The 102,584-nt window shown below is 65.3% G+C and carries 89 protein-coding genes and 3 tRNA genes (1 of these 92 only partly in view); 29 read left to right on the forward strand and 63 right to left on the reverse strand.

Annotated features, from left to right (window positions below):
* The 5 genes from B447_RS22820 to B447_RS04460 all read right to left on the reverse strand — a co-directional run.
* Positions 1–33, reverse strand: partial view of a calcium-binding protein gene (locus B447_RS22820; protein ID WP_002937009.1) — the 5' portion only. 1,608 nt of this gene lie to the left of the window's left edge; only the first 33 of its 1,641 coding nucleotides appear in the window; it begins with the start codon at positions 31–33; its stop codon lies off the left edge, out of view.
* Positions 34–106: 73 nt separating this feature from the next.
* Positions 107–2,770: a M10 family metallopeptidase C-terminal domain-containing protein gene (locus B447_RS22945; RefSeq protein ID WP_002937014.1), complete on the reverse strand. Its 2,664-nt coding sequence runs from the start codon at positions 2,768–2,770 to the stop codon at positions 107–109.
* Between the two features lie 344 nt (positions 2,771–3,114).
* Positions 3,115–4,206 (reverse strand): IS5 family transposase, encoded by a 1,092-nt coding sequence (locus B447_RS04450; protein WP_002937016.1) that lies wholly within the window; start codon positions 4,204–4,206, stop codon positions 3,115–3,117.
* Positions 4,207–4,321: 115 nt separating this feature from the next.
* Positions 4,322–4,711, reverse strand: a complete 390-nt coding sequence (locus tag B447_RS04455; RefSeq protein WP_037982326.1) for a GtrA family protein — start codon at positions 4,709–4,711, stop codon at positions 4,322–4,324.
* On the reverse strand, positions 4,704–6,020 hold the full coding sequence (locus tag B447_RS04460; protein WP_002937027.1) for an NAD(P)/FAD-dependent oxidoreductase: 1,317 nt from the start codon (positions 6,018–6,020) through the stop codon (positions 4,704–4,706). Before B447_RS04460 ends, B447_RS04455 begins: the two co-directional genes overlap by 8 nt.
* Before the next feature lie 199 nt (positions 6,021–6,219).
* On the opposite strand from B447_RS04460, the gene tnpA (B447_RS04465) reads away from it, so the two are divergent.
* The 3 genes from tnpA (B447_RS04465) to tnpC (B447_RS04475) are packed head-to-tail and all read left to right on the forward strand — an operon-like array spanning position 6,220 to position 8,536.
* Positions 6,220–6,528 (forward strand): IS66 family insertion sequence element accessory protein TnpA, encoded by a 309-nt coding sequence (gene tnpA / locus B447_RS04465; RefSeq protein WP_002937029.1) that lies wholly within the window; start codon positions 6,220–6,222, stop codon positions 6,526–6,528.
* On the forward strand, positions 6,528–6,887 hold the full coding sequence (gene tnpB / locus B447_RS04470; protein WP_002937031.1) for an IS66 family insertion sequence element accessory protein TnpB: 360 nt from the start codon (positions 6,528–6,530) through the stop codon (positions 6,885–6,887). The genes tnpA (B447_RS04465) and tnpB (B447_RS04470) overlap by 1 nt, the downstream gene beginning before the upstream one ends.
* 29 nt (positions 6,888–6,916) lie before the next feature.
* Entirely contained in the window at positions 6,917–8,536 is a 1,620-nt protein-coding gene (gene tnpC / locus B447_RS04475; RefSeq protein ID WP_002937033.1) for an IS66 family transposase, read from the forward strand.
* 24 nt (positions 8,537–8,560) lie between these two features.
* On the opposite strand, the gene B447_RS04480 is transcribed toward tnpC (B447_RS04475), so the two are convergent.
* The 10 genes from B447_RS04480 to B447_RS04525 all read right to left on the reverse strand — a co-directional run bounded on the left by B447_RS04480 (position 8,561) and on the right by B447_RS04525 (position 18,946).
* Complete coding sequence (locus tag B447_RS04480) at positions 8,561–9,397, reverse strand: NAD-dependent epimerase/dehydratase family protein (protein WP_002937035.1); 837 nt, start codon at positions 9,395–9,397, stop codon at positions 8,561–8,563.
* A gap of 96 nt (positions 9,398–9,493) precedes the next feature.
* Positions 9,494–11,098: a hypothetical protein gene (locus B447_RS04485; RefSeq protein ID WP_157384621.1), complete on the reverse strand. Its 1,605-nt coding sequence runs from the start codon at positions 11,096–11,098 to the stop codon at positions 9,494–9,496.
* A 39-nt stretch (positions 11,099–11,137) separates the two neighbouring features.
* Positions 11,138–11,878, reverse strand: coding sequence for an SDR family oxidoreductase (locus tag B447_RS04490; protein ID WP_002937044.1), 741 nt, complete (start codon positions 11,876–11,878; stop codon positions 11,138–11,140).
* Positions 11,875–13,194, reverse strand: a complete 1,320-nt coding sequence (locus B447_RS04495; RefSeq protein ID WP_002937046.1) for an FAD-binding oxidoreductase — start codon at positions 13,192–13,194, stop codon at positions 11,875–11,877. Before B447_RS04495 ends, B447_RS04490 begins: the two co-directional genes overlap by 4 nt.
* Positions 13,191–14,618, reverse strand: a complete 1,428-nt coding sequence (locus tag B447_RS04500; protein ID WP_002937050.1) for a UbiA family prenyltransferase — start codon at positions 14,616–14,618, stop codon at positions 13,191–13,193. Before B447_RS04500 ends, B447_RS04495 begins: the two co-directional genes overlap by 4 nt.
* A 219-nt stretch (positions 14,619–14,837) precedes the next feature.
* On the reverse strand, positions 14,838–15,596 hold the full coding sequence (locus B447_RS04505) for a hypothetical protein (RefSeq protein ID WP_002937052.1): 759 nt from the start codon (positions 15,594–15,596) through the stop codon (positions 14,838–14,840).
* 311 nt (positions 15,597–15,907) lie between these two features.
* Positions 15,908–17,410 (reverse strand): CsgG/HfaB family protein, encoded by a 1,503-nt coding sequence (locus B447_RS22440; RefSeq protein ID WP_002937054.1) that lies wholly within the window; start codon positions 17,408–17,410, stop codon positions 15,908–15,910.
* A complete protein-coding gene (locus tag B447_RS04515) occupies positions 17,407–17,793 on the reverse strand; it encodes a hypothetical protein (RefSeq protein ID WP_157384623.1) in 387 nt (128 codons plus the stop codon). The genes B447_RS22440 and B447_RS04515 overlap by 4 nt, the downstream gene beginning before the upstream one ends.
* Before the next feature lie 66 nt (positions 17,794–17,859).
* A complete protein-coding gene (locus B447_RS04520; RefSeq protein WP_002937058.1) occupies positions 17,860–18,234 on the reverse strand; it encodes a bactofilin family protein in 375 nt (124 codons plus the stop codon).
* Positions 18,235–18,286: 52 nt separating this feature from the next.
* Entirely contained in the window at positions 18,287–18,946 is a 660-nt protein-coding gene (locus B447_RS04525; RefSeq protein WP_002937059.1) for a bactofilin family protein, read from the reverse strand.
* A gap of 374 nt (positions 18,947–19,320) precedes the next feature.
* On the opposite strand from B447_RS04525, the gene B447_RS04530 reads away from it, so the two are divergent.
* The 3 genes from B447_RS04530 to B447_RS04540 all read left to right on the forward strand — a co-directional run bounded on the left by B447_RS04530 (position 19,321) and on the right by B447_RS04540 (position 23,101).
* Positions 19,321–21,630, forward strand: a complete 2,310-nt coding sequence (locus B447_RS04530; RefSeq protein ID WP_198291744.1) for a tetratricopeptide repeat protein — start codon at positions 19,321–19,323, stop codon at positions 21,628–21,630.
* Between the two features lie 222 nt (positions 21,631–21,852).
* The gene (locus B447_RS04535; protein WP_037982330.1) at positions 21,853–22,662 is read left to right on the forward strand and encodes an FkbM family methyltransferase; all 810 of its coding nucleotides are present in this window, start codon (positions 21,853–21,855) and stop codon (positions 22,660–22,662) included.
* 43 nt (positions 22,663–22,705) lie between these two features.
* The gene (locus tag B447_RS04540) at positions 22,706–23,101 is read left to right on the forward strand and encodes an HU family DNA-binding protein (protein ID WP_002937065.1); all 396 of its coding nucleotides are present in this window, start codon (positions 22,706–22,708) and stop codon (positions 23,099–23,101) included.
* Here the strand turns inward: B447_RS04540 and B447_RS04545 are convergent.
* Positions 23,098–23,832, reverse strand: a complete 735-nt coding sequence (locus B447_RS04545; protein ID WP_002937066.1) for a response regulator transcription factor — start codon at positions 23,830–23,832, stop codon at positions 23,098–23,100. The genes B447_RS04540 and B447_RS04545 overlap by 4 nt on opposite strands.
* Positions 23,829–25,880, reverse strand: coding sequence for a sensor histidine kinase (locus tag B447_RS04550; RefSeq protein ID WP_002937067.1), 2,052 nt, complete (start codon positions 25,878–25,880; stop codon positions 23,829–23,831). The genes B447_RS04545 and B447_RS04550 overlap by 4 nt, the downstream gene beginning before the upstream one ends.
* A gap of 158 nt (positions 25,881–26,038) precedes the next feature.
* On the opposite strand from B447_RS04550, the gene B447_RS04555 reads away from it, so the two are divergent.
* Genes B447_RS04555 through B447_RS21730 form a run of 5 tightly spaced genes read left to right on the forward strand, consistent with a single transcriptional unit; the run spans position 26,039 to position 36,157 of the window.
* On the forward strand, positions 26,039–27,976 hold the full coding sequence (locus B447_RS04555; protein ID WP_083491413.1) for a TolC family protein: 1,938 nt from the start codon (positions 26,039–26,041) through the stop codon (positions 27,974–27,976).
* A gap of 3 nt (positions 27,977–27,979) precedes the next feature.
* Complete coding sequence (locus B447_RS04560) at positions 27,980–31,900, forward strand: Ig-like domain-containing protein (RefSeq protein WP_002937069.1); 3,921 nt, start codon at positions 27,980–27,982, stop codon at positions 31,898–31,900.
* A 2-nt stretch (positions 31,901–31,902) separates the two neighbouring features.
* Complete coding sequence (locus B447_RS21725) at positions 31,903–34,074, forward strand: hypothetical protein (RefSeq protein WP_002937070.1); 2,172 nt, start codon at positions 31,903–31,905, stop codon at positions 34,072–34,074.
* Positions 34,071–34,799, forward strand: coding sequence for an efflux RND transporter periplasmic adaptor subunit (locus B447_RS04570; RefSeq protein ID WP_037982335.1), 729 nt, complete (start codon positions 34,071–34,073; stop codon positions 34,797–34,799). The genes B447_RS21725 and B447_RS04570 overlap by 4 nt, the downstream gene beginning before the upstream one ends.
* A complete protein-coding gene (locus B447_RS21730) occupies positions 34,796–36,157 on the forward strand; it encodes an efflux RND transporter periplasmic adaptor subunit (RefSeq protein WP_002937072.1) in 1,362 nt (453 codons plus the stop codon). Before B447_RS04570 ends, B447_RS21730 begins: the two co-directional genes overlap by 4 nt.
* 17 nt (positions 36,158–36,174) lie before the next feature.
* On the opposite strand, the gene B447_RS04580 is transcribed toward B447_RS21730, so the two are convergent.
* Positions 36,175–37,161: a hypothetical protein gene (locus tag B447_RS04580; protein ID WP_002937075.1), complete on the reverse strand. Its 987-nt coding sequence runs from the start codon at positions 37,159–37,161 to the stop codon at positions 36,175–36,177.
* A 550-nt stretch (positions 37,162–37,711) separates the two neighbouring features.
* Between B447_RS04580 and B447_RS04585 the strand changes: the two genes are divergently transcribed.
* Both B447_RS04585 and B447_RS04590 read left to right on the forward strand, forming a co-directional pair.
* Positions 37,712–39,181: an O-antigen ligase family protein gene (locus B447_RS04585; RefSeq protein ID WP_157384625.1), complete on the forward strand. Its 1,470-nt coding sequence runs from the start codon at positions 37,712–37,714 to the stop codon at positions 39,179–39,181.
* Between the two features lie 28 nt (positions 39,182–39,209).
* Positions 39,210–39,581, forward strand: a complete 372-nt coding sequence (locus B447_RS04590) for a hypothetical protein (RefSeq protein ID WP_157384626.1) — start codon at positions 39,210–39,212, stop codon at positions 39,579–39,581.
* Positions 39,582–39,903: 322 nt separating this feature from the next.
* On the opposite strand, the gene B447_RS04595 is transcribed toward B447_RS04590, so the two are convergent.
* The 11 genes from B447_RS04595 to B447_RS22495 all read right to left on the reverse strand — a co-directional run bounded on the left by B447_RS04595 (position 39,904) and on the right by B447_RS22495 (position 50,224).
* On the reverse strand, positions 39,904–40,329 hold the full coding sequence (locus tag B447_RS04595) for an IS3 family transposase (protein ID WP_002937087.1): 426 nt from the start codon (positions 40,327–40,329) through the stop codon (positions 39,904–39,906).
* A gap of 76 nt (positions 40,330–40,405) precedes the next feature.
* Positions 40,406–40,615 carry a transposase gene (locus B447_RS04600; protein ID WP_002937090.1) on the reverse strand — a complete coding sequence of 70 codons (210 nt, stop codon included), beginning with the start codon at positions 40,613–40,615 and terminating at the stop codon, positions 40,406–40,408.
* A gap of 104 nt (positions 40,616–40,719) precedes the next feature.
* Positions 40,720–42,165 carry an undecaprenyl-phosphate glucose phosphotransferase gene (locus B447_RS04605; protein ID WP_002937092.1) on the reverse strand — a complete coding sequence of 482 codons (1,446 nt, stop codon included), beginning with the start codon at positions 42,163–42,165 and terminating at the stop codon, positions 40,720–40,722.
* Between the two features lie 147 nt (positions 42,166–42,312).
* Positions 42,313–43,062, reverse strand: a complete 750-nt coding sequence (locus tag B447_RS04610) for a hypothetical protein (protein ID WP_002937094.1) — start codon at positions 43,060–43,062, stop codon at positions 42,313–42,315.
* 30 nt (positions 43,063–43,092) lie between these two features.
* The gene (locus B447_RS04615) at positions 43,093–43,830 is read right to left on the reverse strand and encodes a tyrosine-protein phosphatase (RefSeq protein WP_002937096.1); all 738 of its coding nucleotides are present in this window, start codon (positions 43,828–43,830) and stop codon (positions 43,093–43,095) included.
* A 42-nt stretch (positions 43,831–43,872) separates the two neighbouring features.
* Entirely contained in the window at positions 43,873–46,125 is a 2,253-nt protein-coding gene (locus B447_RS04620; RefSeq protein ID WP_002937098.1) for a GumC family protein, read from the reverse strand.
* A 173-nt stretch (positions 46,126–46,298) separates the two neighbouring features.
* Entirely contained in the window at positions 46,299–46,853 is a 555-nt protein-coding gene (locus B447_RS04625; protein ID WP_002937099.1) for a polysaccharide biosynthesis/export family protein, read from the reverse strand.
* A 70-nt stretch (positions 46,854–46,923) separates the two neighbouring features.
* Positions 46,924–48,111, reverse strand: coding sequence for an outer membrane beta-barrel protein (locus tag B447_RS04630; protein WP_002937102.1), 1,188 nt, complete (start codon positions 48,109–48,111; stop codon positions 46,924–46,926).
* A 63-nt stretch (positions 48,112–48,174) separates the two neighbouring features.
* The gene (locus B447_RS04635; RefSeq protein WP_002937115.1) at positions 48,175–48,834 is read right to left on the reverse strand and encodes a hypothetical protein; all 660 of its coding nucleotides are present in this window, start codon (positions 48,832–48,834) and stop codon (positions 48,175–48,177) included.
* Between the two features lie 95 nt (positions 48,835–48,929).
* Positions 48,930–49,598 (reverse strand): hypothetical protein, encoded by a 669-nt coding sequence (locus tag B447_RS04640; RefSeq protein ID WP_157384627.1) that lies wholly within the window; start codon positions 49,596–49,598, stop codon positions 48,930–48,932.
* A gap of 137 nt (positions 49,599–49,735) precedes the next feature.
* A complete protein-coding gene (locus B447_RS22495; RefSeq protein WP_002937122.1) occupies positions 49,736–50,224 on the reverse strand; it encodes a MerR family transcriptional regulator in 489 nt (162 codons plus the stop codon).
* A 184-nt stretch (positions 50,225–50,408) separates the two neighbouring features.
* On the opposite strand from B447_RS22495, the gene B447_RS21740 reads away from it, so the two are divergent.
* The 6 genes from B447_RS21740 to B447_RS04675 all read left to right on the forward strand — a co-directional run bounded on the left by B447_RS21740 (position 50,409) and on the right by B447_RS04675 (position 56,301).
* Positions 50,409–51,275 carry a response regulator gene (locus B447_RS21740; RefSeq protein WP_002937126.1) on the forward strand — a complete coding sequence of 289 codons (867 nt, stop codon included), beginning with the start codon at positions 50,409–50,411 and terminating at the stop codon, positions 51,273–51,275.
* A gap of 58 nt (positions 51,276–51,333) precedes the next feature.
* Positions 51,334–52,422, forward strand: coding sequence for a GDP-mannose 4,6-dehydratase (locus B447_RS04655; RefSeq protein WP_037982339.1), 1,089 nt, complete (start codon positions 51,334–51,336; stop codon positions 52,420–52,422).
* Between the two features lie 293 nt (positions 52,423–52,715).
* Positions 52,716–53,024, forward strand: coding sequence for an IS66 family insertion sequence element accessory protein TnpA (tnpA, locus tag B447_RS04660; RefSeq protein WP_002937029.1), 309 nt, complete (start codon positions 52,716–52,718; stop codon positions 53,022–53,024).
* Positions 53,024–53,383, forward strand: coding sequence for an IS66 family insertion sequence element accessory protein TnpB (gene tnpB, locus B447_RS04665; protein ID WP_002937031.1), 360 nt, complete (start codon positions 53,024–53,026; stop codon positions 53,381–53,383). The genes tnpA (B447_RS04660) and tnpB (B447_RS04665) overlap by 1 nt, the downstream gene beginning before the upstream one ends.
* 29 nt (positions 53,384–53,412) lie before the next feature.
* Positions 53,413–55,032: an IS66 family transposase gene (gene tnpC, locus B447_RS04670; RefSeq protein ID WP_002937033.1), complete on the forward strand. Its 1,620-nt coding sequence runs from the start codon at positions 53,413–53,415 to the stop codon at positions 55,030–55,032.
* A 459-nt stretch (positions 55,033–55,491) separates the two neighbouring features.
* A complete protein-coding gene (locus tag B447_RS04675; RefSeq protein WP_157384628.1) occupies positions 55,492–56,301 on the forward strand; it encodes a hypothetical protein in 810 nt (269 codons plus the stop codon).
* 77 nt (positions 56,302–56,378) lie between these two features.
* Here the strand turns inward: B447_RS04675 and B447_RS04680 are convergent, their stop codons facing one another.
* From B447_RS04680 to B447_RS04705, 6 genes are all read right to left on the reverse strand, one after another.
* Complete coding sequence (locus B447_RS04680) at positions 56,379–57,449, reverse strand: transcriptional regulator (protein ID WP_002937131.1); 1,071 nt, start codon at positions 57,447–57,449, stop codon at positions 56,379–56,381.
* Positions 57,450–57,654: 205 nt separating this feature from the next.
* Positions 57,655–58,446, reverse strand: coding sequence for an Hpt domain-containing response regulator (locus B447_RS21745; RefSeq protein ID WP_002937133.1), 792 nt, complete (start codon positions 58,444–58,446; stop codon positions 57,655–57,657).
* Between the two features lie 11 nt (positions 58,447–58,457).
* Positions 58,458–59,225 carry an HD-GYP domain-containing protein gene (locus tag B447_RS04690; RefSeq protein WP_002937135.1) on the reverse strand — a complete coding sequence of 256 codons (768 nt, stop codon included), beginning with the start codon at positions 59,223–59,225 and terminating at the stop codon, positions 58,458–58,460.
* Positions 59,222–62,623, reverse strand: a complete 3,402-nt coding sequence (locus B447_RS22830; protein WP_002937138.1) for a PAS domain S-box protein — start codon at positions 62,621–62,623, stop codon at positions 59,222–59,224. Before B447_RS22830 ends, B447_RS04690 begins: the two co-directional genes overlap by 4 nt.
* Before the next feature lie 3 nt (positions 62,624–62,626).
* Positions 62,627–63,844, reverse strand: a complete 1,218-nt coding sequence (locus B447_RS04700) for an ABC transporter substrate-binding protein (protein ID WP_002937140.1) — start codon at positions 63,842–63,844, stop codon at positions 62,627–62,629.
* Positions 63,844–64,230: a response regulator transcription factor gene (locus B447_RS04705; protein WP_002937142.1), complete on the reverse strand. Its 387-nt coding sequence runs from the start codon at positions 64,228–64,230 to the stop codon at positions 63,844–63,846. The genes B447_RS04700 and B447_RS04705 overlap by 1 nt, the downstream gene beginning before the upstream one ends.
* A gap of 240 nt (positions 64,231–64,470) precedes the next feature.
* On the opposite strand from B447_RS04705, the gene B447_RS04710 reads away from it, so the two are divergent.
* Positions 64,471–64,965: a response regulator gene (locus B447_RS04710; RefSeq protein WP_002937150.1), complete on the forward strand. Its 495-nt coding sequence runs from the start codon at positions 64,471–64,473 to the stop codon at positions 64,963–64,965.
* Between the two features lie 49 nt (positions 64,966–65,014).
* On the opposite strand, the gene B447_RS04715 is transcribed toward B447_RS04710, so the two are convergent.
* The 4 genes from B447_RS04715 to B447_RS04730 form a co-directional block, all read right to left on the reverse strand.
* Entirely contained in the window at positions 65,015–65,887 is an 873-nt protein-coding gene (locus tag B447_RS04715) for an HD-GYP domain-containing protein (protein ID WP_002937152.1), read from the reverse strand.
* 34 nt (positions 65,888–65,921) lie between these two features.
* Entirely contained in the window at positions 65,922–67,058 is a 1,137-nt protein-coding gene (locus B447_RS04720) for a sensor histidine kinase (protein WP_002937156.1), read from the reverse strand.
* Between the two features lie 73 nt (positions 67,059–67,131).
* On the reverse strand, positions 67,132–67,425 hold the full coding sequence (locus B447_RS04725) for a hypothetical protein (RefSeq protein WP_002937158.1): 294 nt from the start codon (positions 67,423–67,425) through the stop codon (positions 67,132–67,134).
* A 99-nt stretch (positions 67,426–67,524) separates the two neighbouring features.
* Entirely contained in the window at positions 67,525–67,941 is a 417-nt protein-coding gene (locus tag B447_RS04730) for a hypothetical protein (RefSeq protein WP_002937160.1), read from the reverse strand.
* A 327-nt stretch (positions 67,942–68,268) separates the two neighbouring features.
* Between B447_RS04730 and B447_RS04735 the strand changes: the two genes are divergently transcribed.
* Entirely contained in the window at positions 68,269–69,918 is a 1,650-nt protein-coding gene (locus B447_RS04735) for a sensor histidine kinase (protein ID WP_002937161.1), read from the forward strand.
* On the forward strand, positions 69,915–70,268 hold the full coding sequence (locus B447_RS04740; protein ID WP_037982341.1) for a response regulator: 354 nt from the start codon (positions 69,915–69,917) through the stop codon (positions 70,266–70,268). The genes B447_RS04735 and B447_RS04740 overlap by 4 nt, the downstream gene beginning before the upstream one ends.
* A 364-nt stretch (positions 70,269–70,632) precedes the next feature.
* On the opposite strand, the gene B447_RS04745 is transcribed toward B447_RS04740, so the two are convergent.
* The 6 genes from B447_RS04745 to B447_RS04770 all read right to left on the reverse strand — a co-directional run bounded on the left by B447_RS04745 (position 70,633) and on the right by B447_RS04770 (position 72,928).
* A tRNA-His gene (locus tag B447_RS04745) sits at positions 70,633–70,708 on the reverse strand.
* Positions 70,709–70,751: 43 nt separating this feature from the next.
* Positions 70,752–70,828: transfer RNA gene (locus tag B447_RS04750), tRNA-Arg, on the reverse strand.
* A 27-nt stretch (positions 70,829–70,855) separates the two neighbouring features.
* Positions 70,856–70,932: transfer RNA gene (locus B447_RS04755), tRNA-Pro, on the reverse strand.
* A gap of 57 nt (positions 70,933–70,989) precedes the next feature.
* The gene (locus B447_RS04760; protein WP_002937166.1) at positions 70,990–72,261 is read right to left on the reverse strand and encodes a hypothetical protein; all 1,272 of its coding nucleotides are present in this window, start codon (positions 72,259–72,261) and stop codon (positions 70,990–70,992) included.
* Positions 72,258–72,476: a DUF2249 domain-containing protein gene (locus B447_RS04765; RefSeq protein WP_002928280.1), complete on the reverse strand. Its 219-nt coding sequence runs from the start codon at positions 72,474–72,476 to the stop codon at positions 72,258–72,260. Before B447_RS04765 ends, B447_RS04760 begins: the two co-directional genes overlap by 4 nt.
* Complete coding sequence (locus B447_RS04770; protein ID WP_002937168.1) at positions 72,473–72,928, reverse strand: hemerythrin domain-containing protein; 456 nt, start codon at positions 72,926–72,928, stop codon at positions 72,473–72,475. Before B447_RS04770 ends, B447_RS04765 begins: the two co-directional genes overlap by 4 nt.
* Before the next feature lie 172 nt (positions 72,929–73,100).
* Here B447_RS04770 and B447_RS04775 point away from each other — a divergent pair, with 172 nt between their 5' ends.
* On the forward strand, positions 73,101–74,321 hold the full coding sequence (locus tag B447_RS04775) for an MFS transporter (protein WP_232431528.1): 1,221 nt from the start codon (positions 73,101–73,103) through the stop codon (positions 74,319–74,321).
* A 15-nt stretch (positions 74,322–74,336) separates the two neighbouring features.
* Here the strand turns inward: B447_RS04775 and B447_RS04780 are convergent, their stop codons facing one another.
* Complete coding sequence (locus tag B447_RS04780) at positions 74,337–75,575, reverse strand: NAD(P)/FAD-dependent oxidoreductase (protein WP_002937172.1); 1,239 nt, start codon at positions 75,573–75,575, stop codon at positions 74,337–74,339.
* A gap of 149 nt (positions 75,576–75,724) precedes the next feature.
* Here B447_RS04780 and B447_RS04785 point away from each other — a divergent pair, with 149 nt between their 5' ends.
* Entirely contained in the window at positions 75,725–79,408 is a 3,684-nt protein-coding gene (locus B447_RS04785) for a DUF748 domain-containing protein (protein ID WP_002937176.1), read from the forward strand.
* A 20-nt stretch (positions 79,409–79,428) separates the two neighbouring features.
* On the opposite strand, the gene B447_RS04790 is transcribed toward B447_RS04785, so the two are convergent.
* From B447_RS04790 to B447_RS04825, 8 genes are all read right to left on the reverse strand, one after another.
* Positions 79,429–79,938 (reverse strand): DUF3617 domain-containing protein, encoded by a 510-nt coding sequence (locus B447_RS04790; RefSeq protein WP_002928295.1) that lies wholly within the window; start codon positions 79,936–79,938, stop codon positions 79,429–79,431.
* A 154-nt stretch (positions 79,939–80,092) separates the two neighbouring features.
* On the reverse strand, positions 80,093–80,662 hold the full coding sequence (gene sufT, locus B447_RS04795) for a putative Fe-S cluster assembly protein SufT (protein WP_002928297.1): 570 nt from the start codon (positions 80,660–80,662) through the stop codon (positions 80,093–80,095).
* 40 nt (positions 80,663–80,702) lie between these two features.
* On the reverse strand, positions 80,703–81,167 hold the full coding sequence (sufU, locus tag B447_RS04800; RefSeq protein WP_002937177.1) for a Fe-S cluster assembly sulfur transfer protein SufU: 465 nt from the start codon (positions 81,165–81,167) through the stop codon (positions 80,703–80,705).
* Complete coding sequence (locus tag B447_RS04805; protein WP_002937178.1) at positions 81,167–82,426, reverse strand: cysteine desulfurase; 1,260 nt, start codon at positions 82,424–82,426, stop codon at positions 81,167–81,169. The genes sufU and B447_RS04805 overlap by 1 nt, the downstream gene beginning before the upstream one ends.
* 2 nt (positions 82,427–82,428) lie before the next feature.
* A complete protein-coding gene (sufD, locus tag B447_RS04810) occupies positions 82,429–83,739 on the reverse strand; it encodes a Fe-S cluster assembly protein SufD (protein ID WP_002937179.1) in 1,311 nt (436 codons plus the stop codon).
* The gene (gene sufC / locus B447_RS04815; protein WP_002937180.1) at positions 83,736–84,515 is read right to left on the reverse strand and encodes a Fe-S cluster assembly ATPase SufC; all 780 of its coding nucleotides are present in this window, start codon (positions 84,513–84,515) and stop codon (positions 83,736–83,738) included. Before sufC ends, sufD begins: the two co-directional genes overlap by 4 nt.
* 195 nt (positions 84,516–84,710) lie before the next feature.
* Positions 84,711–86,165, reverse strand: a complete 1,455-nt coding sequence (gene sufB, locus B447_RS04820) for a Fe-S cluster assembly protein SufB (protein ID WP_002937182.1) — start codon at positions 86,163–86,165, stop codon at positions 84,711–84,713.
* Complete coding sequence (locus tag B447_RS04825; protein ID WP_002937184.1) at positions 86,162–86,644, reverse strand: SUF system Fe-S cluster assembly regulator; 483 nt, start codon at positions 86,642–86,644, stop codon at positions 86,162–86,164. Before B447_RS04825 ends, sufB begins: the two co-directional genes overlap by 4 nt.
* Positions 86,645–86,769: 125 nt before the next feature.
* Between B447_RS04825 and B447_RS04830 the strand changes: the two genes are divergently transcribed.
* Positions 86,770–87,306 (forward strand): sterol desaturase family protein, encoded by a 537-nt coding sequence (locus B447_RS04830; RefSeq protein ID WP_002937190.1) that lies wholly within the window; start codon positions 86,770–86,772, stop codon positions 87,304–87,306.
* Positions 87,307–87,343: 37 nt separating this feature from the next.
* Here the strand turns inward: B447_RS04830 and gstA are convergent, their stop codons facing one another.
* Positions 87,344–87,949, reverse strand: a complete 606-nt coding sequence (gene gstA / locus B447_RS04835; protein ID WP_002937194.1) for a glutathione transferase GstA — start codon at positions 87,947–87,949, stop codon at positions 87,344–87,346.
* Between the two features lie 227 nt (positions 87,950–88,176).
* Here gstA and B447_RS04840 point away from each other — a divergent pair, with 227 nt between their 5' ends.
* Positions 88,177–89,619 (forward strand): MATE family efflux transporter, encoded by a 1,443-nt coding sequence (locus B447_RS04840; protein WP_002937197.1) that lies wholly within the window; start codon positions 88,177–88,179, stop codon positions 89,617–89,619.
* 17 nt (positions 89,620–89,636) lie between these two features.
* On the opposite strand, the gene dtd is transcribed toward B447_RS04840, so the two are convergent.
* From dtd to B447_RS04855, 3 genes are all read right to left on the reverse strand, one after another.
* Complete coding sequence (gene dtd, locus B447_RS04845; protein WP_002937204.1) at positions 89,637–90,086, reverse strand: D-aminoacyl-tRNA deacylase; 450 nt, start codon at positions 90,084–90,086, stop codon at positions 89,637–89,639.
* Between the two features lie 77 nt (positions 90,087–90,163).
* On the reverse strand, positions 90,164–91,819 hold the full coding sequence (locus tag B447_RS04850) for a methyl-accepting chemotaxis protein (RefSeq protein ID WP_002937205.1): 1,656 nt from the start codon (positions 91,817–91,819) through the stop codon (positions 90,164–90,166).
* A gap of 376 nt (positions 91,820–92,195) precedes the next feature.
* Complete coding sequence (locus tag B447_RS04855) at positions 92,196–93,467, reverse strand: bifunctional O-acetylhomoserine aminocarboxypropyltransferase/cysteine synthase (protein WP_002937206.1); 1,272 nt, start codon at positions 93,465–93,467, stop codon at positions 92,196–92,198.
* Between the two features lie 172 nt (positions 93,468–93,639).
* On the opposite strand from B447_RS04855, the gene B447_RS04860 reads away from it, so the two are divergent.
* Positions 93,640–94,830, forward strand: coding sequence for a class I SAM-dependent rRNA methyltransferase (locus B447_RS04860; RefSeq protein ID WP_002937210.1), 1,191 nt, complete (start codon positions 93,640–93,642; stop codon positions 94,828–94,830).
* A gap of 628 nt (positions 94,831–95,458) precedes the next feature.
* Here B447_RS04860 and B447_RS04865 read toward each other — a convergent pair.
* On the reverse strand, positions 95,459–96,118 hold the full coding sequence (locus tag B447_RS04865) for a pyridoxamine 5'-phosphate oxidase family protein (RefSeq protein WP_002937216.1): 660 nt from the start codon (positions 96,116–96,118) through the stop codon (positions 95,459–95,461).
* Between the two features lie 93 nt (positions 96,119–96,211).
* Between B447_RS04865 and pdxR the strand changes: the two genes are divergently transcribed.
* A complete protein-coding gene (gene pdxR / locus B447_RS04870) occupies positions 96,212–97,699 on the forward strand; it encodes a MocR-like pyridoxine biosynthesis transcription factor PdxR (protein ID WP_002937219.1) in 1,488 nt (495 codons plus the stop codon).
* Between the two features lie 34 nt (positions 97,700–97,733).
* Here the strand turns inward: pdxR and B447_RS04875 are convergent, their stop codons facing one another.
* The 3 genes from B447_RS04875 to B447_RS04885 form a co-directional block, all read right to left on the reverse strand.
* Positions 97,734–98,831 carry an NADH:flavin oxidoreductase/NADH oxidase gene (locus B447_RS04875; protein WP_002937221.1) on the reverse strand — a complete coding sequence of 366 codons (1,098 nt, stop codon included), beginning with the start codon at positions 98,829–98,831 and terminating at the stop codon, positions 97,734–97,736.
* A gap of 54 nt (positions 98,832–98,885) precedes the next feature.
* Complete coding sequence (locus B447_RS04880; RefSeq protein WP_002937223.1) at positions 98,886–100,043, reverse strand: iron-containing alcohol dehydrogenase; 1,158 nt, start codon at positions 100,041–100,043, stop codon at positions 98,886–98,888.
* A 91-nt stretch (positions 100,044–100,134) separates the two neighbouring features.
* Positions 100,135–100,722, reverse strand: coding sequence for a TetR/AcrR family transcriptional regulator (locus B447_RS04885; RefSeq protein WP_002937225.1), 588 nt, complete (start codon positions 100,720–100,722; stop codon positions 100,135–100,137).
* 125 nt (positions 100,723–100,847) lie between these two features.
* Between B447_RS04885 and B447_RS04890 the strand changes: the two genes are divergently transcribed.
* Positions 100,848–102,026: an MFS transporter gene (locus tag B447_RS04890; protein WP_002928342.1), complete on the forward strand. Its 1,179-nt coding sequence runs from the start codon at positions 100,848–100,850 to the stop codon at positions 102,024–102,026.
* An 11-nt stretch (positions 102,027–102,037) separates the two neighbouring features.
* Here the strand turns inward: B447_RS04890 and B447_RS04895 are convergent.
* Positions 102,038–102,584, reverse strand: a 547-nt coding sequence (locus B447_RS04895; protein ID WP_002937227.1) for a hypothetical protein, incomplete at its 5' end; no start/stop codon positions are given.

Genomic DNA, 102,584 nt, shown 5'->3' on the forward strand with positions numbered 1-102,584 from the left:
GGCCGCGGTCGGGGCACTGAGGGTGGTTTGCATGGCGGTTTGGCTGTCGGGGTGGGGTTGTCGGACTAGGGGGTATCGGTGACTGGAATCGGTTGCGGGCTGCGGGTCAGGCAATGAAGGCGCCGACCGTGATCAAGCCGCTTGGGCTCCAGGACCAGTCGGCAAGGTCTTCTGCACCGGCGGGAAGGCTGGCACCGAGTTCGATGCGCTCGATGTTGCTGCCCGCTGGGTCGATCTCGTAGAACAGGAAATACTTGTCATCGACGGTACCGACGAAGATATCGAGCTCGGTCTCATTGCTTGGGCCGTTGGAGCCGTCGTAATCGGCCACCACCGTGTCGGAGAAGCGGAACGCGAGGTTATTGCGGATCGCGCTCAGATCGATGGTGTCGCCCGCTTCAAGGTCGGTGATGCGGTCGGGGGTGTCGTACAGGCTGTCGCCGGTCTCGAACACGAAGGTGTCGGCCCCGGCGCCGCCGGTCAGCGTATCCTGCCCAGGGCCGCCGAATAGCACATCATCCCCCGCGCCACCGTTCAGGGTGTCGTCGCCGTCGCCCCCCTCGAGGCGGTCGTTGCCATTGCCGCCTGTCAGCGTGTCGTTGCCGCCCAGGCCCTGAATGTTGGCCGCGAAGGCCCCCAGCCACGACAGTGAGGTGGCGTCGATGGTGTCGCCGTCCGCGCTGCCCTGAATATTTACGGTGGTGGCGGCGAAGACGGAGGCTTCCGTGAACGCATCCAGCAGGTCGGTAAAGTCGGTGAGTGTGGCCGCATCCACGTTAATGGTCTTGACAGCGCTTGCGACCAGCGTGCCACCGAAGACCTCGCCCAGCGCGTTCAGCGTACCGGCGTCGAGCGCCGTGTCGGTGAGCGTCAAGGTCACCCCCGTTGTGTCGGGTAGCAGCTGCGGGTGGTGGGCGAGCAGGGCGAGCACCGTCGTCGCGGCGCCATTCAGCGTGGTGAGCAGGGGCGCGCTGATGCTGCCGCCGTACACGCTGTCCAGTAGGTCGAGGGTACTGGCGTTGAGCGCGATGTCGCTGAGTTCGATTGCCGCGGCCTGGCCGACCATGGACGGACGCAATGCGGCCAGGGTGAGCGCCTGAATGATGTTGGCGTCGAGGATGTCGACGGCGCTCGCATCGAGCTTCAGGATCCACGCCGTGAATGCGTCCGAATCGATGAACGCCAGCAGATCCCCGGCGTCCAGGCGTGCGTCGGTGGGCCGCAAGGTCATGCCTTCCAGTCCACCCAGGCTCAGCGGCGCGGTGGTCAGCATGGCCTTGAGCTGCGCAAAGGTCCCGGTGATGGCGCCCACGCCGCCGACATCCACCGGCCCGCTGGTGGCCGCAGCGATGGTACGCAGGTCGGTCACGCTGGCAAAATCACCAGTTACGGCGATCGCTTCGTTACCCAGGCCGGCGAAGGGCTTCAGCACCGAGTTATTGGCCTTGTACAGCTGGGCAAGCGCGGCCGCACTGCCGGTAAGTGCGCTCACGCTATCGCTGACGGTGACCCGGCCCATGGTGCCCGCGTCGATGGTGTTGAGCGCCTCGGCGCTGGCGTTGGTCCCGGTCACCAGCACGTCCTTGTTCCACAGCATCGACAGCGCGCGCGGGTCGTCCCGCGCGGTCTCGTAAGCCGTAGCCAGGTCGGCCGCGCTGCCGCTGATCGTCTTCACCGTGGACGACAGCGTCACCAGCCCGGTCGTGGCCCCATCCAGCGCCAGCAGGTCGGCCGCCGCAGCGCTGCTGCCGGTGACGGTCGCCGTCGCCTTGCCCAGCCCGCTGATGCCGGGCGCGGTGAACACGGCCTTCAGATCCGCGGCGCTGCCGCTGACGCCGAGCACGAAGGGGATCTCGATGCTGGCGCTGGCGGCATCCAGGCGCAGCAGGTCGGCGGCGGTATAGGTGGCGTCGGTGAGCACAAGGCTCGTTGGCGAGAGCCCGGTCACCCCGTTGAGCACCTTGTCCACCTCGGCTACGCCCCCACGCAGTTCGGTCACGCTGCCAGTCACCGTGACCGTGCCGCGGGTCGCGTTCACCAGGGCAAGGAGCTGGGAGGCGGTCGCGCTGTCGCCGGTCACCGTCAGGTTCTCGTCACCCAGTCCGGTGACGGCGCGCGGGTTGGCGCGGGCGTCGGCGTAAAGGCGGGCGAGCTCGGCGGCGCTGCCGGTGATCGTGGTGACGGACGGCGCCACGGTCACCGTGCCCGTGGTGGCGGCGTTGATCGCGTTGAGGTCGGCAGCGTTGGCACTGCCGCCGCCCACGGTGACGGCTTCGTTGCCCAGGCCGTTGATCTGGCGCGCATCGGCGCGCGCGGCGGCGTAAAGTTCGGCGAGTTCGCTCGCCGAGCCGGTTAGCCTCGTCACCGTGGAAGCGACGGTGACCGTGCCGCTGGTGGCGGCATTGATGGCGTTGAGGTCGGCGGCGCTGGCGGTGCTGCCGCTCACGGTCACGGTCTCGTTGCCCAGCCCCATCAGGCGACCGCTGTCGATCGCCTGATACAGCGCCTGCAGTTCGCTCGCGCTGCCCGACAGGCGCTGCACGCTACCCACATCGACAGTGGCGAGCGGCAACGCCTGGACGACCTGCAGCAGGCCAAGTGCGGTGGCGCTGGTGTCGGTGAGGGCGACGGTGTCGTACTTGTCGGCGTACTGGCGGAGCACGCTTTTGGTGCCGCGCGCGAGGTCGCTGGTGACGTTGCGCAGGCTGTCGAGGACGAGATTGCTGGCGTCCTTGCTGGCGGCGAGGCGGGCGACGGTGACGGTGGCCATGTGGGGTCCTTGTCAGCTAAGTTGGTGGAGCGGTGCTGCAGGGCAATTTGATGTTTCGCACATCACGTTGGTTCGACGCACGTACGCATATCGAGCGATGGTACAGGTATACAAAAATGTATGTAAAGATTTACGTGGTAGCCGTGAACTGTTGGGTTTCGGGGGCGGGGTGAGAGCGCTTGTAGCTCTAACAGCGTGATGCAAAAGCCGGCGGTACCGCGCCAGCACTGAGGTTCAGGTCGAATTTCATCGTGACATCGTTTTCCGGAATGGCTTTCGCACCGCGTTCGAATTGTCTTCGTGGCCGCACCGGCGACCGCGAAGGTCCGTTTGCGCGCCTGTGCTCATGCCTTCACCTCCGAAACGCTCAATTTCGCGATTCGGAGCAGGTTGTATGCAGCACCGGAAATGAAGGCCGCCATCTGGGTCTTCGCCTGGCCGATGAAACAGGTCTTTCGCAATCCGCCGACCGTTTTCAACCAACCGAAGATCTCCTCGACGCGCTTTCGCTTTCGCTGGCTGACCTGGTAGCCCTCGGTTCGGGTGGTTCGCCCATCCAGGCCGGGTGTCTTCCGATCCTTGATGCGCGCGATGTGCGGTCGCACCGCGTGCTCGCGCAGGTGCCCGACAAATTCCTTCACGTGATAGCCCTTGTCGGCGCCGAGCGTCTTGGGGTGAATGTGCCGTCGACGTGCGCGAGTGAGCAGCTGCCGCGCGGCACGGTGCTCGGCCTGGGTCGATTCGGTGATGAGGATGTCGACGCACAGCCCATTGCGGTTCTCCATGAGTACATGCCCGCCATAGCTGAGCTTGGCCGGCTGGCCGTTGCCCTTGCGCATGAGTCGAGACTCGGGATCGGTCGTGCTTTGATGCGTGGCGTTCGAGCGCTTCTCGCCCTTGAAGTCGACCATCCCGGTACCGTCATCACCGTCCTTGGGCGGGGTGCCATCCTTGGGCTTGAAGCTCTTGAACGAAGCCCAGGCATCGATAAGCGTGCCGTCGACCGTGAAGTGGTCCGAGGACAGCAGCTTCTGCTTGCGGGCCAGATTGACGACCTCATCGAAGAAGCGTCGGGCCACGTCGGTGGCGACAAGGCGTTCGCGCAGGCGGCTGAAGTTCGACTGGTCCAGCGTCGGGCTCTCGAGATCCATGTCGAGAAACCAGCGGAACAGGATGTTGTAGTCAAGTTGTTCGCAGAACTGCCGATCCGAGCGAACCGAATACAGCGCAATCAGCAATTGCGCCTTGAGCAGACGCTCTGGCGGAATCGACGGGCGGCCGACCGAGGAGTACAGCGCGTCCAACTCCCCAGAAATTGCGCCCAGGGCACGGTCGGCCAAACGCTTCACCCGTCGCAGCGGATGATCCGCCGGCACACGCGACTCCGGCGAGAAGTAGTGGAACATCGAGGACTGGGGGTCGAGTTGGCCGCGCATCGTTGCAGGACAAGGAGTCTGGAGATACGACTATGACAGGAAGCTTTTCGGATCGTTCACAGCCTTTTGCATCACGCTGCTAGAGGCGCAGCCGTCGCTATCCGCGAGTGAGCAGTTATTTAAAGGTTAAGTATTTATGGCCGTAATAGCTCGTAACTATGGGGGCCGCGACACCCACGGAGTGGGCGAGCGCCTCGGTGTTATTGACGATACCGATAGCCGGGAGCCACACGCTCGCTAGCGTCAAGCTAACCGCCAGGGTCTGCAATACAGCGAGAAGATTCACCGCTGCGAAGCACGAAAGCTGTCTTGCTATACTGCCACTGCTCGCTGGGAATACGTGGCTACGCATCAGTATGAAGGCCACGAGCATGCCGACGAAGTAAGCGAGAACTATTGCTGTCGAGAAACTAAAGAAGCTGCTGAAGAAGAAGCGTGAGGAGTAGTTTGCTGTCGCAGAGATCGCTCCTGCGACCAAGAAGCGCATAAACTGGTTCTTAAACATGCTGGCTTCGGGTTGGCGCGTTGGATTCCGTCGCCTGCAAGGCCATTCGTCTACCAAACCGGATGCTCTCGGAGATGCCCCGATCCTCCGGATAATAGTAGGATGTATCTGCAACCCAGAGTCCCTTTATCGGCAAACCGGCGTCCGGCAAGCCCTCGAGATATCCTGGACTGCAGATAGGTTGAGCATAACGGCAGCGGCTGACGCGCACATCTATGATGTCTTGCAGCTGGATAGATGGGTTGATCTTCATTACGTAGCTGGAGACCTTTTCGATGAAGACCTCATCCGAGTCCTTGTATTTAGGATGATCACCCGGCATGTAAAATGGCACATAGACGATATGGTCTGTCAGAGGCCTCAGGTTGCTGTACTCGACAAGGCCTGGGATGTCCATCTCAGGGTCGTTTATATTTAGCCAGAAGTATTCACTGACGCGCTTGCTCAGCTTCATGATGACACAGACGACAGCGATGTTCTTGAGCACCTTGAATCGATGCAGTACGGCGGTGGGGAGGTCGGGTATTATTTTTTCGATATATGGAAGAGGGATCGTGCTGATCACAGTATCAAATGATTCTTGATGGCTTTCGCAGCGTACCGCGACGACTTTTGCGTCGTCGATGATTACGCGGCGTACCGGCGAATTAAGCCTGATCTCGCCGCCGGCTGTTTGGATGCTTGATTGCAGCGCATTCAAAAGAGTCTGTGACCCGCCCTGGAGGTAGCCGAGTTTTTCACGAAATATGCTGCTGCGCGAACGACCGATACGCCGGATACGGCTCCAGATCCAGGCTGCCGATAGGTTGTTGGCGTATTCGTAGAATTTCAGGTCAAACAGTCGTCGCCAGAGCACTTCCCAGGCTTCATCACCAACCCATCGTCGTATCCAGCTCGCCGCCTCCATCTTGTCGAGAGCACTCCAGTCGTTGCGCTTGGTCGCCATGAATGCGTGTAGTCCGTATCGCACTTTCGCGGGGAGGCTCAACCCCTTGAACTTCAGCAGCGCGATCGGGTTGCCCCAGGGCTGGATACAGTCGTTGTACCAGTAGCCCATGCGTGTCTCTGCCCAGTTCATCCTGTGGGCTAGACCAAGCTCATCGATGACGTCCAGGAACGCCTGGTCGGAAGTGCAGTGGAAGTGGTAATAGCGCTCTATCTCCAGCCCCCCAAAGTCGAAGGATGCGCTCATTCCGCCGACGCGGTCGTCGGCTTCGAATATGACCGGTTTATGGCCATCACGCACGAGCTGGTAGGCCGCAGCGAGGCCCATTGGGCCTGCGCCGAGAATGGCGATGCGCTTTGACACGTCAGAACTCCAGGATCACATTGCTGTAGCGCGGATCGTTCATAGTCTCTTGTAGCGCCAAGGCAAAGGGGGTGCAGGGGACTCCGAAGGTTCCAGGCCAGTCGGTCACTGCAAAGTAACCGGTCACTGAGCGGCGTTCTTTGCCCGCCCGCGCCCACGCGGAACAATCCCTCCCACATTCATCAGGGAGGAGCCGGCAGTGACCAGGGCGACAGCGACCAACAACAAGTGGCGGCGGCGTAGCCGCCAGGAGTGGGAAACCGTCTTTGCGCGGTTTGCCGCGAGCGGCCTGGGGATCGAGCCGTTCTGCGCCCGCGAGGGGCTCAGCGAGTCGAGCTTCCGGCGCTGGCGTAGCCTGCTGGGCGAGCCGAGTACGCAGCCTGCCGCGCTGGCGATGGAGGCCACTGGCTTCGTCGACGCCGGCACGCTCAAACTCGGCGGCACGGGTCGCCTCGAACTGCGGCTCGACCTGGGCGACGGCGTGATCCTTCACCTGTCGCGCGGCTGATGTTCTTCCCCGAAGGCGCGGTCCGGGTCCATGTCTATGGCCGCCCGGTCGACATGCGCAAATCCTTCGACGGCCTGTACGCGCTCACACGCCAGGCGCTCGGCTGCGATCCGCTGTCGGGCGAGCTGTTCGTGTTCATCAACCGACGCGGCACGCAGATGAAGGTGCTGTACTGGGATCGCACCGGATTCTGCGTGTGGGCCAAGCGTCTCGAGCAGGGGCGCTTCGTGTCGAACTGGGCGCAGGTCCGCACGCGCCAGATGGACTGGACCGGGCTCAAACTCTTGCTCGAAGGCATCGAGCCGGCCCGCACCAAGCGCCGTTTCCAACTGCCCGCAAACGCCGTGCAACCCGCATGAATGCTGGGTTCTGCGGTAAAATACGCGCCATGCCCGCGCCGCACTGCACCCCCGTTCCGACCCTTGCCGAGGCCGCCCAGTGGGCGCCCGAGCGCATCGTCGAGATGGCGCAGGCGAACGTCGCCTTGCAGCGCGACATGGATGCGATGCGGCTCGAGTTTGCGGCACTCAAGCATCAGCTTGAGTGGTTCCGCCGCCAGCTCTTTGGCCAGAAGAGCGAGAAGCGCGTGGTGTCACCCGACACCACGCAGATGTATCTGGGCGAGTTGCCGATCCCCGACACACAGCCCGATGTCCCCGGCAAGACCGTGGCGGGACACACCCGTCGTGCGTCGCGCACCGACTTCACCCAGAGCAAGGACGACTCGGCGCTGTTCTTCGACGAGACGCGCGTCCCGGTCGAGACGATCACGCTCGCCAACCCCGAGACCGAGGGCCTCACCGCCGAACAGTTCGAGGTGATCGGCGAGAAGGTGAGCCATCGCCTGGCGCAGCGCCCGGGCAGCTACGTGATCCTCAAGTACGTACGCCCGGTCATCAAGCGCCGCGACACGCAGACGATCCACTGCCCGGCGGCCCCCGCCGGGGTGATCGACGGTAGCCGCGCCGACGTGAGCTTCATCGCCGGGCTCATCACCGACAAGTTCTGCTACCACCAGCCGCTGTACCGCCAGCATCAGCGGCTCGGGGACAACGGCATCCGGGTCTCGCGCCCGTGGCTCACGCAGCTCACCCACGCGGCGCTCGCGCTGCTCGAGCCGGTCTTTACGGCCCAGCTCGACTCGATCCGCGCAAGTCGCATCAAGGCGATGGACGAGACCCCGATCAAGGCCGGGCGCGCCGGCCCGGGGAAGATGAAGGGCGGCTACTTCTGGCCGGTGTATGGCGAGCGCGACGAAATCTGCTTCGCCTATCACGAGGGGCGTAGTGGCAAACACATTGCGCAGACCCTGGGGACCGACCCACCGCCCGAGGGGGCGGTGCTGCTCACCGACGGCTACGCGGCCTACGAACGTTACGCACAAAAATGCGGGCTCACGCGCGCGCAATGCTGGGCGCACTCGAGAAGAAAATTCTTCGAGGCCCAGTCGATCGAGCCCGAACGGGCGACGCAGGCATTGGAGATGATCGGCCAGCTCTACGCGGTAGAGCAGCACATCCGTGAGGCACAACTCATCGGCGAGGCACGCCGCGCATACCGGCTCGCCCAGGCCAAGCCGATGGTCGACCGGTTCTTCGACTGGGTCGACGCCCAGTTCGAATCCCAGGGGCTACTGCCGAGCTCACCGCTGACCACTGCCCTGGCCTACGTGCGTGAGCGCCGGGCCGCCCTCGAGGTCTACCTCGCCGACCCCGAGGTGCCGATCGACACCAACCACCTCGAGCGGGCGCTACGCGTAGTGCCGATGGGCCGCCGCAACTGGCTCTTCTGCTGGACCGAGGTCGGCGCGAAATACGTGGGGATCGCGCAGAGCCTGATCGCCACCTGTCGCCTGCACGACATCGACCCCTATGCCTATCTGGTCGATGTGCTCCAGCGCGTCGGCCAGCACCCTGCCGCCGATGTCGCGCAACTCACCCCAAGGCTGTGGAAGCAACACTTCGCGGCCAATCCGCTTCGATCCGATCTCCACCCGCGCTCGAAGTAGGCAAGAACGCCGCTCGGTTACCGCTTACACTGCAAACTCATCCCTGGCGACAAGCGCGGCGAGTTGTTGCGTGGTGAATGGTGGGTTTTTGTCGAAGCAAGCCCAAAGCCACAGAAGTCCGTGAAAGAGACGATATGGAATACGACAGATGAACGTGCGCGCACCCGTTGCGCGTTTGATTGCTCGTATCATCTCGATGTATTCGATCTTCTCGTGTCCTGATATGTCATAGATGCCGCTCGTAATGTTTTGCTCGATGCAGCTGATGATGATCTTTGAAAAGTCGCCAACGTAAAGTGGTTGCCTTATATAACTGCCGTTTCCGGGTATCGGAAATACGGGAACCCTCTTCATGAAACGAGACAGCCAGCCGAGGTGCTTGCGATCGAACCACCCGAACATCAGTGTCGGTCGGAGCACCGCACACGGAATACCACTCTCGATGACCAGTGTTTCCTGGGCCTTCTTTGTGTCGGTATAGAAATCGTTTGAACTGGATTGGACGACGGACGAACTGACATGCACGAGGTGACGGATGTCGTGGGATCTCATCGCGTCAATCACGCGCTTTGTGGCGCCCATGTTGTTGCGGACAAACTGGTTGTAGTCGGTGCCGCCAATCTGCGCTTGCAGCATGACCACGGCTTTGGCACCTGCAAAGCTCGCTTGCCACGCGCCCGGTTCTGCGAGGTCAGCGTGAATCGCGGTGATTTCCGGCAAAGTACGGCGCAAGATATCGAGGTTGTGACGATGCTTATCGATCACGACGATATCCGAATGTCCGCTATTTTTAAGGCGGATCGCCAGGTTTTGACCTACTAGCCCAGCGCCACCGGTAAGGATGATCTTGCTGCTCGTCATGGTTATCTTTTTTCCTCACGCTTACATCAGTTTGATACTCGCCAGAGGGTGGTAAGTCATCGCCGATCTCGTTGCGCGTTCAGGTGCGCAGCGGATTCATTGGGCCTTTAGCTTCATGATGAATATGGGGCCAAATGAGACATCAACGACATAGTTCGCTCTAAGGTATTCGTCAAGGAGATCCACCCCGGAGAACAGCCGGCTGTCGTTCTGCTCGATATGGTTTTCCCAAGTGGCGTCGAGCAGAATGTACTGTGGAGTGTTTTCCTTGAAGTCAGAGATCATCTGCGCCTGGATCGCATGCGTATTCTGCAGGCCGGGGTCGAAGTGGTGCCAGCGGCCGACAGGAAGCGCACCAAGGAGGGAGTAGGCCATTACGTCATTGACGAAAATCTTCTGGTGCTGAGGTAGTCCGCTGTAGAAGCGGTCCCCCCTGGAGACCCGTTGCCTCAGATAGGTGATCGCGTTCAAACGGTTCATATTCAGGAGAAAGGTCTGGTTGACCATTCTCCGGTAATGTTCGTTGGCCCGCGCGAGTGGGTTGCTGCTTGCCCTTGGCGAGAGGGTGTCGTTCGATTCTTCATTGAAGTAGCCTGCCACGCTCTTTCTGAAATGGGCGAATATTGTGATGCCGGATGTCAAATTGACAGTCGCGACCTTGATTGTCGAGGTGAGGAATATCAGCAGCAATAGTCCAGATGTATGCCGCACAAATCCTTTGGTGCTTACGTGAGCGTAGGCGAGCATCAGGATGGCCGGAATCAATGAGGCGAGGATGTGGTTGGCGCTGATTCTGACGTAGCCTTTTAAGTAAAACAGCAAGGTCGCAGCCAAAAGGAGTGTCTGGAATATTGATATCTTTTTATTTCTGATGCTGTCCACAATGACGAGCAGTGCAGCAATCAACGGCAGATAGATGACAAATACACTGACGCTGTTCAGTAAAGGTAGCGGCAGACCGCGGAATTTTGCGTAGTTTTCGATCGGCCACGTGATGATGTCAAATATGAATTTGCTCAAGCCGATGCCGTTTTCGGTTGAAGCGTACAGATAAAGCAGCCAGGCGAACGGGAGAAGGGCAGCGGAAGCCGAGAAGATGGCCAGCTTGCTCAGGGTATCCTTCAGTGCATAGGCTTTTGTCTGCGTAAGATGAATGTAATATATAAAAATGGCTACATACTGATAGAAGCCGACGTCGTATCGGAAGAGGGCGCAGAGCCCGCACAAGAGGCCGCTTATCAGAAGAGTCTCAACGTGAAGCTCGCCCGCCGCGTTCCTGATGAGGTAGGCGGCAGTTGGGAAAAATATCGCCATGCAGGCGAACAGGGGGTAGCCATGAAATCTCACGCTCGCGAGGAGCAGCAACACGGAGATGGTTGGTAACCAGAATGCGGGCTTGCGGAGGTATTGATCGCCGATCAGCAGTTTCAGGGAGACTGCAAAATAGACCACCGTGATTGCGCGCAGCAGCGCGTCGGCCCAGCGCACGCCGAACTGGTCGCCGCCGGCCAGTGCCGCGAGCGCCGCGGGCAGGTAGAAGCTTGCAGGGCCGTAATTTGCGTAGAAGTCTATGTGCGGAATCCAGCCTTGACTGACCAGCATTGCACCGGTTGCGATGATCCCTTCATCGTAAGCGTCGAGAAGCCGGGTTCCCATCAGGAAGATGACTGGGGTCAACCCGATCGTGATCGCTAGGTTCAAGAAGCGCATTTTGGTATGTTGTTTGACTTGACGGAGCGTCTACAGCGTAAGGCGCTTGTAGATGGCGGCCGGAATGTACCGGATGACCAGCATGATCGCCCACCAGAACGCAGGGGCGTAAACCACGTCAACATTACGCTCGATCCCGGTTACGATTCGCTTGGCGATGACGTCGGGGGGTACGACCAGTGCGGCCGGCAGTGCCATGCCCTGCGTCATTGGTGTGTCGACAAGGCCTGGGCGGATATCGCTCAGCGACACGCCTGCTTTGTGCAGCCTGGCTCTCAAGCCTTCGCAGAACACGGACACCGCTGCCTTGGCACTGCCGTATACGTAGTTGCTTGGTCGGCCGCGGTCGCCCGCGACCGAGGTAATGACAGCGAGTGCGCCGTGGCCTTGGCGTTCGAGCTGGTTTGCCAGAAGGGTGAGCACGGCGATGACCGAGCTCGCGTTGATCTCGAATGCCTCCATTGCGCAGCCAGGGTCCGCCTGGCAGGCGGTCTGGTCTGGAAGGCTGCCGTGGGCGACGAGCACGACATCGATGCCGCCCAAGGCATCGAGCGCTGCGTCCAGCAGGGCGGGGTGTGCTGCTGTGTCTTGCGCCAGAAACTGCGCACTCGTGACCGCTCGCGCGCCGCGCACCGTGAGGTCGTTGGCAAGAGCGGCAAGTTTTTCTGGGGACCGTCCGGCCAGAAAGAAGGTCGCACCGTGCATCGCCCAGCGACGGGCGCAAGCCGTTGCGATGATGGAGGTGGCGCCGATGATCAGGATGCGCTTCATTGGGTCACCCTTCGCCAGAACCGTGAAAGCAGGGCTGGGTCACGGAGTGCCTCCAGCTGCTGCCATGCGGGGTAGCCGCGGCGGAAGTCGTCGCCGGTCATGTGGGCGTCCTTTGCGGGGTAGAGCCGACCGCCTGCCTCACGCACGATGGCGTCGAGGCGGGGAAAGAGCGTCTCGCCAAGGTCGCGCTGGTGAGGGAAGTCCAATGCCAGCGTGGTGCCGGGCTTGGGAAAGGAGAGTAGGCCCGGGCTGTTTACCGAGCCGCAGCGCTTGATGACGGCGAGGAAAGAGCCAGTTTCCGAGGCGGCGATCGCCTCCAGCAGTGCGCTGATGCCGTCACGGGCGACGTGCTCGGGGATCAGCGCCTGATATTGCTGAAAGCCCTGGCGGCCATAGATACGGTTCCAGTTCAGTAGTGCATCGAGCGGGTAGAAGAAAGCGTCGTAGCCGGTGTTGGATCGCCGACGCGTGACGGGGGCCTTGTGCCAGTAAACTTCGTTGAATGCGCGCAGGGACAGTCCGTTGATCAACGAGAAGGGCGGCGTCAATGGGACGGTCACTTTGCGCTTGGTTTCGACGGCCAAGGGGCCCTTCGCTGCGAAATCACCGGCCATATAGACGCCGCGACCGCGTGCCTTGCCCTTGGCCAGGCAGTCGATCCACGCCACACAGAACTCGTGCGCTTCATCGAGCTCGGTCGAGAGGCTAAAGAACTCATCCAGGTTGCCGAAGCGCTGGGTGAGGCCGTCGATGCGGCTGCTGCGGATCGGTACGAGCTGGAGCTCGGCCCACTCTATGATGCCGGTCAGCCCCATGCCGCCGATGGTAGCGATGAAGTGCGCGGGGTGTGAGTGCGGGGAGCACTCGATGCGCCCGAGGTCCGAGCGCAACAAGCCCAAGCGGCGGACATGACAGCCAAAGGTGCCACGGCGGTGGTGATTCTTGCCATGGACGTCATTGGCGATGGCCCCTCCCAGGGTCACGTACTTTGTTCCGGGGGTGACGGGCAAGAACCATCCGCGCGGTACCGCGATGCGCAGGATATCCGCCAGGCTCACGCCGGCCTCCGCGGTGACCTTTCCGGCTGTCCAGTCAGCGGCCACGAAGCGATCGAGCGCGCGGGTATGGAGTACGTGGTCGCTGGCAGCCAGGCAGCTGTCGCCGTAGCTCAGGCCGGCGCCATAGGCAAGTGTACTGCCATGGGCGGCGGCGAGCTTTGCGAACGCCGGGGCGAGCGCCCCAGGCCAGTGGCAGACGGTAGGCGACTGTGGGTAGCGCGGGAATTGTCCCCACGACAGCAGACTTGCGCTGCTCATAGCGCCGCCCAGAATACCAATGCCAGAATCAACGCAATCCCCTGGCTTACCCTATCGCGGATCGTAAAGATAACGGGATCTTCATGTACCAGCCCCCGGTATGCGAGCATCCATAGCCGGGTCATCCAAACAAGGAGCAGCGGGCAGGCGAGCCAGAAGAACTCCGGCTGCTGGTAAAGCTGAGCGCTGTGAGCGTCGTTGATGTACAAGGCCAGCACCATTACGGCCATATAGCCCGCGGCGGCGCCCAGCGATGCGATCATCGGCAGGTCATCGATGAAGTAGCCGCGGCCGCGCGCCTTCGTGCCCTGGCTACGGTCGCGTAGCTGATAGAGTTCGGCATAACGCTTTATCAGCGCCAAGCTCAGAAAGATGAACATCGAGAAGGCGAGCAACCAGAACGACATCGGCAGATCCAGGGCGAGCGTGCCTAGGATGATGCGCAGGGTGTAAAGGATGGCGAGGGTGATCACATCGATCACCATGTGGCGCTTGAGCCACAGTGAATAGCTCAGGGTGAGCCCGTAATAGCCGGCGAGCCCGAGCGTGAAGGCTGTGGGCAGGTACAGCAGCGCGAGGCCAAAGGCGACCAGCAACAACAACGAAAGCGCGACCAAGCCTGCTTTGATCGACAGGCGCCCGGCGGCGAACGGGCGCTCGCGCTTGCGGGGGTGGTGGCGGTCGTCACGCAGGTCGAGTAGGTCGTTGAGGATGTAGACGCTCGACGCGCACAGCCCAAACGCGACAAATGCGACGATGGCATGAGTCACCGAGGGCCATGCCACGATCTGGTGCGAAACCAGCAATGGCACGAAGATGAGCAGGTTTTTGAGCCAATGGTGAAGCCGCAGCGCGGCGACCCAGTCACGCAGCCCACCCGCCGGCGAGTTGATCACCTCGGTGACATTGCCAAGGGCGTCTGCCTGGCGCCTGACCGCAGCGGGTGCATTGACGACGTGGGCACGGCGCGCGGCTTGCCATACAGGCAGATCGTCGCGCGCATTACCTGCGTAATCAAAGCCGCCTTCGCCATACGCGTCGACCAAGGCGTCGCGCTTCACATGTGCGGAGAGATTGCGGCTGCCGTCGCTGGCAATCACGTCATCGAATAGCCTGAGGTGGGCGGCCACCCGTTCCGCAAGGCGGTGGTGGCTCGCCGTCGCCAGCACGATCCTGCGCCCCGCCGCGCGCTCGCGGGTGATGAGCGCAATCACCGCCGGATCGTAGGGCAGTCGGGTTACATCGAGGTCGGTTGCGTGGGCGAGTTGGTGCTTGAGCGCCGCCTTGCCACCCGCCAGCCAGAAGAGCGGCGAGAGCACGCGCAGGGGCTGGTCACGCACGAACAGCAGCCCTGTCTCGAGGAGCAGGTCGGAGCGTAGCAGCGTGCCGTCAAGATCGACGACGAGGGGGGCGACGTGTTCCAAGGCACTCTTTCTCGGAGCCGAAGTGTTCTCGCGTAAGCGCAAGCGGCAGCGTGCGGCGCGCAGGCACTTCGAGACGGGTGAAGCGGACGAAGACCGACCGTGAAGCCGTTACCCTGATCAGCCTTCGTCCAGACGGCGAGGCGCGGTGATCGCGCTCGCAACCTGGCCCGGCCTCCCGCGAAGGGGGGCCGGGGATAAGCTGCGAGCGGTCAAGGGGAGTTAATTCCCGTTGACCACCTGAATAGCCGTCTTCAGGTTCACGTCACGCATGACCTCGGAGATCGCGTTGGTGGTGTTCATCGCGCCGATCACGGTGGTGGAGGCCTCGAGGTTGGTCAGGTTGACCGAGGCGACAGCCGCCTCGCTCAAGAACCAGGTCGGGGTGTTGTTCGAGGCCACGATGGCGATGTTGCCGGCGATGTTGCCCGCGTTGACCGAAGCGCTCACCATCTCAACGCCGCCGAGTTGGGTCGTCACGTCACCGAGCGCTGCGAGATCAGAGAAGTCACCGCCGGAGGAGAAGCCGCCGAGTTCGATGCCTTGGGCGGCGAAGTCGGTGGTGAGGTTGTCCTTCACCCGGTTCTCGAGGTCGGCGGTGTTCATCACACCGATGACGGTGGTCGACAGGCTGTTGCCGTTGATCGCCTTGGCGGTCGCGGTGGCGGACTCGATGTTGCTCGAGGTCGCGTTGGCGGTGGCGTTCACGTTCTCGATGGCGCTGAACGAGATCGTGGCGCCTTCGATGGTGATGGCGCCATACACGCCCGCTTCGTTGATCGACGCGGCAAGTGCGCTGACGTTCGGCCCGCCAGAGACGCCACTGATCGCGGCGGCAATGTCCGAGAAGCTCGTTGCGCCCGACATGTCACTGAAGAAGGGGCCGCTGATGTTCGGCACCTGAATTACCGCCTGAGCAAAAGCGCTGCCAGTCAGAACCATACCCGTTGCCAGCGCAATCGCGGTTTTCTGGAATTTCATGATGTACTCCATAGAGGGTTGACCGCCGGCCTGTTCCCGGAGGACGTTCAGGGTGATGCTTGGCGAACAGGGCCATTCTCGAGTTGGTGCGCAAGCGGGCTGGGATACCGAGTCACGACCGCGCACGACACCACGCGTGTCGGATGGTACAGGTAAACAATTAAAAAGGTAAATATTGATTTGGAGCAAGTAAGTAAATTTTCGCTGCGGTCTCGTCGCGCCATCACTGCCCGGTGAATGCTTGGTGGGGCCTGGCGTACCAACCGTTATCGGGCCGTGATTCGGCAGGTGCGCGGCGACCGCGCGAGAGATCATCTGCGCTCGAGCAGTTCCATTCGATCGTTTACGAAGGATGGTATCGGTAGGGCGTTACCTTGGTAATTGAGCTCCAGCGCACGTATGCCGGGCATGTAAAGATGCCACGGAGCGAGGCCGTCGAGCTCCACGGCCTCGCCCGCGCGCAGCGCGACCGCGCGGTCGCGCCCGCTGCCGTCGCTCACGCACAGCGTACCGGCGCGCGGGCTGGTGACGCGCAGTTTGTTTGCAGGTGCCCGTGCGAACAGGGGGGTGATGCGTGGGGCCTCGCCGTCGCGGGCGGGACGGCACGCGGGATCGATCGAGCGCTGCGCCAGGTTCGCAGCGCCCAACTCGCCGCTGGACGCGCCGTTGCCTGCGTTGGCGCCGCTGCGGCGCAGTTCCAGTACCTGCAGGGCGGCGGCCGATGGTGAAGACTGCTCGTCGGCAAAGTAGCTGCTGTCGGCCTCCGCCGCAGGGGCCAGGCCGCCGTTGTCCGCAGCGGGTGCGGTGGGCGCTGTTGCGCCAGTGCCCGAGCGGCCGTCGTCACCGTTGGGCTGCACGGTGGCGCCGTCCCCCGCGGCGCTCTCCGCCTCGGGGGGGCTCGCTGCGACCGCAGGCGCACCGGCCGCCACCGCTGCCGCGGCCGCGGCGCGCGCCAGGTTGGCGCGGTAGGCGTTTACGCGCTGGCTGCTCGGGGTGTTGGTGCTGACCCCTTGCACGGCCTCGACCAGGGCGTAGCAGTCCTTGAACTCCTCGGGCTTCATCATTTGCGTGAGCAGCTCGAAGGTGGCCAGGTTGAGCATCTGGCGCAGGGCAAAGTGCACTGCCTCGCGCTGGTTGTTGCCGAGGTCCACGCTGACCAGCGTGTTGCCGAAGAAGCGACCGATGCCGAAGCCCGCCTCTGTGGCGACGAGCTGCTTTTGCAGCGGCACGTTGGCGAGCACGCGACCGGTGCGGGTCTCGGTAAGCGAGAGGTCGAGCCCGATGAGGATGCGGTGCTGGCGGTAGCGCGGCCCCAGGCCGGCGATCTGCGTCTCGAAGCCGCTGCCGGGCAGGAAGTCGAGGCTGTTGATGCTGCCGGTGATGTAGAAGGTGCTGGCGATCTGGCTCTTGGTGTCGCGGATGCCCCACTTGGCCTCCGCCTCCATGATGCGCGGGTCGCGCCGGTTCACCAGGACAACACCGGCCTGAAACAGCGCCGACTGTACGATGTCGCCGGCGCCCTGGGTGACGAACTTGGCGGTGCCGCCGTCGGCGAGCTGCTCCTTGCCGGTGGCGTCGAGGATGGAGCCCACCGAGAAGCGCAACACCTCGGTGTTGATGCGGCCGCGCAGGCAGCTCAGGGCGTTGTCGTAGGGGGTGACGATGTCGGTGATCGGCGGGCCGCTGAAGAGCGGCTCGTCACGCTCGGGGACGACCGTCGGCACGCCGACCGTGCCACAGCCCTGCACAGCGGCGAGCAGGCCTATGGCGGTTAGCAGACGGGCACCGCCCACCCACAGTGCGGCTAAGGTCAATCGGCCGCTCCGTAGGCCTTGGTGCTCGACCAACTGGAGTGGTTGAGCCCGATCTCTTGTACGCTGATCGAGCCGTCCTGGCCACCCGCGTTGGTCGAGAAGGTCGATACGGTGTTCGCGTCACCGGTAATGGTGACGGTGGCCTCGGTCATCGAGCCGATGGTGTTGGTGTTGAACGTGTTGACGTTGTTATAGGTGGTATTACGTCCGATATTGTCATAGTAGCCAGACTCTTTCTTCTCGATCATGTCGGCCTGGTTCATGTTTGTCTGGTGCCGTGAGACGCCGGGAAAGGCGTAACTGTTACTCCAGCCGACCGAGGGGGTCTGAGCCTGGGCGTGTGCGGCAAGCAATGCGAGGCTGAGGACGATGAGTCTTGACATCTGGGCGTATGCGTCGAATTGAAGGGATGTCTCGATGGCGTCTGCCGATGGCATCCAGCGTTGGTTTCAGCCCCGCATCAGGTTGGATGCCTTGGGGCGTTCCACGCGGTCGTTGCTCTCCAGGCTGCCTTCGATACGCGCGCCACTCTCGATCTCGATGGTCTGGTACTTGATGTTGCCGGTCACCGTCGCGCCCGAGCGGATCACCAGGTGCTTGACCGCTGCAATCGACTGCCCCGCTTGGCCTGCGAGGTCGATGTTCTGCCCCGACAGGCTGCCGCTCACTCTGCCGGAGGCGCCAATACGGATGTCCTGCGCCGAGATGTCACCGTCGATCGCGCCATTGACGAGCACGGTTCCTGGCGCCTCGATCTTGCCATTCAAGCGTACGCCTTCGCCGATGATCAGGGAGCCGGCCTCCCAGTCCTGGTATTGAGTCATGGGTGTTCTTGTTCCTTCAGTGCTGCGGTCGATGACGGTGTGGGGTGTGAGCTCAATGCGGTTTGCTCGAGCCGAAGAGACGTGACATGAGCGTTGTCGGCAAGGGTAATACTTCCTTCGCGAGCTCGTGGTCTTCCTTCTCGAGCCCGGGCGGGAGGTTGTCGAAGTTGGGCGTGATCCTGTCCATTGCGGGCGCCATGTTGTGGATGGGGGCGGGTTCTTCGCAATAGTTGAGCGTGCAGTTCAGACGCGCGCCCGTCTCGGCGCGCACGAGCTTGTAGTAGCGCAGGTCGCCCTCGACCACCGCATCCCGCATGACCACGAGCTCCTCGGTGCAATCAAGATCGCCCCTGAACGTACCGAAGATGACTGCGTGACCACAGGTGATCTCGCCGCTGATGGTGCCCCCGCTGAGGATGATGACCTCGTCGGCCTCCACCCTGCCTGCCATGCGGCCTTCGACGCGAAGGGTGCCGGGGACCTGGAGGGTGCCGGACACCTGCGTGTCCCGGCCGACGACCACGCAGCCGAAGGCGAGCGCCTCGTTGGCGGGTGCATACTGAGACGGTGGGCCTTGGGGTATTTGCGCATCGTCGCGTAGCGGTGTGGCCGATGGGGCGAAGCTCTGTGTTCGTTCTTCGATCGGCTCTGTCGAGCGCGCCTTCGCCTGGCCATGTAGTTCGTCGTCGTAATTTGCCCGTCTGGCTTTCATGATGCCTTCCGTTTGGTCTTTTGCTCGTCGTATTGGCACGCGGTACCCGGTGTGTATGACCGTGCGCGCGGAGTCGCATCCGACAAGGCAACGCCCATCCCGCACTTACCGATGGTAGTATAGGTAAAGATACCATAAAATCGAACTGTACCTTTCGCTAGATGTGAGGAAGCTGTCGGTGTTCCCGCCGCTTGAAGCGGCGCCGAGCACTATGCGGAGTCCCGAACGGCGCATGCTTTTTTTCTTGGGCAGGTTTGTAGCCTGTTGGTTAATTTCGGACCCAATGGTGGTCCGCGAGGCTGCGGTCGCAGGCTCAAGGAGTGGTGATGGTAAGGGCGAGGAAGAGCAAGGGCACTCGGTCGCAGTTCGAGCGCGTGGCAGTGGGCGACAGCGGTGGCGCGATCATGCAGCCGCAAGTGCCGACGCAGGATGAGATCAACGAGGTCATTCGCCTGTTTTCCGGGGGGCAGCTGGAGGCCGCGGAGCGCCACGCCGTTGCGCTAACGCGCAGACACCCCAATCATCCTTTCGGCTGGAAGGCGCTCGGTGGGGTGCGCAGGCTGCGCGGGCAGGTCCGCGCGTCACTCGAGCCGATGAAGCGGGCGACACGTCTCGCGCCTGGGGATCCCGAAGCACACAGCAATCTCGCCAAGACCCAGATGGACCTGGGGGAACTGGAGGCTGCGGAGGCGAGCTATCGGGAGGCGATACGCCTCAGGCCCGAGCACGTCGTGGCGCACCTGCATCTTAGCGACCTCCTTTGCAAGCTTGGACGCTGGTTGGAGGCAGAGGCGTGTTTCCACGAGGCGATTCGACTGAAACCCGACGCTGCTGAGGCCCACTGCAGGCTGGGCGAGGTGCTTGCGAAGCGGGGGGAATTCCAGCCTGCGTTGGCGAGCTTTCAGGCTGCGATCAGGCTCAGGCCTGCCTACGCCGAGGCACACTGCAACCTTGGTATCATGCTGGAGCGTCTCGGCCGCTTCGATGTAGCCGAGGCGAGTTACCGAGAGGCGGTGCGTGTGAGCCCAAAGGTAGCGGCCGCGCATAACGGTCTGGGCAATGCGTTCAAGCGTGCTGGCGACCTCGAGCGCGCCGAGGAGTGTCTTAGAGAGGCGATCAGCATCGATCGCAACTACGCGGAAGCGCATTGCAACCTGGGTGTGGTGCTGAAGGAGTGGGGTAGGCTGAAAGATGCCGAAGGCAGTCTGCGTGAGGCGATTAGGCTCAAACCCGGCTTGGTCGAGGCGCACAACAACCTTGGCAATGTGCTTAAGGACCTTGGGCAGCTAAAGGCTGCCGAGGCGGCTTTTCGCGAAGCGATACGCCTTGCGCCCGATCGTGCCGAATGCCACATGAATTTGGGTGGCGTCCTCGAGCGGCTCGGACAGCTCAGCGCCGGTGCGGAGAGCGTTCGCAAGGCCATATCCTTGAGGCCGACCTTCGTCGAGGCTCGCAGCAACCTATTGTTCAGTCTAAATTATTATGAATCATCACCGGCGATCGAGTTGCTCGATGAGGCCAAGCGGTACGGGGAAATTGTCAGCACGCGTGCGCAACCAAAGTTTACTAACTGGGTGACGATCGGCACGAAGCGGCTGCGGGTTGGCCTTGTATCGGGTGACTTCAATAACCATCCCGTCGGCTACTTCTCCGAGGGTTTGATCAAGCACCTCGATCCTGCGCGTTTCGAACTCCATGCGTTTTCCATGGCGAGCAAGGGCGACGACTTGACGGTGCGTATCAGGCCGTATTTTGCCGACTGGACGTCATTGCTCGGCATGGACGACCTTGAAGCTGCGCGTATAATTCAACAGCGTGGCATTCACGTTCTGATCGATCTTTCCGGGCATTCCGCTAAGAACCGCCTGCCCGTGTTCGCCTACAAGCCGGCTCCTGTGCAGGCCTCATGGCTGGGCTATTTTGCGAGCACCGGTGTGCCCGAGATGGATTTCTTCATCGGTGACCCCCATGTGGCCCCCGAGTGCGAAGCGGATCATTTTACCGAGACCTTGTGGCGGCTGCCCGAGACCTGGCTCTGTCGCGAGCCGCCTGGTCACGCGCCGGCCGTCGGCGCGCTCCCCGCGCGCGCGAACGGGGTCGTGACTTTCGGCTGTTTCGGCAACATGACGAAGGCCGGGCCGAGGGTCCTGCGGCTATGGGCCGGCATCCTGAATCAGATTCCTGGCGCTAGGCTGTTCCTTAAATGTCATCAACTTGATGACCCGCAGGTTGTCAAGGACGTCACGGCGAGGTTCCGCAGCCATGGGGTTGCGCCGGAGCGCTTGATCCTCGAAGGACGAAGTCCCTCGCTTGGCTATTACGCGGCATACAATCGTGTCGACATGGTCCTGGACACCTTTCCCTACCCTGGCGGTACGACCTCGGTCGATGCGCTGTGGATGGGGGTGCCCATTCTTACGCTCAAGGGTGAGCGGTTTCTGTCGCACCTTGGTGAGTCAATCGCTCACAATGCTGGGCTGCCGGAGTGGATCGCCGAGAACGAGGATGATTACGTGCGGAAAGCGGTCAAGTTCGCATCGGACATCAGCGCGCTCGAGTCGATAAGGGCGGGCTTGAGGGAACGGCTGCGTGACGGGCCGCTTTTCAATACGAAGCGCTTCGCGGCTCATTTCGGTGATGCCATTGCGCAGATGTATTCAACGGCGACACGTCGTAAGGCGTAGTCGATCGTGTTGCACGGGGCAACGCCCCTCATGTATAAAAGTAAGTAATGTAGTGTAAAGTAATACTATACAAACAGAAGAACACGGCGGGCGTGATGAGCCCGCCGTCGCGAGGCGCTGCGACGAGCACTCGCGGCATCGTGTGGAACGGAGACTTGCATGCTCTTGCGCGTTTGGAGGCATCCCGTCAATCGCGCTGATCTCCCGGGTGCGATGGCGCGAATGTTCGCGCACTGGGTCACATGCAGGTTGGCCGTCGGCGCCATTCCACTTCCACTCCCGTTTGCCAACGACACCTGGCTGTTCTGCGAGCGGCGCAGCCGCGAGGCTGCAGGTTTGCGCCTGCTCGTGCTCAAGGATTTCGCGGCAATGAGCTTCGTGGCGCATTACCTGCGCTCAGCGGAGCATTTCGTCGATGTCGGTGCCGGGGTGGGCAGTTACACGGTGCTTGCGGCCGCTGTCACCGCGGCCAGGGTGACGGCGTTCGAGCCAGCGGAGGCGGCGGCGGCGGCGCTGATGCGTAACGTGGCTTTCAATGAACTCGCGGGGCTTGTCAAGTGCAGGCGGATCGGGGTCTCGGACGCCAGCGGCCGGGGCTACTTTCCCGCGGCCGCGGGTGGCAGGCTGCGGGCGGATCCGTGCGCAGAGGGGGAAGGCGTGGTCCGCCTGCAGCGGCTCGACGAGGCCTTGGGCGATGACGTGGCGCAGGTGCTCAAGGTGGACGTCTGTGGCGATGAGCTCGAGGTCCTGCGAGGCGCGCAGCTGACCTTGCAGCGGCCCGGGCTGGATGCCGTGATCGTTGGCACGGGGCGCGGGTGTCGGGGCCTGGCGCCACGCTGGCACCGTGTCTGCGCATTGCTCGAGCGCCACGGGTTCGAGCCCGCGGACTACGACCCGTTCGAGCGTCGCTTGCTCCGCCCCGCTGGGCTGAGCGACAAGGGCTTGTTCGTGCGCGGCCGGCGTGCGGACGCGATCATGCGCCGCGTTGAGCGCGCTGAAGGGTTCTGGCCGACCGAGGATCTGTGCGTATGATTTTCATGAGCGCCAGGGTAGTCTGATGGGAGATGCAGCGTAGATGCTCAAGAGCGATCTGGTGGATAGCCTTGTATGTCGGTTTCCGGCGCTGACGCGCAGGGATGTGGAGCTTTCGGTTGCCGTGATTCTCGATGAGATCCAGCGCCGGCTTGCCGCTGGAGGCCGTTTCGAAGTGCGTGACTTCGGCGTCCTTAGCACCCACGTCCTGCCGGGGAAAATGGGGCGCAATCCCCGCACCGGGCAGGCAGTGTACGTCCGGTCACGCCGTGTCGTTCATTTCAAGCCCGGGAAACGCTTGCGGGCCTGGGGCACTGGTCAGCTCGACGAGCTGCCGGGGCACAGCGACGCAGACATACCGTCCGCAAGCCGTCCCGCCGAGATGCCGCACGAACCTTCGTACCGCTCGTCCGAAGAGCGCGGCCACAGCGCGCCCTAGGGCTTGGCGCGGCTGCAGCGCGCAGCGAACACCAGGCCTTTGCCGAACACCGCGCGGATCGGCAGCATCAGACCGAGCTGGCGGGCTTTTTGGCGCAGGCGGTTGAGGACGACCTCGACGCGATGGAAGTCGCTCGTATCTTCACCGCTATACAGCGCGTGCAGAAGCTGCGGCTTTGGCAGCAGCTCGCCTGCGTGAGCGGTGAGGAGGTCGATCAGCCGGTTCTCGGTGTTCGAGAGGGGAAGCTGGCAGTTGTTCGGCGCGGTCAGCGTGCGTTCGCTGGGGTTGTAGCGCCAGAGCTGTCCAGCCTCTGCTGCGAGCGTCTCGTCGTTGCGGGGTAGCGACGGCTTTGGCGAGGCGCTCAGGCGACGCCAGGTGGCCTCGATGGTCACGTAGAGTTCGCGCAGATCCACGGGTTTCACCAGGTAATGATCGGCGCCGGCGCTCATGGCCTCGAGTCGGGTTTGCATCTCCCCGCGTGCGGTTATCACGATCAGCCCGCATGTGGGTTCCGCTTGCAGCTCGCGAATGATGGAGAGCCCGTCGTCGCCCGGCAGGCCGAGGTCGACCAGCGCAATGTCGGTCCGGGTGACCTGGCGCTGGCGCCTGAACGATTCGGCGGAGGCGGCCCCCCACACGATGTGGCCCTTGCTGCGCAGGAAGAACTCGAAGTTGTCGCGCAGGTCGTCGTTGTCCTCGACGATCGCGATATGGAGTGTCGTCATGTTCATGATGTGACCTGGCGTGCCTGCGTACCTGGTGGCCGGCGCGGCAGACTGAACTCGAAGGTGGCGCCTGCGCCGCCGGTGTGCACGAGGCGCAGGTCACCGCCGTGGGCGCGCATGATCTCCCTGCTCACATGCAGGCCAAGCCCCGAGCCTGACACATTGTGTGCCGCACTGCCGCGCTCGTAGCGCCCGAAGATGCTCGCCTCTTCGGCGGGGCTGATGCCGGGGCCTTCGTCACTGACGGTCAGGATGAAGTTATCCTGAGCCGCGGTGAGGCGGGCATGAATAGGGCTGTTGGCCGCGTATTTTATGGCGTTGTCCAGGACGTTGGAAAGCGCGATGGTGACGAGCGCGTGATCGCAGCGGCACTGGGTGTCCAGTCCGGGCTCGATGTTTACCTGCACGAGCTGCCGTGACGACAGACGTGCCAGCTCGGCAGCATTCTCGAGCAAGGCCGCGAGGTCGGTCGGTACCTGCTCGATGACGAGCGTCGCGGCTGACAAGCGCGCGTCGGCCAGGCAGTTGTCGGTCAGCGTGGTCAGGCGGCGGGTGGCGCGGTTGATCTGCGCGAGGCGGTGGGTCAGCGCCTCGGTACTGGGCGTGGGGCATTGGGCCAGGTTGCCGGTGGCGGCGGAGATCACCGACAGAGGCGTGCGGAACTCGTGCGACACCATGGCCAGGAACTGGCGTTGCTTGAACTGCGCATGGCGTTCGTCGCGCAGCGCGCGCTCGAGCTGGTCGTGGGCGTGCTGCAGGGCGGCGGTACGCTCCTTGACGCGATCCTCCAGGTGCTGGCGCCTGGCCTCGGCGGCGCCCAGCCGCTCGGCCTGCAGGCTGTCGAGTCTTTGCTGCTGCATGCGCAGCTCATGCACGCTGGCGAGCAAGATCGCGACCATCAGCCCAAGCATGGCGTACTGCCACAAGTGGAGCAGCGTCAGAGACACCGGTACCACGGCGAGCACGCTGAGCGCCGCGAGGATCGCCAGTGCTGACGTGATGGATACCGCGATCGCGATCGCTCTCGTGCCCGCCGACACGCCCTTGAGGCAGGTCAGACGCAGCGCGGTGGCGACGGCCAGGGCATGGATCAGCGCGTTCAGGGTCATCAGCACCGTCATCGCCTGGCCGTACAGACCGAGCAGGAGGGCGGTCACCGCACCGACGAATAGCGCGCCGCCGGCAAGCAGCACCTTGTCCGTGCGTGGGAAGTGTTGGCGGGTGAGGAGGGCCTCGCGCAGCAACCACAGATGCGCGGCAAGCGTGAGCAGGGTGCTGATGCTGGTCAGATGGTGGGCGAGCAGGGGGCGGTCCGGTAACAGCAGGACATAAGTGAAGCCCTGGGTGCTCGCCACCATGAGGTAGGCGACGCCGAGGGCCGACACCGCCAGCATCAGCCGTGAGCGCTGGATGAAGCCCAGGCCGATGCACAGCAGGGTCGTGACGCAGGCAATTCCAAAGTACAGCCCCCACAGGAAGCTGCTGCTGGCGCGCTGGCTGACGAAGGCCTCGGGCGAGGTGAAGTAAGCGGAGAGGAGACTGACGCTCGTGGTCTCGAGGCGGATCAGCATGGGTTGCGTGCTGTCCGGCGTCATGGGCAGCACGAAGTGGCGGTCGCGCACCGGGCGTGCGCTTGCGGGCAGCAGATCGCCGGTCTCCATGCGGGTGTAGCCATCTGCGCCGGGCACGAACACGGTGAGGCGATCGAGATACGGCGGTGCGACGACGAGCCACCAGGGGGCGCCACCTGGCCGCGGGGCGGGTGGATTGAAGCGCAGCCACGACACCGCCCGCGTGTAGCCTTGCGACAGCGGGCCGTCATGCGACGAAAACTGCGTGCTGGGCAGCGTGAGCACGGTTTGTGCGTCGAGTGCGCCATCGTCATCGACAAGAAGTTCGAAGGGCAGGTCGCTGCCGAGCCGGATCGTCTCGACGCGGGGTGTGGAGGCTGCGGCGCTCAGTATGCCGAGTGCGCCGAGCGAAAGGAGGACGAGGATCAGGGCCAGGCCAACGGCGCGTACGTCCGGTGGGCGCGAGGCGGTAGCGTTGGGCATCGCAGGCAAGGGAGTGGTCGATTTTTGATGGAAAGGTAAGGTTTTGTTATGGAATCGTGAGAACGGTGAGTTCTGTGAATGGCGTGGATGAGGTAAGCATACATAAACTGGCTAGCGTTTAGGTAATGATTTGGCAATCCAACGAACGAGGTTGATTCATGTCGTCTCCACGTCCTCGCCCCTTGTTCTTCTGCCTGGCGCTTGCCGGTCTTGTCATGGCGACAGGTTGCAGTTCGCTGCAGTTCGATCGTGCCGCGCAGCGCGAGGCCAACCTCGCCAAGGACCTCGAGCAGCTGGCCTCCCTGCGCGGCGACGCCTTGCCCGCGCATCCGCTCGCGTTCGAGGAGGTGCTGGACATCGCCCTGCGCAACAACCTCGAGCTTCGTGTCACCGAGTACGAACTCGAGATTGCCTCGCGCGAGCGCGTGGCGGCCAAGCTCGACATGCTGCCGGAGCTTCGCGCAGAGGCGGGCGTGCTGCGGCGCAGCGACCCAGAGGTGAAGTCCGCCGTCGGTGCCGACGGAACCTCGCTGGGTACGAGCTCGATCAGCGAGCCACGCAACAGCCGCACGGCCGATCTGAGCCTGACCTGGAACGTGCTCGACTTCATGACGGCATCGATTCGCAGCAACCAGGCCGACATGCAGCAAGCCCAGCTCGAGTATCGCCGCGAGAAGATCCGCCAGCGTATCGCCCTCGACGTGATCACGGCCTATTGGCGGGCCGCGGCGGCTGAGGACGCGCTCGAATACAGCTACAACGTCAAGCGCCAGATGGAGCGCCAGTACGAGCGCCTGAGCGCATCCATGCGCAATGGCAGCGTGAGCCTGCTCGCGGGTAAGGAAGCTCAGCTCAAGCTCATCGAGCTCTCCATTGCCATCCAGAAGCTGCACGGCAATCTATCTACGGCGCGGCTCGAGTTGGTGCAGCTGATGGGGCTCAAGCAGAGCACGGAGCTGCGCCTGCAGCGCCCGGACTTGCGTGCCGTCATCAACATGCTGCCCAAGCCGACGGAGCTCGATATCAAGAAGCTCGAGTTCGTCGCGCTGCGCAACCACCCCGTGCTGTTCGAGAACGACCTGCAGGCGCTGATGTTGCAGGAGGATGCGCGTGCCGCGATGCTCAGCCTGTTCCCGGGTGTGAGCCTGTTTGCAGGCCGCCATTACGACGACAACGCGCTGCTGCAGACCAACACCTGGAACGCGATCGGCGCCGAGCTGAGCTGGAACCTCTTTGCCCTGCCCGCGAAGTTCAAGCGCATGGAGGCACGGGAGCTTGCAGTCGAGCGTGGCGAGGCCGACCGGGTGCTCGTCACCGCGTCGGTGATCACCCAGGTGCACCTGGGGCTGCTCGACTACGCCATCAAGGCGGACCGCTTCCTGCTCATGGACGACAGCTACAAGATCACGCAGGACATCGAAGGCATGACCGAGGTTCTGCGCACCGCGGGCCAGGCCACGGACATGCAGCACACGCAGCGCCTGCTCGAAAACCTCGCGACCAAGTTGCGTCGCGACGAGGCGGTCGTCGAGCTGTTCACCGCCTATGCCAAGCTGTTTGCCTCGGTGGGGGTTGCGCCCGACATGTGGCAGAGCAACCTGGTCGAACTGGGCGATATGCTTTACCAAGGCCAGGCCGTCACCCCCACGCCCGGCGAGGGGGAAGCCGGTGGCGAGGCAGCCGCGGACTACGCCGGCGCGCACACGCCGACCGCTGTGGCCATCCCCATCCATCCCGAACCCATGGTGCTCGCGAGCGCGGCGGTCACCCCCACGCTCACCGAGTCGTTCCCCAGCACCACGGAGGGGCGTGGAAGCCTGTCGGCGCATCAGGTTGCGGGCGCGCACCTGTGGGACATCCAGGTTGGGGCGTTTGTCCAGCCGGGGGCACCCGACAGCATTCTGGCGCAGGTGCGCGGGCTGTCGCTGCGCATGCTCGACAGTCGTGATGCCACCGTCAGGCCGGTGACCGATCGCGGTCGCACCCTGCAGCGAGTGCGCTTTCACCACCTCCCCGAGGCCGAGGCACGCAGGTTGTGCGGGGACTTGAAGGCCAGGGGCCTCGACTGCTGGGTGGCCCCGTCGCTGAGGAGCTGACGCATGTTGCGATTGGTTCCACTCGAAGAGCGCATCGTGCTCGATGCGGCGCTGATGGTCGAGCTCGCAGAGGCGCGTGAGGCAGACTCGCCCGATGACGATGACGCGCCCGGTCCGGGCACCGATGAGGCGCCTGGCGCTGACTTGCAGCACGACACGGCCGCCGACGGTGCGATGTTCCTGGCTGCGCTCGAGCTGCTCGATGAGGGCATGGCCACGTTCTCCGCCACTCAGTTGCTGTCGGGCATCCAGTACCGGGAGGGAGATGGCTACCGCGCGGTGATTGATCCATCGGAGCTGCCGGTCCTGGATGAGGGCTTTGCGATATGGGCCGTCGTCGCACTGGAAGACGGTAGCGCGGGCGACGTGATCGTGCCGCCGAGCTTGGGACCCGGAAGCGGGTTCGTCGTTTCCAGCCCGAGCGCTGGCGTGATCAGTTTCTCCTTGTCGGCACAGTTGCTCGCCGAGAACACGCCGCAAGAAGCCGAAGAGCTCCTGCGCAACACGGTTGCGCTGGTGCGCTACGCCAACGTATCGCAGGACCCCGTGGAAGGCGTGCGCAATCTGAGCTTCACGCTGGGCAACGGTACCCAGGAGGCGATGGTCTCGCGCCCCTTGCTGCTGTCGTCATTCAACGACGCTCCGGTGATCAGCGACACCAGCCCGGTGAGCCTGAGCTTCTTCGAACCGACCGACCCGGCATCACGTGCCCCGCTGGCCTTGTTTGCGCCAGGCAGTCTGACGATAAGGGATGCGGACAGCGCGAACCTCACGCAGGCCTCGGTGTGGATCAGCGACTCGCCAGCGAGTGCGGCGGACGCACTGGGAACCCTGGACCGGCTGAGCGTGGCCTTGCCCGCCGATGGCAGCCTGGTGGCGAGCCTCGTGTTCAGGCCTGGTGCCGATGGTGTGGTCGGCGAACTGCGCCTGACCGTGTCGGGTGTGGCCGCACCGGACACCTATGCGCGCGTGCTTGAGAGCGTGCACTACGACAACCTCGACACCGACCCGCGCCAGTACACGCGCACGGTGCGGATCAGCGTCACCGACCTCGACGACGACGGCGTGCGCGAGGATGCAAGCTCCGTCTCGCTCGAGAAGCGCATCGTCATCGAACCGACGAACACCGCGCCGAGCGTGAGTGTGGCCGATGGGCAGTTCAGAGAGGCAGTCAATCGCACCGGTTACGTGCCCTTGCTGCCGGGGCTGCGGCTGCTCGACCCGGACAGCAACAACCTGCTCAGCAAGGTCGTGGTCACCATCGCAAACCCGGACGGCCCACCGAGCGACTTCATCAACACCTTTGCCGGTGGCAGCGCCCTGTTCTCCATCAGCCGTGTCAGCGAGGGTACGACGGAGGTCTACACGGTGCGGCCCACGGCGCCCACGGCGACCGTGGGCGAGTTCCAGACCTTGTTGTCGGCATGGACCTACGCGAACAGCTCGCGTGCCAACGTCGACCACAGCATCGGCATCACGGTGGCGGCGCACGATCCCGAGGGCGCGGTAGGGGCTGCCAGCTCCACCTTGACCGTCGTGGCCAAGCCCGACGCGCCCACGAGCGCCAACCTGCCGCAGGCGATCGCGCCAGAGCGGCTCACGGTCGATGAGGACGCTCGCCTGGCGCTGCCCGCCGGGGTGTTCCCGTTTGCCGATGCGGACGGCGACGCGCTGGGGGGTATCACAATCGTTGATCTGCCGCTGAACGGCACGCTGTCGGTTGACGGTGAGGCGGTGCGAGCCGGGCAGCTGCTCCTGCCTGCAGAGCTCGCCAGGCTCGAGTACGTTCCCAAGGCCGATTTCTACGGCAATGACGGCTTTGGCTTCCGCGTCTGGGACGACAGCGGCGACCAGGGCGGGCCAGGATTGTCCAGTGCGGACTATCGTGCGGTGATCAAGGTCCAGCCTGTGCCCGATGCGCCCGTCAGTGGCGACCTGCCGCTCGCGAGCGAGCCTGAGCGCTTGACCGTGGACGAAGACGGTCGCCTGCCCTTGCCGGCGACGGTGTTCCCGTTTGCCGACGCCGACGGCGACGCGCTCGCCGGGGTGACGATCACCGCGCTGCCCGAACATGGGACGCTGCTGCTTGCAGGGGAGGCGGTGGCCGTGGGGCAGTACATCGATGCGGCTGCGCTGGCGACGCTCGAGTATGTCCCCCTGCCCGACTACAACGGCCCGGATGGCTTCGGCTTCAAGGCGTGGGACGACAGCGGCGAGGGGCGTGGGCCCGGGCTGTCGAGTGCTGAGCACCGCGCGTTGATCACGGTGCTGCCGGTCGACGATGCACCGACCAGCGCAGACCTGCCGCTGGCGAGCGCGCCTGAGCGGCTGTCCGTGGATGAGGACGGACGCCTGCCGCTGCCTGCGGACGTCTTCCCCTTTGGCGACGCCGACGGCGACGCGATGGCGGGCGTCAGCATCGTGCTGCTGCCCGAGCACGGCGTACTGCTGCTCGACGGCGTGGCGGTGCAGGCCGGGCAGTTCATCCCGACGGCGGCCCTGGCGATGCTCGAATATGTGCCGAACCCGGACTACAACGGCCCCGATGGATTCAGGTTCCGGGCCTGGGACGACAGCGGGACGGGTGGCGGCCCTGGGCTGTCGAGTGCGGAGCATGTGGCACTCATCACGGTGCTGCCGGTTGCCGATGCGCCGACGAGTGCGGATCTGCCCAAGGCCGACGATCCTGGGCGCTTGACGGTGGATGAGGACGGCCGCTTGCCCTTGCCGGCGACGGTGTTCCCGTTTGCCGACGCCGACGGCGACGCGCTCGCCGGGGTGACGATCACCGCGCTGCCCGAACATGGGACGCTGCTGCTTGCAGGGGAGGCGGTGGCCGTGGGGCAGTACATCGATGCGGCTGCGCTGGCGACGCTCGAGTACGTACCCCTGCCCGACTACAACGGCCCGGATGGCTTCGGCTTCAAGGCTTGGGACGACAGCGGCGAGGGGCGCGGGCCCGGGCTGTCGAGTGCAGAGCACCGCGCGTTGATCACGGTGCTGCCGGTCGACGATGCGCCGACGAGCGCAGACCTGCCGCTGACGTCCGACCCCGAACGGCTCACCGTGCCGGCGGACGGCCGCCTGCAGCTTGCGGCGGATCTGTTCCCGTTCGCCGACGCCGACGGCGACGCGATGGCGGGCATCAGCGTAGTCGCGCTGCCCGAGCATGGCGCGTTGTTGCTCGATGGCGTCGCCGTGCAGGCGGGCCAGTTCATTGCGAGCAGTGCGCTCGCCGGCTTGCACTACGAACCGGCGCGCGGCTTCGACGGAGCGGACGGCTTCGTATTCCGCGTCTGGGACAATAGCGGCCGCGATGGCAGTCCTGGCCTGACCAGTGTGGAGCACCGTGCGCTGATCACCGTGACCCCCGCGCCGCTGCCCTTTGTGTTCAGCAGCCGTACAGAGGCGAGCACGCCTAACGAGGCCGGGCTCCAGTGGGTGTCGCCGCTGCAGTACCAGTCCGCGTTCGCCTACGAGGTGATTGACTACGCGGTGCTGCTGGAGCCATTCAGCTACCCCGATGTGGACAGTGGTTTGGATGCCGAGAAGGCGCTTGCACAGGCGGATGTGTTCGAGGTCTGCACCTTGCACCGGCTGCTCGGCATCGGGTGCCGCTTCGTTCCTGCCGCGGCCCCGGGTGAATACCTGCTTGCGACCGGGCGCGGCTCCCTGGCGTATGCCGTGCCGACTGCGCCGGGCGTGCCGCCGGTGGGGCTGAACGCCGAGGGCGCCTTCGTGGCTGAGGCGAGCGGCCCTGAGTCAGGCTTCAATGCACCGCTCGCAGACGCCTTCGCCCATACCCTGGGTGACAGCAGTTTCGAAGGCGTGGAGCCGGGCGTGGTCGAGTTGCCCGCCGAGGGCCTGCTGATCGTGCCACCGCCGCCGGCTGGTCCGGCGGGAGAGGCCGGGGCGAGGCGCTGACGATGATGGTTGAGGGCAAGCCTGCAGCGGGTCTCGAGGCGCTCGACGCGGGCTGGAAGGGCCTGCGCGCCGACATCGAACTGCGCGTGAGCGCTGCGGACGAGGGCGGACAGGCAGCGTGGGTGATCGAAGACCCGGTCAGCGGGCGCTACTTTCGTGTTGGCCAGGTCGAGTCCGTCGTGGTCGAAGCGCTGCGCAGCGGCGCGTCGCCGTCGGCCGCACTGGAGCGTGTGCAAGGGCTCGGCTTGCCGCCGCCGACACCGGCCGCGCTGCGCGCCTTCCTGGGCGAGTTGCGGCGGGCCGGCCTGTGCCGCGAGGGCGACACCGCAGCGGATGGCACCGGGCGCGGCCAGCCCGGGTTCTGGACGCGGATGCTGCATGGCTACGTCTACTACCGGATCCCGCTCCTGCGCCCTGACGCATGGCTTACCCGGCTTGCGCCGGTGCTGCGGCCGCTCGCCAACCCGCTGGCGGTGCGCGCGCTGCGCTACGTCGGCCTGCTCGGGGTGCTGCTTGCCCTGCCGCAGGCCCAGCTCTACTTCTCTACCGCCAGCTACTTGCTCACGCCCACCGGTTTTGTGAGCTTCATCGCCTGCCTGGTCGCGCTCAAGCTCGGTCACGAACTGGCGCACGCATTGAGCGCAAAGCTCAAGGGGCTTCATGTACGCAGCATGGGCGTTGCCTTCATCCTGCTGTGGCCCATCCTCTACACCGACGTTACCGACGCCTGGCGCGAACCCGACCGGCGGCGCCGGGCGCAGATTGGCTCGGCAGGCATCCGCTTTGAACTTGCGGTGGCGGGCGCTGCCCTGCTGCTGTGGTCCGTCCTGCCCGATGGCGTACTGCGCAGCCTCGCCTTCTACCTGTCCAGCGCGTCGATCCTGTCCACGTTGCTCATCAACCTCAACCCCTTCATGCGCTTCGACGGCTATTACCTGTTGATGGACGTGTGGGGAATCGACAACCTCCAGCCGCGCGCCTTCGCGTTGCTGCGCCATCGCCTGCGCCGGATCTGCCTGGGCTGGCGGGGGCAGGCCCCGGAGGCGCCGCCGCAGGCGCCGCTCATGGTGGCCTATGCGGTCGCGACGCTGGCTTACAGGGTCTTCGTGGCGATCGCGATCGCCATGGCGGTGTTCGCCTTCATCGGCGCCCTCGCAGGTGTGCTGGTCGCGGCGCTGGAGCTCTACATCCTGCTGTTGCGCCCGCTCGCGCGCGAACTGCGCGCGCTCGTCACACAGCGCGCGAGCATCGGGTCGCGGCGGCGCACGCTGGCAACGCTCGGCGTGCTCGGCGCTGCGGCCCTTGCGCTGGTGCTGCCGTTTGAGCGCACCCTGGCCGTGCCCGGGCTGCTCATGCACGAGCGCCTGCAATACGTCAGCGCACCGTTCGAGGGCCGCATCGTGACGCTGCCGCCCGCGGTCGGCACGGCGGTGGAAGAGGGCGCCGTGCTGCTCGTGCTCGAGAGTGCGGCGCAACGCCATGCGCTGGACCGGCTCGACATCGAGCTCCGCCACAACCGCGCGCAGCAGCAGGCGCTCGACACCCGCGGCAGCGAGGGCGGCTACCGCAAGTGGCTGCAGGAAGAGGAGCGTCGCCTTCTCGCAGCGCGTGCGGCAGCCGAGTCGCGTCTCGCCCAGCGTGTGGTCCATGCCGCTGCAGGGGGTGAGCTGGTTGAACGCCATCCCGACTACCAGGTGGGCGATACCGTTGCCGCGGACGTAGTGCTGGCCAGCGTCCGACAGTCGCCGCGGCTTCGCGTCAATGCGCTGGTCGAAGACAGGTACAGCGCACTGCTCGACCCCGCCGGGCTCACGCGTGCCCGCTTGCGGCCTTGGGATACCGGCCTGCCTGGGCCCGAGGTCGTGGTGGCCGAGGCCCAGCCACGGGCGGCAGAGTCGCTACCGAGCGTCGTCCTTTACGACCGCTTTGGCGGCCCCATTGCGGCAGTGCAGTCGGGGCGCAAAGACCTGGGCGCCGACACCGCTGCCGCTCTGCGCACGGGGTCGGCGCTCCAACCGCGCGATGCCTACCAGGCCTTCAGCTTCATCGTCGATCTGCCGGCGATGGCCGAGCGCATTCCCGATGCAACGCCAGCGTGGGTCGAGCTGCAGCTCCAGCCGGTGTCCGTCCTTGGTCAGTTCCTCAGCTTTCTTGTTCGTACCGTATCCAGATGAGCACGCCCTTGGTCTATCTGTTTTCTGCGATCGTCGCCGCGGTCATTTTCGCCAGCTCGAGCTTTGCCGCGACCTTGCCTGAAGTCCCCGTGGCCATCGAGTCGCGTCAGCAGGTGGTGCTGTCCATGGGGCGCTCGGGGAAGCTCCTCGAACTCGTACCGGACGTCGGCAGCGAGGTGCAGAAGGGGGCCCTGGTGGCGCGTGTCGACAGTCGCGAGCTGGAACTGCAGATCGAGCGCAACAATGTCCAGATCTCCTACCTCTCCAATCTGGCAAAAACCACCCTGGGCCTGGTCAATCAGGGACTCAAGACGGAGGATGACCTCGGGCGTACGCGCGCTGAGCAAGGCGTCCTCGAGGCCGAGAACCGCATCCTGCGCCAGCAGATCCAGATGTCCAGGGTGGTTGCGCCCTTCTCGGGCTCGGTTGTGGAGCGCCATGTCAGCAAATACCAGTGGGTGGAGGCGGGCATGCCCATCGTCGAGATCGTGGACAACACCCGTCTGCGTGCAGTGGGGGACGTGCCTGCGGAGGCGGCGGCGGGGCTAAAGCGCGGCGCGCGCGCGCGCCTGGTGCTGCCCGACCTCAACCGAGAGCTCGACGTCGAGGTCGAGGCGGTGTCGGCCAAGGTGGACCTGCGCAGCAACACCGTCCGCGTGATCTGGGCGCTGCCCAAGCCCGCCAACGGCGTTGTGCACGGCATGAAGGGCATGGTGCAGCAGTGAAAGAGGGGCGACGCGAGGCCGGTGAGCTCTTGCTCGGGCGCCTGTTGCGCTTGTGCACCGCCCTCGCTGGGGTACGCGATGCGGACAAGGCCGGGCAGTTGCTGGCGAACCGGATCGGCGAGGTGCTCGCATGCGAGCGCGCGGTGCTGGTATCTGTCCCGGCGCTGTTGCCTTGCCAGGCCAGTGCGGGGGTAAAGCCTGCCGAGCGTTCGGTGCTTGCCGATGCGATCCGTATTGCCGCGGGTGAGCTCGGGCTGGGCAATGGGCCGGCTCGTCTGGGGCATTCGGCGCGGCCGGCGCAGGTGCGCAGCGAAGTCGCAGGGGAAGCGCTCGCGGATGCGCTGCAACGTGTCATCGCGGCTCAGGGCGGCACCCAGATCCTGTGGTGGCCGCTGCCGGGGCGCGATGGCGAGCCGGGCCGCCATGCTCTGTGGCTCGAGCGTCACCGCGGCCGCGCATGGACGGACGAGGAGGTGCTCTTCGCGCACCGCTTTGGGGCCATGCTGGGCGCCCTCATGCCGTCGCCGCAGCCGCCGCGCTTAGGCGCGCGCAGGCGTGCGCTGCTCGCAGGCCTTGCCGTGGTGCTCGTGGCCGCCCTGGTACCGGTGCCCGCAGCGGTGACGGCCCCGGTGCAGGTCGTGGCCGCCGAGCCGCGCCACGTGTTTTCGGCGCTGGACGGCGTGATCGCAACGCTCGAGGTAGCGCCCGGTCAGCAGGTGGAGCCCGGAGACCTGCTGCTGCGCATGGATACCCGCGTGCTCGAGAAGAACGTGGACGAGGCGCGCCAGTCGCTGGCGGTCGCCCAGGCCGAACTCGCGCGGGTGCGCGCAGCGTCGCACTACGACGCCAGCGCCCGGGCGCGTGTGGCGGTGACGCAGATCGAGCTCGAGCGCGCGCAGCTCGAGCTCGACTTCCAGCTCGCGCAGCTCGAGCGGGCCGAGCTGCGCAGCGAGCTGTCGGGCCAGGTGCTGCTCGAAGACCCCGACCGCCTCCCGGGGGCGGCCGTGCGGATGGGTGAGCGGCTGCTCAGCATCGCCGACACGCGTGTCACCCGCCTGCGCATCATGGTGCCGCTGGCCGACTTCAGTCTCGTTGATGAAGGGGCGCCAGTCCAGGTCACACTCGACCGCAGCCCCTTGTCCGCGCTGTCTGCACAGGTGGTACGGCGTGGTTACAGCGTGCAGCTGTCCGATGACCAGCTGCCCTCGATCGCGGTCGATGCCGACTGGCGCGCAACGCCGCCGGCCGTGCTGCCCGGCGCCCGCGGTACGGCTCGCATCACCGGCGAGCGTATCCCGCTTGCCCAGCAGTTGCTGCGCAAGCCCTTGCAGGCGCTTCGGCGTGCGTGGGGCCTATGAGCGCGGCACGCCTCTGCTCAGAACACCGCCGACGGCCCTTGCACGGGCATGGAGTAGGGCGTGGTGACGGCCTCGCCCTCGTCGAGCAGGCTGGGTTCGAAGCTCAGCAGTGCGGTCTCGGCGTCGAAGCCGACCACCGCTGTCGCCTTGGCCGCGCACTGGCGATCATGTCCGAAGTCGTGCCCGAAGTAGCCCTTCGGCCGGCACAGGCGCACCACCAACTCGCGCATCTCGTAGCCGCGCAGCGAGCCGGACACCAGCGCACCGACTGCGACGTTCTCTTGCCCGGGGCCGTTGCCGTTGTCGACGATCAGCACCTCGCCCACGACGCGGCCGGGGAGACTGACAGGGGGCTGTGCCTGCCCCCGTGGCAGACTGTGCTCGCGGGTCTGGATCGAGAGCAGGATGCCCGGCTTCAGCCCAAGGCGGCGACCGTGGGCGATGAGGATGGTCTTGTCGTCCTCGATCTCGAGGACGGGGGCTTGCCAGGGCAGGGTGCCGAGCACTGCAGAGGCGCTCTGCAGCGCCTGGCGCACGGCATGGTCGAGTGCGCCCAGGCGAGCCTGCGCGCCGTCGGCGCCCGCCTTGTCCGCGCCGAACAGGCGCGTGGTGCGCGAGAGTGGGACCCCCTCGCCGACGAACTCCATCAGCGTCGTGGTCGATGCCGGGTCGTGAATGCGCAGGCGAACCGTGCTCAGGCCAGCGCGCTCGAGCAGTTCGGCGCTCAATTGCAAGGTGTCGGCGCCGGGCTGTGGGCTGCGTCCGCCGGCTGCGCGGCCTCGGTGCAAATCGTTCCGCTTCACCAGTTCGTAGCGGCCCGAATCGACGAGCGCACGCTCGAGCGCGATACGCAAGGCCAACAGCCGCGCCGCCGCGGCGTCGTCCGCGGCGTCGTCCGCGGGGCCGTGCTCACCGGCATTGCGCACACCGGTGATGACGACGGGGCGCTTGATCCGGGCTGTTTCCAGCCCTGCCGGCGAAGTGCTGGGTCTGCTTGCGACCAACTGCGGCGCCAGCGTCGTCGTCGCCGTGGTGGGGGCGGCCGTTGCCAGCTCTGGGCTACTGGCGCAACCGGACAAGGCGAGCAGGGCGAATGCCAGTGCGCCGCAGCTGAGCGGTCGGCGAGGCGCTCGAGGGGGCGAGGCTTTCGATAGTGCCGGGCGCCTTGAAGGCGCGGCTGGCGGGAGGGGCGCTGACGTCATGGTAAGCCCTTGCGGTTGTATGTGCCTGTATCAGTAAGGCTGTCGGGAGACATCGTCGATACTAGTGTCTCGCTGAGAGGGTAAGTTTGATGCTGCTCAAAGGTAATGTTTTTCGGGCCATCAGGTCGAGGCGTGGCGTCGGCGGGGCGTTCTGAGGGCCTCGGGTGCGTGGTGAGGTTGCGCCGGGATGCAAGGAGTGTCGAATATAGGGGTAATGATGTACCTCTACAACATTTCGTGCTTGCGCTGAAAACGGGTAATCGGCAGTATAGTTCTCCGCAAACATCCCCGGCCCAGGGCAGATGCGAGCGTCTGCATTGTCCCTTTGAGCCACCAGGTGCGCATCTACCCAATGGACGAACATCATTCCCGGTTCGAGCGTCTCCTTGTTGGGCTCGTTCTTTGTGTGCTTGTGTGGCTGCCCTTACCGTTGGGTAGCAATCGGGACTGGGCTATCGGGATCTTCATTGCGGTGTTAGGTGCGATTGGGCTGGGGTGCGCGATCGTACGCAGCCGTCAGCGCGCGCCCCGCGCTGGCAATTCCGCTTGGCGCCCGGGCCTGCCGATGGTCGTGGCCCTGTTGGCGACCCAGTGTTGGGTAGCCATTCAATGGCTGGGAGGCCTTACGCTAGATCCCGGTGCGACTTTCAGGTCGCTCTCGCTGGGCCTGGCCTACTGCCTGCTTTTCGTGGTCGTCATCGAGCTCTTCCATACCCGTAGTCGACTCACCCTGCTACTGGCCACGCTCGTGGTAAGCGGCACATTGCAGGCCTTTTACGGGGCACTCATGACCTTGTCGGGCGTCGAGTGGCTGCTCGTCGGCCCAAAGGCCAGCTATCTAGGCGACGCCACCGGTACGTTCATCAATCGCAACCACCTTGCGGGTTACCTGGAGCTGACGCTTGCCTGCGGCATCGGGCTTCTGCTTGCGCTGCGAGACGGCCGCCCGATCAACTGGCGCAGTAGTCTGGAGCTTGTCCTCGGTCCCAAGGCAAGGCTGCGCATGGCGCTGGTGATCATGGTCATTGCCCTGGTCATGACGCACTCGCGCGGCGGCAACATCGGCATTTTCGTCGGCCTGGTCCTTGTCGCCGGCATCTTCGTTGTTCGCAATCGCGAGCATCGTGCGCGCAACGTCGCGATCTTGCTGAGCATCGTCGTGATCGACGTCCTTATCGTCAGCCAATACTTCGGTCTTGAACGGCTCAAGAACCGCCTCGTCGATACCCGCCTGACCGACGTTGTCGTCGACGGCGCGGTCGTTGCCACCGCGAACGAACTGCGCGATGACGTGGTGCTTCAGTCCCTCCCGTTGGTGCGCGAACGCCCGCTCACCGGCCATGGGGCAGGAAGTTTCGAGGCGGTGTTCCCACGCTTCCCCGACCACCGCATCCCGCTGCATTTCGATCATGCGCACAACGACTATGTGCAGTTCGTTGTCGAGTTCGGCGTGTTCGGATCCTTACCGCTCGCGGCTTTTGTGGCGCTTGCGCTGTTCCACGCGTTCAAAGCCTTGTGGCGGCTTGATTCGACCTACGGCACTGGCGTGGGGTTCGGCGCCGCCATGGGCATCGTTGCGCTGGGTGTTCACGCGGCGACCGATTTCAACTTTCAGATTCCAGCCAACGCGGCAACCTTCGTGGTGTTGTGTGCGATCGCAGTGCTCGCCGGACACCACACCAAGCGAAGTCGTTCGCGTCCAAGCCGCGTTGAAGAGCCGCCGGCGAGCGGTAACGCACATCGGGGTCTGCAGACCGTGTGGCAGTCGGAAATGGCGCTGGCCAAGTCCGCTGCACCGCGGGCAAAGGCCTTGCTCACATAAAGCAAGTAGGCGAGTAGGGAGACGAACAATGGGAGTAATTCGATACAGCGATCTTGAGCGCGCCAACAGCACAAGGGCATTGAGCTTTCATCTCGATCTCAACACCAGCACGCTGTCGAGCAGCGATGGGCGCAATCTCAAGTTGCCTTGTGAGGAGGCGCTCTTGCTTGGTCAGCTTGCTCGCGCGCCGCACACCGAGTTCAGCAGCCTCGCGCTGGTGGCCATCGTCGCCCCACTTGGCGAGGACCCCGAACTGTCACGCATGCATGCCCACCTTTATCGGCTGCGCCAAAAGCTCGTCGCGCTCGACCGGCGCATGGTGATCGCACCCGGCCAACGGCTCACCTACTTCTATGCGGGGCCGGCAATACACGTTACTGCTTCTTGCGTAGGAACGTAAATATAAAAAATAATTCCGTGTAAAATATACCTCAAGTTTTTGCTCGTAAGCGGAGTAGATGGTTTTACGTGCCGTACTTGACTAGATGTGGGAGGCTTTATGAGAGGTAACCCGCTTCTCTCTGTAGCGGTTATCTTGGTGCCGGGTGCCCTCTTACTCCAAAAGAAGCACTGGATAAGGGGCTCGCTGTTCCTTGGTGGATATGCTGTGGGGCTGACGCTTCTGGTGTACGATGAGTTAGGTTTAGCTTATTGGGCGGCGGTTGCGTTGGTCGCTCTACTTCTGTGTCACATCGTCGGAGTGACGGCGCGAGTCACGTGCGCTATCCCGCGTCGTCCAGATAGGTGATGTCGGTCACCCAACTCTTGTTCGGCGCCGTCGGCCCAAGTTGGCGCTTGAGCACATTCGGCGCGACCACCTTCGGCCGGTCGTCGTTGCGACCAGGGCGGCGTCCATAGTCGGCGTCTGAGCGCAACTCCACCAAGCGTATTGGTGGTGCCATGCGATGTTTGCCACATGGTTCGCCTATGTCGCGCAGATCGTTATGGATCTTGCAATAGCCGTAGTCGAGCCCACTGGTCTCCCAGCATTGCGCAATCAGCACGCCAACAGGATCGTCGTCAGCCGAGCGCTCGGAGAAGGGGTGCTGCTTATATTTGTCATAGCCGATTGGATGGGCCTCTACCGTGGAGCACAGGTGACGCACTGGATACTGCGTCGTGTGGGCGTCGATGAAGGCATACCTCACCCGGACCGCTTGGTAAAGTACGCAGCGGTCTTTTCTAGGATGTCGCGCTCCTCGGTTACGCGCCGCAACTCGGCCTTCAAGCGTCGCATCTCGTCGGTCTGCAGTTGTACTGGGCGCGCTGCTCTGCTGGCACGGAATAGCGCTTGATCCAGATGCAGAGACTGTGGGCGCTGACGCCAAGGCGCACAGCCACTTTGGCGACTAGATGCCCTCGGTCGGTTACCTGCTTGACCGCTTCGATCTTGAACTCTTCGGTGAAGCGCTGCTGCGCCTTCTTCGTTTCCATCAACACCTCCGTAATGCCTCATTATGAGGCAAAGGGTGTCTAGGAAACCCGGGGCGATTCATTGTTCGCTCGTGTTCGCGACTGCCACCGCGCTTACATAGGCGCTAATAGATATGCTTGCCAAACAGCGTGAAGGGCGTCTTGATCAGGATCTTGATGTCGAGCCACAGCGACCAGTTGTTGATGTAGGCGAGGTCGAGCTCGACGCGCTTTTGCATCTTGTCCAGGGTGTCGGTTTCGCCGCGGTAGCCGCTGATCTGGGCCAGGCCGGTGATGCCGGGCTTGATGCGGTGGCGGGCCATGTAGGCCTGGATCTTGTTGGCGTAGAAGTCGTTGTGCGCCACGGCGTGCGGGCGCGGGCCGACCAGGGACATGCTGCCCTGCAGCACGTTGAAGAGCTGCGGCAGCTCGTCGATGGAAGTGCGGCGGATGAACCGGCCGATGGGGGTGATGCGGCTGTCGTTGCGGGTGGCCTGGCGGACCTGGGCGTCGTCATGCATGCGCATGGAGCGGAACTTCCACACTTCGATGACCTGGCCGTTCCAGCCGTGGCGCTGCTGGCGAAAGAGCACCGGGCCGGGGGAGGAGAGCTTGACCAGCACCGCCACCAGCAGGAGCAGCGGGCTGAGGGCGATCAGGCCGAGCAGCGCCAGGCTGCGGTCCATGACGGCCTTGAGGCGGGCGGCGTTGGGGTAGGCGGTGAGGGGGCTCTCGTTGAGCTTGATGGCGGCGAGGCCGCCGATTTCGGTAACGCCGTGGTTGAGCAGCAGCAACCCGTGCAGGTCGGGGACCCAGACGACGTCCACATTGGCGTCGAGCAGTTGCAGGTAGAGCTGTTTGATGTCGGCGTCGTGGGGGAGGGCGACGTACAGGCGCTGGATGCGCTGTGTGGCGAGGATATCGGCTAGGTCGCCGATGCTGCCCAGGGTGGCGAGCGTGGCGGGGGGCGGGTGTTCCGCCGCTGCGGGGGCGATGATGCCGGCCAGCGTTTCGCCCGCGCTGGTGCGCAGGCGCTGGGCGAGCTCGAGGGCGAGCGGGCCGTTGCCGATGATGGCGGCACGGATGGTGCGTTGCCTATGCGCGACGCGGCCCTTGGCCCAGCGCTGCAGCACCAGGTAGCTGGCCGTTTGGGCGGCCAGGCCGAGCACCGCCCACTGCGCGAGGACCTCGCGCGAGTAGGCGTGGGTGGTTTTGGTGGCGAAGGCAATGCCGAGCAGGCAGGCGAGCAACACGCACCAGCCCAGGGTGAGGTGTGCCGTGCCCTCGAGCGCGCCGTGCTGGGGGTGATACACGCTGCATAGTGCGTACGCCGGTATCGACAGCAGGGCGGTGAGGGCCAGCAGCGTGCCGTAGGTGGCGTCAAAGCCACCGGTCTTGTCGAAGGTAAGGATTGCAAGTGTGGTGAGAGCGCACGCCACGGCGACCAGCCAATGCAGCCAGAACAGGCCGTCGGTGGTGGGTGGGGTGTCGACATGTCGCGCCGGGGGCGTGGCATTGACCAGGCTGGGGACAGTGTCGACAAGACTGGCGTTCGGGTTCGATGGGGCCATGGTCTCGTCTCGGGTATGACACGCGTTAAATCACTTTACCATAAAGATTACATTACCTGACCATCTGCGCGATATGTATTGGGCGTGTGTTCCCCGAGTTGGGGAATGCTGCATGGCTGGCAGGGGCAGCGCGTGTACCGCTGCGGCTCAGGAGCAGTGGCGGGCGAGGCGGGTGCGGGTGGCTTCGTCGAGGCTGCGGCATAGCGCAGGGCGTTGGCCGGCTGTGGTGGCCTGGGCGACCAAGGCGGTGGCGCTGCCGGCATTGAGCCGCTTCAGCGCACGGCGGGCGGCTTCGTGCGTGGCTTGGCGCGGGCCGGTGTCGAGCTGGGGCCACGCGGTGAAGCCGAGCTCGGCCAGGCGGCGGTTGATGTCCGGTCGCCAGGGGGCGTGGGCGTGGGCCTGGGTGAGGGCGTGGTGGAACTCGGCGTCGAATTCGAGCAGGCGGAGCTTGGTCTCGGCGAGCGCCAGCCAGGCGTAGGGCCAGGTGGGGCGGGCGGCGATGGCAGCGCGGAAGGCGTCGCGCGCGGCCGCACGGCTGGGCTGCGCGTGCGCGGCGCCGAAGGGTGCGTGGTGGTGTTGCCAGGCGTGCACGTAGCCGAGGCGCTCCAGGTACGGGCCGTAGGCCGTGGGGTAGTGCGCCACAGCGCGCTCGGCAGCAGTGTGGGCCACGGCCCAGGCTTGTGCGCTGGGCGGGCTGCGGCGGTGTTCCCAGTCGGCAAGAAAGGCACGGGTTTGGAAGTCGGCGAGGCCGGCGAGTGCGATGCGGCAACCCAGGTAGATGAGGGCCAGCGCGAGTGCCCCCAGGCCATACAGGTAGGCGTGCCGGCGGGCGTGACTGGGTGGGGCGGCGTGTATGCCGGCGGCGCTGCAGGGCAGACGGGTGGGGGGCGTGGGCATGAGGGGGGCGAGGCGCGCCTTCCTGCGCGTTTAGGGCACGTTGGCGGGGAAGTGCGAGGCCGCGATTTCGCGCGGGGTGTGGTCGACGAGGCGCTGGGCGAGGGCGTGGCCGATGAGGGCGGCGGCGTGTTCGAGGCCTTCGTGCAGGAGGGGGGGGCGGTGGGCGAGGTTGTGGGCGTCGCTGGCAAGCAGGGTGACAACGCCGGCCTGCAGCAGGCGGTGGGCGATGTCCTGGCAGGCGGGGCCGAAGCGGCCGGCCACCGCGCCAGCGGTGACCTGCAGCAGGCAGCCTTGTTGCAGGAAGGGTTTGAGCCGGCCGGGCTGGCGCAGCAGGGTCTTGTTGCGCTCGGGGTGGGCGATGAGGGGCACGACGTCGTGCGCGAGCAGCCAGGCGGTGAGCTTTTCCGCGCCGAAGGGCAGTTCGCCGTGGGGAAACTCCAGCAGCAGGATCTTTTTGCCCTGCCAGCGGCCGAGGTAGGGCAGGGTGTCGGTGGCGACGGCCTGCATGATCTCCATGCCGAAGCGCACCTCGGCGGCGGCGGATAGCTGCAGGGGGATGTCGTGCTCGCGCAGCGCCAGGGCCAGTCTGCGCCAGGCTGCGCGGATGGTGTCGGGGGTGTTGTCGTAGCGCCCGGGGTGGATGTGCGGGGTGCACACCATGTGGGTGATGCCGTCGGCCACCGCGACCCGCGCCAGCGCCAGCGCGGTGGCGAGGTCGGGGGCGCCGTCGTCGATGCCGGGCAGCAGGTGGGCGTGGAGGTCGATCATCGCGGCGGCGGGCTGTGTGCAGCGGGCAGGGCCTGCGTGGGCTCAGGCCTTTTGCGTGCTGTAGCCGTAGTAGTCGTAATAGCCGCCGTAGCGGTAGCCGTATTTCTGCGCCTTCTTGATGTCGACGTGGTTGAGCACGACGCCGGTGACGGGGGCGTTGTGCTGCAGGAGCTGGCCGACGCTCTTGACGGCGAGCGGGGTAGGGGTGGATTCGGACTTGATGACGTAGATGAGGGCGTCGGCCAAGGTGCCGAGCACGACGGGGTCGCTGACGGCCTGGGTGGGCGGGGAGTCGATGATGATGCGGTTGTAGCGCGCGGACAGTGTGTCGAGCAGGGCGGCGAAGCGCGGCGAGGACAGCAGCTCGAGCGGGTTGGGCGGGACGGTGCCGGCGCTGATGAGGTCTACGCCGTCGAGGTGCCTGATGCAGTCTTCCAGGCGGGCGTTGCCGGCGATGAGGTTGGCCAGGCCCGGCGTGCCCACCGGTAGCTCGAAGTTCTTGGCGAGCATGGGGCGGCGCATGTCGGCGTCGAGCAACAGCACCGTCTCGCCGACCTGGGCGAGCGCATAGGCGAGGTTGGACGACACCGAGGATTTGCCCTCGCCCGGAATGGAGGATGTGACCACGATGCGCTTGTGTGGCTCGCTCATGTCCGCCAGCACGAGGCTGGTGCGCACGGTGCGCATGGATTCGGCGAAGCCTTTGTCGGTGTTGGCCTGGAACAGGCGCGCGATGCGTGCGCGGTCGGCGCGGCCCTTGACCAGGGGCAGGATGCCCAGCACCGGCAGGTTGAGCTTGGTTTCGACGTCTTCGGTGCTCTTGAAGGTGTTGTTGAGCGCCTCGAGCAGGAGGGCGAGGCCGATGCCGACAAAGAGTGCGAGCAGGCCGGCGATGCCGACGATGAGCGCCTTGCGCGGCTTGACCGGGGTGGCGGGTACGGTGGCTTCGTCCACGACGCGGGCGTTGGCGGTCTCGAGGTCGGAGGTGGCGGCGGTCTCCTTGAGACGGCTCATGAACGTATCGTAGAGGGCACGGTTGGTGTCGACCTCGCGCTGCAGTTCGCGCAGGCGGAACTCCTTGCGCGAGATGTCCTGGATCTGCGCCTTGTTGGCGTCGAAGGAGGCGCGCAGCGAGCTCTCGTTGGCGATGGCGAGCTGGTAGTTGCGCTCGATACCGGCGACGATCTGCTCGACCTGGCCGCGCAGGCTGGCGGTGGCGGCCTGGAGTTCGGTGCGTGCCGATTCCATGTTGGGGTGCCGCGGGCCGTAGCGCTTGGAGAGCTCTTCGACCTTGGCGCGAGCACGGGCTTCGTCGGCCTTGAACTGCTGGATGAGCGGGTGGCCGAGCACCGCCGGCACGGTGGCGAGCGTTTCCCAGCCGCCGCTGCGCATTGACTGCATCTGGCGGTATTGGCTCTCGGCCTCGGCGCGCTGGCGACGGGCGTCGATCATGCGGTCGCCAGTGAGCGAGAGTTCGTTGGCGGTGACGGTGGCCACGCCTTGCACGTCGACGAGGTTTTCCTGCTCGCGGTAGGCTTGGAGGCGGTCTTCGGCGTCCTTGAGCTTGTCGCGCAGCTCGCCGAGGCGGCTGTTCATCCAGTTGGTGGCGGTCATGGACATCTCCATGCTCGCTTCGAGCTGGCTTTCGATGTAGCCGCGGGCGAGCGCATTGGCTGCGCGTGTGGCCATGCGGGCGTCGGCCATGTCGACCTGGATGTGGACGAGCTGCGTCTTGCCCTGGGGTTCGACGTTGATGCGCTCCATGAAGGCGCGGGTGACCTGATCGAATCGCTGCGCTTCGGTCGGGGCGGCTTCTTCCTCGAGGTGTTCGGGGAGCGTGATGGAGAGCGCGTTGAGGAAGCTGAGATGGCCGAGCAGGCCTTTGATGTCGACGAGTGGCTCGGGCTGCTGGAGGGGGTCGAACTCGGGGTGGGTGGTGAGCTCGAGCTCGCGCACTACGCGCTCGGCGAGCGAACGCGAGCGCAGCAGCTGGAACTGGGTCTGCAGGTATTCGTTGCCGCTGCCTTCGAGGCCGTAAACCTGCTCGATGGACACAACCTTGGCCGACCTTTGCTCGATGAGCAGGGTGGCGATGGCGCGGTAGATGGGGGTGATGGACAGCACGACGAGGGTGGCGAGCATGGTGACGACCAGCGCCAGCGACAGGATGCTGAGCTTGCGCCGCCATACCGTGTGCCACAGCTGCAGCAGGTCGATCTCGTCGTCGTCTTCGTCGTCGTCGGCGACCCGGGGCGGAGTCCAGCGGCGGTCGAGGCTTGGGTCCTTGGTGTCCATGCGGTGTGCTGCTCGGTTGGGAGGCCCTGTGCGGCTGTGGGGCGCGCAGTGGGGGCCTGGATGCTTGAGGCGGAGTGTCGGGACAGTGGCCGGGCGTGCCGCAGGCCGGTACGGGCCGCAGGGCCAGGGCCTAGGGCCCCGGCGAGGCTGGCGCTACGTACGACGCCATGGCGCTAGAAGAAGCCTTGCTCGATGGTGATGGTGTCGCCCGGTTCGAGCTCGGTGTCGAGCGTGGCCTTCTGTGGCCTGCGGCTGGGGTCCTTGTCGCGAATGATGCTGATGCGGTTGGTGGAGGCGCGCTCGGTGAGCCCGCCGGCGAGCGCGACGGCACGGCGCAGGGTGAGCCCAGGCTGGTATGGGTAGCCGCCGGGCGACTTGACCTCGCCGCTGATGAAGAACTCGCGGTACTTGAGGATGCTGACGGTGACGCGGGGGTCGACCAGGTAGTCGCCCTTGAGCTGGGCGGTCAGCAATTGCTCGAGTTCGCGCGCGGTGCGGCCATTGGCGCGCACCTCGCCGATGAAGGGGTAGGAAAACGTGCCGGCGTCGGTGAGTCGGATCTCGTCGATACTGAGCTCCTTTTCGCCAAAGACGCTGATACGGATGACGTCGCCCGAGGCCAGGCGGTACTGCGCGTCGGTCTCGGCCTGCGCCGGCGCAGCGCCGAGCAGGCCGAAGGTGAGCATGAGACCGAGTAGGCGCAGAAGCAGTAGCGGGGAGGCAGTCATGCAGGCGTGGCTGGAAGCGTTCGTTGCGCCGCGGCCGCAGCTGCGGACGGGTTGCGGATGGCGCCGTGGATCATAGGCTGGCGTTGACCGTTACCCCGACGACGTTGCGCTTGTAGCTCTTGCCGGCCTGGGTGGAGTCGTTTTCGGTGTGCTTGTAGCCCACGCCGACGTCGAGCCAGCGCCGCATCTTGTAGGTGAGGCCGATGCCGACGCTGTCGAGCGTGTCTTCGCGCGGGTTGGACGGACGGTCGTAGTCCTGCTTGCTGTTGGTGTAGCTGAGGTTGGAGCTGAGACGTTCGCTCCAGTCGTGCTTCCAGCTGAGCGTCCACGATTGCGTCTTGATGCTGTCGGCGTTGTCGCTGCCTTCGTCGAAGCCGCGGCGGGTGTTGAGGCTGAAGCTGGAGTAGGTGAGCGGCGCCCAGGTGATACCGACTTCCCACATGCCGGTCGAGGTGTCGCGTTTGCCGGTGCGGTCGAAGTCCTTGCGTTCGCGGCCGAACCTGGCCGAACCGCTGGTGAAGGCGGTGGCGTCCCATTCGGCACCAAACAGCAACGCGGTGTTGCGGCTGTCCAGGGCAGTGTTGCTGACGTAGTCGTGGTCGGTGAGGCGGGCTTCGGCCAGCGCGCGCGTCTTGGCTGTGACGCGGTACAGGAACGCGCCGGTGACAGCGGTGCTGTCGCGCTCCTTGTCGGCGTTGAGGCGCTTGGCGCTGATCGGGTCGAGGCCATTGTCGTAGCGCAGGCGGTCGTGGTTGAGACCGAGCCGGATCTGGCCGCTGGCGTTGTCGGCGCCGTAGGTGTAACCGGCGTTGAAGCCGGCGCTATTGTACTTGTCGTTCTCGACTTTTTGGTCGGCCGACGCGGTTTCTTCCATCTTGCGGTAGTTGGCCGCGAGGCGCAGGCGGTTGCGCACGTCGAACTGCAGGTCGGCGGTGAGCCCGAGCAAGTGGTCGGTGTTGTCGTCCTTGCGGCTCGAGTGGTAGAGCTCGTGGTTGGCGGTGTAGCGCAGGTCGAGCTTGACCTTGCCGGTGTCGGTGCCGAGTGCAAGGGTGGGGGCGATGCTGCTGATCCAGGATGCGTCGCGGCCGCTCTCGACCGCGCGGAAATTGTCGTCGTACCCCAGGCCCAGCTTGAGCGTTGGTGTGAGCGCCAGGCCCTCGGATACGCGCACCGGCATGGGGTCGAGCGCCCATGCGGTGGCGCTGAGGGTCGAGGCCACGGTGGCGGCGAGCAGGCGTTTTTGCAGGGGCAGGTTCATGTGTGTTGGGCGTCTTTGATGATGGAAAGGCCGCCGCACGGTGCTGCGGCGCGATCGACTCGATCAGTTGGGGCTTGCGGGTGTTCCGCCGCCACCTGCGCTGCTGCTGGGCACGCTGGGCGCAGCAGAGCTTGCCGGGCCGGCGGGGCCCGAAGGCGTGCTGCTTGCAGGTGCGGTGTTTGCCGCCGCTGCCTGAATGGCGGCCGCCTGTTCCGGCGCGGCGACCACTGCCGCCTGCGTGATGGCTGCAGTCTGATCGGCCGGGGCCGCGGCAACTGCCGCTTGGGTGATGGCGACCGCTTGGGCCGGCGCGGCGCTGACGGCGGCCTGGGTGATGGCGGCAGCTTGCGCCGGCGCTGCGGCGACCGCCGCCTGAGTGATGGCGACCGCCTGGGCCGGGGCCGCGCTGACCGCGGCCTGGGTGATGGCTGCAGCTTGCGCTGGCGCGGCGGCGACGGCAGCCTGCGTGATTGCCGTTGCCAGGGCCGGCGCTGCGGCGACGGCGGCGCTGGTGATGGCGGCAGCGTTCTCTGGATTGGCGGCGACCAGGCTGGCGACGACTTGGGCGAGCTGATCCCCCTGGGCGGCAGTGATTGCTGCGACTTGTTCTGCAGTGAGCTCAATGCCTGCAGCCTGGAGTGCGGCAACGACGCTTTCGTCCGCCCAGCTGGTAGCGGAGGACAACGCAGCGACAAGCGTCAGGGTAATGAGAGATTTGCGCATGATGTTGGCCTCGCTCTGGATGACAATTCTTTACTTATGGTAAATGGCTGGAATTGGAAAGTAAACATTTACGATCATCCGGGATTGTTCGGCGCTCAGGTCTCGAATACTTGATCTGCCAGCCTGAGCGCCAACCATAAGACGATGACGCCAAGCACAAGGCTGCCCGAGTTGCCAAGAGAAGCCTGCAGGGCGCCGTTGGTGGAACTGACCGGGTTGCGAGCGAGGTTGTGTCCCACCAGCGCGGCCGTGATGCCCAGCGCGCCTGCGGAGAAATGGAGCGCAGTTTGATCGCCAACGCCTTTTGCCAGTACCAGCAGGGCCACGAGCGTAATGACGGCGAGGGTGCCGCCGAGCGCCGATGTTCTGATTGCGAGGGCGAACAGTTGAAGTGCGACGGCTCCGGCGACCAGCGATGCGAGAAAAGCGGGGAGGTTCGCGCGGACGGCCGGGTCGGTCCAGTAGCGCATGACATCGAGGATGGTGAGCGTCGATGTCACAGGCACGAGTGCCAGTATGCAGGTGGAGCCGACAAATTTGGCCGCTGCCGAGAGCGTGAGGATGTCAGCAAGCAGGCCGAGGGTGAGGTAAAGAAGGATACCCACGTACAGGCTGTGCCACTCGTGAGGTAGATTGAAGACGGGTAGCGCGAGGTGCAAGGTCGCCGCGATGGTCAGCCCGGCGGCGATCGGGGCGGCGGGTGCGGGAGCGCCGCGGTCGATTGCATGAATGCCCAGTCCGAGTGCGGGCGCCAGCCGGTTCATGAAGTGCAAGAGGCCGATCGTGGTGAATGCGATGAGGACGAAAACAAGAAGCAGATGCACGTGTGAGTCCCGGTGGAGCGAGGGATGCGAATGCGCAAAGTCGTGTGGCTGTCAGGCTTGGGTGCGAAGCGCTCGCGTCATTCACTGACCAGGTCGCACGGTGGGGATGCCAGCATGGCAAGCACGCTCTCGAGCTCGCCCCGCAGCGTGGCCAGGAAGGCCCGGCGCGCGTGGGCGCGGAGCTCGACGTCGTCCATTAGCGACAGGCGCTTGCGTACGCCTTCGAGGGTGAGGCCTTGGGTAACGTGTAGCGCCTTGACCAGCAGCACGAACTCGACGGCCTGCGTGCAGTAGCCGCGTTCGCCGCGACCCGGGGCACGAAAGCGCGGCGGCAGGACCTCGCCGAGCCAGTAGCGGATGTTGTGCGGCTTGATGTCGCAGAACTTGCTTACCTCGGCCAGCGTCCAGGTGCGCTGCGGGCGTTGGGTGGCAGGTGCGGCATTGGGGTTGGCGGCTGCCGGGGCGGGGGGCACGGCGCCCGCTGGCGGGTGCGCGCGCGGGAATGTGAGGAGCTGTGCAGTGGCGGCAGGGCCAGCGGTGGCAAGCGCCTGTGTTTGCGCGGGCATGGGGTGGCACCTCGATGAGGTTGGTGGGCTTGCGCTCTGCGAGGCACCCACGGGATGAACCGGATTCCAGTATAGTAAGATTACATTAAATCGATGACAGGGTGAGCATCCGCGAGTGCTTGACGGAGCGTGTAACATTACGATCTGAGACTCGCTGTGGCCGCCCCTTTGCTGGAACTGCGAGATGACCATGGACACCCCGGCCGGGCAAGGCCCAAAGCGTGTAGTGATCTTCGACGATGACCCGGTGTGCCGGGCGTTGCATCGTGCGGTGGTCGAGGAGTGCGTTCCTGGCGTGGTCGTGGTGGAGGCGGATGAGGGCATCCGGGGTATGGCGGCGGTGATGAAACATACGCCGGATCTGGTGTTGGCCGATCTTGCCCTGCCCAATATCGACGGCCGGCGGGTGGTTCGCGAGCTGAAGGCCATGCCAAAGGTGTGCCACATCCCGATTCTGGTGATCAGCTCGGTGAGGTTGGGGGCGATCGACGTCCATCCGATGCAGCAGGGCGTGTTCCTCGTGACCAAGCCGGTCGCGCGCGACGATCTGAAGTCCATGATCATGCAATGCCTGAGTGTGAAGCGCGTGGTGCCCGGCTTCGAGCCGAGCATTTTGCGCGGCGAGATCTACTGCGTGTTCGACCAGCAGGCGATGGCGTTTGCGCTGGGCACCGACTGGCGCTGCCAGCTCGAGGTACTGGGCCTTTTTGTCGCGCTTGCCGACGAGCGCCTGCGGGTGCTTGATCAGGTGCGGCTGATGAGGTTGCCGCACTTTGAATCCAGAACCGAGGTGCATGGCATGCTTGGCTCGGCGCGGGTTGTGGGGGCGAACCGCTTGTCGTACCGGCTTGCGGCCCTGGTGCGCGCCATCGAAGAGGATGACCTGATGCTGATCGAGCTCTATGCGCTGGAGGCCAAGGATGCGCTGGAGGCGGCGGTGGCTGCGGTGCGCGGACACATGGACAGCATCTCGCGGGAGGCTTCGGTGGAGATTCTCGACCGAATCCGTGCACGCCAGGATGACCCGGGCAAGCGCATCGGCGAGGTCTGACTCAAACAGGCGGGACCGACCATGGCGCCACAGCCAGTCGGGCGAGGAGGGGGAGACAATGACAATAAGACATCTTTACAGTGGTCGCCGGGCGTTGATCATCGGCGTTACGGGGCAGGATGGTGGGCTGCTGGCGAGTCAGCTGCTCGACAAGGGGTATGAGGTGCATGCGCTGGTGCGACGTACCCCCGCTCACCCCGAGAGCCGGTTGAAGGCGGGTGCCGGCGAGGTCGATCCCCGCGTTGTGCTGCATCGCGGCGACCTGGCCGACCTGGCGAGCCTGGTACGCACGGTGAATCGTGCCGAGCCCGGTGAGATCTACAACTTCGGCGGTTGTGGTGGTAGTGCGGAGAGTTTCGATGAGCCTGAGCATGCGCTGGAGACGGATGGTCTGGGGGTGCTGCGCCTGTTGGAGGCGATCCGTATCTGCGGGCGAGTGGCGACGACGCGTTACCTTCAGGTGTCGGGGCCTGCGCCGTTTGGCCGGCCGGACGATGCGCCGCAGAGTGAGACGACCGCATTCAAGCCCGATAGCCCGCATGCCGTGGCGAAGGCCTGTGGGCACTGGCTCACGCGCATCTATCGGCAGGCCTATGGGCTGCATGCTTGCACGGTGATCATGTTCGGCCACGAGAGCCCGACCGGGCCGGCGAGCGGGGTGTTGCGCGGAATCACCCTGGGGCTGGCGAAGGTGGTGAGTGGGCAGGCGGTGGCGTTCGACGTGGGCGAGTTGCTCGACTACCGTTACGACGTTGGTTGCGCGGGGGAGTACGTGGAGGCCGCCTGGTTGTTGATGCAGCAAGCTAGGGCAGCCGATTGTGTGTTGGCGACCGGTGAGCTTCACAGTGGCCGCGAACTGATCGTGCGCGCTGCTGAGGAGATGGGCATGCGCTTGCGTTGGGAGCAAGCCGGCGGCGCCGTGCTGGGCGTGCTCGCCGAGGCGTTTGGTGCGGCCGCGGGGATGGAGGTGGGCCGTGTGGTGGTGCGCGCGCGTGCAGCCGAGTTGCCGGCGTCTGTTCAGCCTTTGCAGGGAGATGCCACCCGTGCATTCGAACTCCTTGGTTGGCAACCGGGCAAGGGGATCGACGAGCTGGTGCGTGAGCTGGTTGCAGCCGACCTCGCTCGCCAGCTGGCCTTGCGTCGGTGACCGGGGGCTGGCGGGGCATCGTTATGGCTATCGGGTAGCGCACGGTAATTAATGTGGTGGTAATATTCTCCTGGAGTTCCATTTAGTTTGGCGGGTTTGCCCAGGGTGTATGAGCAGGGCGGCTGCCGAGTCGTGGTTGATGCCCCCACACCTGGAGATTGAGATGGACCCGAAGCGGGGCGCCGTGCCAGAACAGCGGTCGCTTGAAGGTAACCGGTCACTGAGCGGCGTTCTTTGCCCGCCCGCGCCCACGCGGAACAATCCCTCCCACATTCATCAGGGAGGAGCCGGCAGTGACCAGGGCGACAGCGACCAACAACAAGTGGCGGCGGCGTAGCCGCCAGGAGTGGGAAACCGTCTTTGCGCGGTTTGCCGCGAGCGGCCTGGGGATCGAGCCGTTCTGCGCCCGCGAGGGGCTCAGCGAGTCGAGCTTCCGGCGCTGGCGTAGCCTGCTGGGCGAGCCGAGTACGCAGCCTGCCGCGCTGGCGATGGAGGCCACTGGCTTCGTCGACGCCGGCACGCTCAAACTCGGCGGCACGGGTCGCCTCGAACTGCGGCTCGACCTGGGCGACGGCGTGATCCTTCACCTGTCGCGCGGCTGATGTTCTTCCCCGAAGGCGCGGTCCGGGTCCATGTCTATGGCCGCCCGGTCGACATGCGCAAATCCTTCGACGGCCTGTACGCGCTCACACGCCAGGCGCTCGGCTGCGATCCGCTGTCGGGCGAGCTGTTCGTGTTCATCAACCGACGCGGCACGCAGATGAAGGTGCTGTACTGGGATCGCACCGGATTCTGCGTGTGGGCCAAGCGTCTCGAGCAGGGGCGCTTCGTGTCGAACTGGGCGCAGGTCCGCACGCGCCAGATGGACTGGACCGGGCTCAAACTCTTGCTCGAAGGCATCGAGCCGGCCCGCACCAAGCGCCGTTTCCAACTGCCCGCAAACGCCGTGCAACCCGCATGAATGCTGGGTTCTGCGGTAAAATACGCGCCATGCCCGCGCCGCACTGCACCCCCGTTCCGACCCTTGCCGAGGCCGCCCAGTGGGCGCCCGAGCGCATCGTCGAGATGGCGCAGGCGAACGTCGCCTTGCAGCGCGACATGGATGCGATGCGGCTCGAGTTTGCGGCACTCAAGCATCAGCTTGAGTGGTTCCGCCGCCAGCTCTTTGGCCAGAAGAGCGAGAAGCGCGTGGTGTCACCCGACACCACGCAGATGTATCTGGGCGAGTTGCCGATCCCCGACACACAGCCCGATGTCCCCGGCAAGACCGTGGCGGGACACACCCGTCGTGCGTCGCGCACCGACTTCACCCAGAGCAAGGACGACTCGGCGCTGTTCTTCGACGAGACGCGCGTCCCGGTCGAGACGATCACGCTCGCCAACCCCGAGACCGAGGGCCTCACCGCCGAACAGTTCGAGGTGATCGGCGAGAAGGTGAGCCATCGCCTGGCGCAGCGCCCGGGCAGCTACGTGATCCTCAAGTACGTACGCCCGGTCATCAAGCGCCGCGACACGCAGACGATCCACTGCCCGGCGGCCCCCGCCGGGGTGATCGACGGTAGCCGCGCCGACGTGAGCTTCATCGCCGGGCTCATCACCGACAAGTTCTGCTACCACCAGCCGCTGTACCGCCAGCATCAGCGGCTCGGGGACAACGGCATCCGGGTCTCGCGCCCGTGGCTCACGCAGCTCACCCACGCGGCGCTCGCGCTGCTCGAGCCGGTCTTTACGGCCCAGCTCGACTCGATCCGCGCAAGTCGCATCAAGGCGATGGACGAGACCCCGATCAAGGCCGGGCGCGCCGGCCCGGGGAAGATGAAGGGCGGCTACTTCTGGCCGGTGTATGGCGAGCGCGACGAAATCTGCTTCGCCTATCACGAGGGGCGTAGTGGCAAACACATTGCGCAGACCCTGGGGACCGACCCACCGCCCGAGGGGGCGGTGCTGCTCACCGACGGCTACGCGGCCTACGAACGTTACGCACAAAAATGCGGGCTCACGCGCGCGCAATGCTGGGCGCACTCGAGAAGAAAATTCTTCGAGGCCCAGTCGATCGAGCCCGAACGGGCGACGCAGGCATTGGAGATGATCGGCCAGCTCTACGCGGTAGAGCAGCACATCCGTGAGGCACAACTCATCGGCGAGGCACGCCGCGCATACCGGCTCGCCCAGGCCAAGCCGATGGTCGACCGGTTCTTCGACTGGGTCGACGCCCAGTTCGAATCCCAGGGGCTACTGCCGAGCTCACCGCTGACCACTGCCCTGGCCTACGTGCGTGAGCGCCGGGCCGCCCTCGAGGTCTACCTCGCCGACCCCGAGGTGCCGATCGACACCAACCACCTCGAGCGGGCGCTACGCGTAGTGCCGATGGGCCGCCGCAACTGGCTCTTCTGCTGGACCGAGGTCGGCGCGAAATACGTGGGGATCGCGCAGAGCCTGATCGCCACCTGTCGCCTGCACGACATCGACCCCTATGCCTATCTGGTCGATGTGCTCCAGCGCGTCGGCCAGCACCCTGCCGCCGATGTCGCGCAACTCACCCCAAGGCTGTGGAAGCAACACTTCGCGGCCAATCCGCTTCGATCCGATCTCCACCCGCGCTCGAAGTAGGCAAGAACGCCGCTCGGTTACCGCTTACGCTTGAAGTTCGCGTGCTTGCGCACGAGGAAGTCCTTTTTGCTCTTGTTCATCATTTGTCGGTCGAGGCGCCGATGGTCGCGAGGCCGCTGGCCATGAGGATGCGCTTGCATGCACGCGCGACGGACATGTCAGCGGAGGCGCGACGCTTGTTCGTGCAGATTGCGCGCTTGCTCGAGGGGGGATAGAGCGAGCTTGGAGGACGGGCATGCACGGGGTTACGTTTTTTGTTGTTGAGTTTTTATTGTTAACTCATTGACATCAAGGCCGTAAAAAAGGTAAGGTTACGTGCGTGTGATGAAAGGTACTTGTAGCTTGCGACGTTTCTTCATGCTGTCTCTTTAGGGTGTCGCTCGCTCCCGCCACGATGTTGTTTCCGTGGCGGTTTTTTTTGCCTGAAACGAGGAGGTTGCGTTCATGCGGCTTGGTTTCGTGGAGGACGGCGAGGCGCGGATGCTGCGCGCAGTTCCACGCTTGAAAACGAGCGATGGGCGCGCGCCGGGGTTTCAGCGCTTTCCAGGGCCGGTGGTGGAGGTGAAACCGGTATTCGGGGGGGTGCTGCTGTGTGTCGGTATGCGTCCGGCCGATGTCTGCGGCGGCGAGGAGACCTTGCGCTTCGGGCATGAGAGCCTGGCCATCGAGCATGTGGATGACTGCGAATGGATCGGACAGGCGCTGTTGTTGCTGCGCTTGAGGATGGTGGAGACCTGCAGCGGCGAGAGTTTTGAGCGCTGGATCGTGTTCGATTGTGCCGGGGAGGTGGTCGAGTTCGTCTGCCATGACCTGCGCGCATTCGATGAGCGCCGAGTGGAGTCGGTGCGATCGAACGATCTGCACGCGCTGTGGGTGCAGAGCACTTGGCTGGCAAAGGAGGCGTATCGCTCCCGCCAGCGGACCTCGGTTGACGGGGCGATCCTGGAGCTGCATCGCGTGGCGCTGGATGCCTTGCTGACAGCGGATGCGCTACGTCCGTTGCTGGGGCCTTGGAGCCTGGTTTGTGCGGCGTCCTTGACGCTGGCGACGGCAGGTGAGCGCGTAGCGCTGGCCGTGGGCGAGTGTGTCTGGGTGGACGATGTGATGGTCAGCGCTGATTCGCCCAGCGTACTGGTGGGTTTCGCTGGCTGCGAGCCGGGAGCTGCGGGCGAGGCCGCTTACTACGAGCTGACGACGAATGAGCGCGGCGAGTGGGTGGGGGCGCGGCTGTTCGATGCGGCGGCTGACGAGGATCTGATGCTTTACTAGGCCCCGGTAAGTGGCCCCCCACCAAGGCTGCCGCGCTGCAAGGCGTGGCGGCAGCCTCGATGAGGCAGTGCGCAGGTTCAGCGCTGGGCGGTGGTTTCGGCGATGACGATGCCGAGGAGCTGGAAGGCGCGTGCCTCGGAGAGTTTGTCGGCCGCGGAGAGGTTGAGAATGGTTTTGGCGAGCGCTTCGGCGATGGGGCCGGACTGGCCGTGGGCCTTGTCGAAGAGCCCGGTCAGCGAGTCTGTCAATGTGGCTTGGTGGGCGGCGGAACCCTGCGCAGCGCGCAGCGACGGGGGCGGCGAGGCCTCGGTGGCGACTTCGGGTAGTGCGACCTGGGGGGCGGGTACCTGGCCGGCGGCGCTGTAGGCGCCGCGCGCCGATCTTGCGGGGGGCGCGAGGCGCTTCTTTTCGACAGGTGCGGCGGCTGCCGGGGGCGCTGTGTCAGCGCCGTCGGCACGCAAGCTTTGCCACACGTGGGCCGGCACTTCGGCGGCCTTGCGCGGTTTGTCCAGCCAACCCCTTGGTAGCCGGAGGCCTTCTTCGATGCCGCTGGCGAAGGGGTCGGAGACGGGCTTGCGCGACGAGGTCATGAGGCTGATTCGGCTGCCTGAGGTGCCGGCGAGCTGCGCGAGGCGGTTCTTGGAGCCACGTTCGCTGGTGAGCATGTTGAGATTGAGGCGCCGGTTCTCGTAGATCTGCTTTTTGTCGAGGGACGGGCTGGACTCTTGGACGGTCGCTGCGGTCGCGGGGCGCTCGGGGGTGGTGATCATGTCGGGGGCTCCTCGGTAGAGTGGCGCGTCCTGAGGCGGGACGTCCTGAAGCTGAGTGTCTTGGTCGAGCCAGGCGGCGGGTAGCTGCAGCATCTCTTCAATGTGCGTGGCGAGCTCGTTGCTGATCGGCGCACGGCCCGAGGTGAGCTCTTCGATGCGTGCGGGCGACAGCATGAGCCGCACGGCAAGTTGGTCGGTGGTTTGCCCACTTTGCTGCGCGTAGCGTTGCAGCTGTTCGCGGCGACGTAATGTCTTGACCAGCTCTACTGCCGTGAGTGGCGCTGCCGATACGGTACGCGCCTGGCGCGGGCCTTGGTGGCTCGGGTAACGCTCCCCGTGATGGGAGAGGCGGTCCTTGCTGAATGCGACCTTACTCATGGTATTTGTGGGTGCATGCGTGAGTGTTTGTACCTACGGATATGTACGTTGTTCCTATCACATATGCGACCGAGTTTCGCACCGGGAGCGCGGTGGGGTCAAGTTTATGTGGTCTGCAGTTGTGATTTCCATTACGCGACCAAGCTTTCCCTGCGGTGGGAATACGCAAGGGTTCGGCGCCAGGGTTCGGCGCCAGGGTTTTTTACTAGGACTTTTCGTCGTAAAGATCGAACTCGTTGGCAAGCATGACCGCGATCTGGCGCAGTTCCGTTGCGATGGCAGCGACCTGGCGCACGATACCGTCGGCGTCTTTGGCATCGACGTAGTCGCGCAGCGTGTTTACCTGGTCGTACAGATTCTGCGCCCCGATCATGCTGCTGGTGCCGATCAGGGTGTGGCACCACTCGCGCAGGGAGTGGAGGTCGCGCTGTTGGACGCAGTGCTCGAGGCGGGCGATGCGGTCGGGCGTGAGTTCGTAGAACTGGCGTGCGATCTCGCGTTGCAGTGCGGGGTTGCCACCGACGAAAGCCGTGAGCTTGCTGTGCAGCAGATGGCGGGGCTCGTCCTGGCTTGTGCGCTGGTCGATGCTTTCGGCCAGTGTCTGGCGGGCAAGCTGGCGCAGTAGGGCAGGCCTGATCGGCTTTGCGAAGACATGAACGTGTGGCAATGCCCGTAGCGGAGCCATGACTTCGGCGTCTGCAGAGCTGACGACGAATACGGGCACCTCGAGCAGGCAGTCCTTACGTTTGAGGATGGACAGGAAGGCGACGCCGTCCAGGCCGGGCATGTGCAGGTCGAGGACGATGAGGTCGGGGAGGTGCGTCTTGAGGCTCATCAGCGCGAGGTAGCCGTTCGCGGCGAGCTCGATCTGGATACCCGGGGCTGCGGATGCAAGTGTTTCCTTATAGACCGTCGCGAACAAGGGGTCGTCCTCGACGATCAGGGCACGTAACGAACGATGGCTGGCGGCTGGCCTGGGGGCGGGGTTGATGGACATCTGGGCGTGGGCTAGTGAGCACGTACGAAGGAGGATGCGGACTGCAGGTGATGGCTCACCCATTCGCCACGGTTGATGGCGTCACGGAGCGCGGTAAGCTGGGGCAGTGAGGCAACCAGGGCGTCGACCACGGCAGGGTCGAAGTGGGAGCCGCGTCCCCGGCACAGCATTTCCTTGGCGGTGTCGTCGGGGAGTGCTTTGCGATAGCAGCGATCCATGGTGAGCGCGTCGAAGAAGTCGATGGCCGTGACGATGCGGGCCGATTGCGGTATCGCGTCCCCTTTGAGGCGATTGGGGTAGCCTTGGCCGTCCCAGCGCTCGTGGTGGCCAAGGGCGATCTCGGCGGCCATCTGCAGCACCGGGACGTTGGTGTTGCCAAGGATCTGTGCGCCAATGACGGGGTGCGTTTCCATGATCTTGCGTTCTTCGACGGTGAGCCCGTCGGGCTTCTTGAGGATGCCGTCGGGGATGCCGATCTTGCCGATGTCGTGCATCGGTGCGGCCTGTTCGATACGTTCGGACCAGTCTGCGGGCATCCCCATGTTGCGGGCGAGCAAGCCGGAGAGGGCGCCGATCCTGACGATGTGGGTACCGGTGTCGCCGTCCTTGTATTCTGCAGCAAGCGCTAGCTTGGTGAGTGTGATGTGGTAGGCACGCTTGAGTTCGTCATAGGCGTCCTCGCGCTGTCGGCGCAGGAGGTGGAAGTCCTGAACGATGCGCAAGATCTGATGCTGGTCGAGATCGTTGCCGATGGTGGGGGGGGTGGGGTGATCGATCATGCTGGAGATCGTTGCGTGAGGTCGGTGGGGCTTGTCATATGGGGCGTCGCGCTGGCCGTGAGGCTGGCGCCGGCGTTGTGCGTATCGCTGTGGTCCAGGTCGAGCGGAAACCAGAGGGTGACGGTCGTGCCCAGATTGGGTGCGCTGTTCAGGGTAACTGCGCCGCCATGGATCTTCATGATCTCTTTGACCAGCGAGAGGCCTAGCCCGGTGCCTGGGATGTGGCCGGAGCGGTCGGTGCGGTAGAAGCGTTCGAAGGCGCGTTGGCATTCGTCCGCGTTCATGCCGATGCCGTGGTCTTCGACTGCGATGCCGACCTGGTCGTGCTCTCCAGGCGTGGGAGGAATGACATGGATGGTGATGTCGCCGCCTTCGGGAGAGAACTTGCAGGCGTTCGATAGCAGGTTGAGGAGCGCTTGCTGGAATTTGTCGCGATCCGCGCGGATGTTCGGGGGGGGCACTGGCATGTCGACGATGAGCCGGTACCGCGGGTCGGGGACCATGAAGGCCTTGATCGTTTCGCCGAGGAGTTCGGGTACGGCGAGCGTGGCGAAGTTGAAGATCTCGGCTCGCCTTGCCTCTATGCGGGCAAGGTCGAGGAGGTCGCCGAGCATGGCGCTGAGTCTTTGGGCTTGACGATTGATGGTTCCGAGCAGGTCTCGTGTTCTTTCTTCGTTGTAGCGTCGCATGAGCAACAGCTCGGAGAAGCCGACGATGCTGGCCATCGGGGTCCGGAGCTCGTGGGCTGCGGTCGACAGGAAGTCGCTCTTCATGCGGTCGAGCTCGGCCTCGCGGGTGATGTCGCGGTAGTACACGATCAGCGAGGTCGATTCTCCACCGCAGAAGCGATAGGTCTGGTGGAGTGTGATGTTCTTGGGCTTGAGCAGGTGAACATTGCAGTCTTTTGCCGGGTTGGTCGCGTCGGCCTGGTTGTCGGCGCTGCGAGCGTGCATGTGGTCGGGCAGGCCCGGGTAGGCGTAGGCGGGGTCGCATTGCGCGCGCAGCTGGGCTTCGAACTCGGTGACCGTGAGCCCGATGAGGGCGCCCATGGTGGTGCCGAAGACGCGCTCGGCGGCGGCGTTGGCATAGACGACTTGGCCGCGGTCGTCGAAACAGATGAGTGGGTCGGGGCTGAGGGTGAAGACGACGTCGAGCCGCTCGAGCCAGTCGATGAGCAGGTCTTCGGCGGCGCGTGCTTCGGTGATGTCGGTCTGGATGCCGACGTAGTGGGTGATTTCGCCGGTGACAGGGTGGCTGACAGGCGAGATGGAGAGCTGGTTCCAGAACTCGGTGCCGTCCTTGCGTACGTTGCGCAGGACGACGCTGCACGCTTTGCGGTCGGCGATGGCGTTGCGCAGTTGTGCGACGGAGGGGACTTCGGTGCCTGCCGGACGCAGCAGCCGGCAGTTGACTCCAAGCACCTCGGCCGCGGTGTAGCCGGTGATACGCTCGAACGCCGGGTTGACGTGGATGATCGGGTTATCGGGCTGCTGCAGGTCCGTGATGATGATGCCGTTCGAGGCCGCCTCGAGTGCGCGGTCGCGGATCTCGATGGCGAGCCGGGCGTCATGATTCGCGGTGAAGTCGGAGAGTGTGCCTGCGAAGCCGGCGGCGTGACCGGCGTCGTTGGTCTTGAGGGCCACATCCACCCACAGCCAGCGTGTGCTGCCGTCGGCGCAGCGCGCGCGGGTCTCGAATTCGTGGTGTTCGATGCGATGTTCGAGCAGGGCGTCCAGGGCGGGCCGGTGGCGGGCAGTGTCGGCCGGGTGGATCAGTTCCGTGAGCCGGCGGCCGAGGCTCTCGGCGATCGAGTAGCCGGTGATCCGCGTCCAGGTCTCGTTGAGAAATATGCAGCGGCCTTCGAGATCAACCTCGAACACTGCTTCGCGGAGGCTGTCGAGGCGTGCGCGATATGCCCGGGCGGCCTGAACGCGACGAGTGACGTCGGTGACGACGACGATGGTGTGGCGGCCCGAGGCGACGTGATCGCCATGGAAGTCCGATCGCGAGAGCTGAAGATAGGCGCGGCTACCGTCTGGACGTAGCCACTCGAGTTCTTCGTTGTCGCCAGCGTGGCGTGCCGCGAGCGCCGTGTCCCCGGTCGGTGCTGGCAGGTGCCTGTTCAGGAGGGCAGGCCAATGCGCGCCGATGACGCTTGCCGTGCCCAGCCCCGTGATGGACAGGAAGGCCGCGTTTGCGTAGCGGATGTGTTCGGATTCGGTCTCGGCGTGGTCGAGGATGAGGATGCCGCTATCGGTGGAGGCGAGGGCGTGTTCCTTGAGGTGGCGGTCGGCCTCGGCGCGTTCCATGCGTTGGGTGCGGTCATCGAGGGTTTGCGTCAGACGGAGTTGTGTGTCCCGGAGCGCAGCGATCATGCGATATACGGCCGCTTCAAGGAGCCGGAAGCTGTCTTGTTCACCGGGTTCGAGTGGGCGTTGCGGGATGTCGTCGAGTTGGCCCGCAGCGACGCGTTGCGCCGTGCGCTCGAGTTCGGCGAGCGGGGCGGCGATGATCTTGGCGATGCTCCGACTCTGCCACCAGACGAGCGCGAGCACCATGGCGCAGATGCCGACGAAGCCGACCAGCAGGCGGTAGAGGGGGAGATAGGCGCTGTCTCCGCTTACCTCGACTTCGATCGCGAGCGGGAGTGAATGCCCGAGCTGAGGAGTGACGAAGGTGGTGAAGCGCAACTGGCCGTCGCCACTGTCAAGGGTGTCTGAGTGGCTTGCTGTCTCGGGTAGGCTGCGCAGCGCGACCCGATAGGTCGAGGGTGGGTGAAGGTCCAGGGTTTGGAAAACGGCGGAGAGGCTGATCTCGGCAACGAGGCTGCCTTCGTGACTGTTGGTTGGCAGATAAATGATGGGTGCGGCGACGCTGAGTCGTTGCTCCGGGTCAGCCCCCGGTTGCGGCGGGCTTGATCCGAGCTCCAGGCGTGGTAGCCCGGCCGCGATGGCCTCGGCCGATAGCCGGCGCCGCTTGTCTTCGGCCATGCCGCTGCCGTTGCAGCCGTACTCTAGCGTCTCACCACGAAAGTCCGTGAATTTAAGGACCCGCAGCTCGGGCGTGGCGGCGCAGAGGTCGCGCAAGATGGGCCGGATGTAGAGCGTACGCTCGCTGGAGTCGGCCAGGGCGTTGCTGAAGATCGTTTGGGTTGCTGCACTGCGGACTTTTTCGACACTGCCCGCGAGCCGAGACTCGAAGCGCAAGCGTGTCTCGATGCCGAAGACCTCGAGCTCGCTCGCCATCTTGTCGTGCAGGAAGGAGTGAAGCGCTGCGTAGGCGAGCAGGAGCATCGGCAACAGCACCAGGGCTGTGAGCAGGCCAGACAGCAGCGCGATGCGCGTCGCCAGATCGCTGCGCCGCCAGCGCTCGGTTCGCGTCAGCAGGCGAATGGGCATTTCCTACCTCGGCTCGTCGATAGGTTGGAGACGACCACGATCGTCGAACTGGCAGAGCAGGACATCGGCGCGCTCGAGTGCTTCGTGTCGAGCCGGGGTGAAGGCGGGGTCAAGATGCTTGACCACACCATCGTAAGCGGGCAAACGCTCGAGCGCAGCGCGGATGTCTGGACGATGGGTGCTGCGCGCTTGCTCGATGGCGAGCGCGAGCAAGTGAATGAGGTCGTAGGCGGGCCCGAGCCCGGTCATGGACGGGACGGCGAGTGGGTCGGCGACGCTGAAGTGCGACATGGCCGCGAGCGCCAGGCGTTGTGCTGCGGGGTGGCTGGCACGTGCGAAGTTGAAGGACTGGACGACGGTGAGGTCGACGCGGTTGAGGGCAGGGCCGCATAGCTCGGGAAAGCGTCCGCCGGTGATCCCCCAGTGGCTGAAGATGGGGCGTTGATCGGCTTGATCGAGCTCGGCGAGTGCGCGAACGAGCGCTGCACCTTCGGGTTCGTTGGCGACGAGGAGAATGGCCTGAGCGTCTGCGTCCACCAGGCTGCGGTAGTTCTCTTCGATGCTTCTCTCGCTTCCCCAGCGGTGCCATTCGACGCCGACGAGTTTGAGTGCCGTCCGCCCCTCGTGGGTAATGAAGTGCTCGGCGAAGTGAAGGCTGCTTCGGCCCCACGCCGAGGCTGGGACGATCACGCCGACGTCGCGATATCCGCGTTCGATGATCTGCTGCAACAGCCGCTCCATGGCGATGCTGTCGCGGAGCCCAAGACGAAAGGCGAAGTTGGGTTCGCGGCCATTGTTAACGATTGCGTCAGCGGCTGCCCATGGGTTGAGGAGCGGCAGCTCCAGGGCGTGAAACGCAGGCAATTGCTCGAGCACGACGGGAGAAAACTTGCCGCACAGGTAGGCGGCGATGTCGGGTTGGGCCGCGAGGTGCTGGACGTTTGCCAGGCCGCGAGCCGGCAGGCTGCGGTTGTCGGTGGTGACGAGCTGGAGCGGGCGGCCGCCGAGGACGCCGCCGCGCACGTTGATGTCTTCGATGGCGAGCCGGGCGCCGAGCTCGATGGCGTCGTCGGCGGTGCTGGTGCGGTTGAAGAATTCGGCGTCGAGCCCCACCATGACCGGTGGCGCGCCGTCGAAGGCACGTGCGATCGGGGTGAGTGCGAGCAGCCCTGCTGCGCCTGCGTGCAGCACTTGCCTGCGGCTGATGCGCGGTAGCGCCATCACCGCCGCCTGGTGGCCGAGCTCGCCAGGCGCTCGACGGTTTCGATCAGCTGCAGCGGACTGAAGGGTTTCGTCAGGTAGTCGTCGCAGCCTGCACGCCGACCTTCCTCGAGATCGGTCTGCTGTCCGCGGGCGGTAAGCATCACGATGGGCGTGGCGGCGATCTCGGCGTCGGCACGCACATGTTGGCAGACCTGAAAACCATCGAGCTGGCCGGGCATCATCACGTCGAGCAGGACGACGCCGGGCCGGAGTGCCTTGATCATCTTGAGGCCAGTGTCGCCGTTGTCGGCTTCGTGTACTTCGAAGCCGTCGTAGTCCATGGTCATGCAGATGAGCTTGCGGATCTCCGGCTGGTCCTCGATGACCAGGATGATCTTGTTCATGATTACTCCGAATTGTATGCGCGTGGTGCCGTGTCAGTAATGTGCCGGCTTACGAAGTAGCCTGCATCAGGCGCATAATGTTACATACCCTGGTAGCCGATTGGGCAGTCGTGCTTGTTCCGATCCGTACTTGAACAGACGCACCGAGCAGTGAAGCGAAGCCCCGTGCGATGCGGCTGGTGCCGGACAGGGCGAAAGCTTACTACTGCGTAGACTGTGAAACCATTAGATTTGTCACATATGAGCAATATTCATTCGGAAGTACATGGAGCGCCGAGCGAGCTTTCGGAAAGCGCAGAAGGTGTCGCGGCGCTTGGGGTCTTGATCGTCGATGATGAGCCGGAGATCCGCTTGATGTTGCGTCTGATCCTCGAGCAGCATGAGTGCAGCTTGCACTTTGCTTGTGACGCGGACCAGGCGCTCGATAGCGTTAGGCTGGCACCGCCGGAGCTGGTGCTGTTGGACATTGGCTTGCGGGAACCCCGAGAGGGGCTGAGCTTGTGTGCCGAGCTCAAGAGGCGTGCCAAGGGGCGGCTTCCTGTCGTCATCATGCTGACGGGCGACAATGACCCGAGCACCATTAGCCAGGCTCAAGCGTGTGGCGCGGACGGTTACCTTGTGAAGCCCTTTACGCCGATGCAGATCCTGGGCTTGATCGATAGTTTCGATGCGTGGCGAATCGATCCCCGGCGTGCCCCTCCTGCGTTCTGGCCTGCTGCGTATCGCCTGCGCTAGTGTGCTCGGGTTTGGGCAGGCAGGTCGCCTGCGGGGTGAGCAGTCGGCATCAAGCGACTTGCCACCACGGGGGGTAATCGATGTCGGTGCCGAGCTTTGCAGCACATTCAGCGGCACGTTCGCGGATTCGAGCGAGTTGGGGACGCTGTGCTTGCATGGCTTGCACGACCGCGGGTTCGAAGTGACTGCCACTTGAGAGTTCGAGTAGCTCGAACACCTGATCTTCAGCCAGGACCTCGCGGTAATCCGAGCTCGAGCAGAGCGAGTCGACGAAGTCCGCTACCGAGACGATTCGGGCTGCAAGGGGTATGTTGGTGCCTTTGCGCTGCGCGGGGTAGCCGCCACCGTCCCAGCGCTCGTGGTGGTTGAGTGCGATTTCTGCCGCGAGTGATTCCAGCGGGCTTGTCGAGCTACCAATAATGTTTGCGCCAACCAGGGGGTGGTCGCGCACGATGACCCATTCACGTTCGGTGAGGCGCCCCGTCTTGTAGAGGATCGCGTCTGGAATACTGATGTTGCCGAGATCGTGCACTGCTGCGGCGTCGAAGATCATGTTGCACCAGGCTACCGGTTGCCCGAGCGCTTGCGCGATGACCGCCGAGATTGCGCCAACTCTGAGGCAGTGCGCTGCGCCCCCGGCCTCGCGGCGCGAGGCGATAAGGATGAGGCGGCGTATGGCGCGGCGGTGGGCATGGCGCACCGCTCGCATGGCGGCGTTGCGCTCCTCGACAACGGTGTGGAGGTCATCCACGATACGGAACATCTGCTTGTAGACATCGCCCGCCTGCCGATTCGGGGGTGCTGGCTGCACGTAAGCCACGGCGCTTGCCGCATCCGCAGTCCTCGCGGGTGGCAGGCTGTCATTGCCGATGATGATGCTGTCGGCGGAGGTGCTTCCGGTGGGGCGGGCTGTGGAACTCATGCGGGCGGTCTGTAGGTGGGCTGGAGGCGCTTGATCATGATGAGGCTCGCTCAGCGGCCGCGGTGTTGCGGTCAGAGAGCAGGCGCACGAGGTCGTTGGCGTAGCGCTGCGCCTGAGCAACATTCATGTCCTGGGATGGAAGTGGGCTTGTTCCTGCAGGTAGTTCGATGATGCAGGTGACGAAACCATCGAGCTCTTGCTCCAGCACTAGCCGACCGCCGTGGAGCTCGACGACCTTGCGTGCGAGCGGCAGGCCCAGGCCGAGGCCCGGTCGCTCGTCGCTGGCAGCTTTGCCACGCATGAGCGGATTCGCCAGGCGGCGCCGGAGCAGTGCGGGCTGCAGGCCATAGCCCTGGTTGCGCAGCGTGATACGTACGTAGTTGCCAATGCCGCAAGCACTCAGGGCGATATCGGTGCCGTGACCCGAGTGGCAGATGGCGTTGTCGATGCAAGCGTCGAGGGCCATGCCGAGCCAGTATGTGCTGCCATATACGGTGGGTAGCAAGCCTGTTGCACTTTGAAGCAGCAGACGTTGGCTGCGGCTCTTGGCTTTGGCGTCGTGACGGGACAGTGTTTCGTCGAGCCAGGATTCAAGGATGATCCTGTCCTCGCCGAGAATGGGGCGGCCGGCGGAGAGTTGGGCGATCCCGGCCAGCGCCTTGAGCTGGCGCGTGATGTCCAAGCCTTGAAGGACGAGACGCTCACGTCGTGCGAGGAGGGCAATTGGGCCCAGCGTGGGTTCGCTGGTGTCGGCCACCAGGTCGCTTAATTGCTCGGAGAATTGAACAAGCGGGGCGGCGAGGGCGTTGTCGATCAGCGCCGAAAGGTTCGCGATCGTGGTCTCGTACAGCGAACTTTCGGTGAGGTTGCGAACCACGACGACGAGATCGTTGCCGGCAGGGCTGCGGACAAGATGGACTTCGAGGCGGTCTGGGGTTGCGATGTGGTGGTCGAAGACGAAATCGGTCTCGAAGCGATGCGGTAGATTGAGGTGACCCGCACAGGCTTGATCGATGTTTGCTGCGATGCTGGCGTGCGGAAACGTTTCGCCAAGCACGATCGGCATCAGTTTGCGAATACCTTCATTTGCGAAGCGGACCGCACCATCGGTGGCGATAACCGCAAGACCGTCGGTGAGGCGGTTGAAAAGGTCGATTATGGAGGGGGTCATCTCGGGTTGGTTTCAAGCAGTCGCGTTACCTGGCATCGTGTAATGGAGCGATAGCTGGCGACCTGCTCAGTGCTTAGATTCGATCGAAGTGGTGGAGCGCTTCCCGGCGGTCACTCGAGGTTTCGGAAAGTAGGCCTTGGGAGAAGAGCTTGAGGTACGTTTTGTCGAGCACAAGGCCTGCATAGCGCGGCGCCTGCGCTTCGTCGTCGACATCGATGCCTGCGATGGCGGTGTCGAACCACTCGAGCATGGCTGCGATGGTGCGTTGCTCTGCGTCAGGAAGGGGGAGTCCTCCAGCAAATGTGAGCAGGGCGCGCTCGCGTTCCTGGTCGATGCAGACGAGACCGGCTGTGATGAACAAACGCATGGTCTTATTGAGCTCCGAAGGTGCAGGGGCTAGGTATTGACAGCAGGCTGTTCGTGGAGCAACTGGACGAGTCCTCGTGGCCGGAACGACGCAGCGCGATCACGTGTATTGTCTTGCGGTGTCGAGCGCATGGTGCCTCCACATGAACCAATGGGTGTATAGCCCGAGCAGCAGCGCAAGCGCGAGCAAGGATACCCAGCCCGGTACACCCGCCCTCCAGAGCGCGTAGCCGGCTAGCACGGCCTGCAGGCCGAAGAGCATGCGAACCACACTGCTCTTCGCTTCGGAGTAACCGCAGGCCAGGTGCAGCCCGCGTAGATCGTCGGTGGCGCATGGCCTGCCCACACACGCCTCACTGTGCCTGCAGAGCATCAATGACAGCGAATCCATCATGTGTCGCGCAAGCAGCCAAGGCACAAAGAAGATGTAGTCGCGATAGGGCGAGGGAAGTGAGTCGTCCAGGATTACAATGACGGCACCAAAGAATGCGACATCAGTCAATCGTCGGGTCAGCATGGCCGAGTCAAACCTCTCGTTCGAACCTGTTTCCCGCGAGCGCGGGTGGCATGTGTGTTCTCCGGGGAGTGTTCGGTAATCTTTACATGTCTGGCGATCCCTGGCAAGCATCAGAACGAGCCGCAACGAAGCTGCGGCGTCTTGGCAGCGAGGGTAGGCAGCATAGGTCTGATAGTGCATCGGTATTAAGTGGGTGTTAGCCGGCCTTTCAGTGACAGCGTCACGACAGGCCGGCGCCCGCGGTGTTACAGTAAAACAAGGTGAATAATGTATCGATGGATGTGGGCTCATCGCCTTCCGCCTCGTTTGGCGCGGGCGGCAGATGGTGTGTGGTCGCTCTTTATGATTGTGGCCCTGGCGGGCGCCCTGCTTGTAGCGCTCTGGGTGGCGACAATTCATGACATTCAGCGTGATGCCCGTGTTGAGAAGCTTGCGATCGAGCGGCAGACGATGAGTCTCGCGCGCGTCTTCGAGGAACACACGGTTCGTACTTTGGGAGCAGTTGACCAGGCGCTTAGGTTCGTGAAGTTTCAGTACGAGAGGGCTGGTGATTCGTTTGACATCGCATCAGCTGTCGAGCAGGGCACGATCGAGAGCAGCCTTTTTCATCAGGTGGGCGTGATCGATTCGAATGGAATCTATCATCTGTCGAATCTGCCAGACTTCAAGCGGGTTGACCTGAGTGACCGTGAGCATTTTCGTGTGCACGTGCAGTCGGATTCACGCACCTATTTCGTGAGCAAGCCTGTGCTTGGGAGGGCGACGGGTGCGTGGTCGGTACAGCTTACGCGACGCATCAACCGAAACGATGGAAGCCTGGGCGGTGTAGCGGTGATCTCGATCGATCCTTTCTACTTCACGGCGTTCTACAACGAGGTGGATGTTGGCAAGAAAGGCGTCGTTGCGCTGGTCGGGCTTGATGGCATCATTCGAGCGCGCCGCTCGGGTGATGAAATGGCGGTTGGCCAGGACGTGAACCGATCCAGTTTGTTTACGCGCTTGCAGGATGCGCCCGTTGGCCATTACACGGCCCAAAGCGTGATCGATGGTCGAACAAGAGTGCACAGTTACCGCAAGCTTCCGGATGTGCCCTTGGTGGTGGTGGTTGGGCTGGACGAGGAAGAGGCTTTTGCGGAGCTCCTGGAGCGCCGCCGATCGAAGCTCGTGTTTGCCGTTGGGATGAGCTTGGTGATCGCCTTGTTCTGCGCGTTGTCCATTTTGCTGATACAGCGGCAGCGGCGGATTTCTGCACGTTTGAAAGAGACGCAGGTACGTGCGGAGTCTGCCAACCGATTGAAGTCAGAGTTCCTGGCATCCGTGTCGCATGAGCTCAGAACGCCAATGAACGGTATCATCGGCTATGCTGAGTTGATTCGAGATCTCGCGACCGACAAGGAGCTCAAGGGGTACGCGAAAGTCATCTTCGAGAGTAGTGAGCACTTGCTGTCCTTGCTCAACTCGATCCTCGACCTTGCGCGCATCGAGGCGGGGCGGATACGACTCCGATACCAGCTCGAAGATGTCAGCGGCGTTGTGGGCGAGGTGTGCTCAGCGCACGGCGCGGTGGCGCAGAAGAAGGGCGTGGCGCTGAAATGGTCGGTTCCACCCGGGCTAAGCCTCGAGTGTGATCGAGTCCATGTAACGCAGATCTTGCATAATTTGGTGCAGAATGCCATAAAGTTTACCCATTCAGGAGAGGTCTCCGTGAATGTGTCTGTGGGTGATGATGTATGCCGATTCGATGTCATTGATACCGGCGTGGGTATTGCCCCGGACCTGCATGCAGCGATCTTTGAGCGCTTCAGGCAGGGTGAGTTCTTCGAAACGCGCAGCGCGGGTGGCGCGGGCCTTGGGCTCGCCATCTGTCGTGAGCTCGCCGAGTTGATGGGCGGGACGGTGCGCGTTGAGTCGACGCCGCAGGTGGGGAGCACTTTCAGCTTTTCGTTACCGCTTAAACATCGGGGAACCGAGTCTTGAGAGTTTTGATTGTTGACGACAACCCGATCAACCGCTTGCTTCCTGGCGCGTGGATCACCCGTAGCGGCTGGGATGCCGTTGAGTGCCCCAACGGCGTGGAAGCGCTGAAGAAGTTGAGCACCGAGCGGTTCGATGTGATCTTGCTGGACTTGAGCATGCCAGGTTTGTCCGGTATCGAGGTGTGTAGGCGCTTGAGGGCGCTTCCAAACGGAAAGGGCGTGCGCGTGATTGCATACACTGCACACGCCGTCCCGGATGCGCTCGAGGGCTTGACGGCGGCAGGCTTTGACGAGGTCCTGATCAAGCCCATCACCAAGGAAGGTCTGATGCGTGTCGTCACGGACGAATGATCAGGGCAGGGCCCGACGTCTTAAAGCAGTTGGTGATCTCGGCATTTTGTGAGCCCGGTGTGTCGGTGGCTGGCGTAGCCCTCGCTCAGCGGCGTAAACGCAAACCGGTGGACCGCGCAATGCGTGAGCACGCCAGCGAGCGATCCAGCCGTCGAATGCCTGGCGAGGGTAGATCTCGCGGCGTTGGCTGCACTGGGCTTTGTGCCGGTGGTGGGGCGCTTTGGGGGCGCCTGGGCGCAGCTACAAGAGGACGCACAGCGGTCAAAAACGAAAAACCCACCGCTTAGGGTGGGTTCATCTACGTGCAATGTGCTTTCGGAGACTTAGCGCACCGACTGGGATCTGCGCTAAGTCTTCAAATTTGTGGGGCGACATACCGGTTTCGAACCGGTGACCTTTGGAGCCACAATCCAACGCTCTACCAACTGAGCTAATGCCGCCACTACTTGGCCCCGGTAAAACCGAAGCCCAGAAAACTCGTCCTGGCCTGCCCGGCAGGGATCGAACCTGCAACCCCCGGCTTAGAAGGCCGGTGCTCTATCCAATTGAGCTACGGGCAGATCCCGCGGGCATATCGAGGTGTGAGCTGGTCGGGGTGGAGGGATTCGAACCCCCGACATCTTGCTCCCAAAGCAAGCGCGCTACCGGACTGCGCTACACCCCGAGAGCCGCGAACTATACAGAGTCCTTTTTGCCGCGTCAAACCAAATCAGCAGAAAATTTACAGTGTCGATGCGCGATGCCATGCACGTACGACGTGAACCAGGTTAACGAACAGCCACGAGAACTCCGCGACGATGAGTACGCCGGCAAGCGGCGCCATCGCGGGGATTACCGCGGCAGCGCAAAGGGCGCAGAGGGCGACTGCGTGGAGTTGCAACTGGCGGCGTACCGGTGGGTCGGGCAGCAGCTTCTTGACGTTTGGCGCGCGCACGCCCGACTGGGTCAGGTTGAGCCAGGCGAGGAAGGGGACGATCTTGTAGAGCATGGCGCTGATCGTGCCGACGAAGGTCCCGTGCAGGATCAGCACGCCGGCCAGCACGGGCCACTGCGAGCCGTCATGGAACTGGGCCAGCAGCAGCACGCCAAGGCTTGCCAGGAGGGCGAGCATGGCCAGGCGGAAGGCTCGGAAGGGTGCATCCGGCACACCGCGCCGCGAGCGCATCTGCAACCGCAGCGTCTGCAGGCTGAATGCGGCGGCGGCGATGAGCAGGCCGATTCCGCACAGCAATGCGCCCGTGCTCAGTCCGCTGATCATGCAGATCGACCACAGCGCCAGCAGCGCCAGCGTGGCCGGGGACCACACGCGGGTGAAAACCGCAGGGTAGGAGGGCGTGATCTGGAACATCGGTACCACGACCCAGCTCGTTGCCGCCAGCAGGATGCCACCCCAGCCCATCCAGGCCCACACCGCATGCATGTCCACAGCGGTGGGGAGGTCGATCGGCAGGGCGAGACCGCGCCCAAGGGCGAACGCCAGCAGCGTGCCCAGCAGGGTGGCCACCGTCAGCCCGGCCAAGGCCAGGCGCAGGTCGCGCGGCGTTCGGCTGGCACCGTGGTTGGGCGCGGCCTTTGCCAAGGCGATGAGGCTCGAGGCGAGAAAGGCGACGAGCCCGCCGGCCAACAGCATGGCCCCGGTGACGATCGCGGCCGGGATGCCCGCCCCCAGCCCTAGCGAGAGGCTGGCGGCTCCGAACGCGAGGAGCGCGTGGGTGGTCGCCGCGATGCGGCGCGGCGCTGGGAGCGCGGCGCCCGCTGCCACCGGGAGGATCTGCAGCAGCGCGCCCAGCATGACCTGCAGCATAAAGCCAGCAGCGAACAGGTGGACGACTGCCAGGGCGCCCGGTGTCCACCGTGAACTCAGTAGCTCGGCGTCGAACAGCAGCACCAGACCGGCTGCGAGACCGAACAGCGGTGCAGTGAGGAAGAAGCGGAGCGGGGCGGAAAGCGGTGGCGTGTCCTGGTAGGCGAGTCCGGGATTGGCGCTGCTCATGGACGACCGATCAGGATCTCGATCGCGCCGTCGTCACGAAAGTTCGCCTCGTGCCGATAGCCGTCCCGATCGAGCATGCGCAGCAGCGGATGCGGCATGCGATCGATCAGCAGGGTGAAGCTGCTGCCGGGGGCGAGGTCGGCGATTGCCTCCATGGCGCGCTCGAAGGGCTGGGGCGGCTCCAGGCCGCGGGCGTCGACAGTCTTGTTGCTCATGCAGCGTGCTCCCTTGCGAGACGGTGCGACAGGTTGCCCACAACGGCTTCGCTTTGCGCGCCGAGCCGGGTGTCGCACATTGGGTAGAGGATGTTCTCTTCTTTCATGTTGTGCTGCTGCATCATGATCAGCAGCGTTTCGGCCTCGCCCGCGAACTCGTCGGCGTCCTGGTTCTCGAGTGCCGAGGCCAGGCGTTCGAGTGTTGCGCGCATCTCGACGTGCTCGCCGCGCATCACCTGGGTCGGCCCCTGAGTCATTCCGGTCGCCGCCTCGAAGCGCGGGAACAACTCCTGTTCCTCGGCCTGGAAGTGGGTCTCGAGGCTGGAGGTGAAGCGGTTCAGCGCCTTGATCGCAGCCGGCCAGTCCTTGCGGGCGGCAAGGGTCTCGGCCGCTGCGAACTCATGGTCGCAACTGCGGTGGTCATGCGTCATCAGTTCGGCGATCGAGGTCATTTTGCGCTCCGGCGGTGGATGCGCTCATTCTCCTTACCGCGTGTTCATCAGCATTGATAAGTGTCAATTAGGGCGTGCTGATCGGCCGCGCGCAGGCCCCCTCCGAGGTGGGATGGCCTGCGCGCGGCGCTGCAGGCACAATCCTGCCTCGACCTTCCACGGGATGTTTCAGATGCATGACTCCATGGGGCCGAGCGCCTGGGGCAGGATCTTCCTGCCCTTTGCGCTGGGCTATTTCCTTTCCTACCTGCTGCGCACGGTCAATGCCGTGATTTCGCCGGCGCTCACGGGGGAGCTCGGCCTCTCGGCGGCCAATCTCGGTTTGCTCACGAGCACCTATTTCCTCGCCTTCGGGCTGGCCCAGATCCCGGTCGGCATGGCACTCGATCGTTATGGCCCGCGGCGGGTGGAGGCGATCCTGCTGCTGGTTACCGCGGCGGGCGCGGTGCTGTTCGCACTCGGCGAATCGCTCGCCGTGCTCGGCGCCGGGCGTGCGCTCATCGGACTGGGGGTTTCGGCCTGCTTGATGGCAGCGCTCAAGGGTTTTGCGCTGTGGTACCCACCCGAGCGCCAGAGCTCGATGACCGGATTCATCATGGCTTCCGGCGCGATGGGCGCGCTGGTGGCGAGCGCACCGCTCGAGGCCGTGCTGCCGATCCTGGGCTGGCGCGGCGCGTTCTGGGTGGTCGCTGCACTTGCAGTGGTGGCCGCACTGACCATCCACCGCTCGCTGCCCGATGCGCGCTCGAGCGGTCCGCGGGGCAGCCTGGGCGACGGCCTGCGCGTGGTCGCGGGGATCTACGTCTCTCCCGCGTTCTTGCGCTATGCCGCATCTTCGGCCTTCTTCGTGGGCGGCTTCATGGCGATGCAGAGCCTGTGGGCCGTGCCCTGGCTGATGAACGTCAATGGCTTCGACCTTGCAGGGGCGGCGCGCATGCTGGTCGTGCTCAACCTCGGCAGTCTGGTCGGACAGTTGTCGATCGGTTTCCTGGGCGTGCGCCTCGCACGCCTCGGTGTCGGGCCCATGGCCTTGCTGCGCTGGGGTTATGCGCTGTTGGTGCTGATCCAGTGCGCGATCCTGTGGTCGGTCGCGCCGCCGGCAGTGCTCTGGTTCGCCTACGGCATGTTCTCCGCGGTGAACTCGCAGACCTATCTTGCGGCGTCGAGGGACTTCCAGCCCGCGCTGTTCGGCCGCGTGAGCACGGCGATCAACCTGATGGCCTTTGCCGGTGCCTTTGCCGTGCAGTGGGGGCTGGGCGGGGCACTCGACCTGTTGCAGGCCAGTGGGCACTCGATCGAGGCGGCGCTGTGGGTCAGCTTTGCAGGGCTGATCGCGCTGCAGGCGGTGGCCTTCCTGCCCCTGCTGCGCAAGGGCGGGCGCCCTGCGGCCTGAGTCGTGCGCGTGGTCTCAGGCGGCTAGCCCGCAGGCCACGCCCGAGGACCACGCCCACTGGAAGTTGTAGCCGCCCAGGTGCCCGGTGACGTCGACAACCTCGCCGATGAAGTACAGGCCAGGTACCTGGCGCGCCTCCAGCGTCTTTGACGACAGTGCGCGGGTATCGACCCCGCCCAGCGTGACCTCGGCCTTGGCGTAGCCCTGGGTGCCCGAGGGCGTCAGCTGCCAGCCCGACAAGGCGGCGGCGATCGTGCGCAGCTCGGCGTGGCGGTACTGGTTGAGCGGGCGCTGCCAGTCATGCAGTTCGCACCAGGCGTGGGCGAAACGCCGCGGCAGGCGTTCGGCGAGCAGGTTGGCGAGCAGCGTCTTGTCCTGGGCGTGTGCCAGCAGCCAGTCTTCGGCGTCGATGCCGGGCAGCAGGTCCAGGCTGACCGGGGCCCAGTCACCGGCATCGTAGGCCTGTTGCTGCCAGTAGCTCGACACCTGCAGTATCGACGGGCCGGACAGGCCACGATGGGTGACAAGGGCGGCCTCGCGGAACACCGGGCCGCGGCACTGGGCCTCCACCTCGAGTGAGATCCCCGCAAGCGGTGCGAGCAGTGCGAGCGTTTCCGGCGGCAGGGTCAGCGGCACGAGGGCAGGGCGGGGCGCCACCACCGGCAGGCCGAACTGCTCGGCCACACGGTAGCCGAAGGGGGTGGCGCCGATCTTGGGGATGGCCAGGCCGCCGCTCGCGATGACCAGGCTGTGGGCGGAGAAGCTGCCCTGCGTGGTGGCGACGACAAAGCGCTCCGCTTCGTCGCCGCTGCGTGCGACGCCTTCTACCGTGGCGGGCATGGCCCACTCGACGCCGCCGTCATCGCAGCGCGCGCGCAGCATGTCGATGATGTCCTGTGCAGAGTCGTCGCAGAACAGCTGGCCCCAGTCGCGCTCGTGATAGGCGATGCCATGGTGCTCGACGAGTTCGACGAAGTCGCGCGCACCATAGCGCGACAGCGCCGAGCGCGAGAAATGCGGGTTGCGGCTCAGGTAATTGTCGGCACTGACACGGCGGTTGGTGAAGTTGCAGCGCCCACCCCCGGAGATACGGATCTTCTCGGCGAGCCGGGTCGCGTGATCAACCAGCAGCACGCTGCGGCCACGCAGGCCGGCAGTCGCTGCACACATCATGCCTGCAGCACCCGCACCAATGACGATGACGTCGAAACTGCGCCGGCCGGATTGCGGAAATGGCTTGCTGGCGTGCTTCACGGCCTTACCTGTGGCTGCAAAGCGGCGCAGAATACGCCTTGTTCCGCAGTGCGGCAATCAGGAGCGGCCTTGGCCGGTCATCAGCATGACCTGCATGCTTCAAGCTTCTGAAGTCATCCAACAAATTCAGGACCCAGAGGAGTACACACATGCCCGATCCCACGACCGACCCGAATCCGGCCTCTCTCAGCGGTCGCCGGCCTCGTCGGGCGCTGTGGCTCGGCGGCGGCCTGCTCGCACTCGCCGCGCTGCTTTACCTGGTCGTGCCGCCGCTGGCGCGCCAGCAGGCGGAGACGATCCTTAGCGAAAAGCTCGGCCGCGAGGTCCGTGTCGAGCGTGTGCTGATCAATCCCTTCCGCCTCACGGCCGAGGTCGGTGGCTTCAGTGTCAAGGAGGCCGATGGCAGCGCCGATGCGCTGGCGTTCGAGACCCTGCGTGTGAATCTCGAGCTGGAGTCGCTCGTTCGGGGCGGGGTCGTACTGCATGAACTGGCCCTGATCGGGCCGAGACTGCGCGTGGCGGTCGATGAGCAGGGCGGACACAACTGGGCCGACGTCATCGAGCGCTTGGCTGCGCTTGGCGGTGAGGACAAGGGCGATGCCGGCCCGATGCTGTTCTCGGTGGGCAACATCCGCATCGCGGGCGGGCTGCTCACGGTGGACGACAAGGCGCGCGGACTCACGCACGAGCTGAGCGAGATCGGACTGGGTGTGCCATTCCTCTCCAACCTGCCGGTGCGTGTCGATGTGTTCGTACAACCCTCGCTGTCGGCCAAGCTCAACGGTGATCCCCTCCTGCTCAGTGCGCGCACCAAGCCTTTCGCGGATTCGTACGAGACGATTCTGGATGTGGTGCTGCAGCAGTTCGACCTCGCGCCCTGGCTCGCCTACCTGCCGGCGGAAGTGGGGGTGCGCCTGCCGTCTGCACTGCTCACGACCAATGTCGAGATCTCCTTCCGCCAGCCAGCGGGGGCAGCCCCTGAGCTGGCGCTGCGTGGGCCGCTCAAGCTCGAACAGGTCGTGCTGCAGGATCGCGATGGCGCTCCGCTTGCCAAGGTGGCCGAGGCTGAGCTCGAGTTCGCCGATGTGCAGCCGCTGATCGGCCGTTGGCAGTTCACCCGGCTGCGGCTTGCACAACCCGAGGTGGATGTCATCCGGCGAGCCGATGGCAGCCTCAACCTCGCTGCGTTGATGCCGCCCGCGCACGGGGCGACGACTAGTGGCGCGGCAGCCGTGCCGGCGGAGGGCGGTGGCCAGCCTGCACCCGCTGCCGCATCTCCGGCACCGGCGGTGGATTTCCTGCTTGCGCTGGCGCGCGTTCGCGATGGCGTGATCCGCTTCGAGGACCAAGGCGTGGGTGGCCCGTTCCGCATGCGCATCGAAGCCATCAACCTCGACATGCGCGACCTTGCCAGCAGTGGCGATCTGCCCGCCGAGCTGCGGCTCGACTATCGCACTGACGCGGGTGAGCAGTTCGTGCACGAAGACCGGCTGCGGCTCCAGCCCTTCGAGTTTGCCGGGCAGACTCGATTCGATGCGTTGCAGCTCGCCCGCTATGCACCTTACCTGGCGGCTGCGCTGCCGGGTGGCGAGTTGCGTGCGGGGACGCTGTCGGGGGCGGCGAACTACCGCGTCGTGCTGGGTGAGGATGGGCAGCCGAAGGTGGAACTGAGCCTCGGTACGCTTGCATTGCGCGAATTTGCGTTTGCCCTGAAGGGCGCCAAGGAGCCAGCAGTTCGGGTGCCTGAACTCGACCTGAGCGAAGCGGTGCTCGACCTCGAGGGGCGCAGGCTGCGGCTGGGGGCGCTGGACGTCAAGGGGGCGGCAGTGGCCGCAGTGCGACTGCGCAACGGTGATCTCGATCTGGTGCGGGCGCTGTCGGGCCCGGCTCCCGAGCCCCGCGCCGCTGCAGGCAGACGGAAGCAGCCCCAGCCGCCGCCTCAGCCCGATTGGGTGGTGGAGCTCGACAAGCTCGCGCTCAAGGCAGCGTCGCTGCGCCTGGAGGATCGTAGCGTGGGGCGCCCGGTGGTTACCACGATCGACGACATCGATTTCGAGCTCGAGGGCTTTTCGAGTGCAAAAGGGAACACCAGCCAGTTCAAGCTCGACTCGCGGCTCAACAAGCGTGGCCGGGTGGCGGTTTCGGGGCCGCTCTCGCTGACGCCGCTGAAGGCCGAACTCCGGCTCGACCTGCGCAGCGTCGACCTCATGCCCCTGCAGCCCTATGTGCTCGAGCAGACCAAGATCGCGATCTCGCGCGGAAATCTCACCACGCAGGGCCGGCTCAACCTGCAGACCGGGCGGCGGGGACAGTTGCTGGCGAGCTTTCGCGGTGACCTCGGGGTGGCCAACTTTGCCTCGGTCGACCGCCTCAACGCGACCGACTTCGTGCGCTGGCGCACCCTGCGCGTCGGCGGCATCGATGCCCGCCTCGAGCCCTTCTCACTGGCCATCCGGCGCGTGGCGATCGACGACTTCCATACCCGGCTCATCCTCGACGAGGAGGGGCGCCTGAACCTGCGCGAGATCGGTGGGGGCGGGTCGCAAACGGCAGCCACGCAGTCCGCGCCACCGACCTCCAGCACTGGGGGGAGCTCAGCTGCCGCGTCGCCAGTGCAGGGCCCGGATGCGGTGGCGGCAGACGGGCCGCCTCCGCCGCCCGTGCGTATCGACCGCATCGAGATCAAGCGTGGCAATGTCGCGTTCAGCGACCGCTTCATACGGCCGAACTACGACGCCAACCTGACCGGCCTTGCCGGCGAGATCGTCGGCCTGTCGACCTCGTCGGACACCATTGCCCGGGTCGAACTGAGCGGAGAGGTGGACAAGACCGCGCCGCTGTCCATCAGCGGCGAGCTCAACCCGTTCCGCCAGGACGCCCATCTCGACATCGTCGCCAAGGTCAAGGACTTCGAGCTCACCGGCCTGTCCAGCTACTCGGGCAAGTATGTTGGCTACGGTATCGCACGTGGCAAGCTGTCCGCCGAGCTCAACTACAAGATCGAGGACCGCAGGCTCACCGCCACCAACCAGATCTTTCTCGACCAGCTCACCTTCGGCGACAAGGTCGACAGCCCGGATGCGGTCAACCTGCCGGTCCAGCTCGCCGTGTCGCTGCTCAAGAACAGCCGTGGCGAGATCGATCTGCACCTGCCGGTGAGCGGCACCCTGGATGATCCCGAGTTCAGCGTGTTCGGCCTGGTCGTGAAGATGTTCTTCAACCTGATCGGCAAGGCCATCACCTCGCCCTTCACCCTGCTCGGCGCGGCGTTCGGCGGTGGCGAGGAGTTGTCGCATCTCGAGCTCGCGCCCGGTAGCGGTCGGCTGGATGAGGCCCAGCAGGACAAGCTCGCCAAGCTGGCGCAGGCCTTGGCCGAACGTCCTGCGCTGCGGCTCGACGTGATTGGCCGTGCCGACCCCGCCTCCGACCTCGACGGCCTGCGCCAGGCCGGGTTGGACAATGCACTGCGGGCGCAGAAGCTCAAAGCGCTGATCGCACGTGGCGAGGAGGCGCCGTCTCTCGACGACATCGAGGTTGGCGCAGACGAGTATCCGGCCTTGCTCGAGAAAGCCTACAAGGCGGCCGACATCAAGAAGCCGCGCAACCTCGTCGGCCTGGTGAAGGATCTCCCCGCCGCCGACATGGAGGCGCTGCTGCGCGCCAGCGTGAGCGCGTCGGAGGCGGAGTTGCGCGCACTTGCCCAACGGCGCGCACAGGCTGTACGCGAGTGGATGATTGCGCAGGGGGGCATCCCGGGCGAGCGCATCTTCGTGCTCGAGCCCAAGGTCGAGCCCGTGGCCGAGGGCGGCCAGGTGCAGTTCTCGCTGCGCTGAACGGGCTGCAGTGGTGGCGCTCAGCGCAGCTTCACGACGGGCTCGCCGAGGTTGAGGTTGCCGACGCCGTCCTTGCCCTGAATGAGCATCTTGCCGACCGGATGTTCCGCCTTGCACGGCGACAGGCGGCGTCCGTCCATCTCGAAGCGCGCCAGCTCGACACCGTCGAGCGGCGGGGAGTAGGTGGCGGTGAGTTCGCCGTGGTAGTTGTACTCGAAGTCGCCGGTGAAGCGCGCCTCGATCCGGGCCTGGCTCCCCCGCACCGTGCATTCGGCGCGGTAGTAGCGGTAGTGCGCGTCCTTCGACCACGATTCGCCGCTGCAGGCCGGCTCTTCGTGCCCCGGGCGGCGCAGGATCGGCGCGGGCGTCGAGCCCAGGCAGACATGGAAGCTGGCGACCCCGGCCGCCTCCGTGGCCGGCGCCGTGTTGATCAGCCACAAGCCCGGCAGGCGTGCAGGGGCGTCGATCGGGGTTGCCGCGAGGGCTGCGGTGCTGGACAGGGTGGCAATCAGGAGCAGGACTGGGCGCATGGCCGGTCTCCGGGGGGACGGGTTGATGGGGTCGAAACGTAGCGGCGACAGCTTATCAGGCGTGTTCCGGCAGGCGATTTGAGCCAGCGCAAGAAGTGCGCGCCCGTGCAACGAGGGACAGGGACTGGCGCATTCGGAGGCCTTGCCTCGCCACCTACAGCATCCCCATTTCCAGGCGTGCCGCCTCGCTCATCATTTCCCGGCTCCAGGGCGGATCCCACACCAGGCTCACCGTCGCCTCCGCAACGCCGGGGATGGTCAGCAGCTTGTCGCGCGCTTCGTCCGCGATCAGCGTGCCCATGCCGCAGCCTGGCGCGGTGAGGGTCATGTTGACGGCAAGGCGGAAGCGCCCATCTGCCAGCGCTTCGGCCGTGCATGCGTAGACCAGGCCGAGATTGACGATGTCGATCGGTATCTCGGGGTCGTAGCAGGTGCCGAGCTGTTCCCACGCCGCGCGTTCGATGCCTGCAGCGTCGAGTGCGCCGTCGGCAGCGGGCGGGGGTGGCGGGGGCAACTGCGGCTCGAGGCCGAGCGCGTCGGCGTTGCGCTCATCGATACGGTAGAGGTTGCCTCCGCTCATGACCGTGATCGAGCCGCCCAGGCGCTGGGTGACCAGCGCGTAGCTGCCTTCCTCCAGCGTCTGGGGCTGGCCCCAGGGCACGCTCACCGCCGCGCAGTCGCGCTGCAGGATGCGGGTGTCGGTTTCGCCGTAGCGTTCGCCCATGATCTGCTCCTGTGCCGCCTCATCGGTTGGCGGCCTTGGTTCATTCGGTATGTGCCGTGGATGCCTCACCGGTCAAGGCGTTGTGCAGCGTGTGCCAGGCCAGGGTGGCGCACTTGACCCGCGCCGGAAACTCGCGCACACCGGCGAGTGCGGCGAGCTTGCCGAAATCGCGCTGCGGGCCGGGCTCGTCGCGCGCTGCGGTGAGCAGGGCGTGGAAGTCGCGAAACAGCGCTTCCACCTCGGCAAGCGGGCGGCCCTTGATCGCCTCGGTCATCAGCGACGCCGAGGCGGTGGAGATGGCGCAGCCGTGGCCGACGAAGCTGGCGTCATGAACGATGCCATCGGATACCTGCAGGTAGACCGTGAGCTGATCTCCGCACAGGGGGTTGTGGCCGTCGGCGTGGCGGTTGGCGCCGGGCATGGGGCGGTAATTGCGCGGGCTGCGGTTGTGATCGAAGATCACCTCCTGGTAGAGCTCGCGCAGCATGTCGTCCTTGTCGTTCATCACGCGCCCCTGGTGCCGAACATGCGTTGCGCCTTGTGGATGGCGGCGACGAGCGCGTCGATGTCGGCCGGGCTGTTGTAGAGGGCGAATGAGGCGCGCGCAGTGCCGGGGATCCCCAGGCGTGTCATCAGCGGCATCGCACAGTGGTGGCCCGCGCGGATCGCCACGCCTTCGCTGTCCAGGATGGTGCCGAGGTCGTGCGGGTGGATGCCATCGACCAGGAAGGACAGGATGCCCGCCTTGTTGGCCGCCGTGCCGACGAGGCGCAGCCCGCGGATGTCGGCGAGCGCGGCGGTGGCTTGTTCGAGCAAGGCGTGCTCGTGGGCTGCGATGCGTTCGAGCCCGATGCCGCGGACGTATTCGATCGCCGCGCCGAGGCCGACCGCACCGGCGATGTTCGGGGTGCCGGCCTCGAAGCGTTGTGGCGAGGGCGCAAAGGTGGTGTGCTCGAAGGCGACGGTGCGGATCATGTCGCCGCCGCCTTGCCAGGGCGGCATGGCGTCGAGCAGCGCGCGACGGCCGTAGAGGGCGCCGATGCCGGTCGGGCCGTAGAGCTTGTGCCCGGAGAAGGCGTAGAAGTCACAGCCGATGGCTTGCACGTCGACCGTCGTGTGGGCGACGGCCTGCGCACCGTCTACCAGGACGACAGCCCCTGCGGCGTGCGCCTTGGCGGTCAGCTCGGCGACCGGCAGCACCGTGCCGAGCGCGTTCGACACATGGGTGATCGCGACCAGGCGGGTACGCTCGCCGAGCAGGCCATCGAAGGCGAGCATGTCGAGCTCGCCATTGATCTCCACCGGCACGACCTTGAGCACCGCGCCGGTCTGCTCGCACAGGAGCTGCCAGGGCACGATGTTGGAGTGGTGCTCCATGTGGGTCACCAGGATCTCGTCGCCCACCGTGAGACGTGGCCGCCCCCAGCTCTGTGCGACGAGGTTGATCGCCTCTGTGGTGCCGCGGGTGAACACGATCTCTTCTGCGCTGGCGGCATTGAGCAGCCCTTGCACGCTCGTTCGCGCAGCGTCGTAGAGCTCGGTCGCATGCTGGGACAGCCAATGCACGCCGCGGTGGATGTTGGCGTTCGAGTGGCGGTAGAAGCCGCGCTCGGCCTCGATCACGGCATCGGGCTTCTGCGTGGTTGCGCCGTTGTCCAGGTAGGCCAGGCGCTTGCCGTGCACCGGCCGCGACAGGATCGGAAAGTCGGCCGCGCGCTGCAGCAGGGCAGGGCGGGTGGCCGGTGCGCTTTGAAGGGTGTGCATACTCACTGCAGGGCCTCCATCCGTGCGCCGCCCGGCAGGCTCGACAGCAGCAGGCCACGGCCGCGCTTGCGCACGGCGGCGTGGGCGATGCGTTCGATGACCTCGGCGGCAAAGGCATAGGTCAACAGTTGGCGCGCATGGTCGGTGTCGATGCCGCGCGCGCGCAGGTAGAAGAGGGCGTCCTCGTCGATCTGGCCGACAGTGGCGCCGTGGGCGCATTTGACGTCGTCCGCATAGATCTCGAGCTCCGGGCGGGCGTCGGCCTCGGCCAGCCTGGACAGCAGCAGGTTGTCGCAGCGCTGTATGGCATCGGTACGCTGTGCGTCCTGGGCGACGATGATGCGTCCGGCGAACACACCGCGCGCGTTGCCGTCGACCAGGCCACGGTAGTACTCGCGGCTGGTACCCAGCGGCCTGGCATGCTCGATGAGCGTGTGATGGTCGACATGGCGCCTGCCATCGACGTGATACAGGCCGTTGAACAGTGTCTCGCAGCCTTCGCCGGCGAAGCGGGTGCGGATGTCGTTGCGCGCCAGGCGGGCGCCGAAGGACAGCGAGTGCGAGGCGAAGTAGGCGCCGCGTGCCTGTTCGGCTTCGATCTGCGCGAGATGGATGGCTTGCGCGTCCTGCTGCTGCAGTTTCACGTGGGTGATGCGGGCGTCCTGCGCCGCCTGCACCCGGGTGACGATGGTGCCGAGCGTGGCGCCGCCGCCGACATGGTGCTCGACAACCGTTGCCTCTGAATTGGCATCGGCCACGATCAGGTTGCGCAGGTGGGTGTCGGCCGCGCCGGTGGCGCCGATGAACACCAGGTGCAGCGGTTGCTCGAGCGCGGTGCCGCGCGCCAGATGCACGAAGGCGCCGTCGCTGCATAGCGCCAGGTTCAGTGCGTAGGGGCTGGCGCTGTCGTCAGCGCTGCCGAAGGCGGCCTCGGCCGCATCGGGGGCGCTGTTCAGCGCCTCCGACAGTGCGCCTGCCTTCACGCCGGCCGGCAGCATGCCGGTAACCGACAGGGCTGGCGCGAACCGTCCGTCTACGAACACCAGCCAGTGGTCGCCCTCATCGAAGGCCGCGCGCAGCGTGGCCAGTGCGAACGCAGGGTGGGGGGCAAACTCCGGCGCCGCCAGCGCCTGCTGATCGAGGAACGCGAGCGAGGTGTGGCGCCAGCCTTCCAGCCGGCTCGTCGGCCAGCCGAGATCGGCGAAGCGCGCGATCGCGTCGGCGCGGCGACGCGCCAGCCAGGGCAGGGCAGCGCCGGGCAGCTGGCTGGCGCGCTCGCGCTGGCGGGCGACCCAGGCGTCGATCGTGCTCATGACCGTGCTCCTGATGCAGCCGCGGCGGCCTTGCCGTCGGCGTCGATCCAGCCGTAGCCGTGCGCTTCCAGCTCCAGCGCCAGTTCGCGACCGCCCGAGCGCACGATGCGGCCCTGCGACAGCACGTGCACCTTGTCGGGCACGATGTAGTCGAGCAGGCGCTGGTAATGGGTGATGACGATCATCGAGCGCTCGGGCGAGCGCAGACGATTGACGCCCTCGGCGACGATCTTGAGCGCGTCGATGTCCAGGCCCGAGTCGGTCTCGTCCAGCACTGCGAGCCGGGGTTCCAGCAACGCCATCTGCAGGACTTCGTTGCGCTTCTTTTCGCCGCCGGAGAAGCCCTCGTTGACCGAGCGGTAGAGGAATTCCTCCTTCATGCCGACCGCCTTCATCTCGGCCTTCACCCGCGCGAGGAAGTCCATCGCGTCGTACTCGGGCAGGCCGCGGTGGCGGCGCACCGCGTTGACCGCAGCCTTGAGGAAGTAGGCGTTGGACACGCCGGGGATCTCGACCGGGTACTGGAAGGCGAGGAAGAGCCCGGCGCGCGCGCGTTCCTCGGCAGGCAGGGCGAGCAGGTCGGTGCCGTCCCAGTCCACGCTGCCGTCGGTGACGGTGAAACTGTCGCGCCCGGCGAGCACCTGGGCCAGCGTGCTCTTGCCCGAGCCGTTGGGGCCCATGATGGCGTGCACCTCGCCGCTGCCCACCTCCAGGTTCAGACCCTTGAGGATGGCCTTGCCGTCGACTGCCGCGTGCAGGTTGTTGATCTTCAGCATGTTTTCTCTCCCGATTTCAATTCCATATCTCGCCTGAGGCCCCTGCACGACAAGCGTGCGGCTACCGGCTCCGCCGTAGGAGCGGCGCCAGCCGCGAGCCTTTCCCGCGGATAGGCTGCGCCGCGTCGCCTTGAACCCCTCGCGGCTGGCGCCGCTCCTACGAGGACCTGCGGGGCCGATCTATCCCATTTCGGTTTAGCCGACGCTGCCTTCGAGGCTCACGCCCAGCAATTTCTGCGCTTCCACCGCGAATTCCATCGGCAGTTCCTTGAACACCTCGCGGCAGAAGCCATTGACGATCATCGACACAGCGTCCTCTGCACTGATGCCGCGCTGCATCGCATAAAAGAGCTGGTCCTCGCCGATGCGCGAGGTGGTGGCCTCGTGCTCGACATGCGCTGTGGGGTGGCGTACCTCGATGGTGGGGAAGGTGTGCGCCGCGCAGCGATCGCCGATCAGCAGCGAGTCGCATTGCGTGTAGTTGCGCGCACCTTCCGCCTTGGGCGTGACGCGTACCAGGCCGCGGAAAGTGTTGCTGCCGCGCCCGGCCGAGATGCCCTTGCTGAGAATGGTGCTGCGGGTGTTGCGCCCCATGTGGATCATCTTGGTGCCGGTGTCGGCCTGCTGCAGGTTGTTGGTCAGCGCCACCGAGTGGAAGTCGCCCACCGAGTCGTCGCCGCGCAGGATCACGCTCGGGTACTTCCAGGTGATCGCCGAGCCGGTCTCGACCTGCGTCCAGGAGATGTGCGAGCGCGCGCCGCGACAGTCGCCGCGCTTGGTGACGAAGTTGTAGATGCCGCCCTTGCCGTCCTTGTCGCCCGGGTACCAGTTCTGCACGGTGGAATACTTTATCTTGGCGTCGTCGAGCGCGATCAGCTCCACCACCGCGGCGTGGAGCTGGTTCTCGTCGCGCATCGGCGCGGTACAGCCTTCGAGATAACTGACCGAGGCGCCTTCCTCGGCGATGATCAGCGTGCGCTCGAACTGGCCGGTATCGCGGGCGTTGATGCGGAAGTAGGTCGACAGCTCCATCGGGCATTTCACGCCCTTGGGGATGAAGACGAAGGAGCCGTCGGAGAACACTGCGGAGTTGAGCGCAGCGTAGAAGTTGTCGCCCGGCGGCACCACCGTGCCGAGGTACTGGCGCACCAGCGCCGGGTGCTCCTTCACCGCCTCGGAGAACGAACAGAACACGATGCCGTGCTCACCCAGCTCCTTCTTGAAGGTGGTGGCCACGCTCACCGAGTCGAACACCGCATCCACCGCCACGCCAGCCAGGCGTGCGCGTTCGTGCAGCGGCACGCCGAGCTTCTCGAAGGTGCGCAGCAGTTCCGGATCGACCTCGTCCAGGCTCTTGGGGCCGTCCTTCTTCGACTTGGGTGCCGAGTAATAGACGATGTCCTGGAAGTCGACCGGCGGAAACTGCACCGCGGCCCAGAGCGGCGGCGTCATCGTCAGCCAGTGGCGATAGGCCTCGAGCCGCCAGTCGAGCAGCCATTCCGGCTCGCCCTTGCGCGCCGAGATCGTGCGGATGACGTCTTCGGACAGCCCCTTGGGCACGGTGTCGGTCTCGAGCCGGGTTTCGAAGCCGGCAACGTAGTCCTGCTCCAGAAAGGCACCGAGTGCTTCATTTCTCGTGGGGGCGTTCATGCTCGCTTCTCCTTGTCGGTGGCTACTGCGTGCGGGCCGAGGATGAGGTGTTCGTCCGGACCCTTGCCGCAGCCCTGCGGCTGGATCATGTCGGCGACGCTGACGTCCTGGAGTGCGTGGCGCACCACCTTGTTGATGCGAAGCCAGTTGTCACGGATGCGGCAACCGTCTTCCATATTGCACAGGCCGCTGCTCGCACTGCACTCGGTGAGCCCGAAAGGGTGCTCCTCGAGTGCGTCGATGATTTCGGCGACGCTGATCTGCTGCGGCGGGCGCGCCAGGCTGTAGCCGCCCTGCGCGCCGCGCTGGCTGGTGACAAGTGCACCGCGTCCAAGCGTCTTGAGCACCTTGCTGACCGTCGGCACTCCCAGCCCAAGCGCGTCGGCCAGCCCCGCGGCGCTGAACACCCTGGTGGGGTCGCGGGCCATGTGGGTGAGGATGAGCGTGCCGTAGTCGGTGAGCTTGCTGATGCGCAACATGTCTGTGGGTTCCGGGGTCTGTGTTTAAAGAGTACGAAAATGGTGCGATATAGTCAAGCGCTGCAGTCTATAAAGAAAGGAGTGCGATCCAACCTCGTCCTTCTCAAGTGGAGGCCTTGCTGCCGATGCGCCACATCACGCGCTTCGAATGGCCCTATCCCGTCTCACTTGCATTCCCGTTGCTGGGTCTTGCTGGGCTCGTGGTGTGGTGGCCTGTGTCGCTCTGGCGCTGGCCAGCCCTTGTCGGCGCGCTCGCCGGCCTGGCTGGCTGGACCCTGCTCGAGTATGTCCTGCACCGTTTCGTGCTGCATCGCATCGAGCCCTTTCGCACCTGGCATCTGGCCCACCACGCCGACCCATCGGGCCCGATCCGGGTGCCGGTAGCCTTCAGCCTGGGGTTGTTGCTGGCGGTCCTGGGCGTGCCTGTGCTGCTGCTCGGGGCGGACGGGATGGCCGGCCCAGTGTCCGCGGGGCTACTGTTGGGGCAGGTCGTGCAGGAGAGCGTGCATGTGAGGCTGCATGCACCGGCTGATGCAGGCGCGGGGCTGGCGCGCCTGTGTGCGCATCACGCCTACCACCATCAGTGCGACGCCGAGCGGGCGTTCGGGACGCTGACCTTGTTCTGGGATCGCTGTCTTGGCACCGCACCGCCCGCACGGTGAGGGAGAAGGCGGCGGGGGGCGGATGCGGTGGAGGGGCTCAGCCGAGGCTTTCGGTCTTCAGTACGGCCTGGACTGCCGGACGCTCGGATACACGTGCCACAAAGGCGCTCAGGTGAGGCCACTGCGCGAGGTCGAGCTGGATATAGCGCGCCCAGCTCAGGACGGTGAACAGATAGGCGTCGGCGACGCTGAAGTCATCGCCCATCAGATACGTCTTGCCGGCCAGTTGGGCGTCGGTGTAGCCCAGCCGGCGTTCGAGGTTGGCGCGTGCCAGCGCCTTCCAGTCGTCCTTTGCGGCCGGGTTGAAGAACGGGCTGAAGGACTTGTGCAGCTCGGTGGCGATGAAGTTGAGCCAGCCCTGCAGCTGATAGCGGGCGATCGTGCCGTTGGCGGGGGCGAGCTTCCTGCCGGGGGCCTGGTCTGCGATGTACTGCAGGATCGCCGGCCCTTCGGTCAGCAGCACGCCGTCGTCGAGCAGCAGGGCAGGGACGTAGCCCTTCGGGTTGATGACATTGAAATCTTCGTTCTGTGCCGTGCGCTTGGTCTTGAGGTCGACCGATTCCGTCTCGTAGTCGAGTCCGGACTCTTCAAGGGCGATGTGCGGGCTCAGCGAGCACGCGCCGGGCTTGAAATAGAGCTTCATGGGGGGCTGTCTCCACCAGGGGGAAGGAGCTGCCTATTATGCCCCTGCGGGCATTCCCGAGGCACCGGTTGCGGGCTCACCGCCGGTACGTCTGTGCGCTTGAACCTCGAGCCAGTCCGGCTGTACCCTGGCCGCCCGCAGTCGCAGTGCCGCGGCGTGGCTCAACCCTTGAAAACCTCACACCCCTGGAGCTCCGACATGATCCCTGCGTTGCAGCGGGCGGTGGTATGACCTCGCGCGAGACGGCTCCGGAGGCTGAAACGCATAGGCTCCCTGGCGGAGCACCCACGAGCCTGTGGGCCGACCTGCGCGCCGCGCTGCGCGGCACCAACGCCGACTACACGCGCATTCCGCTCAAGCGCGCGGTGTTCCTGCTGGCCGTGCCGATGATGCTGGAGCTGGTGCTCGAGTCGACCTTCGCAGTGGTCGACATCTTCTTCGTCGCCAAGCTCGGCTCGTCGGCGGTGGCGGCCGTCGGCCTGACCGAGACCTATCTGTTCCTGCTCTACTCGATCGCGATGGGGCTGGCGATGGCGGTCACGGCGATCGTCGCGCGGCGGGTCGGCGAGCATCGGGGCGACGAGGCCGCACTGTCGGCGGTGCAGGCCATCGCGGTGGCGGTACTGGTGTCGCTGCCGTTTGCCGTGGTGGGTATCGTCTGGGCGCAGGATCTGCTGCGCTTGATGGGGGCGGACGCCTGGGCCGTCGAGCACGGCTACCGCTACACCCAGTGGATGCTCGGCGGCAACGCGGTGATCATGCTGTTGTTCGTCATCAACGCCATCTTTCGCGGTGCGGGCGATGCAGCGGCGGCGATGCGCGTGCTGTGGGTCGCAAACGCCTTGAACATCGTGCTCGATCCGATCCTGATCTTCGGCCTCGGGCCGATCCCGGCGCTCGGCATCGAGGGCGCGGCGATCGCAACCAACATCGGCCGTGGCGTGGGCGTGCTGATGCAGCTGTGGATCCTTGTGCGCGGCAGCGAACACTTGCGTATCTGCCGAGCCAGCCTGCGCTGGCATGGTGCCACCCTGATGCAGATCGTGCACACCTCGCTGGGCGGCATCGGACAGATGATCGTTTCGATGACGGCGTGGATCTTCCTGATGCGCATCCTCGCCAGCGTATCGACCGAAGCGGTTGCCGGGGCGACGATCACGATACGCATCATGATGTTTACGCTGATGCCGGCCTGGGGCATGTCCAACGCTGCGGCCACGCTGGTCGGGCAGAACCTCGGCGCGGGCGAGCCCGAGCGCGCAGAGGCCGCCGTGTGGCGTATCGGCTGGATGAACATGGCCTTCACGCTCGCCGTGTCGGTGGCCTTCTTCTTGCTCCACGACGAACTCGTCGCACTGTTTTCCGATGACCCTCAGGTCATCGCCATCGGTGGCGAATGGCTGGCCATTCTGGCGTATTCCTACTTCGTCTATGGCTGGTGGATGGTGTCGGTGCAGGCCTTCAACGGTGCGGGCGACACGATGACGCCGACCTGGATCAACCTCGTGTTCTTCTGGCTGATCCAGATCCCGCTCGCCTGGGCGCTAGCACTGCCCCTGGGGTGGGCGCACTCGGGTGTGTTCTGGGGGGTGTTCGTGTCGGAGACCGCGGTCGGGCTGTTTACGCTGTGGCTGTTCAGCCGTGGCCGCTGGAAGACGGCAAAGGTCTGATGATGGGGGCCGGATGATCAGGCGGGCGGCGCAATCCGCAGCGGAATCGTCACCGGCCCGTCGTTGACCAGCTCCACCTTCATGTCGGCGGCGAAGCGCCCGGTCTGGACGACCGGATGCGCCGCCTGCGCCCGGGTGACGAAATGTTCGTACAGCGCCTTGCCGGCGTGAGGGTCGGCGGCGTTGGTGAAGCTCGGGCGGTTGCCGCCCGCGGTGTCGGCAGCGAGGGTGAACTGGCTGACGATCAGCAAGCCGCCTTCCACATCCTGCACCGAGCGGTTCATCTTGCCTGCGGCGTCGGAAAAGATGCGCAGCTTCAGCACCTTGGCGAGCAGTTTGTCGGCCTCGGCGGGGGTGTCGCCGCGCTCGGCGCACACCAGCGTGAGCAGGCCTGGGCCGATCTCGCCGATTGTTTCACCGTCGACGATCACGCGCGCTTTGGAGACGCGTTGCAGCAGAGCCAGCATCCGGCATCCTTGATAAGGGGGTGGCGAGGTGCGCTGCGAGTTCATCCGCTCGCAGCAGTGCATGTGGGCCGGTGGGGTCAAACGCGCACGCGTGACAAGGCCTCGTTCAGTCCGGATGCCACGTCGGCGAGGCGGGCGGACGACTGGGCGATGTGGGTAACCGCTTCGGCGCTCTCCTCGGCCTGGCAGGCGATCTGTTCCACGTTGCGGGCGATCTCGTTTGCCGCGGCCGACTGTTCGCGGGTGGCGAGCTCGATTTCGCCGATCAGCCCCAGTGTTTGCTCGGCCGAGCCTTTGATGTGGCTCAGTGCGCTTGCGGTGGACAGTACCTTCTCCACGCTGATTTCCACCTGTGCCTCGCCGTGTTCCACTGAACTCACTGCGGCGCGGGTTTCTTCGGTCAGCGCGGCAATGATGCCGGTGATCTCGGTGGTGGACTGCCCGGTGCGCTCGGCGAGCTTTCGAACCTCGTCGGCCACGACGGCGAAGCCGCGGCCCGACTCGCCGGCCCTGGCTGCTTCGATTGCGGCATTCAGGGCGAGCAGATTGGTCTGCGCGGCAATTTCGGAGATCACTGCAACAATCTTTCCGATTTCGGTGGAGGATTGCGAGAGCTGCTCCATCGTCCTGGTGGTTTCCTTGACATTCGCGGCCAGCTGCCTGATTTGAGCTGCTGCCTGCTCGGCCGCTGCGATGCCGGCTTGCGCATCCTCTTCGCTCCTGCGGGCAGCAGCAGCGGCATCCTGAACGTTCGAGGCTACGGTGCTGATGGCTACAGTAACCTCCTCGACGGCGGCTGCCGTGGAGGCGGTCGCCTCGCTGCTTGCACTTGCAGTCCGCGAGACCTCGTCTATTGCGCCAGCGACAGTCCCGGATTGGACTTGGGTGCTACGCGCGGCCTCCTGCACGTTGATCAGGATTGCCTGCAGGTTTGCCATCATGGCGTTGTAGGCGTCCGCCACCTGTCCGATCTCATCTCTGCGTTCGCAATAGACCACTCTTCGCAGATCGCCGTCGCGCTGGGAGGCCTCCATGGTTTCGTGCAGCGACCTGAGGTCCCGGAAGGTTCGGGGTATCGAGACGAACGACAGCCAGCCGAGAACCATGCACGCAAGCCCAAAGGCAAGCGCGAGCTGTGTGGTCAACGGCCCGGCATCTGCCCCATGGCCTCCGGAAGCGCTGTCGAGCCCTTTCAGGAACAGGAACAGGATGAGCATGCCGAGCAAGCCCATGGCCAGCTGGAGCCGGGCTCCCATGGCGGTCGCACTCAATCGCCCAAGCAGGCCTTTACGCACGACGCGGCCGCTGTCGACCGTGAGGGCGCTGCCCTCGCGCATGCGCTTGTAGTTGGTCTCGAGCCAGGGTTTGAGATGCGCGGGTACCGTACGGCGGACCGACTCGTAACCCACAACCTTGCCGTTCTCTCTTACCGGTGAGGCGAAGGCATGTACCCAGTAATATCCACCGTCCTTGCGGCGATTCTTGACGTATCCGCTCCAGGCCTTGCCTGCCTTGAGTGCCTTCCACAAATCTGCGAAGGCGTCGGTCGGCATGTCGGGGTGTCGCACAAGATTGTGCGGCGCACCAAGCAGTTCTTCCCTCGAGAAGCCGGACAGTTCGACGAAGAGGTCATTCGCGGCAACGATCTTGCCGCTCAGATCGGTCCTGCTGTAGATGAAGCGGCCTTCGGGGACCGTGGTTTCTATACTGGTGACAGGCTGATTGTTTCGCATGCCAATCTCCTACGGAACGCGGCTCGGACCCGGGACAAGACCTTGCCTGGATGTTATCGGTATTTTCCGGCAAACGTTTAGCCTTTTGGGCTATCGGTTTGGGCTATCAGTTTGGGATAGGGAAGGTACTGTCGCCGATGATGCCGATGGCGCAACTGGCGGAGGGATGTCCTCCTGCCGGTCATTGACCAACTGCAATCTCATGTCGGTGGTGAAGTGCCCGGTCTGGACGATGGTCTCGCAGTCGAGGCCATGCGGGCTTTGGAGACTTGCCACTGGCGCGCTGCGATCATTCGGGCCCGTGTGCAAGAAAGACGCCACCCGGAGGTGGCGTCGAAAGCGATTGCGGCCGTCGCGCTGGCGACGGCAGGTGGGGTCAGACCGCGGCCAGCGCCTGCTCCAGGTCGGCGATGATGTCGTCGATGTGCTCGATGCCGATCGACAGGCGCACCATGTCGGGCGATACGCCGGCCTTGGCCAGTTCCGCCGGCGACAGCTGGCGGTGGGTGGTCGAGGCGGGGTGGCAGGCGAGTGACTTGGCGTCGCCGATGTTGACCAGGCGGGTGATGAGCTTGAGGGCGTCCTGGAAGCGGCCGCCGGCTTCGAGCCCGCCCTTCACGCCAAACGACAGGATGCCCGAGGCGCGGCCACCCATGTATTTCTGCACCAGGCCGTGGTCGGCGTGGTCGGCCAGGCCTGCATAGTTCACCCAGTCGACCTTGGCGTGCTTTTTCAGGTACTCGGCCACCTTGATGGTGTTGGTGCAGATGCGGTCCATGCGCAGTGCCAGCGTTTCGATGCCCTGCAGGATCAGGAAGCTGTTGAACGGCGAGATCGCCGCGCCGGTGTTGCGCAGCGGTACGACGCGCGCACGGCCGATGAAGGCCGCTGCGCCGAGCGCTTCGGTGTAGACCACGCCGTGGTAGGACACGTCCGGCTCGTTCAGGCGCTTGAAGCGCGCCTTGTGCTCTGCCCACGGGAACTTGCCCGAATCGACGATGATGCCGCCGATCGAGTTGCCGTGGCCGCCGAGGTATTTGGTGAGCGCGTGCACCACGATGTCGGCGCCGTGCTCGAAGGGACGGCACAGGTAGGGCGAAGGCACGGTGTTGTCGACGATCAGCGGCACGCCGGCCTTGTGGGCGATCTCGGCCAGGCGGCCGATGTCGGTGACGTTGCCCAGCGGGTTGCCGACCGATTCGCAAAAGATCGCCTTGGTGCGCTCGTCGATCAGCGCAGCGAAGCTCTCCGGGTCGCGGTAGTCGGCGAAACGCACCTGGATGCCGAACTGCGGCAGGGTGTGGGCGAACAGGTTGTAGGTGCCGCCGTACAGCGTCGACGCCGAAACGATGTTGTCACCGGCTTCGGCGATGGTCTGGATCGCGTAGGTGATCGCCGACATGCCCGAGGCCACGGCCAGCGCGCCGATGCCGCCTTCCAGTTCGGCGACGCGCTGTTCGAGCACCGCGGTGGTCGGGTTCATGATGCGGGTGTAGATGTTGCCCTGCACCTTGAGGTCGAAGAGATCCGCGCCGTGCTGGGTGTCGTCGAAGGCGTACGAGGTGGTCTGGTAGATCGGCACCGCGACGGCCTTGGTGGTGGGGTCGGGCGAGTAGCCGCCATGCACGGCAATGGTTTCGAGCTTCATGTGTCAGGTCTCCCCTACGGTGAAAGTGCCGGGGAGTATAGCCATCGCATGGGGGATATCGAAATAGCGGAACAATCCAGGACGCTGCCTCAAGCGTGCGCTCGCTATGGGCCAATGCCGCATGACCCGGTACACTCCGCGGCCTGACTTACGCGATATCACCCGGAACCCCATGGCCCAACTCATCCTCAAGCCCGGCAAGGAACGCTCGCTGTTCCGCCGCCACCCCTGGATCTTCGCCGGGTCGGTCGACCGTCTCGACGGCCGCGCGCGGCCGGGCGACACGGTGACGGTGGTGACGGCCGAGGGCAAGGCGCTGGCGCGCGCGGCGTGGTCGCCCGAATCGCAGATCCGCGCGCGGGTGTGGAGCTTCGAGGCCGAGGCGGCGATCGACCATGCCTTCTTCAAGCGTGCGGTAGCGGCTTCGGTCGCGCGCCGCTCCGCGATTCCCGCGCTGAAGGGGCAGGAAGGCGTGCGCCTGATCCATGGCGAATCCGACGGCCTGCCCGGGGTGATCGCCGACCGCTACGGCAATGTCGTGGTGCTGCAGCTCACCAGCGCGGGCGCGGACAAATGGCGCGAGGCCATTGTCGCCGGGCTGGTGCAGGCCACCGGCTGCGCGGCGATCTACGAGCGCTCGGACTCCGAAGTGCGCGGCCTGGAAGGCCTCGAACCGCGTACCGGCTGCGTGCATGGCGAACTGCCGGCGGGCGGGCTGACCATCGTCGAGAACGGGGTGCGCATGGAGGTGGACGTGGAAGGCGGCCACAAGACCGGCTTCTATCTGGACCAGCGCGACAACCGCCTGCTGACCGGCCAGCTCGCGGCCGGGCGCGAGGTGCTCAACTGCTTCTGCTACACCGGCGGCTTCTCGCTGCAGGCGCTGGCCGGCGGGGCGAAGTCGGTGCTGTCGATCGACTCCTCGGGGCCGGCGCTGGCGTCGGCGCAACGCAACCTCGCGCTCAATCCGCAGCTCGATGCCAGCCGCGCCGAATGGCACGAGGCCGACGTGTTCAAGGCGCTGCGCGCGCTCAAGGACGAAGGCCGCAGGTTCGACCTGATCGTGCTCGATCCGCCCAAGTTCGCGCCTTCGGCCGCACACGCCGAGCGTGCCGCGCGTGCCTACAAGGACATCAACCTGTTCGGTTTCCGACTGCTCAACCCGGGCGGCATCCTGATGACCTATTCCTGCTCGGGCGGTATCGGCCAGGAACTGTTCCAGAAGATCGTCGCGGGCGCGGCCAACGACGCCGGTGTCGATGCGCGCATCATCTACCGCCTGGCAGCCGCACCCGACCATCCGATCGGGCTGGCCGTGCCCGAAGGCGAGTACCTGAAGGGGCTCGCCTGCCAGGTCGGCTGAGCCGGCGCTTTGACGCAAAGTCGAGGCGGCATCAGGCGGCAAGGACGTCGGTGCGCATTGACTTGGTCGTGTCCGATCGTCCGCCCTCAGGCATCATGGCGCCCCTCACTCCCCGATAACCGGAAACAAGGCTCCGCATGTACCCCATTCACGATACCGACGCCCAGCTGCTGCTGGCCACCTTCATGGCTTCGAAGAGGCGGCCCGCGGCGCTGGCGGAGATCGTGGCTGCCGCCGAGTTCATGGGCTGCCCCGTGACTGCACCCAGGGCATGGGTGAGTGCATTCGAGCAACTCTCCACGCATGGCCTGCTGGTGGCTGCGGGCGACGGCTACGCCCTTGCGCCGGCCGCTCAGGAGATGGCATCCGGTCTGCCAAAGAAGGCGGAGAGCGATGAGCGTGTCTTTCTCGTGCGTGAGAGGCTGTCTGCCTACAAGGCACCTGTCGCGAGCGCGGCCGTCGTCGTCAGCGAGGCGCAGTTCGAGGCCGCCCTTGCGGCGCATGCCGCGCTCGCACAGCAGGGTGGCAAGAACCTGCTGATGCCCAAGCCCAAGCGCGATGACGACGACCGCCCGCGCCGTCCGCAAGGCCGTCGTCCCTTTGGTGGCCCCCGCCGTCGCGCCTGCATTCAGCCGAAGCGGGTCGCCGGCACGCGCTCGCCGACGCTGTCGGCCTCCGTCAGCGGCTCGCCAGTTGCCGTGCGGAGCGGGATCACGCCTGCCCACACCGGCCAGTCGAGATCTTCCGCATCGTCCTTGACGCCCCAGTCGCGCACCTTGGCCGAGGCCTCGGCTAGCGCGATCCGCAGCAGGCCGGTGGCGTTGAGTTCCTTGTCGGAGATCGGGCGCAGCGTGTCCCAGCGGCCGGGGTAGAAGCCTTCGATGAAGGCGCGCAGGCTGCCGAGTTTGTGTGCGGGGTCGGTCACCAGTTCGAAACGGCCATAGATGACCACCGAGCGGTAGTTCATCGAGTGATGCATCGCCGAACGCGCCAGTACCAGCCCGTCGGCCAGTGCGATCGTCACACAGGCCTCGCCTGCGGTCAGCGCCTTCAGCATGCGCGAGGCCTTGGCGCCGTGGATGTAGAGATGATCGCCCTCGCGCCAGTGGATTGTGGGGATCGCATGCACGACGCCGTCGATCTGGAAGGCGACGGTACAGATCATTGCCGCGTCGACGATGGCGGCGACCGTGCTCGCATCGTAGTGCGCGCGCTCGGGCAGGCGGCGGATGCGGGTACGGGAGGATGGGGCGGCGGCTGAGGAGGCAGCTGAGGCGGATTGGGGCATGGCAAGGTGCTCGCAGTGGTTTCGATGGCGCCATCCTAGGGTATCGGTGGTACCTTGCGTGGTGCCACAACGATCACTCTCAATGGAGCCACGATGGAGTTCGACTGGCTGCTGGCCCTGCTCTCGCCCGAGACCGTGCCTGGGACCACGCCCGGTGAGGGAGGTGGCGCGGGCGCCGAGGCCATCCCGCGCCAGCGCATGCTCTATCTGCGTTTGCGCGAGGCTGTGCTGGCGGGGCGGCTTCCCGCCGGGACGCGCCTGCCAGCCAGCCGAAGCCTGGCGGCGACGCTCGGTATTGCGCGCAACACGGTGCTGTTTGCCTACGAGCAGCTGGTTGCCGAGGGCTGTCTGGTCGCGGACCGTCAGGGCACCCGCGTGGCGCCGCTGCCGGCGCCGTGCGCGGCGCGACCGGCTGCAGTGGCGGCCACGAACGCGCCAGGGCTTGCCGAACGGGCCGCGCTGGCGGTGCGGCGCGAACCCGCGCGTGATGCCGAGGCGTTACCGTTCTCGCCCGGAGTGCCGGATTTGGGCGCCTTCCCGTTCCGCAGCTGGCGCGCCTGCCTGGAGCGTGCGTGGCGCGATGCCGGCTGGCGCCAGCTGGGCTATGCCGCACATGGCGGTGATGCGCTGCTGCGAGAGGCACTGGCGGGCCATCTCACCAGCGTACGAGGCTTGGCCGTGGCAGCCGGGCAGATCGTCGTCACCAGCGGCACGCAGGCTGCGCTCGATCTCTGCGCGCGCTTGCTGGCCGATCATGGCGACACGGCGTGGGCCGAAAACCCGGGCTATCTCGCTGCCCGCGTAGCCTTCGGGCTGGCCGGGCTGCGGGTGCATGACGTTCCCGTCGATGCACAGGGAATGGCCCCGGAAGAGGACGACTGGGGTCGCCATCGGCCGCGTCTGATCATGGTGACGCCTTCGCACCAGTATCCCAGCGGCCGCGTAATGCCGTTGTCGCGCCGCCTGGCATTGATCGAGCGTGCCCGTGAAGTCGGGGCGTGGATCATCGAGGACGACTACGACAGCGAGTTCCGCCGCGCCGGCCCGGCGCCGCCCGCGCTGTTCGGCCTGCAGCCCGATGCACCGGTCGTCTACGCCGGCACCTTCAGCAAGACGCTGTATCCCGGCCTTCGCCTGGGCTACCTGGTGCTGCCGCAAACCATCGCGGCCGACTTCGTTCATGCCGCAGCGCTGGCCACGCGCGCGGGGCAGGGCATCGAGCAGCGTGCGCTGGCCGACTTCATCCAGCGCGGCCACTATACAACCCACCTGCGCCGCATGCGTGCGCGCTACAACGGCCGGCAGGCGGCGCTGCGCTCGGCCATGCAGCGAGTCTTCGGACAGGACGTTGAGCTGTCCGGAGGAGAAGCCGGGCTGCATCTGGTGATGCGCCTGCCCGACGCTGTTGCCGACGTGGCGGTGGCGCAACGCGCCGCCGTGCTGGGCCTGGGCGTGAGGGCGCTGTCCGCCTACGCCAGGCCACCCGTGCGCTGCAACGGGCTGGTGCTGGGCTACGGCAACCTGGATGAGGACAACGTCGCCGAGGCCGTACGCCGCCTGGCGCTGGCGGTCGGCGGCTGAGCGCCTCGCCGCCGACCGTGGGCTATCCCGTGGCTCAGCGGGTGCCGTAACGCTCCAGCCAATGCGCGTACGGTGCAGGCAGCACCCAGGTGGGGCGGTCGATCTTCAATGCGCGCGCGGCCTGCATCGGCCAGTGCGGATTGGCGAGATGGGCACGGCCGACCATGACGAGGTCGAGCTGGCCCCTGGAGACCGTACCATCGGCGATCTGCGGATCGTCGATGCCCCATGCCGCGGCGACGGGCAGACCGGCCTCGGCGCGAACACGGCCGGCGATGGGGGCGAGGAAGGCCGGGCCCCAGGGGATGTTGGCCTGCAGGGTCGAGAAGCCGACGCTGACGCTCAGCAGGTCGAGCCCGCCCTGCCTGAAATTGCGTGCGAGCTCGATCGACTCCGCCAGCGTTTCCTCGTCGCGGTCGTCGTATTCGATGACGCCGAAGCGCGCGGTGAGCGGCAGGTGCTCGGGCCATACCTCGCGCACGGCGGCGAGCGTCTCGAGCAGGAAGCGGCCGCGGTTAACCGCGTTGCCGCCGTAGGCGTCGTCGCGCTGGTTGGCATGTACCGAGAAGAAGCTCTGGCCGAGGTAGCCGTGGGCGAAGTGCAGTTCCAGCCATTCGAAGCCGGCGTCGCGTGCGCGGCGGGCGGCAGCGACAAAGTCGGCGCGCACGCGGGCGATGTCGTCCAGCGTCATCGCCTTGGGCGCCTTCGGCAGGTGGGCGCCGAAGGCAAGGGCCGAGGGCGAGATTGTCGCCCAGCCGCGCGGGTCGCCCTCGGCAATGTGGTCGTCGCCCTCCCACGGGCGGTTGGCGCTGGCCTTGCGGCCGGCGTGGCCGATCTGGATGCCGGCTACGGCGCCGGCCGCCTTGATGGACGCGGCGATGGGGGCGAGCGCCGCGGCCTGGGTGTCGTTCCACAGACCCAGGCAGCCAGGCGTTATCCGGCCCTCCGGCGAGACGGCGGTGGCCTCGACGATGACGAGACCGGCGCCGCCGCGTGCGAGCGCCGGGTAATGCACCGCATGCCAATCATTGACGACGCCGTCTGTGGCCATGTACTGGCACATCGGCGGAATGGCGATGCGGTTGCGCAGGGTGACGTCCTTGAGCCTGAAGGGCTGGAACAGTGCGGTCATGCGTGATCCTCTCCTGGGGTTCTTGTGTGAGTCGTATGGGGCTGGGGGCAGTGCTTAGAAGCAGGCCTCGAGGATGCGGCGGCTGGCGGCGAGGTCGATGTCTCGGTGTTCGCCTAGTGCGGTCATGCCGTGGGCTTCGAGCTGGGCGACGATGCGGTCGACCGCGTCGGCGCCGATGCCGTAGGCGGACAGGCGGGTGTCGACGCCGAGCGATTCGAAGAAGGCACGCGTGCGGGCGATGGCGGCGTCGATGCGCTCGTCCTCGCTGCCGGCGTGGATGTCCCACACGCGCGCTGCAAACTGCAGTAGCTTGGCGCGCTTGGCTTCGCGACGCAGATGGAGCAGGCTGGGCAGCACGACGGCCAGGGTCTGAGCGTGGTCGAGGCCGTACAGCGCGGTGATCTCGTGGCCGATCATATGGGTCGCCCAGTCCTGCGGCACGCCGGCGCCGATCAGGCCGTTGAGGGCCTGGGTGGCGGCCCACATCAGGTTGGCGCGCACATCGTAGTCTTCGGGCGTGGCCAGTGCCTGCGGGCCGACTTCGACCAGCGTCTGCAGCAGGCTTTCGGCGTAGCGGTCCTGCACAGGGGCGTTGACCGGGTAGGTCATGTACTGCTCCATCACATGCACGAAGGCATCGACCGCGCCATTGGCGATCTGACGCGGGGGCAGGGTGAAGGTCTTGACCGGGTCGAGCACCGAGAAGCGCGGGAACACCAGCGGGCTGCCGAAGCCGAGCTTCGCCTGCAGCGACTTGCGGGTGACGACCGAGAAGCAGTTCATCTCCGAGCCGGTGGCGGGCAGGGTCAGCACGCAGCCCATGGGCAGCGCCTGGGTGAGGTGCTTGGCGCGCGTTTCCAGAATCTCCCAGGGCTCGTTCGGGTAGTTGACTGCGGCGGCGACGAACTTGGTGCCGTCGATGACCGAGCCGCCGCCGACCGCGAGCAGGAAGTCCAGCTTGTCGCGGCGGACCTGCTCGACCGCAGCCATCAGGGTTTCGTAGGACGGGTTGGGTTCGATGCCGCCGAAGCGCTGCACGGTACGCGCGCCCAGGGCGGCTTCGACCTCTGCGAGGGTGCCGTTGCGTTCGGCGCTGCCACCGCCGTACAGCACCAGCACGCGGGCGTCGGCGGGGACGAGATCATCGATGTGCGCGATGCTGTCCTTGCCGAAGACGATGCGGGTAGGGTTGTAGTAGTCGAAGTTCAGCATGTGGGCTCCTGTTGCCGCCTTGGGTGTGGCCTCATGTGCGGCCTTTGAGAGGTAGGAATTAGACTGGTCGTCTAGAGTTCGGGGAAAATGATCAGGGCTCGAGCAGGTCTTGGGTGGCCGCCCAGGCGTGTTCGAGCGGGCTTTCGTCGCGGTGCAGTTTGGCGAGCAGGCTGGCACCGAGCCAGAGCTGGTACAGCATGCTAGCCGTGGCCAGCGGATCGAGCGCCGGCAGCGAGCCGTCGGCGACGCCGCTCGACACGCAGCCAGCGAGGCGGCCGATGATGCGGTCGGTGCCGTCGCGCAGCGTGAGTCGCATCGCTTCCGACAGGTCCGCCACCTCGGCGCCGAGCTTGACCACGAGACATTTCTGTTCGTCGCAGTTCTCTTGCCCCTGCGTACTGCGCCACTGGCCGAAATAGCGCAGGAGCTGCGTCTTGCCGTCCAGCCCGGGCATGCCGAGCAGGGTGTCGAGTTGGCCCAGGTAGTTGTCGAAGTAGTCCTGCAGCAAGGCCTGGCCGAAGGCCTCCTTCGACTTGAAGTAGTGATAGAAAGAGCCCTTGGGCACGTCCGAGGCCTGCAGCAGTTCCGCAAGACCGACGCACGAGAAGCCCTTGGCCGCAATGATGCGGTTGCCGGTATCGAGGATGTGCTGACGGGTATCGGTGTGGCGCGAACTCATGGAGGCGGATCATACGTGCTACTAGACCGGTCGTCTAGATCTGGCCGAGTTGGCACGCCGAGGCACGACGTCCGTCGCATTAAGCGATACAGTTCCATCCCCAATCAGAAAACAACAAATTGCTCATGAAGAAGAACCTCTGGCTGCTGGCCATCGCCCAGGGCCTGTTCCTGACCAACAACGTGGTCTTCATCGCCATCAACGGCCTGGTGGGCTTGTCGCTGGCGCCGGTGGCCTGGATGGCGACCCTGCCGGTCATGGGCTACGTGGTTGGCGGCGCGCTGTCGACCGGCCTGGTGGCCCGTACCCAGCGGCGCTGGGGGCGGCAGGTGTCCTTCCAGCTGGGCCTGGCGGTGGCCTTCGTGACCGCGCTGCTGTGCGCCTTTGCGCTGTCGATCGGCAGCTTCTGGCTGCTGGTGGCAGGCACGCTGGTGGCGGGCTACTACAGCGCGAACGGTCAGCTCTACCGTTTTGCTGCGGCTGAACTGGCGCCGGCCTCGTTCCGCGAGAAGGCGGTGTCGCTGGTGCTGGCGGGCGGCCTGATCGGGGCGGTGATCGGCCCCAACCTGGCCAACTACACCCGCGAGTCGATGGGCGCCCCTTTCCTGGGCTCTTACCTCGCGCTTGCCGTGGTGGCGCTGGTCTCCATGGCGGTCATGCGCGGCATCGCGTTTCCGCCCGAGCCGGCGCGCAAGGCGGGTGCAGACGGCGGCCGCCCGCTCGCCGAGATCATGCGCCAGCCGGTGTTCGTCGTGTCTACGATGGGGGCGGCGCTGGGCTATGGGGTGATGAACCTGCTGATGGCGGCGACGCCGCTGGCGATGGACGTGTGCGGCATGCCGTTCTCGGATGCTGCGCTGGTGCTGGAGTGGCACGTGATCGGCATGTTCGCCCCTGGTTTCTTCACCGGGCACCTCATCAAGCGCTTCGGCGTGCTGCAGATCATGGGCGTGGGGGTTGCGCTCAACTTCGCCTGCATCTTCGTAGCGCTGTCGGGGCAGGACCTGCACCAGTTCCTGATCGGCCTGTTCCTGCTCGGCGTGGGCTGGAACTTCCTGTTCACCGGCAGCACCACGCTGGCGATGCAGGCCTACCGGCCGGAAGAGAAGGACAAGGCACAGGCGGCGATCAACTTTGCGGTGTTCGCAGTCATGGCGCTGACCTCGTTCGCCTCGGGCGCCCTGGTCACGACCCAGGGCTGGGCGCTGCTCAACCTCGGTTCGCTGATCCCGGTAGGGCTGACGGGCGCGGCCCTGGTGTGGCTGGCGCTGCGCCAGCGGCGCGAGGCGGCGCAGGCGTCCTGATTGCGGCGCACTCAATGAAAGTCGCGGCTGCGGGCTGCGAGCGTGCCGAGCAGGGCGGAGTGGTCCACCACCCGGCTTGCCACCAGGTGCACGACGCGTCCCTGGCGGCTGACCTGGCCGAACACGCCCATCAGCTGCGCGCCGAGCAGGATGCGGCGCTGCAACTCGAACAACTCGGGGCGTACGATGACGTTGGTGAGCCCGGTTTCGTCCTCCAGGGTGACGAACAGCGTCCCCTTGGCGGTGCCCGGACGCTGGCGGCAGGTGACCAGGCCCGCGCCGCGGGCCAGCATGCGGTCGGGCGCAGTTGCGATATCGGCGGCAGTGAGAAAGCGCAGCCGGGCGAGCTGCTTGCGAACGAAGGACAAGGGGTGGCGGCCGAGGGTGAAGCCCAGGCGCGCATAGTCGGCGAGCAGGTCTTCGGCTTCATCCGGGGCGGCGAGTTCGGCGGCTGCATCTCCGCCCGGAGCCGCGGCCAGCAGGCCGGGTAGCGGCGGCGCGCCACTCGCCTGCCACAGTGCCTGGCGGCGGTGGCCGGCGAGGCTGGCGAGCGCGCCG

Source organism: Thauera sp. 27 (assembly GCF_000310125.2).
Lineage (GTDB): Bacteria > Pseudomonadota > Gammaproteobacteria > Burkholderiales > Rhodocyclaceae > Thauera > Thauera mechernichensis.

Coding starts and splice junctions, on each gene's coding strand:
- B447_RS22945 (WP_002937014.1), bottom strand. CDS start 2,770: ATGGCCACCGTCACCGTCGCCCGCCTCGCCGCCAGCAAGGACGCCAGC.
- B447_RS04450 (WP_002937016.1), bottom strand. CDS start 4,206: ATGCGCGGCCAACTCGACCCCCAGTCCTCGATGTTCCACTACTTCTCG.
- B447_RS04455 (WP_037982326.1), bottom strand. CDS start 4,711: ATGTTTAAGAACCAGTTTATGCGCTTCTTGGTCGCAGGAGCGATCTCT.
- tnpB (WP_002937031.1), top strand. CDS start 6,528: ATGTTCTTCCCCGAAGGCGCGGTCCGGGTCCATGTCTATGGCCGCCCG.
- tnpC (WP_002937033.1), top strand. CDS start 6,917: ATGCCCGCGCCGCACTGCACCCCCGTTCCGACCCTTGCCGAGGCCGCC.
- B447_RS04480 (WP_002937035.1), bottom strand. CDS start 9,397: ATGACGAGCAGCAAGATCATCCTTACCGGTGGCGCTGGGCTAGTAGGT.
- B447_RS04490 (WP_002937044.1), bottom strand. CDS start 11,878: ATGAAGCGCATCCTGATCATCGGCGCCACCTCCATCATCGCAACGGCT.
- B447_RS04495 (WP_002937046.1), bottom strand. CDS start 13,194: ATGAGCAGCGCAAGTCTGCTGTCGTGGGGACAATTCCCGCGCTACCCA.
- B447_RS04505 (WP_002937052.1), bottom strand. CDS start 15,596: ATGAAATTCCAGAAAACCGCGATTGCGCTGGCAACGGGTATGGTTCTG.
- B447_RS04515 (WP_157384623.1), bottom strand. CDS start 17,793: ATGTCAAGACTCATCGTCCTCAGCCTCGCATTGCTTGCCGCACACGCC.
- B447_RS04520 (WP_002937058.1), bottom strand. CDS start 18,234: ATGACTCAATACCAGGACTGGGAGGCCGGCTCCCTGATCATCGGCGAA.
- B447_RS04525 (WP_002937059.1), bottom strand. CDS start 18,946: ATGAAAGCCAGACGGGCAAATTACGACGACGAACTACATGGCCAGGCG.
- B447_RS04535 (WP_037982330.1), top strand. CDS start 21,853: ATGTTCGCGCACTGGGTCACATGCAGGTTGGCCGTCGGCGCCATTCCA.
- B447_RS04540 (WP_002937065.1), top strand. CDS start 22,706: ATGCTCAAGAGCGATCTGGTGGATAGCCTTGTATGTCGGTTTCCGGCG.
- B447_RS04545 (WP_002937066.1), bottom strand. CDS start 23,832: ATGAACATGACGACACTCCATATCGCGATCGTCGAGGACAACGACGAC.
- B447_RS04550 (WP_002937067.1), bottom strand. CDS start 25,880: ATGCCCAACGCTACCGCCTCGCGCCCACCGGACGTACGCGCCGTTGGC.
- B447_RS04555 (WP_083491413.1), top strand. CDS start 26,039: ATGTCGTCTCCACGTCCTCGCCCCTTGTTCTTCTGCCTGGCGCTTGCC.
- B447_RS04560 (WP_002937069.1), top strand. CDS start 27,980: ATGTTGCGATTGGTTCCACTCGAAGAGCGCATCGTGCTCGATGCGGCG.
- B447_RS21725 (WP_002937070.1), top strand. CDS start 31,903: ATGATGGTTGAGGGCAAGCCTGCAGCGGGTCTCGAGGCGCTCGACGCG.
- B447_RS04570 (WP_037982335.1), top strand. CDS start 34,071: ATGAGCACGCCCTTGGTCTATCTGTTTTCTGCGATCGTCGCCGCGGTC.
- B447_RS04585 (WP_157384625.1), top strand. CDS start 37,712: ATGGACGAACATCATTCCCGGTTCGAGCGTCTCCTTGTTGGGCTCGTT.
- B447_RS04590 (WP_157384626.1), top strand. CDS start 39,210: ATGGGAGTAATTCGATACAGCGATCTTGAGCGCGCCAACAGCACAAGG.
- B447_RS04600 (WP_002937090.1), bottom strand. CDS start 40,615: ATGGAAACGAAGAAGGCGCAGCAGCGCTTCACCGAAGAGTTCAAGATC.
- B447_RS04605 (WP_002937092.1), bottom strand. CDS start 42,165: ATGGCCCCATCGAACCCGAACGCCAGTCTTGTCGACACTGTCCCCAGC.
- B447_RS04610 (WP_002937094.1), bottom strand. CDS start 43,062: ATGCCCACGCCCCCCACCCGTCTGCCCTGCAGCGCCGCCGGCATACAC.
- B447_RS04615 (WP_002937096.1), bottom strand. CDS start 43,830: ATGATCGACCTCCACGCCCACCTGCTGCCCGGCATCGACGACGGCGCC.
- B447_RS04620 (WP_002937098.1), bottom strand. CDS start 46,125: ATGGACACCAAGGACCCAAGCCTCGACCGCCGCTGGACTCCGCCCCGG.
- B447_RS04625 (WP_002937099.1), bottom strand. CDS start 46,853: ATGACTGCCTCCCCGCTACTGCTTCTGCGCCTACTCGGTCTCATGCTC.
- B447_RS04630 (WP_002937102.1), bottom strand. CDS start 48,111: ATGAACCTGCCCCTGCAAAAACGCCTGCTCGCCGCCACCGTGGCCTCG.
- B447_RS04635 (WP_002937115.1), bottom strand. CDS start 48,834: ATGCGCAAATCTCTCATTACCCTGACGCTTGTCGCTGCGTTGTCCTCC.
- B447_RS04640 (WP_157384627.1), bottom strand. CDS start 49,598: ATGAACCGGCTGGCGCCCGCACTCGGACTGGGCATTCATGCAATCGAC.
- B447_RS22495 (WP_002937122.1), bottom strand. CDS start 50,224: ATGCCCGCGCAAACACAGGCGCTTGCCACCGCTGGCCCTGCCGCCACT.
- B447_RS21740 (WP_002937126.1), top strand. CDS start 50,409: ATGACCATGGACACCCCGGCCGGGCAAGGCCCAAAGCGTGTAGTGATC.
- B447_RS04655 (WP_037982339.1), top strand. CDS start 51,334: ATGACAATAAGACATCTTTACAGTGGTCGCCGGGCGTTGATCATCGGC.
- tnpB (WP_002937031.1), top strand. CDS start 53,024: ATGTTCTTCCCCGAAGGCGCGGTCCGGGTCCATGTCTATGGCCGCCCG.
- tnpC (WP_002937033.1), top strand. CDS start 53,413: ATGCCCGCGCCGCACTGCACCCCCGTTCCGACCCTTGCCGAGGCCGCC.
- B447_RS04680 (WP_002937131.1), bottom strand. CDS start 57,449: ATGAGTAAGGTCGCATTCAGCAAGGACCGCCTCTCCCATCACGGGGAG.
- B447_RS21745 (WP_002937133.1), bottom strand. CDS start 58,446: ATGTCCATCAACCCCGCCCCCAGGCCAGCCGCCAGCCATCGTTCGTTA.
- B447_RS04690 (WP_002937135.1), bottom strand. CDS start 59,225: ATGATCGATCACCCCACCCCCCCCACCATCGGCAACGATCTCGACCAG.
- B447_RS22830 (WP_002937138.1), bottom strand. CDS start 62,623: ATGCCCATTCGCCTGCTGACGCGAACCGAGCGCTGGCGGCGCAGCGAT.
- B447_RS04700 (WP_002937140.1), bottom strand. CDS start 63,844: ATGGCGCTACCGCGCATCAGCCGCAGGCAAGTGCTGCACGCAGGCGCA.
- B447_RS04705 (WP_002937142.1), bottom strand. CDS start 64,230: ATGAACAAGATCATCCTGGTCATCGAGGACCAGCCGGAGATCCGCAAG.
- B447_RS04710 (WP_002937150.1), top strand. CDS start 64,471: ATGAGCAATATTCATTCGGAAGTACATGGAGCGCCGAGCGAGCTTTCG.
- B447_RS04715 (WP_002937152.1), bottom strand. CDS start 65,887: ATGAGTTCCACAGCCCGCCCCACCGGAAGCACCTCCGCCGACAGCATC.
- B447_RS04720 (WP_002937156.1), bottom strand. CDS start 67,058: ATGACCCCCTCCATAATCGACCTTTTCAACCGCCTCACCGACGGTCTT.
- B447_RS04725 (WP_002937158.1), bottom strand. CDS start 67,425: ATGCGTTTGTTCATCACAGCCGGTCTCGTCTGCATCGACCAGGAACGC.
- B447_RS04730 (WP_002937160.1), bottom strand. CDS start 67,941: ATGCTGACCCGACGATTGACTGATGTCGCATTCTTTGGTGCCGTCATT.
- B447_RS04760 (WP_002937166.1), bottom strand. CDS start 72,261: ATGAGCAGCGCCAATCCCGGACTCGCCTACCAGGACACGCCACCGCTT.
- B447_RS04765 (WP_002928280.1), bottom strand. CDS start 72,476: ATGAGCAACAAGACTGTCGACGCCCGCGGCCTGGAGCCGCCCCAGCCC.
- B447_RS04770 (WP_002937168.1), bottom strand. CDS start 72,928: ATGACCTCGATCGCCGAACTGATGACGCATGACCACCGCAGTTGCGAC.
- B447_RS04775 (WP_232431528.1), top strand. CDS start 73,101: ATGCATGACTCCATGGGGCCGAGCGCCTGGGGCAGGATCTTCCTGCCC.
- B447_RS04785 (WP_002937176.1), top strand. CDS start 75,725: ATGCCCGATCCCACGACCGACCCGAATCCGGCCTCTCTCAGCGGTCGC.
- B447_RS04790 (WP_002928295.1), bottom strand. CDS start 79,938: ATGCGCCCAGTCCTGCTCCTGATTGCCACCCTGTCCAGCACCGCAGCC.
- sufT (WP_002928297.1), bottom strand. CDS start 80,662: ATGGGCGAACGCTACGGCGAAACCGACACCCGCATCCTGCAGCGCGAC.
- sufU (WP_002937177.1), bottom strand. CDS start 81,167: ATGAACGACAAGGACGACATGCTGCGCGAGCTCTACCAGGAGGTGATC.
- B447_RS04805 (WP_002937178.1), bottom strand. CDS start 82,426: ATGCACACCCTTCAAAGCGCACCGGCCACCCGCCCTGCCCTGCTGCAG.
- sufD (WP_002937179.1), bottom strand. CDS start 83,739: ATGAGCACGATCGACGCCTGGGTCGCCCGCCAGCGCGAGCGCGCCAGC.
- sufC (WP_002937180.1), bottom strand. CDS start 84,515: ATGCTGAAGATCAACAACCTGCACGCGGCAGTCGACGGCAAGGCCATC.
- sufB (WP_002937182.1), bottom strand. CDS start 86,165: ATGAACGCCCCCACGAGAAATGAAGCACTCGGTGCCTTTCTGGAGCAG.
- B447_RS04825 (WP_002937184.1), bottom strand. CDS start 86,644: ATGTTGCGCATCAGCAAGCTCACCGACTACGGCACGCTCATCCTCACC.
- B447_RS04830 (WP_002937190.1), top strand. CDS start 86,770: ATGCGCCACATCACGCGCTTCGAATGGCCCTATCCCGTCTCACTTGCA.
- gstA (WP_002937194.1), bottom strand. CDS start 87,949: ATGAAGCTCTATTTCAAGCCCGGCGCGTGCTCGCTGAGCCCGCACATC.
- B447_RS04840 (WP_002937197.1), top strand. CDS start 88,177: ATGACCTCGCGCGAGACGGCTCCGGAGGCTGAAACGCATAGGCTCCCT.
- dtd (WP_002937204.1), bottom strand. CDS start 90,086: ATGCTGGCTCTGCTGCAACGCGTCTCCAAAGCGCGCGTGATCGTCGAC.
- B447_RS04850 (WP_002937205.1), bottom strand. CDS start 91,819: ATGCGAAACAATCAGCCTGTCACCAGTATAGAAACCACGGTCCCCGAA.
- B447_RS04855 (WP_002937206.1), bottom strand. CDS start 93,467: ATGAAGCTCGAAACCATTGCCGTGCATGGCGGCTACTCGCCCGACCCC.
- B447_RS04860 (WP_002937210.1), top strand. CDS start 93,640: ATGGCCCAACTCATCCTCAAGCCCGGCAAGGAACGCTCGCTGTTCCGC.
- B447_RS04865 (WP_002937216.1), bottom strand. CDS start 96,118: ATGCCCCAATCCGCCTCAGCTGCCTCCTCAGCCGCCGCCCCATCCTCC.
- pdxR (WP_002937219.1), top strand. CDS start 96,212: ATGGAGTTCGACTGGCTGCTGGCCCTGCTCTCGCCCGAGACCGTGCCT.
- B447_RS04875 (WP_002937221.1), bottom strand. CDS start 98,831: ATGACCGCACTGTTCCAGCCCTTCAGGCTCAAGGACGTCACCCTGCGC.
- B447_RS04880 (WP_002937223.1), bottom strand. CDS start 100,043: ATGCTGAACTTCGACTACTACAACCCTACCCGCATCGTCTTCGGCAAG.
- B447_RS04885 (WP_002937225.1), bottom strand. CDS start 100,722: ATGAGTTCGCGCCACACCGATACCCGTCAGCACATCCTCGATACCGGC.
- B447_RS04890 (WP_002928342.1), top strand. CDS start 100,848: ATGAAGAAGAACCTCTGGCTGCTGGCCATCGCCCAGGGCCTGTTCCTG.